The organism is Mucilaginibacter sp. PAMB04168, from assembly GCF_039634365.2.
Classification (GTDB): Bacteria; Bacteroidota; Bacteroidia; order Sphingobacteriales; family Sphingobacteriaceae; genus Mucilaginibacter.
This window is the reverse complement of record NZ_CP155079.2, coordinates 3748646-3863988: the sequence shown is the minus strand read 5'-3', so window position 1 is coordinate 3863988 and position 115343 is coordinate 3748646. Positions and strand designations below refer to the sequence as shown.

Genomic DNA, 115343 nt, shown 5'->3' with positions numbered 1-115343 from the left:
TTCTGTTGCCTGCTTTATTCCTTTAGCAGACAATGCCCTTTCAAAGTCTCCATGGGGTGAGTCTGGTTCTGCTTTGGCGTGCCTGATCAAAAGTAGGTGCTTCATGATGCAATAAAAACAAAAAAAGAGGACATTGATGCCCTCTTTTTTTGTTTTTTATTTAATGGTATTAGAAGCTATAACCTACAGACAGGCCTACCACACGATGTTTAATCTTAGCATCAGATTCAGGTGATACATTGCTTAGACCTAAATCGTAATTTACTTTAAAAAGTAGGCCATTGGTTAAGCCGATGCCAGCCATACCGGTAGCGCCAAAATCAGTTCTTTTGTAGAAATCTGTAGCTGGGTTATCGCCAAATTTAATGTCTTCGCTTTCTTTAGCATTACCATCTGTACCTTCCAGTTTGCCATTTAGGCCTATAGCGGCATATGGGCCCGCACCGAAAAATACCTTACCTCCACTGAACGGTACATTGTAAACCAGGCTTACAGGCACTTGCAGATAGAAGGGTTTAGATTTAATGGAAGTACCAGCTTCGCTAAGTTGGAAGCCTTTTCCGGTGTAATATAAGCCGGGTTGTACAGAAAAGTTTTTGCTGCCAACGGGTATATCGGCAAATGCACCTACCGAGAATGTTGTTAACGAGCTTGTTGAAATGCTCAAAGACGACCCGGTTGCTGAAATGCCGACTTTAGCGAAGTTTACACCACTGCTGATGCCGTAAGTAACTTTTGATTGTGCAGATGCTGTTGCAAATGAACCTGCTGCCAAGATGGCTAATAGTAGTTTTTTCATGAATTGTGATATAAATTTGTTGTTGAATGATGGGATAGACTACGCAAAGGGTCAAAAGTTACACGGCTGTTTGAAACTAATTCACAACAGCCTGACTTATAATACTATAAAATTAAAAATAAACTCAAATTAATCTTCGTAAGCCTGCTTTATAGCGAATAATGTTGCTAAATAACTGTTGAATTGGAATGAAACGGTATTACTACTTCTGTTACAGTAGTACTTTTATGCTGATGGTACTTTTAGTTTAATTTCCAATACTTACGTGCGGCTATTTAAAATAGTAGCCAACTGATACGCCCAATACACGTGTTTTTACATTATTGTAATAAGAAGTGTTTGCCACGCCTAAATCGTATGAAACCGTAAACAGCAAGCCATTATTGAGTGAATAACCTGCCAGGCCTGTGATGCCGTAGTCCATACGTTTAATGTTATCAGAACTCCCGTCGGCAAGGTTTGTGTTGCTGCCTATGGTTATTTTAGAACTATAATATCCTGGGGTTGTATCGTAATAGTATATGGGGCCATAACGTTTTCTGTTTGCACTAACAGCTACAGCAGCAAATGGGCCCGCACCAAAAAAGAATTTGCCAGGTCCTGCCGATTGTTGGTAAACGAAAGGAACCGGAATATGTATATAACCTAAATTTATTTTCTCATTGCGGTCTCCCATTTTATACCCTTTTCCCGAGTAAAATGTGCCCGGTTGTAAAGATATAGCCTGGCTTAGTTTGAAGTTTATAAAAATACCCGCCGAAAAACTGGTTATACTGCCATTGTAAGGTTTGGCTGAAGCGAAGTTTACACCACCTTTGATGCCAATAGATGATTTTGATTGTGCAGATGCCGTTAAAAATGAACCTGCCGCTAAAATGACCAGCAACGCTTTTTTCATAAACAGTGATATAGATTTTTAGGGTAAGATCAGGAAAGTTTAAAATAGTAGGCTGCCTTAAACACTTGTTACTATATCTAATACAGCCCCATAAAGTTATAACTTAACACTGATGCAAAAAATTAAGTTATTGTTAACTTTCCTTAAAAACTAAATCCTGCCGAAACGGTGAATGTGCGCGTCTTGGTTACAGACCCATCATTACCAAAGTAGATGTTAGCTAAACCATAATCATAACCTGCACTCAATAAAAACCCGCTGTTGAATCTAAACCCAGCCAAAGCCGTAGCACCGTAATCGAACCTTTTGATGCCATCTTCTTTGCCAATCTCAACTTTTTCATCAACATCTTGTGTATCAGTAATTGTGTTACCGCCCATAGTTGCAGATGAAAAGACTTTGCCTTTGTTTTTGGCCGAAATGGCAGCTGCTGCAAAGGGGCCGGCTCCTAAAAAGAATTTGCCGGCATTTATATTACCATTATAAAGAAAGTGCACAGGTAACTCTACATAGGTTATCTTATTATCTATTTTGGTTTGTAACGAACCGGTAAAGCCCGGCTCAAATTCAAAATCTAGCACTACTTCATCCAACTTAAGTCCTTTTATAGTATAATACAGGCCTGGTTGGATAGAGAGATTTTCAGTAACTACAACATCTGCAAATATGCCGGCGGAGAATGCCTTAAGTGTACCGAAGGTGTAGGAGCCGGACTCGCCGGTTTGAGTAAGTTCCATATTGGCTAAGTTAAGTCCGCCTTTGAAGCCAAAAGTTGTTTTGTTAGGTAAAGTGAACTGGCCGAAAGCTCACAGTGTAAAACAGGCCAATAAAGTTGTGAGTAAGGTTTTCTTCATATATGTGGGGAAATTTATTGCCTAAATATAGAGGGAAAAGGCGTTTTAACGGAAGCTTGCCTCTTTAATAGCAAGTTTTTGCATTGAATTAAATGTGCGGTTAAATTTGTGTTTCTCACTCGTTAAAGAGAGACAAGAGCAAGAAGCTTACTGGCAATATCCTGGGGGTGGATATTATATAAACAGGCATAGTCGCCACGGAAACATGGTTTATTGCCATATACTGAGCAGGGGCGGCATGCAATATCATCTGCCACTATATTATCTTCAGTCTGGCCATAACCCAAAAAGCCGGCGTAATGGTGTGTTGCTCCCCAAACCGACACAACCGGTGTGCCCACTAGTGATGCCATGTGCATACCGGCCGAATCCATGGCCAGCATTACGTCTAGTTGTGTAATCAGGTCAAGTTCCTGCTTCATGTCCATTCGGTTAATTACGGATGTAACCGATGCATACTTTTGTTCCCATTCATCTGCTATAGCTTTTTCATATGGCAAGCCGCCGAATACAAATATTTTCATCTTGCTGCGGTTAAGCGTTTCTATCACCTGTTCCATACGGCCTAACGGGTAAATTTTGCCTTTGTGCTGTGCGAAGGGAGAAATACCAATCCAAGGTTCGTTCTTAGTGTCTGCAAACGTGTTGACTGCTGGTAATGATTTGCTAAGTTTTCCGGAGAGCGTCAAACTAAAACCGAGCTGTCTAAATACATCTGCATAACGTTCGGGTGTAGAGCGAAGCTGTTTCAGTACTTTGTTAGGGAAGCGGGTAAGCTGCTTTTTCTCCTGGCGGCCCTTTGTGATTTGTTGGCCGGAGATGCCACTTAGTTTAAAGAGGGCCTGCAACAGGTTTGTGCGTAAGTTATTGTGGAGATTTGCTAAGGCATTATAAGGCCCAAGCGTTTTTAAATATTGAAACAACTTAAGCGTGCCTGTAAAACCTGAGTACTCCGCTTTAAAATCTGCTTTCACATACTGCAACCGGTCGATGCCCTCAAAGAAGGCTGCAAAAGCCGGGCGCGAAACATAGGTGATCTTCAAATCGGGATGCTGTTGCAATAGTTCTTTGATCACCGGCACCGTCATAGCTACATCGCCCATAGCCGAAAAGCGCATAACGAGTATGTGCTTTTTGCCTGTCATGATTGCTTGTTGCCGTATAATACTGGGTTAAGTAGGGGGTCGTTATACATCTTCATTTGCCGGTAAACGTGCATACGTCTTTCGCCACTTGCAATATCTTCTAAAAGCTCATCAATAGCGGTCGACAGATCCACGCGTTGCTGTAATAAGACCGTTAATTTACGGTTGCAGGCTGCCAGTTGATCTTGGTCAATGTCAATGCGCTGGGTTTCTTCCTGCATGTGGTATATTTTTAGTGCAAGTATGGAAAGCCGGTCAATTGCCCAGGCAGGACTTTCTGTGTTGTACCGCGCAGATGTACCGGGTACTACATTTTTAAATTGTTCGGCAAAGTAATCGTCTATACGCTCCACAATATCGGTCCGGTCCTGGTTCGATTTATCAATGAGACGTTTCCAGCGCAGTGCAGCTACAGGGTCAATGTCGGGGTGACGTACCTCATCCTCCATATGCCACTGCGCAGCATCTATCCAGCATTTTTGGTATAGCAGGTTCGAAAAATCTCCGGCGGCATAAGGATTTACGGGTAAGCGTTCTATCTCATTATAGATGTGATAGTCTTTAACAACCTCGTTAAACAGCTTATTACATTGTTCGCTAACCATAGTAACTGGTAAAAAGCTGCAAATATAACGATTTACCCTTTTATCTTGTTGATTATTGCGGTAGACGAGTATCCATCTACAAAGGTGATGGTTTTTACCTCGCCGCCATTGGCAATTACCTCTTTAGCCCCGGCAATGTTTTCTATCTGGTAATCGGCACCTTTTACCAATACATCCGGCAGCAAGGTGCTGATCAGATTGAGCGGTGTGTCTTCTTCAAACAAAACAATGGCATCAATAAAAAAGAATGCAGCCAAAAGCATGGCCCGGCTATTTTCATTGTTTACGGGCCGGCTCTCACCCTTTAATCGCTTAACCGATGCGTCGGCATTGAGGCCTATAATTAACTTATCACCCAACTCCGCCGCCTTTGCCATATAGCTTATGTGCCCAATATGCACCAGATCAAATACGCCATTGGTAAATACTACTTTTTGGCCTTGCTGCTTCCATTCATTTACTTTGGTTTTTAATGTTGGCAGGTCGGTTATTTTTGATAGTATTTGTTGTTCGACATTTTTTTCCATGTTTTAGCCTTGTACAGGATGACCTGACTTTTTAAATTTAAAAATTTCCGTTATCTCCGATAGCGAAAATGCGTTAAGGCAGTTTTGTTTGGTTACGCCGCCTTTGCGGGCCACTAGTACACCATACTCCATATCCTTAAAACCTTCAACGCGGTGAGCATCTGGATTTATAGATAGCTTAACGCCTTTATTTATGGCGTACTGGCACCAGCGCCAATCCAGATCCAAGCGAAAAGGATTAGCATTAATTTCAATAACTACATTATTAGCGGCACAGGCGTCAATCACTTTTTCGTAGTCTATCTCGTATCCTTTACGGCTTAATAGGAGCCGGCCTGTAGGGTGTCCAAGTATAGTGGTATAAGGATTTTCAATGGCCTTTATAATCCGGGCGGTAGCCTTTTCCTTGTCCATTTTAAGGTTAGAGTGTACCGATGCTACTATGAAATCAAACTTTTCCAATATCTCATCCGGATAATCAAGCGAACCGTCGTTCAAAATGTCCGACTCTATACCTTTAAATATATGAAAGTCGTTAAGTTTCTGGTTCAGGCGGTCAATTTCCTCATGCTGCTGCAAAACGCGCTCAATGCTCAAACCTTTGGCGTAAAACGCACTTTTGCTGTGGTCACAAATGCCCAGGTATTGCAATTTGATTTCATCGCGGCAATAGAGGGCCATTTCTTCAAGCGTGTTGATGCCATCGCTCCAGGTACTGTGATTGTGTAATGAACCTTTCAGGTCATACAGGTCAATTAAATCGGGCAATAACGGCTTGTTAACATAACTATCGCCTTCCCGTAACTCAGGCGGAATCCAAGGCAGGCTTGCCTTTGTATAAATAAATTCCTCACTCTCCGGCTGGTCAACCACGTCCACAATATTTTTCATTACGGCATCTACGTGCTCCTCGTTACCGGTGTAGGCAAACAAATCGCGATAAAAGAAGCGTTTCTCGGTCACAATAATATCTATTAGCAAACCGTTTGCGGTTTCGCCGTTCACATGACAGTCTTTAACCGTTACTTTGTTAAGCAGGGTGGAGGTCGATAAATTGCTCAGCGCCAGTTCTACATCACGTGTGCCTAACACAATGGAAAGTTCTGATATTACCTCGCAGCAACGGCGGTAATCGCCGGCAAACTCTGCCAGCGCACCCGGGAACATCTCTGTGAGCAGTAACATCAATTCTTCAGCCTCGTGGCGGGCTTGTGCATATAAAAATTTGCCGTTACTGGCCATGCGAAATTCTAATGCGCGTTTGATCTCGTCCTGGGTTTTTATACCAAAGCCTTTTGCTTCCACCAAACGGTTTTCGTTGCAGGCATAATAAAGCTCGCCGGTGTTTTCTATACCCAGCTGGTTCCATATAATGCTTACCTTTTTAGGGCCAATGCCTTTGATGTGCAACATCTCAACAACACCGTCGGGTGTAGCCTGCAGCAGGTCTTCCAGGTCTTTGATGGAACCTGTATCCAACAGTTCCTTTACGTAGGCAGCCAGAGTTTTGCCTATACCATCAATCTGGTTTATTTCTTCAATGCTCTTGCTGGCTAACTTGTAGGGGAGCTTGTCAATTTTAAAAGCGGCATTTGCCACCGAACGTATCTTGAATGCATTTTGATTATGCAGTTCCATTAATTGCGCTAAAAGCTTAAGGCGGCCAGCAATAGGTTTATTTTCCATATCGGATAGTAAGGCAGTAAAAATACGAAAGGCTTTGAATTGAACAGCTAGCATGCCGGTTTTGTTGAAAACAAATTAGCTGAAGTTGTGCCTGAAAGGCTTGCGTTACAATTGTAGCGATGGAATGTGCATTAAATTGAAAAAAGCCGCTGTGCTCATTTGTTGCATAGCGGCTTTTCCATTTCGCCTATAGAATGGTCTGAACTCACTAATCAATCCCTAGGTTGCGTTTTATAGTTCTGGTAGCCATTTTTAATCCAGTGGTCTAATGAGTAAGGTCCTGATCCGGTTACCCAGCATACAATGAGAAGCAACAGTACAACGATTGATAGCCAAAGTTCGGAGTTGATGAAGGATAAGCCACGGGTGCTGTTCACAAACAAAATAGCTCCTAACAAAATAGGGATTTGAATAACAACAGCAAACCGGGTTATTAAGCCGATCATAATTAGTAGCCCACCTACCAGATGAACCAGTGCCACGGTATGGATTACCACCATAGCCATAAGTCCCGATACACCAAACGTACTATTTTGTATAATCCAGTCTTGCTGTACCTGCGTTTGGCTAATAAAGGTAACTCCTTTGCTAAATATGATCAGTCCCAGCAGTATCCTAACCACTTCGAGCCATTTGGTGTGATGCAGGTCGCCCCAGTGCTCCACTTTCTGTACCATGTTCATAATGTCCTCCTTTTTAATTGGTTACTTAAAGTTACACATAATTAAACAGGAAGATACTCCTATAAAATGTAATGTAATTTTGTGTACTAATATGTAAAACAACCGGATAGTTAACTAGGAGCTAACTCAAATTTTGGGTAGCCAGACCGCTATAGACACACAAAAGTTCACATTACATCAGTGTATAAGCTGATATGAGTATGTTAAAAGCAAAAAAAATGATGGTGTTGATAATTTTCTTTCTACTTTTCGGTCGATATTTTCGTATACCGTAGTAAATACGTTAACAGTTATTGTGTTATGGCTTAATTATTGGTACTTAAGCCTAAATATTTGTTACATGCGTTTACATATATCCTAATTCTACTAGTTAATTTAAATGGAACCTATTATTCCCCCAACTGAACCCACTCCGGAATCTCCTGCTGTAAAATTAATTGAACAGGAAGAGGAAGTTTTTCAACACGTTAATAACCCCGTACTGGGTTTAAAACCCATTGTAAAAAAATATCTGGGCTCACCCAACCAGGTTGAGCAAAAAGGCAACAAGTTCTTTTTCAGCGATGGCGAGGCTAAGGTTGAGGTGGTTGTTGTAACTGATGAGATTATTCGGGTACGTATGGCCCCGCACGGCGTGTTTCTCGAAGAGTTTTCATACGCTGTGCCTAAGCTGCAATCTAAAGTGTCGGTATTTCACCTGCACGAAAATGATGAAGAATATCGCATTTCCACCAACACCGCTAACTGCCATATAAACAAGAAAGACTTTTTTATATCGTTTTCAGACAGCCAAAACCATGTAACCAGCGCCGATGCTGCCCCCATGCACTGGGAAGAAAATGTGCAGTTTGGTGGTTATTATGTTTTTGGCACCAAGGTTTGCCATCCCGAGGAAGCTTTTTTTGGCCTGGGCGATAAGCCTACTGACCTTAACCTGCGTGGCAAACGTTTTGTAAACTGGAATACAGACGCATATTCGTTTGCCTGGAATCAGGATCCTATTTACCGCAGCATACCTTTCTATATTAGCTTAAATGAAGGTATTGCTCATGGTATCTTCTTTGATAACACCTTTAAAGCACATTTCGATTTCGGTGCCGAAGATCATGGTAAGACCAGTTTTTGGGCCGATGGCGGAGAACTGCAGTATTACTATATACATGGGCCTAATATGATGGATGTGGTTAAACGTTACCACATACTAACTGGTACGCATCCAATGCCACCGCTTTGGGCGCTGGGATATCATCAATGCCGATGGAGCTATTACCCCGAATCTAAAGTGCACAAGGTGGCCAAAAACTTCCGTGAGCATAAAATTCCATGTGATGGTATTTATCTGGATATTGATTATATGGATGGCTACCGTTGCTTCACCTGGAACCGTAAATATTTTCCTGATCCAAAAAAGATGATTAAGGAACTGGCGGCTGATGGATTTAAAACCGTAGTAATTATAGACCCTGGCATAAGGGTGGACGACAATTACTCAGTGTTTAGGGAAGGGAAGGCCAACCGGTATTTTTGCCGACGCAGCGATGACTACTTCATGGAAGGCCACGTATGGCCAGGCCGCTGCCAGTTTCCCGACTTTACCAACCCCGAAGTACGCGAATGGTGGGGAACATTATTTGACGAACTGGTACAAATGGGCGTAGCCGGTGTATGGAATGATATGAATGAGCCGGCTGTGTTCGGTGCCGGAACTTTCCCGGATGATGTCCGTCATCAGTTTGATGGCTTCCGTGGTTCTCATCGTAAAGCGCATAACGTATATGGTATGCAAATGGTGCGTGCTACTTACGAGGGCATGCGCAAGCTGATGAAAAACAAGCGGCCGTTCACTATTACCCGTGCGGGCTATTCGGGTGTGCAGCGTTTTACCTCCGTTTGGACGGGTGATAACGTAGCCTCTTGGGAGCATTTGCGTTTAGGCAATGTGCAATGCCAACGTTTGTCTATGTCGGGCATACCATTTTGCGGCACTGATATAGGCGGCTTTAGCGGTGAGCCCGATGGCGAGCTGTTTACACGCTGGATACAGATGGGCACCTTCTCGCCGTTTATGCGTGCGCATTCAGCCGGCGATACCAAGGAGCGTGAGCCATGGAGTTTTGGTGAGCCGTATACCGCTATTAACCGTAAGTTTATTGAACTGCGTTATAAACTTATTCCTTATTTATACTCTACTTTTTGGGAGCACCATCGTTACGGTTTTCCTATACTGCGCCCGGTAATAATGCAGGAGCAGGACGAGATCAATAACCAGGCGCGCCAGGATGAATTTACCTATGGTGATAAAATTTTGGTATGCCCTGTAATGGAGCCCGGCCAAACCAGTAGGCGTGTTTACCTGCCCAAGGGCAACTGGTACTATTATTGGGATAATGCTATGGTTGCGGGTGGCGAAGAAGTTGAAGTGGCTACACCGTTAGAAAATATTCCAATCTTTGTTAAAGCCGGTTCTGTTATACCCGAATACCCGGTAATGCAATATGTAGGTGAAAAAGAAATAGAGGAGGTAAAGCTGAACGTTTACTACAGCGACGCACCCGCCAACTCTTTCTTTTTTGAAGATTATGGTGAAACCTTTGCTTACGAACAGGATATCTACTCAGAGAAAAAGTTTGTGGTAAGCGGCAAGCCATCATCCATGACTATACAGCAAACTATGGAAGGCCTTTACACACCGCGTTACGAAAATTATTATTTCAATGTAGCCGGGTTGCCGTTTAAGCCGACCAAAATAATTGCCGACGGTAAAGAGGTAAGTGATTTTGATTTTACGGCTGAAAAAGTGCTAAACTTTAAATTCACTAAAAACTTTAAGCAGATAGAGGTGATGTAATCATAACGACTTCCAAGCTTCATCAAAAATGCTTGCAGGATTAAATTGGTATTTAATAAGGCGTTTCCTAAAGGAGCGCCTTTTTTATTGGGCATGTAAATAACATGCACCCAGGAGTAAGCTAAAAATCAAAAAATATTTATTTGTCGTTATTTGGCGTCATGTTATATTTGTCGTTATATAACGACATAATGATTTTAAGACGAGACATATTTCAGGCCATTGCCGATCCAACCAGAAGGTCTATTTTAATTTTGCTGGCTTCACAGTCTATTACAGCAGGGGCAATTGCCGATCAATTTGATGCTGCCCGATCTACCGTTTCCAAGCATATCCAGATACTTACCGAATGTGATTTAATAGAATCGAGCCAACGAGGGCGGGAGATATACTACCAGATTAAAATGGACAAGGTGAAAGAAATTGACGTTTGGTTGGATCAACTTAAAAGGGTCTGGGATGAGCGCTTTAATAATTTGGATAAGTATTTAGAAAAAATTCAACAAAACAAACTATAACAATGGAACACACAGAAAGCAGAGAAATGCGCATTACCCGGGTATTTAAAGCGCCTATTGAATTGATGTGGGAAGTATGGACAACCCCCGAGCACATTGTAAATTGGTGGGGACCTAATGGCTTTAGCAATACTATTCATCAAATGGATGTGCAAAACGGAGGAGAGTGGCAGTTAACCATGCATGGGCCAGATGGAACGGATTACCTTAACAAAAGTATCTTTAAGGAAATCATTCCGTTCAAGAAAATAGTGTTCGAACACTTTAATCCGCATTTCATTACTACAGTTGTTTTTGAGGCTATAGGCCAGGAAACCCAAATAGATTGGAGTATGCTGTTCGATACAGCAGACATGCGTGAAATAGCGATTAAAGCACATAAAGCTGATGAGGGGCAGAAGCAAAATGTTGAAAAACTGGAAAGGTATGTAGCCAACCTGCAAAGTGAGCCAAAAGCCGGGTAAACAAGCACCAGTATAAATGGCTGCTTCTTGTAAACAAGGGCTAGCTTTTTTTATTTAGATGACACCTAAGGTCAAAGCGAAGTTAATTTAAAAGAACACTGCGTTAGTGACTTTTGCATTTTTGGTGTAACTTGAACCCCGAAACCGTCGTCATACTGAAAAATAAGACATGAAAAATCGCATATCTATTCTCCTTTTGTTAGTAGCCGTTACCAGCTTGTCTGTTATGTCATCCTGCCATTTAGGATGCATTAAAGGTTCAGGTAAGCAGGTGAGCGAAAATCGTAACATATCTAAGTTCAGTAAATTAGAAATTTCGGGCGGGTTTAAAATAAATCTGAAACAAGACAGCTCTTACACATTAAGCGTTACTGCCGATGAAAATCTGATGAAATACATTCGCACCGAGGTGAGTGGCAATAAGCTTAAACTATATACCCGCAAAAACTTTTGCAGTGAAAGCCCTATTATGTTAAACGTTGGCATTGGCCAGCTGGAAGAAATTAAAGGATCTGGCGCTGTAGAGCTAGTTTCGGAAGGCCGTATAAATGCACAGAACTTTAAAATGAGTTTTTCCGGCGCTAGCAAAATTGATATGGACTTAAGCGTGGCAGATCTGCAGACCGAAGCCAGTGGCGCAACGCAAATTAACTTAAAAGGACAGGCTGCATCGCACACCTTAAAGGTATCAGGCGTGGGTAAACTGCACGCATTCGATTTTGTGGTAGGTAATTACAACATCAAAACTTCGGGCTCCGGCAACTGTGAAATCAATGTGTTGAAAAGTCTTATTACGCATACCAGTGGTGTAGCCAACATTCAGTACAAGGGTAATCCATCCAATGTAGAAACGCATAAATCAGGCGCTTCGTCTATTAAGAAGGTGCAATAAAAGTGCCTCTGATGTGCCCGTAAGCAGGGCTTTGTAACATAGCCTTTAATGTCATTTCGGGTTCATGTGGAAACCCCCGGCGTTGGCAAGTAAATCAGCTTGGATATGGCCTTTCAATTGTTTGAAATGGCCCTACAACTAAGTTACATAGCAAGGCAAACCATACAAGTGCAAGGCTACCTGCCTCAGCATGCAGAACCTTACATGGGCGGACTTGGCGGCAGTGGATCAGGAATAGGATTGGGCCGAACGTTGGGCACTGGCGAAGGCGTTAGTTTAGCAGTAGGCGTTGTTCCGGTTGAATCGTTATTGAAGCTGCTGGCTGGTACAGGGCTATTTTTCGCAACCTTTCCTGTACGTTTTGCTTTGCATCCGCTGGCAACGCTTAGCCCTATAGCAGCGTACAACACTAAGCCTAAAACTGATCTTTGAATTTTCATGATATGATTAAGCTAACGTTTAAACCTTGCTTTAGTTTACACGTCTATCGAATTGTTGCTGGCAAAGCTGCTCCGGCCTGCCGGTAACAAGTAAATTAAACACAACCTTATCACTTTATGAATAAATTTCACTGGCTGCTGCTTAGTGCAGCGCTATACCTGCTCAGTAGCTGTACAGCACCCCGCATTGCTTTAACCGACGCTTCATGGCATAATACTTTAGGTTATGCGGTAGAGGGACGCACGCAAACAGTACTACAAAAAAAGCCGCTACGTTTTGGCGAGTTCTATACTACCAGCCTTAAAACCTCTTCTAAAAAGTCTTCAGTCTACACCACCGATCTGGACGGACGCCTTGCTCAGCGGCACCAAAATACGCTTGGCTTATTGCACGAGCGCAGTCAGTCGTCGCGCCGGTTCAGGCTGAGCAATGGCAGGGGGCCTGAGTGGCAGGTGTATACCTTTACTCATCTTAATGCGTCAAGCTATTTTGTGGGGCGCAATTTAGAGCTCAATTTTAGCTGGTTGCTCAAATCACTAGGTCTGGGCAATAAAACCGAAAACAGCTACTATGTACAGGTGTTTGAACCTGGTGCCGACCGTCCCTGGGAGCTGTTGCTCGACATGGACGCCATTGACTTGAATGCTAAAAATTACATGGGCTACTTTGCGCTCAACGATGAAGAGTATTACACTATTAAGCCGGTGCTGCACGTAATGGGCAAAAACGGCCCTTCGCGCATTCCTTTTGGCCTAGTAGGGTACGAGATAAGCAATGCCGAAGGTAAAGCCGTGGCTGCGGTTTCAGCCATTAATAAGGGCGTAGTTTACCTGCAGGATTCGCTGATGCCACATGAGCGTTTTTTGATGGCCAATTTGTGTGCTGCGTTACTGTTGTACGAGCCGGCAAGCATCGATATGGAGGGGTAAACAACTGATGATTAAGTAGCTGAAATAAAAAATTATTTGCTTACCTTTGCGCTCCAAAACCGCTAAGGTTAGCTTATAGTTACCGCGGTTATCAAATACTTAATATCAGGTATAAATTATGAATATATCACAGGAAAAAAAGGATAACCTAAACGCGGTTATCAAGATCAACATCAACGCTGAGGATTATCAGGCACGTGTGGATAAGGCGATTAAAGATCAGGCAAAAAAAGCCCAGATACCTGGCTTTCGTAAAGGTATGGTGCCTGCATCACATATTAAACGCATGTATGGCAAAAGCATATTGGTTGATGAGATCAACAACCTGTTATCAGATACACTAAACAATTACTTGAACGAGCAGCAACTGGAAGTATTAGGTCAGCCGTTGCCAAAGGTTGACGACGAAAAAGAGTACAACTGGGATTTTGCCGATAATTTTGAGTTCAACTACGAAGTAGGTTTGGCTCCAGAGTTTGCGGTTGATTTTTCATCAGCAGATAAACTACCCAGTTATAAAATCAAGGTAGACGAGGAAACTCTTGCTTCCCGTATCTCAAATCTTCGCCGCAGCTATGGCAAGATGACAAACCCTGACGTATCGGCAGATAATGACGTGTTATACGCAGAATTAAAACAGCTTTCGCCAGATGGTTCTGTTTTTGAAGGGGGTATTACCAATACAGCATCTGTACGTTTAGACCAGGTACAAGATGAAGCTATCAAAGCCTCATTAATTGGTTTGAAAAAAGATGATGTAGTTGAATTTGATATTCAAAAAGCGTTCAACAATGAGGCTGCACGTGTAGCTGCCATCCTTAAAATAGATGAAGCTACCGCAACTGATCTGCAATCGAAATTCCAATTAACTGTTAAGAACATTAACCGTTTAGAGGAAAGCGACCTGGATCAGGCGTTCTTTGACAAAATATTTGGCGAAGGTACGGTAACAACTGAAGAAGAGTTCCGCACTAAGATTACCGAAGAACTGGAAAACATGATGGTACAGGATGCAGACAGTAAACTGCAAGGCGAGATGTACAATTATGTTTTGAACAAAATCAACTTCGAACTGCCTGATGAGTTCCTTAAGCGCTGGTTAAAAGCCACCAATGAAAAATTGAGCGAAGAGGAATTAACTGGTGGTTATGCTGATTTTGCCAAAAACCTGAAATGGACTTTAATCGGCAACAAGATTATCCGCGATAATAACATCGAAGTAAAATACGAAGATGTACTGGATATGGCTAAAGCTCGCATTGATGCACAGTTTAGGATGTACAGCCCTCAGCCTATCAGCGAGGAGCAGCTTAACCAGTATGCTGTACAGTTTTTACAGGATAAAGAAAACGCCAACCGCATTTTTGAGGAAGCCAAATCACTTAAAGTGTTTGAGTACCTGAAAAGCGTAGTTACACTGGAAGAACAGGAAATTACTTTTGATGAGTTTAGCAAGTTAGGACAATCCTAATTGCCAATTTATATTGAAAACGAAAGCAACCTCACATCCGGGGTTGCTTTTTGCTTTTTATAAAACTTAGTTTTAAAGGAGTTGTTACAGCTACGGCTTTATTTAACCTGTTAAAATGAAACGTTTTGAATAATTAAGTTATATGATTTGTAGTTATATGGCGCAAGGTTTAAGCCGTTAGGGCCAAGGTTGATGCCTGCGTAGTATGACTGCAAACTTAGCTGAAAAGGAGAACACTTACTTAAACAGCTTATAAACGATTCTTCGGTTATTTAATCAAGTTAAATAAGCCATTTTAATAAGTGTCTTGCTTTAAGGTGATAATTTTATATTTTGCCCCACTTATGTGCAAGTGCACTAAAAATTTTTAACCGCCTGCGCCGGATGCGCAATTAAATTTAAAAAATATCTTCACACAATGAATAACATTGATAAAAACGAATTCCGCAAGTATGCGGTTAAGCACCACCGTATTAACAGCATTTTTGTTGACAAATTTATATCGAGCGTAGAGCATAAAATGATGCCTACTGCTATTGCCCACCCGGTTGACATGACTCCTTATATTATTGAGGAACGCCAACTGAACGTAGCACAAATGGATGTATTCTCTCGTTTAATGATGGACCGTATCATCTTTTTAGGTGATGCCATCTATGAGAATATCGCCAACATTATTCAGGCACAATTGCTGTTCTTACAATCAGCCGATGCCAAACGCGATATCCAAATCTACATTAACTCGCCAGGTGGTTCAGTATATGCTGGTTTGGGCATATATGATACCATGCAATTTGTAACCAACGATGTGGCTACAATTTGTACCGGTATGGCTGCATCAATGGCTGCCGTGTTGTTATGTGCAGGTGCCGATGGCAAACGTGCTGCATTGCCGCATTCACGTGTTATGATTCATCAACCGCTGGGTGGCGCGCAAGGTCAGGCTTCTGATATTGAAATTACTGCCCGTGAAATTCAAAAACTGAAAAAGGAACTTTACGAGATCATATCTAAACACAGCGGTACACCATATGAGAAGGTTTGGGAAGCATCTGACCGTGATCATTGGATGATTGCCGATGAAGCTAAAGAGTTTGGCATGGTTGATGAGGTGTTAGGTCGCAACAACGAGAAATAATTATTTAATAGTTTTTCCAACTAACTGAATTATTTTAGGTTATTGCTTAAAATAATTCAGTTATTAGTATTTTTGATATACAAATCTCAATCAGATGAACAAAAACAGCAAGGAAATCAGGTGTTCGTTTTGTGGTGCCGGAAAACAGGATTCTCTGATGCTGATAGCCGGACTAGATGCGCACATTTGTGATAAGTGTGTAAACCAGGCCAACGAAATATTAGCCGAAGAGTTAAAAGTACGGAAAGTAAAATCTGCACCTTCTGCACCTGCTATACTTAAACCATCTGAAATAAAATCTCACCTGGATCAGTATGTGATTGGGCAGGATGATGCCAAAAAAGTATTGGCTGTAGCTGTTTACAATCACTACAAACGCCTTAACCAGCGGGTAGAAAAGGATGAGGTAGAGATTGAAAAATCGAACATTATGATGGTGGGTGAAACCGGTACAGGTAAAACCTTACTGGCTAAAACCATTGCCAAAGTGCTGAACGTTCCTTTTTGCATATCTGACGCTACTGTATTAACCGAGGCCGGTTATGTAGGAGAGGACGTGGAAAGTATATTAACCCGCCTATTGCAGGCCGCCGATTATGATGTTGCTGCTGCCGAAAAAGGCATTGTTTATATTGATGAGGTAGACAAGATTGCCCGCAAGAGCGATAATGCGTCTATTACCCGCGATGTATCTGGTGAGGGCGTTCAACAAGCTTTATTAAAAATACTGGAAGGCACCATGGTAAACGTACCGCCTCAGGGTGGACGTAAACACCCCGATCAAAAAATGATCTCGGTAAATACCAGCAATATCCTATTTATTTGTGGTGGTGCATTTGATGGTATTGATAAGAAGATTGCCAGCCGCCTGCGTACACAAACTGTAGGCTATAAGCTGAAGCGTGATGAAAACGAGGTAGATACTAAAAACCTTTATAAATACATTACGCCGCAGGATTTAAAGTCATTTGGTTTAATACCGGAGTTAATTGGCCGTTTGCCGGTTTTAACGTACTTAAACCCGTTAGACCGCGAGGCTTTGCAGAATATTTTAATAGAGCCTAAAAATTCATTACTTAAACAGTATAAGAAGCTGTTTGATTACGAAGGTGTGAAACTGGAGTTTGATGATGATGTGCTTGACTTTATTGTGGATAAAGCAATGGAGTTTAAACTTGGTGCACGTGGTTTGCGTTCAATTTGCGAGGCTATCATGATCGATGCGATGTTTGAGTTCCCGTCTAAAAAAGATGTAAAGCGACTGACCGTTACCCTTGACTACGCCCGTGAGAAGTTTGAAAAATCTGATCTGAAGAAATTGAAGGTAGCTTAATACAAGTAAGCGTAAAAACGCTTATATTTGTAAAATCTCTTATAAAAAAACACAACCCTGGTGCAACGCCGGGGTTTGTTGTATCTATAGATTTTTGGAGAAGTAACTCCTGTTTAATTGCAAACGTGCAACCTGTTACAGGGCATATCAGCACAATTAAACATTTACAACAATAACAAGGTTATTAATAGTGTCCGGAAAAACCGGAGGCTTTCTTGTACACTAATATGTCATCCGGTAGTCCGGTTAACAATAAAAAAGGAGAAAGAATATGAATGAAGAAATGGATGTAAACAAAGACGCTGGAATTGTAGCGCAGGCAAAAAAAGTAAAAGAAGTACAGTCGCCCGTAAAAAGCGGCTTAAAAACTAAGGAAGCTATTGTAGCCAATTGGCTGCCCCGTTATACCGGCCGTACCCTTGCAGATTTTGGCGGATACATTATCCTTACCAACTTTTCAAAGTATCTGCAGCTGTTTTCGCAATGGCACAACGACGCGCCTATAATGGGTTTAGATAAACCTATGCAAAGCGTAACGGCTGATGGTATTACCATGATTAATTTTGGTATGGGCAGCTCTGTTGCAGCTACGGTAATGGATTTGTTGACTGCTATTCATCCCAAGGCCGTGATATTTTTAGGTAAATGCGGCGGCTTGAAAAAGAAAAACAACGTAGGCGACCTTATTCTGCCCATTGCCGCTATTAGGGGAGAAGGAACCTCAAACGATTACCTGCCTGCCGAAGTGCCTGCATTACCTTCGTTTGCACTGCAAAAGGCTATATCGACCACTATACGTGATATGGGCCGCGATTACTGGACCGGTACCTGCTACACCACTAACCGCCGCGTGTGGGAGCACGATAAGGAGTTTAAAAAGTATCTTAAAGAACTGCGTGCCATGGCAGTGGATATGGAAACGGCAACTATTTTTACCACCGGTTTTGCCAATAAAATACCTACGGGAGCCTTGTTGCTGGTATCAGACCAGCCAATGATACCAGAGGGTGTAAAGACAGCTGAAAGCGATTCTAAAGTAACCGAGCAATACGTTGAAACGCATTTAAAAGTAGGTATCGAATCGTTAAAGCAACTTATCAACAACGGCCTGACTGTAAAGCACCTGAAATTTTAAGTAAGAATGCGCAGGCTTTATTCCCGTGCAGGGGTGGGCCGCGTTGGTGAAATAACTAATTATAACTGCAACTGTCATCTCGAGCGATAGTGAGAGATTTTTTTAAATGGTGTAGTGACGCTTAGAGAAGGTTTCTCCGCATACCGCTTGAAATGGCACAGGCATTTGCTTTAGGAGTTGGCAGCCTTATTCACGCCGAGCACTTCCATGATTGCCTTTGCCTTTAATAAGCATTCTGCGTATTCCTGCTCTGCCACGGCATCAAAAGTGATGGCACTGCCTACCTGGAAAGACAAATACTTGTTATTGGCATTATAAAAGAGCGTTCGGATCACTACATTGAAATCAAAGTCATTATCGGGATTAAAGTACCCTATAGCGCCCGAGTAAATTCCGCGCCGGCTTCGCTCATAATGCTCTATGAGCTGCATGGCACGCAATTTAGGTGCACCTGTCATGCTACCCATAGGGAAAGTATTGCGCACAGCATCTATAACTGAAATTCCCGTCTGTGCCTGGCATGTTATGGTGGAGATCATTTGATGCACCTGCTCAAAGCTGTAGATACCGAAAAGTTCCTCAGTTTGCACGGTGCCGGGTAGGGCCGACTTGGTGAGATCGTTACGTACCAGATCAACAATCATTACATTCTCCTGCTGCTCTTTGAGGTTGGTGCGTAACGCTTGTTGAATGGCTTTATCTTCGGCTGGTGTACTACCGCGCCGGGCTGTTCCTTTAATAGGCTGCGAGATAAGCTTATTGCCGCGCTTGGCCATAAAACGTTCGGGCGAGGCGCAAATAATATACTGATTATTATATTTTAAAAAGCTGGCAAATGGGGTAGGCGACACCCTGTTGAGTTCATGAAAGATATTTAGGGGATCTATGACCGCATTTTCAGCATAAAACTCTTGGCAAAGGTTAGTAACGTAAATATCGCCTCGGTTAATGTGTTGCTTAATTTGGTTGAAGGTATCAATATACGCTTCCCTTGTAAAACGAGATTGCAGATTTACGTTACTTTCTCCATCCGACCGACTGATGGTTTGCTGGTTGATGTCATTCCATACTTGTACTGCATCATCGCTTATAATCTCTACCTTGTTACCTTCAATCATAATAAGGTGTAGTGGCGCAAAGAAATACAGGTCAGGAAATTGCAGCTTTTCTGCATTATTTGATTCGAGATCTTCGAGTTCGTTTTTGAGGTCATAACCCATAAAGCCGGTTATCCAACCGTTATGTTGCATCCTAAACGCCTTTAAGGCCTCAAATGCGTCGGCTGCAAAGGCAGTAACCTGATCTCGCACACCAACTGCCAGTAACACGTCAAACTTACTATATAGGCTGGTGTAATGATTTGAATCTAGATAGCAGCACACATTAAATGAAGCGGCCCATTGCAATGCCTGCTTTTTAACATATGCGCTATCGTGCGTTTCGAAAATCATTTACTTCAAAATAAGCTTCAAACAAAAAGGCCGGGAGAACCGGCCTAGATAAACATTTCATCATTGCGAGAAACAAAGCAACTCATGAGTTATGCTGTGCAATTTGCTCACCTTAATCAGATATCGCTTCGTTCTTGGTATTAACGGAATTAATGTAACACCAATGTCTGCTTCCTATCTGGACCTACTGAGAGATACTTAATAGGCACCTGGAGTTCGGCCTCCAAAAAGTCGATGTATGATTTCAGCCTTGCAGGTATTTCCGATAGTTCGGTAATGCCGGTTAAATCCTCATTCCAGCCATCAATTTCTTTTAATACAGGCTCCGGCTTAATCGTGCAAATATCATACGGCATGTAATCAATAGTCTCGCCCTGGTAGTTATAGTGTGTGCAAGCGTATATCTTTTCAAAGCCGCTCAGTACATCGGCCTTGGTCATTACAAGCTGTGTTACGCCGTTTAGCATAATCGCATACTTCATAGCCGGCAGATCGATCCAACCGGTACGGCGGGGGCGGCCGGTTGTAGCACCAAACTCATGGCCTAACTGGCGTAATTGTTCACCTAATTCATTATCTAGTTCCGTAGGGAACGGACCACCACCCACGCGGGTGCAATACGCTTTAAAAATGCCAATGACATCGCCTATCTTGCTTGGTGCAATACCCAAACCGGTACAAGCGCCTGCAGTTGTGGTGTTTGATGACGTAACAAAAGGGTATGAGCCGAAGTCAATATCCAACATAGCGCCTTGTGCACCTTCGGCCAAAACTTTTTTACCTTGTTTAAGGTAATCGTTTACCAGATGTTCAGAGTCTACCAGTTTAAACTGTTTAATTAGCTCAATCGCTTCAAAGAAAGCAGCTTCACGTTCGCTAAAATCAACCACATCACCATATAAAGCCTCGAGCATTGAGGTGTGTTTGTGAACCAGCTTTTGGTAGCGCTCTTTAAAATCGGGCAGGGTAATATCACCTACGCGTAAGCCATTACGGCCAGTTTTGTCCATATAAGTTGGACCAATGCCTTTCAGCGTTGACCCAATTTTACCTTCGCCCATCTTTTTCTCATTAGCTGCATCCAACAACTGGTGCGTAGGTAAAATGAGATGCGCTTTTTTTGCAATCATGAGGTTGCCTTTAGCCAACAAATCATGACCGGCATCCTTTAATTTGTCCAGTTCCTTTTTTAAAGTAATTGGATCGATTACAACACCGTTACCAATCAGGTTCATGGTGTTTTCGAAGAATATACCTGAAGGAATGGTGTTCAGTACGAACTTTTTACCATCAAACTCCAATGTGTGCCCGGCGTTAGGGCCACCCTGAAAGCGTGCTATTAAATCATAACCAGCGCTTAGCACGTCAACAATTTTTCCCTTGCCTTCGTCGCCCCATTGGAGGCCTAATAAAACATCAACAGCCATTTATCGAATATTTTTACATCGTTGCCCTTTGTTGCAACAACAGTATGCAGACCAAAATTTTAAGCTGCAAAAGTAAGATTATAAAAGAAACAATCCCTATCAAATCCAAAAACTTCTGCTTGGATTTGATAGGGACAAGTATGAAGAAAATTAATTCCTGCGGTCACAGTAGCCTTCTTTCAATTTGGTGCAGTTGCCATACAAATTTAAAGAATGGTGCTTAATGTCGAACTTTAATAAATCACCCATCATGCTTTGTATCTGCTGTATGCGCGGGTCACAAAATTCAACCACTTTACCGCAGTCAATACAAATGATATGATCGTGCTGCTTATAGCCGTATGATTTCTCGAACTGGGCCATGTTTTTTCCAAACTGATGCTTGGTTACCAAATCGCACGATACCAGTAATTCGAGTGTATTATATACCGTGGCGCGGCTTACCCGGTATTTCTTATTCTTCATGTGGATGTATAGGGATTCCACATCAAAGTGATCACTGCGCGAGTAGATCTCTTCGAGGATGGCAAAGCGCTCAGGCGTTTTGCGCAAACTTTTATTTTCGAGATACGCCTCGAAAATTTTTTTAACCATATCAATGGTTTCCTGTAGAGGCATAATATTACAACAGTTAAGAAGTCAAAGGTAGGAATTTATGTATAGAAACAAGAACTAAGAGCCAAGAAACGAAGGCAGGGTTGACAGGCTAATGTAATTCTTTTAACCAACAAAAAGCAGAAGCTGAGACGGTTTATAAAGTCCTGGCTTCTGCTGTTTGTTGGTCTCTGTGCTTAAGACGCTTTCTCCACCGGCGTAGGCGCCGAGTCGAAGCGTGTAACGGCAGTTATGCCTTTTACTTGCTTCAGGCGCTTAATCAGGTTATCTAAGTGCTCGGTATCGTTTACATACATCATAATGGTGCCTTCAAAAATACCATTATCACTATCTACTGATATGGAGCGCATGTTTACTTTAAAGTCAGACGATATAACGGTGGTTAATTTGTTAATCAAGCCTACATCGTCAATACCGGTAATACGTAATCCCGTCAGGAAGGCCAGCTCGTGCTGGGTAGTCCAGCGGGCTTTCACTATGCGGTAACCATAGTTTGCCATCAGTTTGGCTGCGTTAGGGCAATTGGTGCGGTGTATTTTAATGCCATCGCTTACCGTAATAAACCCAAACACATCATCTCCGGGTATGGGGTTACAACAGGTGGCCAGTTTATAGTCTATCTTTTGCATGTCTTCGCCAATAAGCAGTATGTCGCTGTCTTTGGCTTTAACGTTACGCATCAGGCTTTGCACCTGTTCCTGATCGATCTTATCCTGCGGCTTGTTCTCAATCACCCGTTCAGATGCCTGGTATTCTTTCAAATCCTGCAAATCAATCAGGCCCTTGGCTACATTGTAAAACAAATCTTGAGTTGATGAAAGTTTGAAGTAGTAAGAGAGCTTATGAATGTTTTCAGAATTGTAAGTAATCTTCAATGATTTTAACTTACGCTCCAGTATCTCTTTACCATCCTCGGCAATTTTACGCTTAGCCTCCTTAAGCGAGGATTTTATTTTAGCTTTAGCCTTTGCTGTAACCACAAAGTTAAGCCAGTCCTCTTTAGGGCTTTGCTTACTTGAGGTGATGATTTCCACCTGGTCGCCGTTTTGCAGGTTGTAATTTAACGGAACCAGTTTGTGGTTTACCTTGGCGCCAATACAGCTGGCACCGACGTCGGTATGTATCTCAAATGCAAAATCAAGCGCGGTAGCGTTTGATGGCAATTGAATAAGCGCACCTTTAGGCGTGAAAATGAAAATTTCATCGCTGAAGAGGTTCATCTTAAAGTCGTCCAAAAAGTCGAGCGCGTTACTGTCGGGATTACGCAGTAATTCGCGAACTTTATGTATCCACTGGTCTAAACCACTGTCACTCGATGACTCTTTATATTTCCAATGTGCTGCAAAACCCTTCTCCGCAATCTCGTTCATGCGTTTAGTGCGTATTTGCACCTCAACCCATTGCCCGCGTGGACCCATTACCGTAGTGTGTAATGATTCATAACCGTTGGCTTTAGGTGATGATACCCAATCGCGCAAACGATCGGGATTAGGGCGATAGGAGTCTGTTACTACTGAGTAAGCTTTCCAGCAGTCTGCTTTCTCATTTTCAGGGGTGCTGTCCAGAATAATGCGGATTGCAAAAAGGTCATATACCTCCTCAAACGGAATGGCCTTCTTTTTCATCTTATTCCAAATGGAATGGATGGATTTAGGCCTTCCAAAAATATCAGCATGTAAGCCCTGGCTGGCTAGGGTAGCTTTTACCGGTTCAATAAAATCATGAATAAATCGTTCGCGTTCGGCCTTTTTTTCATTCAGTTTCTTTTTAATGAACTGATAGGTCTCGCGCTCCATGTATTTCATGGAAAGGTCTTCCAACTCTGACTTAATGGCATATAAACCTAGCCTGTGCGCTAATGGCGCATACAGATAAACCGTTTCAGATGATAGCTTAAGCTGCTTGTCGCGCGGCATAAACTCCATCGTACGCATGTTGTGCAGGCGGTCGGCCAGCTTTATCAGTATTACCCTTACATCATCGGCCAGGGTAAGCAGCATTTTTCTAAAATTTTCGGCCTGCAGGGAGCTGTTGGTATCAAATACGCCCGATATCTTGGTTAAGCCGTCAATAATCTTAGCTACTTTCTTACCAAATTCTCTCTCAATATCTTCCAGTGATATGTCGGTATCTTCAACCACATCATGCAGCAAGGCGCACACAATAGAGGTAGTGCCCAGGCCAATCTCTTCGGCCGCAATTTGGGCCACGGCAATGGGGTGATATATATAAGGCTCGCCCGATTTCCGGCGCATATCTTTATGACTCTCTAAAGCCATATCAAATGCTTTGCGAATCATTCTCTTGTCGCCTTTTTGCAAGGTAGACTTGGATGCCCGCAACAAAGCACGGTATCTTTTTAATATTTCCGCTTTTTCGGCTTCCAGATCAATCACTAAATCTTTCATTTATAAGCGTTTGTTATCTAAATATCATAAATAGGGCAGCTAAATAATTAATTGCCCGAGATTTGTAAATCACTAAAAAATAGCATTATTTTTGTGTTACGTAAATATATGAAATATATTGGTTTAATGCTATTGTTATGCTGTGTGGTAGGGCAGGTGATGTCTCAAAACCAGTTGCCTCACCCTAAAGTAGGCAAAAATGATACCATTAAAACTTACCTGACAGAAAGCAACGGCGAACTGGTACCTTGGGTTGTTTTGGCTGAAGTGCCGGTAACCGGAGTCCGCATATTTCCGAGCGAGGCTGACCGCAAAGCGTACTATCGGTTAAAATACAACGTTTATAAGGTTATACCTTATGCACGTATAGCCGGCGACAAGTACCGCCAGCTGCAGCGTGATTTGGCTGTTACTACCGATAAAGATAAACAGAAGGAGTTGATTAAGGCCTGCGAAATGCAGGTAAAGGAATTATTTAATAAGCAAGTAAAGAACCTGACCATCACACAGGGCGAAATTTTAATTAAATTAATTGACCGCGAAACAGGCGCTACCAGCTATGATTTAGCAAAACAATTAAAAGGTGGATTTCATGCTTTTATGTTTCAATCTGTAGCACGTATATTTGGCCACAATTTAAAAGAAACTTACGACCCGGATCAAGAACGTGATATAGAAGCCATCCTCAGACAGGCGGGCTATTACTCCAACAGATATTAATAATGGACGAACAAAGTATTTACCGGTTTAGCGTACAAAAGCTAAACGGTGAAGAAGTGAACTTGAGCGATTATAAAAACAAAGTTTTATTAATTGTTAACACAGCCTCGCAATGCGGCTTTACCCCACAGCTTAAAGACCTTGAAGTATTAAGGAACGAGTTTGAGGGAAAGGATTTTGAAATTCTTGCTTTCCCATCAAACGATTTTGGAGGGCAGGAACCCTTGGAAGGAAATACGATAGGCAAATTTTGTAAGATCAATTTCGGCGCGCATTTTCCGGTCTTTAGCAAGGTAAAAGTGAAAGGGCAGGATGCGCATCCGCTGTTTAAATTTTTAGGCAGCAAAAACCTTAACGGCCGTATTCAAGCGGCGCCAAGATGGAACTTTCATAAATACCTGGTTGATCGCAGCGGCCACGTGATCGATTTTTTCTACCCTTTTACTAAACCTACCTCGGCTAAAATTAAAAAGAAGATAGGCGAACTGCTTTCGGCTGATGAGGCAATCTTAAGCTCATGAGCATAAAGTTGGATATACTGGTACTGGCTGTGCACCCCGATGATGCAGAGCTGGGCTGTGCCGGCGTTATTTTAAAGCATAACGCTATGGGTAAAAAAACAGGCATCGTCGATTTAACCCGAGGCGAGTTGGGTACACGTGGTTCTGCCGAAATACGTGCCGCCGAAGCCGAAGCCGCAGGTCGGATTTTAGGCTTAGCCCTACGCGAAAATTTGGGCATTCCGGATGGTTTCTTTCAAAATACTCCCGAGTATCAGCTTAAAATTGTTGAAGTAATTAGGCGCTACCAGCCCGAAATAGTAATTACTAACGCCTATCACGACCGTCATCCTGACCATGGGCGGGCCAGTGAGTTAGTAGAAACATCGTGCTTTTTAGCCGGCTTGCGCAAAATCGAAACTTTCCATGATGGGCAACCACAAGAAGCATGGCGGCCTAAGCAATTGCTGCACTTTATACAAGACCGGTATATCGAACCGGATATATTAGTTGATATAACAGACTACTGGGACACAAAAGTTGCCAGCATTATGGCCTATAGATCCCAATTCCACAATCCAAACTGGGAAAACGAACCACAAACGTACATTTCGTCACCAGAATTTATTAAAGGTGTAGAAGCACGAGCCAGAGAAATGGCGCGTTCTATTCAGACCAGGTACGCCGAGGGTTTTACTTCGCGAAAGATATTGGGTGTTGATAGCTTATTTGATTTAAAATAGGTGTAAAAAGTTAAGAGCCAGTAAACAAGAACAAGCTTTGTGTAATAAGCTTAGAGGTTCTTGTTTATTGGCTCTTGTTTTTGAGCTGTGGTTCTAATTACGTTCTTACATACTCAAAGCGGTTGCTTTCATCGCTGCGTTCCCGGCGCAGTTTATTTTCGTTTGCCAGTTTCAGCAGTATGCCCGAAAGTTCCGAAGTCTTAAAATCTGAATCGTACTGATTTTTACAAAAAGTAGCAATATCGGCAATAGAGTGTGGTGCGTTAAAATAATCAGTTTGCAATAGTTGATTTAAAACTTTGGTTGCCCCCGGCTTTCTTATACTTTCGCCTCGTGGCCCTGTTTCGCCGTTGTGGTTACGGCTCCGCCTGTTTAAAGTTTCATCAACTTCTTTTTCCCACTCCAAGGTGTCTAACAGTTTGTCAATAATTTTTACTTGTACAGCCTCAGATTGAAATGCGTTGATAACATCAGAAAATTCGAGAAGCTGTTTTTTCAATTTCTCAGTTTGTTTACTCATTTTAATAGTAGATCCCTTAATCCCTTTAATAATATAACAATGTTTCAGCTAGATAAATGTTTACTTCCTTGTTTCTTCATTATTATAACGTAACCGTACAATAATAGTATACAGCAAATAAAAACTTATTTCATTGCAAAGTAAGCTTCATTATCTGTATTATCACAGTAGTGTGAAGTATAATGATATACTTTAATATCATTATGTAACCATAACGTTGTCTTGCAAGTTAAAATTATGCGAACTTATTTAAAATATTTGTAGAAATACTAACGAAATGTTAACTGTGAGTAAATGTACGGATTGGCAATATGATCATTTTATGAACAAGTGTATTTATAGTATTTAAACTATTAAACAAACCATTACATAAACTTTTCTTTCATTCCCAATAGCCCCCAAATGCCACCACTATGTATGGCCAGAATATTGTTACCAGGGGTAAAGCGATTTTTAATAACTTGATCATAAAGGGCATAGAGCATTTTGCCGGTGTAAACCGGCTCAATCAGTATACCTGTAGTAGCAACAAAGCTTTGTATGAAGCTGATAAGCTCGGGAGAGGTTTTGGCATAGCCACCAAAATGGTATTTGGTATGCAAGGTATAGTCGGCTTTAAACGGCAGATACCGATCTATTTCGTTTCGCATAAAATTGCCGTTTTTAAAAACAGGCACAGCATGAAATTGGGTAGGTAATTTATGCTGGCTTAAGCCGGTAATGATGCCGGCCGCAGTTGTACCCGTGCCACATGCGCAAAAAAGGTGGTTGTATGAAATGGGTAACTCATCAACAAGTTCGGCGCAACCTTGTACCGCTTCAGCTGATGCGCCACCCTCACCTATAAAATAGGCACGTTGGTCATCACCAAAGTAACGTTCATAAAGCACTTGTTTTTCCCGGTAAGTGTCCCTGTCAACAAATATAAGCTTCATACCGTGCAGGCGGCATAAAAATAGCGTGTCGTTTTGCACCTCCTCGCCACGTACAAAGCCGGTAGATGCAAAGCCAAAACGTGCCGCCGCCGCAGCCGTGGCTAACAAATGGTTGGAATACGCACCGCCAAAAGTAACCAGGTGGTTTTTGTTTATCGAATGCGCTTTTTGCAGTATATATTTAAGCTTGCGCCATTTATTGCCCGATATCAGCGGATGAATGAGATCATCGCGCTTAATAAAAACATTCAGCCCCTTTTCAGCAAACAGCGGATGCTGCCACGGCTGAATGGGGCTGAATATTTCTAAATTAAACATTAGGCAAATTTACAAGCCTAAACCAATACCTGTAGTAACTGATTTGTAATTACCTAAACTTCCGGATGCATAGAATTTAAAGAACGCCAGATCCAGCTGAAAGCCGGCATCTACCTTGAAGCTATTAATGCCGTTGCTTTTATCATTAATACGAACCGGATCAGTGTATACCGTGTAGGTTGCAGCACCATTGGTCACCGGAAAATTTCCGTATAAACCAACATCGGTTTTAGAAGTATTGTAGCCCAAAGCCGCGAAAGGGGTAAAAGCCAATAGTTTTTTTGAAAAAATAGCTTGCACGTTAAAGCCGTTAAAGTGTCCGTCTAAGCGTTGGGTGCTGAAGTCGGTACGGCCAACACTGCCCGGCTCCGGCACTTTGCCCGAACTTGGGCGCACCTGTACCGGTAGTTCATAGTTGATGCGGGTATAACCAGCAGCGATTGCTAAATCAAAAGGAACTAGTTTACCGCCAACACCGCCAAAAATATCTTCCATGATGTTGTGTTTGAAGCCAAAGCCAATCATACCTATAGAACCTACATCATCACCTGCCTTTATTTTAGGAATGGCACGTATAGTTACATCGGTATGGTGTATCAAACCTACGGTGAGCTGTAATTGCGGGGCCGGTATAATAGGGGTAACACGTGCAGGTAAGGTGAAGCGGTCAACCTCGGCTTCTGTGCCGGCTATGTTGGAGTATATGCCCAATGTAGCTGGCTTGGTGTCATTACTGCCACCAATAGTAGGTGTAATGCTGGGGCTACCCTGAACAGGACGTACACTGCTTGATAAGCCAATTCTCGTAACATCAAAAGTTTTATCAGCAGTGGGCACAAACACACCCGATGCCGATACTCTTAGTTCAAAGCCTAACAGGCCTTTAGTTTTTGCAGTGTTGGTCCAGCCGTTATTTAAGCCGGTGCCCAGGCCCTTAAAAAGCGGGTTAGCATATGCACCAATCAACTTTCCTGCATCGCCTGGTGCTGTTTTAAGTAATTGCGCTATACCATCGTCTTGCGCTTTAACCTGCGTTGCAGCCAGCGTGATGATTGTGATAAGGGGCAAAAGTTTTTTCATATATATATAAAAGTTAATAAAAAATTACTTGACAACTGCCGGCTTAAAAAGCCGTATTTTTGCGCCGATGTTAACAGATACAGCATTTAATGAGCCTGACGAACAGGATCTGTATGAGCACCTTCGCGTTGTGGTTGATAAGGGGCAATCGCTGCTCCGAATAGATAAATTTTTGATGCACCGGATAGAGAATGCATCACGCAACCGCATACAAAACGCTATTGAGCTAGGTAATGTGCTGGTGAATGAAAAGCCAGCCAAATCCAGCTATAAGGTTAAACCGCAGGATGTTATTTCGGTTGTGTTGCCACATCCGCCACGTGATACCGAAGTTTACCCCGAGAACATTCCATTAAACATTGTTTACGAGGATGACGACGTTTTAGTTATAAATAAACCGGCCGGGCTGGTAGTTCATCCCGGTTATAATAATTATACAGGCACGTTAGTTAATGGCCTGGTGTATCACTTTCAGCAATTGCCCACATTGCCGGGTAACGATGGCAGGCCGGGGCTGGTGCACCGGATAGATAAGGACACATCGGGCTTGCTGCTCATTAGTAAAAACGAGCGGGCTATGGCCTGGCTCGCACGTCAGTTTTATGAGCATACTATTACGCGCAAATACATGGCCCTTGCCTGGGGAGATCTGGAGGAGGATGGTACGGTAAGTGGCTATATTGGCCGCAGCATTGCAGATAGGCGCGTAATGTCGGTTTATGAAGATGAAAGCAAAGGTAAATGGTCGGTAACGCATTATAAAGTTTTAGAACGCTTTGGGTATGTTACACTAATTGAGTGCCAATTGGAAACCGGGCGCACGCATCAGATCAGAGCACATATGAAACACATAGGACATCCTTTATTTAGTGATGCCAACTATGGTGGTGATAAGATTTTAAAGGGAACTACCTTTAATAAGTACAAGCAGTTTATAGAAAACTGTTTTGAGCTGATGCCTCGCCAGGCCCTTCACGCACAAAGTTTAGGGTTTGTGCACCCAACTACCCGCAAATACATTTACTTTGAGGCGCCTCTGCCTGCCGATTTTGATGCCGTTTTACAAAAATGGCGAAAATATATTAGCGGCTCAGTAGAGCAAAATGCCTGAAAAGTTGTTTACACCATTGCATGATGCCTTTTTTTGTAAATTTTAACGGTCAGCTGTTACCTGCTGACAATGCTTTGCTAACGGTTGCTAACCGGGCTTTTAAATATGGTGATGGTTTGTTTGAGAGCATGCGCCTGGTAAATGGACAGCTTAAGTTCGCCGATTTGCACGCCGATCGCCTGCAACAAGGAATGAAGGCGCTGAAGCTGGAAGGGTATAGTCTGTTGGATTCCTGGTTTTTAAAGGATAAGGCCGAAGAGCTGGCTGTTTGGAATAAGGCCAAAAATGGCCGGCTACGCTTAACAGTTTACCGTGATGCTGATGGTTTGTATACGCCCAATGACAATAAATCGGGCTGGTGTTTGGAGCTGCAGCCCGATGAAGTTTCTAATTATCGCCTCAACCAAAAGGGGCTTATAATGGACGTGTATACCGAATTGCTTAAGCCTGTAAATTTCCTTTCTAACTACAAAACCTGTAATTCCCTGCCTTATGTAATGGCAGGCCTTTATAAAACTGAACACCGGCTCGACGACGTATTTTTGCTAAACCAGGGTGGCTTTTTGTGTGAAAGTATCAGTTCGAACGTGTTTGTGTGGTACAAGGACCATTTATACACGCCTGCGTTAAGTGAGGGCTGCGTGGCCGGCATAATGCGGCAGGTGGTCATCAACCTATGCATAGCAAAGGAGATTCCAGTTACCGAAGCGCAGATTAACCCGGATATTTTGCACGAAGCAGATGAGGTGTTTGTTACTAATGCCACCCGTGGCATACAATGGGTGATAGGATATGGCATTAAACGATACTTTAACGGCTTAAGCAAAATGCTGATTGACGAGGTGAACAAAGTGCAAGGTTAATACAACAGAGGCTTTCGCACACCCTGCGTTAAAAATTGAAGTGGGTACCGGCCCGTGACTAAGGCCTGTGCAGTATGAACCTAAAGCATGACCCGATAGGGGGACGCCTTTATTATTATGCAGCTAACCAAGCTTTGTAGGTTTGCGTAATTCGCTGTTCGGCTATTTCTTGATCCTGTATAAATGTGAGGTTGCGATAATTTCTGCAACTAAAACTTTTATATTCATTTAATAATCCCAAATTTGTCTACTAACTATGTGGAGTAATAATATACTGGAAACCATTGGCAATACGCCCATGGTTAAGCTCAATAAAATAACAAAGGATATTAAGGCTACCGTGCTGGCTAAGATAGAAACCACCAACCCCGGTAACTCTATTAAAGACCGTATGGCCTTAAAGATGATAGAAGATGCCGAAAAGGACGGTCGCCTGAAACCGGGCGGAACCATCATTGAAGGTACATCGGGCAATACGGGCATGGGTCTGGCCATTGCCGCCGTTATTAAAGGCTACAAATGTATTTTCACCAGTACCGATAAGCAATCAAAAGAAAAGTTTGACGCCCTGCGCGCTTTTGGTGCTGAGGTAATTGTATGCCCCACTAACGTGGAGCCCGAAGATCCGCGCTCATATTATTCAGTATCCTCACGTTTAGAGAAAGAAGTACCTAATTCGTGGAAGCCCAACCAATATGATAACTTGTCGAACTCTCAGGCTCATTACGAGCAAACCGGTCCTGAGATATGGGAACAAACGGAAGGAAAGATCACTCATTTAGTGGTGGGAGTAGGTACTGGCGGTACTATATCAGGCACGGCCAGGTTTTTAAAAGAAAAGAACCCCAATATACAGGTGTTGGGTATTGATACTTACGGTTCTATATTTAAGAAGTACAAAGAGACTGGAATATTTGATAAGAATGAAATTTATCCATACATCACCGAGGGTATTGGTGAAGACTTTTTACCGCAAAACGTTGACTTCAGCTTAATTGACCACTTTGAAAAAGTGAGCGATAAGGATGCCGCCTTAATGACCCGCCAAATAGCCATGCAAGAAGGCATTTTTGCTGGCAATTCGACCGGATCGGCAGTGGCCGGTGTGCTGCAAATGAAAGACCGTTTCAAAGAAGGAGATGTGGTTGTGATCATTTTCCCCGATCATGGTACGCGTTACCTGGGTAAAATGTATAATGAGGATTGGCTGCGCGAGCGAGGTTTCCTGAAAGACGATAAGTTGACGGCCCGCGATATTATCCGCAAAAAGGAAAGTACGGAGATTGTTACTATTGATACGGAGAAAACGGTTTTAGAGGCTATTAATACCATTAAAACGCTTAATATCTCGCAAATTCCGGTTACACAACAGGGTATGGTAATAGGTAAGATTACCGAAAGCGATATTTTGGATGCTTTGTTGGAGAACCCCGCGCTTAAATCTCAGCCGGTACAAACTATCACTACTGCACCATTTCCGTTTGTTGACTTAAATGCTTCTATAGATAAAATATCGAGCATGATTAACAAAGACAATATTGCCGTACTGGTTGAAGATGAGGAAGGCAAGATTGAGATTATTACGCAATACGACATTATCAACGCGATATCAGCTTAATCACACACTTGCTGATTATAAAACAAGAAAGCCTCCAATTTGGAGGCTTTCTTGTTTTATAACTATTTAATAAATAACAATTCCCTGAATTTAGGTAATGGCCACAAGGCATCGTCTACCAATTGCTCCAGCTTGTCTACATGGTAACGGATTGGGTCGAAGTAAGCCTTTACCTTTTCGTCATAGGCAATGGCTCTGTCGCGGGCATCTTCAATTACGTTAGCTTTCCTGCGTTCGTCAACCATCTCGTCATTGTTGGTTTTGATGAAGTTGATGTGCTCGGCAAGCTTTTTAATAATGTCCATTTGCGCAGCGTAGACATCCTCTTTTAAGCCAATATCTTTTAAGCCTCTTACGTTCTCTACTAGCTTGGTTTGGTAGTTGATAGCTGCAGGGATAATAACATTATTTACCAGTTCGCCCATAACACGGGCCTCAATCTGGAGTTTTTTATAAAAATCGTCTAACAGCACTTCATGGCGCGCTTGTGCTTCGCGGCGAGTAAATACACCGGTACTTTCAAATACCGTTTCCGCTTTTTCGCTAATGAGTGCATCAAGGGCCTTTGGTGTAGTTTTAATGTTGGCCAGGTTACGTTCTTCAGCCAATTGCTGCCATTCATCACTGTAACCATTTCCCTCAAAACGTATTGATTTGGATTCCTTGATATACCTTTTTATGATGGTTAACAAGGCTACATCTTTCTTTTCGCCTTTTTTTAGCAACTTATCAACCTCAACCTTAAATTTCTTCAACTGATCGGCTACGATCAGGTTCAGGATGGTCATGGGGTTAGCTGAGTTGGCCGATGACCCTACAGCGCGTAACTCAAATTTATTACCGGTGAAGGCAAAAGGTGAGGTGCGGTTACGGTCAGTGTTATCCTGTAATATCTGAGGTATTTTAGGTATGCCTTGCCATAACAAAGCTTCTTCCTTAGCTTTTTTGCTGATGCGTGAGGTCTCTATCTCGTCGAGCACATCGCTCAGCTGGCTGCCCAAAAATATAGATATAATAGCAGGCGGCGCCTCGTTGGCTCCCAGCCGGTGGTCGTTATTTACTGATGCGATAGATGCTCGTAACAGATCAGCATGCTCATAAACTGCTTTAATGGTGTTTACAAAAAACGTAAGGAACATGAGGTTGCTCTTTGGCGTTTTACCTGGCGAAAGCAGATTTTTACCTGTATTGGTAATCATGCTCCAATTATTATGCTTGCCCGAGCCATTTACGCCGGCGTATGGTTTTTCGTGCAGCAAAACTTTAAAGTTATGACGCTTGCCCACACGATCCATGATATCCATTAACAGCTGGTTATGGTCAATAGCCAGATTAATTTCTTCGTAAACTGGTGCACACTCAAATTGAGAGGGCGCTACTTCGTTATGGCGTGTTTTTAACGGGATGCCTAATTGCAGCGCTTCGTTCTCAAAATCCTGCATAAAGACGTACACCCTGCTTGGTATAGAGCCAAAGTAGTGATCTTCCAGTTGCTGGTTTTTGGCCGACATGTGACCGAACAGCGTACGGCCGGTTAAATAAAGATCGGGGCGGGCGTTAAATAAAGCTAAATCAACTAAAAAGTACTCTTGCTCAATACCTAACGAAGCATTTACCTTTTCAATGCTTTTGTCAAAATACTGCGCTACGTCAACAGCTGCCTTATCCAGCGCGTTCAGCGCCTTTAATAAAGGTACTTTATAATCAAGTGCTTCGCCAGTGTAAGAAACAAATACCGTAGGGATACACAATGTACGGCCCATGATGAAAGCCGGCGAGGAGGGATCCCAGGCGGTATAACCGCGGGCTTCAAAAGTATTACGTATGCCACCATTTGGAAAGCTGGAAGCATCAGGTTCCTGCTGTGCCAATGCGTCGCCACTGAATTTTTCAATAGCTCCGTCGGATGTTGGCTCAAAAAAAGCGTCGTGTTTTTCAGCAGTAGTACCGGTTAAAGGCTGGAACCAGTGCGTGTAGTGTGTAGCTCCTTTACTTAATGCCCAAGCCTTCATGGCAGATGCCACTTGGTCGGCCATGTCGCGTTCAACAGGCTCGCCCATATCTATGGAATTGGCAATGCTTTCAAAAGCTTCTCTAGATAAATATTCCTTCATTTTCTTTTTATCGAAAACGTTAGAACCGAAATACTCTGAAATTTTTGCCGCCGGTGCTTTTACTTCAGGAATTGTACGTGTAAGCACTGCTTGAAGTGCCTGAAAACGAATATTAGACATATATAACTGCTGCTTTAAGGCTTTAAGTTGCCAAATATACTGCTATACCTTATATATATAGGTGGAATTGATGTAAAAATGTAGTGAAATACTTAGTTGAGATCGAAAAATCACTTGGATAATAAGGTTACCTAACAAAAGTTAAAGGGAATGTAACTAACGCCAACTAAAACGCCAGAAGATTTATTGTTAAACGAATTTAATTGTACTGTAAGGTAAGTAGAGATATTTTATTAGGCAAAATGTGTGTTTGGCAAAATTTTATTAAAAATATTTGTAGTTTTTTACATTTTTGTTGCTAAATTTAGAAAAACTAAATAAAATATTCACTTAATGATTAAAAACTAACCCAAAAAGACAAAAAAGCATGGAAAATTCGTTTAAAAGGTATCTCCCTTTCATTGTATTACTCGCAATAGCGGTCGTTTCTATTTTTATTCCCGCTCTCCCAGACTTTGCCGATGTTACCAAATATAACGGTGCCGACATTGCCTGGGTAATTGTGGCTTCAGCACTAGTTTTCCTGATGACACCAGGTCTTGCCTTTTTCTACGGCGGTATGGTGACACGGAAAAACGTATTGTCGACCATGATTAAAAGTGTGGTAGCGGCCGGAGTAGTAACTGTTTTATGGATCGTAGTAGGTTATAGCCTGTGCTTTGGCGATTCTATTGGCGGTTTCATTGGTGATCCGCGTACCCACCTTTTCTTCAAAGGTGTGAACTCAAGCGGTCCATGGAATTTGGCTCCTACCATTCCACGTTCTTTATTTGCCGTTTTCCAGTTAATGTTTGCCATTATCACTCCCGGCTTGGTAGTGGGTGCTATTGCCGAACGTATACGTTTTACTTCCTACATTTTATTTACTGTTCTATTTAGCTTACTGGTTTATGCGCCTTTAGCACACTGGAGCTGGCATCCAAAAGGCTTTTTAGCGGTAATGGGTGTGTGGGATTTTGCCGGTGGTACTGTAGTGCACATTTCAGCCGGTTGTGCTGCTTTGGCTGGTGCTATTGTTTTAAAACGCCGCAAAGCTCATATTGAAGGTTTATCAATTCCGCCCGCCAACATTCCATATGTATTAATTGGTACCGGTTTGTTGTGGTTCGGTTGGTTTGGGTTTAATGCAGGCTCTGCGCTGGCTGCAAACCCTTTAGCTGTTTCTGCTTTCCTTACTACTAATACTGCTGCTGGTGCTGCCGGTTTATCATGGATGTTTTTTGATGTACTGCGCGGTAAAAAACCATCGGTTTTAGGTTTTTGTATAGGTGCGGTAGTTGGTTTAGTTGCTATTACGCCGGGTGCAGGTTTTGTGGCAATTCCGCAAAGTATCTTTATCGGCTTTATTGCGGCAATTATATCAAACCTGGTTGCACACTGGAAAACTACTACCAGCCTTGATGATATGTTAGATGTATTCCCTTGCCACGGTGTGGGAGGTATAGTAGGTATGATCCTTACCGGTGTTTTTGCTACCAAAACTGTAAATGCAGGAGGCCCTAACGGTGCGTTGTATGGCGACGTGGGTTTCCTGATTACCCAACTGAAAGGCCTTGCGGTAGTAATACCATTTAGCTTTATCGTATCATTCCTGATTTTTAAACTGGTTAACCTAATTGAGCCGCTTCGCGTAACTACCGAAGAAGAAGAGCTTGGTTTGGATGCCAGCCAGCACGACGAGCGTTACACATCACAACGCCTTACCGTGTAAATATTAATAAAAGCGCTGCATTTTATACCAATGCAGCGCTTTTATTATCTGCTTCATTAACTGAAAATTTGCCGTGCTTAATTGCCCGTGTTATTTCAACAAAATAGCTGGTTAGCCATTGCTATGTCTATTGCAAAGGCATTCGGTAAACGTATAATTAATTCAACATCAAACCCTTAATTAAATTATCACACATGAAAAAGAAATTTTTACTTGCAGGTGCACTATTGTTTGCCGCCTACGCTTCGCAGGCGCAAGACACGACCAAGGCCACCCCGGCAACGGCCGATCCGGGCTTAACTATCTTTGGCTCGGTTGATACTTATTACAAGTATGATTTTGCCGGTAAAAAAAATGCAAACATTGCTACCAGCTTTGCCAATGAATCCAATTCTATTTCCATAGGAATGGTTGATTTAGGAGTAAAAAAGAAGTATAAAAAGGCCTTGTTTGTAGGCGAATTGTCGTTCGGTCCGCGTGGTCAGGGGCAATCAATACCCAATCAGGATTTAACAGGCGGTATTGTTGTTAATGATAATGGCGTACCTTACAATAATACCAATGTAATAGGTAGCCAAAGCTTCCACATTCAAAACTTGTATGTAGGTTATGATCTGACCGATAAATTGAACGTTACTGCGGGGTACATGGCTACTTTTGTAGGTTATGAGGTGATATCGCCGGTAGGTAATTTCAACTACTCAACTTCTTATTTATTTACTAACGGTCCATTCCAAAATGCTGGTGTAAAGCTTACTTATGCTTTTACTGATAAGGTAAGCCTGATGGCTGGCGTATTTAATGACAGCTGGAACAGTTACCAATCAAGCCGTGATGTATCAACTTTTGGTGCACAGCTAATGGTAAGCCCGGTTACCGGTTGGACAGCCTATGTGAATTTGTTGAGCGGCTATGCTTCGGGTACTGAAGTTGATTTAACAACCTCTTATCAAATAACCAACAAGTTCAAATTGGGCTTAAATGCAGCAACCCTATCATTGCCAGAAGATGGCGGAGGGTTTTCCGGTGCCGCACTGTATCCGCAATACTCGGTATCTGATGCCGTAACATTAGGTTTAAGAGGTGAGTTTTTTAAAAATAAGGCCAAAACAGGTGCCGCTTACTCCAATATTATCCCAGGTGATAACGTAAAGGCATTTACTTTAACGGCTAATGTGAAAGCCGGGCCGCTTACTTTTATCCCTGAAGTGCGTTTAGATAACGCCAAAAGTGATGCTTCTTTCTTTAAAAAGAGTGGTGCACCAAGTAAATCAGCCGGCCAATTTTTATTCGCAGCTGTGTACGCGTTTTAAGTAAAACAAAAAATTAAATTTGAGGGCTGCCGATGTTAATCCCGGTAGCCCTTTTTTATGATGAAACAGTTAATGTTATTATTTATAGCTTTATGTATAGGCCAGTTTAGCTATGCACAAAAAGGGCTGTTGTCGTTAAACGAGCAAAACCAGTATACTTATTTCCAAGTAAAGCCGGTAAGCAAACCAGTTAGCGCGGAGTTGCTGGCAGCATATCTCAAAAAGAATGAGCCGGGCGTGCAGTCTGCCACTGTGGTTGATAACGGCGGCATGGCCGCTAAGGGCGGTATGCTGGTGTACAAACAGGGTTTAGTAACCGGGCAGGAAGATGGGCAAATTGCCTATAAGTTGACTGTTGATTTTAAAGATAACAAGTACCGGCTCATGATAACCGATTTTATGTTTACGCCATATCAGCGCAACCGTTTTGGCGTGTTTGCACCTACGGGCATTACTACCCCCCTTGAAAAAGCGCAAGGAAAAATAAGCGATAAACAGCTTAATAATTATTTAGATAAGTTGGGTGCTTATTGTGCTAAAGTGGACAAGCTTATTCAAAATTATATTAATAACCCCGAGCCGGCAAAAAGTAACCCCGCAGGTTTAAAGAAAGTTAATACCCAGAATTGGTAGATAATTTCTTTGCCAACCATATTTGTGCTGATAATCAGCACGTATGGCTGTTTAAAAAAGCTAATGAATTAAACAATTCATTAGCTTTTTTCTTGTAAAAGCGTGTTTGAAATAGAAAGTTTGTTATAACATGTATCTGTAAATATTATTTTTACAATAATAAGATACGGTGAAATAAATAAGAGGTGTTTGATGTTATATTTAAAATATAATTTCAATCACTATGCTTAACCCAAAATTTGATTTGTACAAGACCGAGTGGCTCGACCTTGTATTCGCTGGCCGGAACAAAAATTATGGCGCTTATGATTTAAGAGCCCATTACGGCGAAAATATGCTTAAGGCATTAGCCGTAACTGTGTTAGGGTTTACAGTCGCCGCGGTGTCTCTAACAATCGTTTTTGGGCATAAAAAACCGGCTGAAGTAATAATAGATAGGGATTTTAAACCTACGAAGTATGTAGAACCACCTAAGGTAGAAAAGCCAATTGAGGCCAAGCTAAAACCTCAAGCTCAGGGGCTTAAAACAGAAGTAACATCACCGAAAACAGACGTAGCCAGCCGTCGATATGTTGAACCGGTAGTAACAAATAATCCGGTAACTACAGAACCAACTCCAATTGATGAGAGGGTTATTTCGAACGTAAATAATGAGGGCAAGAATAACCAGCCGGTTTTAAATACCACAACCCAGGTTGGCCCGGGCAACGGCCCCATCACCGATCCAAGAGGTAGTGGAGAGGGCACCACAAACGATCCAGTAACCCTTGATGGATTGGACGTTATGCCTGAGCCGTATGGTGGTGCAGCTGCGTGGAGCAGGTTTTTGCAAAAGAATATACGCTACCCTGATACCGAGGTGCAAGGCCGTGTGGTGATCAGCTTCATTATTGAGAAGGATGGTCGTTTAACCGATCTGCAAGTTATAAAAGGTGTAGTATCTGAGCTTGACCGCGAGGCCATGCGGGTGCTTAAATTAGCACCAGCTTGGAAACCCGGCATGCAAAACGGTAAACCTGTGCGTGTAAAATATACTATTCCAATCGTATTCCAAATGCAGGAGTAAGGCCAGCCAGCTACCTCCCTGCTAAATGTGAGTAGAGCGCCATTATTAAACATGGCGCTTTTTTTATGCCCAAAAATGAGTTTTATACCTTACCAATAGTGGGCAGTTACTTACTTAAAGTAAATACCGCAGGCGTGTAAGCTTACACCGGGGCTTGTGAGTAAACACCCTAGTTTTAAAAGGAATAGCTGCGAAATTAACATTCATATTTATATGTAATCGTTTGCTGTACTTAGCTAAGTTATTTGCTGCAAAACATTATTTTTGCAGGCTATGAGTATTTCAAAGACCTATCAGTTTAATGAAGTTGAAGATAAATGGTACAGCTATTGGCTCGAACATAAGTTTTTTAAATCGGTGCCCGATGAGCGTGAACCATACACTATAGTTATTCCCCCACCTAACGTTACCGGTGTGCTGCATATGGGGCACATGCTTAACAATACCATTCAGGACGTATTGATACGCCGGGCCCGCATGAAAGGCAAAAATGCTTGTTGGGTACCCGGTACCGACCATGCAAGTATAGCAACCGAAGCTAAGGTTGTTGCTATGCTCAAAGAACGCGGCATTGCTAAAACTGACCTCAGCCGCGAAGAGTTCTTAAACTACGCATGGGAGTGGAAAGAGAAATACGGCGGTATAATTTTGGATCAGTTAAAAAAGCTGGGCGCATCATGCGACTGGGACCGCACCCGCTTTACTATGGAGGATGATTTATCTGAAGCAGTTATTGATACCTTTATTCATCTTTATAAAAAAGGCTGGATTTACAGAGGGGTACGTATGATTAACTGGGACCCGAGAGGACTTACCGCAGTATCTGACGAGGAGGTGATCCGTAAGGAAGTAAATCAGAAACTTTACTACATACGTTATGAAATTGTGGGCGAGCAACTATCAGTTATCAATGAACTTGATCCGGCACAAACAACCGAGGGGCCTGCTAACTATATCACTATTGCCACCACCCGGCCCGAAACGATAATGGCCGATTCGGCGGTATGTATAAATCCCGAAGATGGGCGGTATACACATTTGCATGGTCAGAAAGTTAAAGTGCCGCTAATTAACCGCGAGATACCAGTAATACTGGACGAGTATGTAACCATGGATTTTGGTACAGGCTGTCTTAAAGTGACACCTGCACACGATTTAAATGACTATGAGCTGGGCCAAAAACACAATTTGCCGGTGATAGACATCTTAAACGATGACGGAACGTTGAATGACAGTGCCGAGATACTTATAGGCGAAGATCGTTTTGCAGCTCGCAAAAAGATAGCCGTGCTGTTGGAAGAGGCCGGCGCGTTGGAGAAAGTTGAAGAATACAAATCGCAAGTAGGTTTCTCGGAGCGTACTGATGCTGTAATTGAGCCTAAACTATCTATGCAGTGGTTTTGCAAGATGGGCGAGATGGCCAAACCAGCGCTGGATTATGTATTAAATGGTGACGTAAAACTCATACCCGATAAGTTCATTAATACCTACCGGCACTGGATGGAGAACGTGCGCGACTGGAACATTAGCCGGCAGCTCTGGTGGGGACAACAAATACCCGCCTGGTACCTTCCTAATGGGCAGTTTGTAGTTGCTAAAACGGCTGCTGAGGCTTTAGAAGAAGCTAAGAAGCTGGATACACAAAACACACACTTAACTATAGCAGATTTGCGCCAGGATGAAGATGTGGTGGATACCTGGTTTTCATCATGGTTGTGGCCCATTTCTGTTTTTGATGGATTTAAGGCCCCTGACAACGCAGATATTAATTATTACTATCCAACCAACGATCTGGTAACTGCACCTGAGATCCTGTTCTTTTGGGTGGCGCGTATGATTATGGCGGGGCATGAGTTTAAAGGTAAAGCGCCGTTTAAGAATGTGTACTTAACCGGTATAGTGCGCGATAAACTGGGCCGTAAAATGTCAAAATCGCTTGGTAATTCCCCCGATCCTATAGATTTGATCGGAAAATACGGTGCAGATGGTGTACGCGTGGGTATGCTGCTTTGCTCGCCCGCAGGTAACGACCTCATGTTTGATGAAAGCTATTGTGAGCAAGGCCGTAATTTTGCCAATAAGATATGGAATGCCTTCAGGTTGGTAAAAGGCTGGGAGGTAAGTCAGGAGTTAGAAAATCCTAACACGACGGCGATAAGCTGGTTTAAAAACCGTTTCAACGAGGCCTTGGGTGAAATTGAAGGCCTGTTTGATCAGTACCGTTTATCTGAAGCCATAATGGCCGTTTATAAACTCGTATGGGACGATTTTTGTGCCTGGTACCTTGAAATGGTTAAGCCGGTTTACCAGCAGCCCATTGATGCCGAGACTTTTAGAGTGACAATAGCTTACTTTGAAGATATATTGAAGTTATTGCATCCGTTTATGCCCTTTATTACCGAGGAGTTATGGCATGACGACCTATTTGGAAACCGTGCGGCTGGAGATTGCTGTATTGTTGCACAATTGCCTGTAGTTGAGCAAACAGATACACAACTGTTGACGCGATGCGAAAATATAAAACAGATAATTACTGAAATACGCAATACCCGCAACGCAAAAAAGCTGTCTCCTAAAGAAAGCCTCGAACTATTCATCAAGCAAAATTCAATGGTAAATTATGAGGTTTTTGTGCCCATTATCACTAAGCTGGGTAATATTTCGAGCATCGGCTTCACAGATGATAAATTAGCTGGTGCTGTAAACTTTATGGTATCAACAGACGAATTTTTTATACCGTTGAGCAATAATATAGATGCAGAGGAAGAGCGGGTACGCTTGCAAAAGGAAAAAGAGTATTTAATCGGCTTCCTGAAATCTGTTGATGCTAAACTATCTAACGAAAAATTCGTTAACAACGCAAAGCCCGAAATTATAGAGAATGAGCGCAAGAAAAAGGCCGATGCACAAGCCAAGCTGCAGATAATTGAAGATAATTTGAATTTTTTGGCAAACTAATTGCACCACAGGGGTAATACCAAATAAACAACTTTAATTATTGCCCAACCTAATACTTATTATTAACCCTAATTGATAAGTACAAACTGTAATAAAAATGAGTAACGAAGCAGGTTTTTTTAACCTCTCTATAAAGAATATTGTGTTTGCGGGGCAGTCAATGCTTACGCAAGCGCGTATTCGCTTGTTGTATTATGGTATGTTTCTGGTTTTTGTATCTGTAAGTGCTGTATTAATAAATGTGCTTTTTTTGCGTCAAAGCGCATTAGTAGTAATTGCCGCAAGCGTATTGGTTATAGCTGCCGTGCTATTTAAATACCTAACGTGGAAAGCTGACTGGAAAGCCGTTGCCCATATCCTGCTGGTGATAGGTACAATTATTAACCTTTCGGACGCATTTTTGATTTTTCAAAAAGTTGATATTTTAACAGTGCAATTAGTACTGCTCATTATAATATTTGCTTTTTATATGCTTGGGCAAAATTGGGGCTTGTTATACTCATTAGCCAATTTGTTGCCTGTTCTGTTATTTATGGTTTATAGCTATAATAACATATACATCATCGACATGAAGCCTGAGGTGTTAGAGCAATCCACCATTATCATTTGCGTTATAGCGAATTTTACTTTGATGGTGTTCATACACAATCACTTCTACAATGCATTTTTGAAGAATATCTGGCAACTTAAACGTACCAGTGAAGACCAGGCTCGCCTTAATCTGAATTTGGAAACAGCTATCGAAAAGGCCGAGAAATCGTCGCATGCCAAGTCAGAGTTTTTGTCTACCATGTCTCATGAAATACGCACACCATTAAACGCGGTAATTGGGATGAGCAATCTGTTGTTAATGGGTAATCCACGGCCCGATCAGTTGGAAAATTTGGAAATACTCAAATTTTCGGCCAACAACCTGCTGGCTATTGTAAACGATGTGCTCGACTTTAATAAGATCGAATCAGGGAAGGTTGTGTTTGAAAACATTCGGTTCAACCTTATGGAGTTGATGCACAATATTTGCGGCGGCCAGATCATCAAGGCAAACGAAAAAGGGCTGATATTTAAGCTAAAGATAGATGATGCACTGCGTAACCGCATTGTAATTGGTGATCCTACCCGTATTACACAGATTATTTTTAACCTGGTAAGCAACGCCATTAAGTTTACCCGCCAGGGCTTTGTTGAAGTAAAGGTAAATTGTGTAGAAGACAGGCATAATCAGGTCCTGATCCGGTTCTCGGTTAGGGATTCGGGGATTGGCATTGAGCGCGATAACTTAAAGGCGATATTCGAACCTTTTACACAAGAATCCATTACCACTACGCGAAAATATGGTGGTACCGGTTTAGGTTTAGCCATAGTTAAACGTTTACTGGAGTTAAAGGGTGTGCAAATGGAAGTCAACAGTAAGCCCGGGCAGGGATCGGAGTTTGCTTTTAATCTTGATTTGCCTGTAGCAACAGAAAGACTAGAAGAACCTGCTACAAAAGTTAGTAACAGTGATGACAGTGATAGTCAAATAAACCACCTTAATATACTGGTAGCAGAGGATAACATGGTTAATACCATGCTTATGAAGAAGTTTTTCTCGAAGTGGCAAGTAAAGGCGTCGTTTGCCGAAAATGGTGAGCGTGCAATAGAAATGATGCAGTATGGCAACTTTGATATTGTGCTGATGGATTTGCAGATGCCGGTATTAAACGGGTTTGATGCTGCTATGGAGATACGTAAACTGCCCGATTCGCAAAAGGCAAGTATACCTATCATTGCGTTAACGGCATCGGCGTTAACTGATATACGCGAAAAAGTGTTTAGTTCAGGTATGAACGATTATGTTTCGAAACCTTTTAAACCTGAAGAGTTAAAGCAGAAGATTATTACGTTAGTGAACCGTAAGGCCATGTTTAATCAACCGTCGGCCTAAAATAACCCGTAGGCGGGCAGTTCTTCTAAAAAACGGTAGTTTTTCTTGTCAAAGTTAATGGCACAATAATAGTGCTGCAAGCCATTGGTAACTGCCAGCAGCTTTATGCGGTGAGTTATGTTATAACGGGCAACCTGGTCAAATACTTTTTGATCTATGACCACGCCCGGCGCTTTGCATTCAACCATTAATACTTTTTCTCCCGCCGGATTAAATACAACGATGTCGGATCGTTTGGCCATACCATGTACTTTGAGCCCTCCCTCAAGCTTAATAAGTGTTTTGGGATAGCTTTTTTGCTGAATAAGGTACTGCACAAAGTGTTGCCGTACCCATTCCTCGGGGGTTAAAACCAGTTGCTTTTTACGTATATCGTCAAATATATAGAGTTGGCCGCTTTGCTCTGTTAACTTAAAAGGGTAGGGTGGCAAAGCCAAAGGCTGCAACAAATCCATGCGGCTAAATTCCGTATTAAATCTGCCAAATCCTAATCGGTATTCGTAAATTTGCCCTTATACAATGACCGCTAACGACATTATAAAAGATATAAAAAACCGCCGTTTTAAGCCGCTTTACCTGCTGCACGGAGAGGAGCCGTACTTTATTGATTTGATTGGCAATTATATAGAAGACAATGTGCTGTCTGATGCGGAAAAAGGCTTTAATCAAACCGTTTTGTACGGAAAGGATACCGATATAATGACGGTGCTTAACGCAGCTAAGCGTTACCCAATGATGGCTGAATACCAGGTTATCCTTATAAAAGAAGCACAAGATATGAAGTGGGGCAAGGAAGATGCCGATAAGAAAGGCATAAACCCAGTGCTGAGCTACTTCGAAAATCCACTTAACAGTACTGTACTGGTATTTTGTTACAAGTACGGAAAGTTTGACAAGCGCAAAAAGGCTTACAAAGCCATTGAGAAGAACGGTTTGGTATTTGAGTCGGCATCTTTGTATGATAATAAGATACCGGCCTGGATTGAGAGCTATGCCACCGAAAAAAAGTATCGAATTAGCGCCCAGGCGGCTGCCATGCTTTGTGAGTATTTGGGTAATGATCTTTCTAAGATAGCTAACGAGCTGGATAAGCTAATGCTCAACATTGCGGCAGGGCAGGAGATTGGATTAAAGGATGTTCAGGATAATATTGGTATAAGCAAGGAATACAATGTATTTGAGCTGCAATCGGCGCTTATTAAAAGAGATGTGCTAAAAGCCAATCAGATTATAAATTATTTTGAAGCTAACCCCAAGGCAAACCCTATTGTGCTTATACTAGGTAATCTTAATAATTTTTTCAGTAAGGTACTACTGTACCATTACGTGAAAGATAAAACACCACAAAACGTTGCACGCGAGTTGGGCGTAAACCCATATTTTATCAAGGATTATGAAATGGCAGCCCGCAGCTTCGACTATTATCGTTCTACCCAAATTATAGGCTGGCTACGCGAGTATGATCTTAAAAGCAAAGGCCTAAACTCTTCTGCATCGCACGGCGAGCTCTTAAAAGAATTAGTATTTAAGGTACTGCATTAAAGAGAACCAAGAGCTAAGGAATAATAACATGGTTTTAGTTTCTTAACTCTTGGTTTTATACGTTATTCGCCTGTATTGTCTGGTTGGTAATCTTCATCAAAGTCCAGTTCATCTTCGTTAAACTGCTTTACCTCTCCCGATGCCAATGCTACCTCAACAGGGTCACCATCTTTTAACTGGTTTATATTTACAGTGCCTTTTTCATCGGTAGCCGTAATTACCACCTCGTCTCCGTATTCAAATAATCCGTTTTTCATATTATAGTTATTGAGCTTTTTGTTTAAACTGTCTAAAGAAATGAATGTTTTGCGGCATATTTTAATTTTGAGTAAAGTTCCTTTTAACTTAAATAACAGTTATAATAATATCACCTCTTTAATTTACGCTTTAGAGTTTTTAGTTGTACTTTCGGATGGCATCATCCCAACGTTACATACATGAATTTTCATTTGCTGCTGGATGCAGAAGGGCGAATAGCCTTTTTTAATAATTCATTTCAGGCCTGGTCAGGTTATCATCTTTCTGAATTACAGCAAAAGCCCATACAAAATTACTTACTACCTACCTACGCGCAGTTAGTTAACAACTTTTTGAGTGAGCCTTATTTTCAGGATAGCCTTAACCTGCCGCGTATAGCTTTTTTTTGCAAAGATGCAGTTAAATGGGCCGGCATGGTACTTACTTGCCTGCCGCAACAAGGCAACAACAGCCACACCATAATGATTAGCCTGAGTGATGTGACCAAGCAGGCGCAGCAGGAAATGGATGAAGTTAAACAAACACATGCTTCCTTTTTCGAAGGGCATCCATTTGGTGTGTTAAGGTTAAATAACGATGGCGAGGTTACAAATATTAACCCGCAGCTTTACGCCGATGCAGGTTACAACCTGGCTGTATTGCAACAAACCGCGTTTGTGAATTTTGTGCTTACCAAATACCGTCAGCGGGTGTTACGAGAATACGTTAATACAACCAAGTTCGGTAAAGGGTCAACGTTTGATATTCAGATTTTGACAGCCCAACAACAACCACTGGATGTAAACTTAACCATGATACCTGTTATTTATCATGGCAAAACTATCGAAACTTATTTAGTAGTAAAAAATATTGCCGAACGAATAGCGCTGCAGCAAAATCTTAAAAAACTATCACTTGTGGCCGATAAAGCTACCAATGGGGTGGCGGTGTTGGACAAGAATTTTGAGATAGAGCTTATTAATGATGGGTTTACGCAAATGAGCGGTTACACCCGCATGGATGCCATAGGCAAGGGTTTGGGAGAATTGCTTAAAATGGACGAAACCGACACAGAGGTAGCTAAAGTAGCCCGGCAAAAAATGGCGAACGGCCTGCCATTGGAAGGCGAAGTGCTCTGTTATAAAAAAGATGGAACCAGTTATTGGAACTTGCTTAGACTTGCGCCCGTTTTGAATGAGGAAGGTGAGATGGAAATGTGTATTACTATACATTCTGACATCACTGAAAAACGCAAAACAGAAATGGAGCTCCGTTTACTGGCCGATGATTTGTATCGGCAAAATAAGGAACTGCACCAGTTCGCATACATTGTATCGCATAACCTTCGTTCGCCTGTAGCCAATATCGTTGGACTAATTAATTTGATGGAGTTATTTAAAGACGACAGCGAAACGTTAAATCAGACGCTCAAGGAATTATCTAAATCGGCCAGCAATCTTGACACCGTAATTAAAGACCTAAGTTATATACTTACCGTAAATAATGCAAGCAAAGAGCTGTTGAAAGAACCCGTAAACTTACAGGATACCCTGCAACAGGTATTGATAGATTTACAGCCCCAAATTTTAATGACTGATGCAGATGTGAAAATACCGGTTAAACCAGTGGTAATGCGCACCAACCGCGCTTACCTTCACAGCATTTTTTATAACCTAATCAGTAACGCTATTAAGTATAAATCACACCAAACGCCTTACATTAAAATAGATTATTACCTTACGGATGAGCATACCGTAATTTATGTTGCCGATAACGGTAAAGGTATTGACTTGAATAAGCACGGCCATGAATTATTTAAGCCCTACAAACGATTTGATTTTAAGGTTGAAGGGAAAGGCCTGGGCTTGTTTTTAGTAAAAAGCCACATAGAGGCGCTGGGCGGGCACTTAACCGTTAAAAGCGAGGTAAAAAAAGGCTCAACTTTTTATATGAAGATACCTTTTGCTTAATCAAATACTTGCCGGCCACATTTAATGAAAAAAATTAATGTACTGGTGGTTTCCTTCAAAACAACATCTTAGTTCACGCTTGAAGCGCCTGTAATCTTAAAGCAATAGCCTGAAGTAAACCAATTTCCAGCTTGTTATTTTTGTCAGATAATTGTTCTGGGTTGATTAATGCTCTGTAACTTCCTTCTTCATCGGGCTCAAAAAATACTATTAAGCCATCCAAATCTACCGCTACCTTTTGGACATAGCCGTAATTGCGAAATTCAGCATCATACTTTAATACTTCTCCGTTATAAATCACTTCTAACAAAAAGCGTTCGTCCATAACCATTAAGTGAGCAATCAATAAATGTTTAATTTACAAGCATAGCCAACCAAAAGCAAGCTGACGTAAGTGTTAATGATGCAATATGCATTAAAACACCTGCTTGTCATAAAGCAGAAGGTAGAGCCAGATCAGCAAAAAAAACAGGGCTTGTGCTACCGGGGAGAGCCGCTGAAACAGGCGGTCGAAATAAGTTCCATCCAGCATGGGTATGCCGCTAAGTTCGGCATTCTTATGTAGTTCGTAATCTTTTCTAATATTGCTCATCCGCCTTATAGCCTTTACGATATCTAACAAGGTAAAGAGGCTTACCAATACGCCAACATACGGGAGCACAATACTTAACATTTGTGCCTTGGCATGCCAGTAGGTAGTTGGTGATGAAAATAGGGTAACTGCAGCATATACACCAAACATAAATGCCAGGCAGTTATTAAGCCAGATCAGCCTCATGCCTATGGAAATGTCATCATGCTCTATTTGAGACCTGCTGATAGCATAAAGTTGAGAGGGAGAATCTTTGTCAGATACCATATTCTTAAATACAAATGTTTAATGCTCTGGTTTGCAGATAATCATTAAAATCGGACAAATTAGTATGCGATGTTTTTTCGGTAATGCTTTTGCAAACCTTAAAGGCGGAAATCACATGCTTGTTATGATTATTTAATACTTAAAAAAGGCTATCCCTTAAGAGGGGTGAAGAACAGAGCTAACCTACAACCATTGTATATACGTTAGGATCATGCAACAAGATAGGTCCTTATTATTTCAAACAGTTTTACACCTTGCAAGCCTGTAAATGTCGTCCTGATTCTGTTCGCCACTTAATATGTAGTGGAAGTAAATAAACAGCTTGTCTATGCCTTCACAATAGTTAGGCCGGCTAGAAAAAACTCATAGTCTTCCTATGCCATGAATTAGTAGCGACCTTTTTAATTGTTGCATTTTTTTGCCTTATTTTGTAGCTACTGTCGTCGTCAGGCCTTCTAACGACAAAGCAAAACTGCTTAAACATTATCAGAATCAGGGATTTATGCGATATTTTTTAGTCAAATCAGAACCTTTCAAATACAGTTGGGAAAAGTTTAACCAGGATGGGCGGACCTTTTGGGATGGGGTACGCAATTACCAGGCGCGTAATAACCTGAAAGCAATGCAGGAAGGCGATTTAGTACTGTTTTACCATAGTAATGAGGGTAAGGCGGTGGTAGGGATTGCCAAGGTGGTTAAAGAAGCTTATCAGGATCCAACTACGGATGATACTAACTGGGTAGTGGTAGATTTGTCGCCGGTTGAATCTTTGAAGAACCCTGTTACGCTCGAGCAGATCAAGGCTGATGATCAGTTAAAAGATATTTCGCTGGTTAGGCAAGGTCGTTTGTCGGTAATGGAACTTAAGGCGACAGAGTTTGACCGCATTATTGAAATGGGCAGTTAAATAATCATTGCAGTATTCAATCTTTAAGTAAAGTTGTTTGTTCGTCTTAAACAGCATTATTAAAAAGACATCATTTTCGAGATAAAAGTTTTCGATATCTAGCATGAAATACAGATCATTTAAAGAAGAACAGGTGGCCGAAGTGGGCTTGGGCACATGGCAATTGGGCAGTGCAGATTGGGGCAACGTTGACGAAGAGGCAGCCTTGCAAATATTAGAAGCTTACACAAATGCAGGCGGTAACTTTATTGATACGGCCGATGTATACGGCATGGGCGTGAGCGAAACGGTTATTGGTAAATTTTTAAAAACGGTTGGCAAAAAAATTTACATTGCTACAAAGTTAGGTCGGCGCGGCGATGATGGTAATGGATGGCCGCAAAATTTTACTTACGACGCTATGAAGCGCCAGGCTGAAGATTCGCTACAGCACCTGGGGGTATCGCAATTGTTTTTAGAACAATTACACTGTATTCCTACTGAAGAAATGCGCTCGGGGAAGGTATTTGACCACTTGCGCAAATTGCAGCAGGAAGGCTTAATTAAGTATTTTGGCGCCAGTGTGGAGACTTCGGAAGAAGCGCTTTTATGCTTGGAGCAAGAGGGATTGGCATCGCTGCAAATCATCTTCAATTTGTTTCGCCAGCACGTGGCCGACGAGGTATTTGCCAAAGCCAAAGAAAAAGGAGTGGCGCTGATTGTGCGTGTGCCCCTGGCCAGCGGGCTCTTAAGCGGAAAGTTTACCCAAGAAACTAAGTTTGAAAGTAATGATCACCGTAATTTTAACGCAAATGGTGAGTCATTTAACGCAGGTGAGACGTTCTCTGGAATAGATTTTAAAGAAGGGGTTAACCTTTCGGACAAAATTAAAACACTGTTACCTGACGAACGGATGGCGCAGTGGGCTATTCGTTGGATTTTAGACCATCCTGAAGTAACTACAGTTATTCCAGGTGCTTCGAAAATTAGTCAGGTTGACAGTAATGTAGAGGCATCAGATCTGGCTCCGCTATCTGCAGATGTGCATCAGCAATTAAGAAAATTGTACGATGAACAGATCTATAACAAAATAAGGGGACATTTTTAAGCAAAGCTTCGTCTCAATAGCAGGGCTGTCGTTTCGAACGTAAGTAAGAAGCGACAGCTTTTTTTTATAGATGAATTGCTTCTGAGATGATTAGTCAGGTTACTCGTGCTTAGCTGCCAAAAACAACGCTTTCAATTCGGTAGCATCATTGGGTTCCATACGGCCGCTTAATATAAGACGTAATTGACGACGGCGTAATGCGCCGTCATACATCAGTTGTTCCTGCTCGGTCTCTGGTTCAATTTCAGAAACAGCCACTGGTTTGCCCGCATCATCTAAGGCTACAAAGGTATAATAAGCCTCATTGCTCTTAACTTTAGTACCCGACGGTATGTTTTGTGCCCACACATCCAGCCGCACTTCCATAGATTTGTTGAATGCACGCGTAACCTTGGCCTCAATAGTTACGGCATCGCCCAGTTTAATAGATTGCTGAAAGGAAACATTGTCAACAGATGCGGTAACCACCAGGCGGTTACTATGTTTTTGGGCCGACATGGCCGCTGCAATATCCATCCAGTACAGCAAGCGCCCCCCCATCAGGTTGTGCATCATATTGGTATCATTAGGTAATACCAGTTCATTCATTATAACTAAAGATTCCTGAGGCTTTTTGGCTTGCATAAGGCAAAGATAAAATTTTTTGTTAGAGCGCGAGCGAGAGGTAAGGGGTGGGGAGCGGGTACGAGAAGCGGAAGAAAGTGATGCAAGTTGGTGTGTGTTTACCTTGAGAATTTTTGACCTTTCCGTCATATTGAGCACCTCGCCCTGCTCAGTCAGCGCTTAGTGTTCACCACTTTGTAGCCAATGAGTTCCTCCCAGCGCGAGCCGGGGGGGCGGTAATAAACCAGGAGCTGATAGTCATTCTCAGTTTCAAAATAGCTACCTTCTAATGGCTGGCTGTCGGGTTTTTTTGTATCGGAGTTTATCCATACGTACTGATAATCATATACCCCTTGCTTAAGCAGGGCATGGGCGGTATACTGGTTACGGGAGGCGTCAAACACCAGTTTACCTGCTTCTGTCAACTCATAATTGTTAAACTTGCCAGTAAGATAGATATCGCCTTTTGACGGTACGCTGCTAGCCGAGAGGTTAAAGAATACATATGCATAGTCTGCGTCGGTGCGGGCATCGCGGCCGTCCTGGTTAATTACGTAAAAGCTGCCGTTAATATCATACTGAAACAAATAAGCGTTTTGATTCCGGCTTTCATCTCCGAGCAATAAAACGGTGTTAGCCGTATCCTTAAATATGCGTGCAATGCGCTCAGAGTTTAATTTTAACGTGCGTGTATCAAAATGTCTAAACTCATTGCCACCAGCAAAATCGTTGATGTTATAGTCATTGTAAATTAGCTGATTGCCTCGGATAAACGTTGGTTTTGTATTGAGCTGCATAGTTTCGGGCCGGCCGTTTTGCATCACCACTACCTTAATATCATTATAAGGGTTTTGCACGTTAAGGCCGCCGTAGCTTACCTGAAAGTTGAGCTTCTGATTCCGCAGCCTTAAGGTCACGTTATTTGATGGTACCACCTCGGCACTAATACCTGTAGCCGAGCCGGTTACATAAATGCGGCGAGTAATAATGAGCTTACTTTGGTCATTATCCTCATAAACTTTCAGAAGGTAATTGCCGGGTAGTTTAGGACTGAGGTTCTGATTAGGCAATTTAACTTCATAATGAATATACTTTTGCACCGTACCGCTAGAGTAATTGTAATCCATAATGCGGTCTTCCATAAAGCCCTGCAGGTACTCAGCCGGCGACAGGCGGGAAGTGTTCCACTGCGCGTCACAATGTTCAATCGTATAATAGTAATTGCGGCTACGGCCTTCTAAATCATCAAAAGCCAGCGTTATTTGTTCGTTAGAGCGTAGTTGTATGATAGGGAAGGAACCCGGCTTAGTAGTATTATAACATTCCACACTTTTGATGCTTGCGCGATACGTGTGATCGGTATACTGCATGCCTGTTTGTGCCTGAGATGGTAGTATACCGAAGCTCAGAAAAAAAGCGCATGTTAAAAGAGCGGCAAAAAAAATGTCATTCCGAACGTTAGAGAACCACCTTTTTGAATTGCAGACTTTGCGTCCTGCAGCTTTAAAAAGGTTTCTCGTTATCACTCGAAATGACATTTTACAGGTATAAGTAAGCCTTAAGCTTCCAGCTCCATAATCTGTTCGGCCAAAGATTCCCATTGCCCCTGTACCTGTTTAAGCTGGCTTTGCTTTTGCTGATAGGTGGCATTGGTTTCTTTTAACTTAGCAGCGTTGTTAAAAACGCCATCTTCGGCTAATTTACTTTCCAGCTGTTTTACCTCTTTTTCCAAGTCGGCTATTTGCTGCTCCATGCGTGTTAAATCGCCGTTCAGCTTTTTTAACTGTTTATTTTTATCTTCTGTAGGCTGTTGTTTAACAGGCTCTTTCTTTTCTTCTTTTTTAGGCTGAGGAGCAGGTGTAGCTTTAGGCTCAAACTTTCGCTTGCTCATCCATTCCTCGTATTCCTGGTAAGTGCCCGGGTATTCTTTAATCTTATGATCTTCGATAAACCAAATCTTGTTGGCAATATTATCCAGAAAGTACCTATCGTGCGATACCGCTATAAACGTGCCCTCGTACTGTTGCAGGGCCTGTATAAGGATGTTTACCGATTGCATATCCAGGTGGTTGGTAGGCTCATCCAGTATCAGGAAGTTAGCATCGGCTGTAAGGGCCTTAGCCAGCGCAACCCGCGATTTTTCACCACCCGATAGTACTTTGATTTTCTTAAACACATCGTCGCCCGTAAATAGAAACGAACCTAAAATAGAGCGCAGCTCAGTGTCGGTATGCTTAGGGGCAAAGTTTTGAAGTTCCTGCAAAATTTCACTTTCCAAATGCAGCGACTCCAGCTGGTGCTGGGCAAAAAAGGTTTGTGTTACGTTGTAACCAGTTTCACATTTGCCCGTAAATTCCTTGTCGGCACCTGCAATAATGCGTAACAAGGTAGATTTACCACGGCCGTTAGCACCAATCAATGCAATTTTATCGCCTTTTTCAATTATAGCATCGGCATTATCCAGTATAGTTAAATTAGGATAGCTCTTGTTTATGCCTTCTACAGTGATAACGTTACGGCCCGATTGCTTGCCAAATTTAAAGGTGAAGTTAACGGATGGATTATCATCATCCACATCATCAACCCGTTCCATTTTATCAAGCATTTTTATGCGCGACTGGGCCATTTTGGCTTTAGATGCCTTGGCTCGGAAACGCTCAATCAGGCGCTCTTCCTGTTTAATTTTAGCTTGCTGGTTTTTAAACTCACCACGCTGAATTTCTTCACGCATGCCTTTCTCTTCCAGGTAAAAAGTATAATTGCCTGAGTAAACCGTGAGCTTACCTTTGCGCGATTCAACCGTACGGTTAATTACCTTGTCCAAAAACCATCTATCATGCGATACGATTACAATAGCACCTTCAAAGTTTCTTAAGTAATCTTCCAACCATACAATAGAGGGTAAGTCTAAGTGGTTGGTAGGCTCATCCAGCAACAAAATATCGGGTGCTTGTAAAAGTATTTTGGCCAGCATAACCCGCATGCGCCACCCACCCGAAAACGTGCTCAGTTTGCGTTCCTGATCTTCATCAGCAAAACCTAAACCGGCTAAAATTTCGTGTGCCTTATATTCAATGCTGTAACCGTCCAAAGCTTCAAACTCGCTTTGTTTGTCGCTCAGTTTGTGCAATAAATCTTCGCTATAGTCGGTTTCCAGTTTTTTTAATAGCGCTTCAATTTCTGTATGTAGTTGATTTTGGCGTTCAAAAGCTTCCATCGCCACGTGCAAAATCGATTTGTCTGACGAATAAGAAAGCAAATCCTGGTTCAGATAGCCAATAGTTAAATCCTTGGCTTTTGATATAGTGCCCGATGTAGGTTTGTAGTCGCCTACAATAATTTTAAGTAAAGTAGTTTTACCGGTTCCGTTGGCCCCAATTAGGCCTATTTTTTCTCCGGGTTTAATATGCCAGTTAGCTTCATCATACAGGGCACGGGCACCAATCTCGAACGTCAGGTTATTTATAGCAATCATTTACCTACAAATATACCATTTTGGGCCGAAAGGCTAAAGAGGAAAGGTAAAGGGGATTGTCAAAAATGCTTTAATTGATTCAAATATTGCGTTTGGCATTACCTTAAAAATGAATACGTTAGAATCATACTAATTCACCCTAAATAAAGTTACTATAACATCGCCCTCCTTATTTATGCAATTTACATTAGATCGACAAACGCTGGCCGATTTGGCAGTAGCTGGTTCAGGAACACAGCAATCCTTAACGAGCTTATTTAAGCCTGATACGTTGGGAGGACAGACAATGCTTATCCAGTTGTTTAATCACCCATTGGCTGATATGGAATTGCTGCGGAATCGATCGGCTGTAATAGCTTACTTACATGTAAATGAATTCGGGATTAAGTTTGACAAGGAAGAGCTGGACTTTATTGAACATTACCTTAGGCAGGGGCAAAGTCCGGATAGCGTATCAAAAGTTAGGGCTGTTAAAAATGATTTATTGAATAAGATTAGTCCTTCAAACCATTATTATGTGGTTAAAAGAGGGGTTGGGTTATTGGTGAAGTTGCTTAATTATATGGATAACTTTTTTCAAAGTATCCATTCACAACACAGGCCGTCATTATTTGTTGATTTTGCCCTTTGTACGAGTGTACTCCTTGATGCAGGGGATGGCATTATTATCAGCAGTTTAAAAAACAAGCGCTACCTAAGTGCAATGGATCTCGAGCGGTGTGATTATTTGTTCAGACGAAAAGCGCATCAACAGGTGAAAGCATTTTTAGATATGGTTTATGAGATAGATGTTTATAACGCAGTAGCCTGCACTGCTGCATCAAGAGGGTTTTCATACCCGGTAATTGTTGATAAAGATGGTCCTGTGTTAGAGTTAGAAAACTTGTTCCATCCGTTTGTTCAACGACCGGTAACCAACAACATCAGTTTCGCCAAACACAACCTGTGTTTTGTAACGGGGGCAAATATGGCTGGTAAATCTACCCTGCTTAAATCAATCGGCGTTGCTGTTTTGCTGGCACATATTGGTTTTCCTGTACCTGCGTCGGCAATGAAGACTTCCTTGTTTAAAGGCTTGTTTACCACCATCAATCTCTCAGACAATATAAATTTAGGGCACAGCCATTTCTATGCTGAGGTTTTAAGAGTTAAAGAAATGGCTCAACATATTAACCACCTTCAAAGCATTGTAGTGATCTTTGATGAGCTTTTTAGAGGTACAAATGTAAAGGATGCTTATGATGCATCACTGGCAATCATTAAGGCGCTTGCCCAAGTTAAAAAATGTATATTAATTGTATCGACTCATATTATAGAAGTTGCCGAGCAATTGCAGGAAACCAATGGCGTTTTTTTTAAATGCTTTAGCACCAGCTTAAAAGGAAACGACGCTTTTTACAACTATAAGCTGGAAAATGGTGTAAATACCGAAAGGCTGGGTATGAAAATTATCGAGGATGAAAATATACTGGCCATGCTACAGGCCAGCGCTTATAACATTGAGCATAGCTAACTATACTCAATGTTTGTACATTACTATCTGTATTACTTCACTGCTTTTAACCATGCCTGGGCCATTAAGTTGGCGCCTGCAAGAGTAGGGTGTACGCCGTCAGCAGTCCAGTAGCTGCCTGGGGTTGTTTTTTGTGCTTCATCAAATACATCCTGGTAAGGGATGAAAGGCGCATCGTATTCGGCAGCAATTTCGCGCGCCACCCGGCGGTATTCATTGAATTTGGGATACCAGTTATCGTTTACAGATTTAACACCTTTAACCGCAAACGGTTCACCTATAATAAATTTCACATCGGGTAGCGCTTGTTTAGTACGGTCTAACAGCTTCCTGTAATCAGTACGGTAAGTATCAATCGTGCCTTGGTAACCGTTGGTTAGCGTATGCCAAAAATCGTTCACGCCTATCATTATGCTCAGTACATTGGGTTTAATCTGCAGGCAGTCGGCATCCCAGCGGTCGGCCAATTGAAAAACTTTGTTTCCGCTGATCCCCCTATTATATATCTTGAAATCCTTTCCGGGGTTTTTGAGCAGTAGATCGGCGCTGGCCAGGTATGGATAACCACTGCCCAGCATCCCGTTACTATTAGGCGATGTATTAGTGCGGTTGCGACCGGAATCGGTAATACTATCACCTTGAAACAGGATGATATCATTAGCATTTAAGGTTAGCTTTTTAGCATTCTCATTTTTTACAGCAGCCGATACCATATCGGGTATAGCGATGGCAGCAAGAGTGGCTGTGGCGGCACTGCTTATAAAATTACGTCGGTTAAATTGGTTACTCATTATAATAAGTTGGTTTGCTAAAGTATATTCTTTGCATCAAATCTGCAAACTGAGTGTATAAAGCTATAACTTCGCGCTATGTATTCCATACTTAAACCCATTTTATTTAAGTTCGATCCTGAAAAGGTACATTATTTTGTAACCCGCAACCTGAAACGCTTTAACCGGTTACCCGGTGGGGCGGCACTTAGTCGTTCAATTTGGGCAGTGAACGATAAGCGACTGGAGCGCGAGGTATTCGGTCTGAAATTTAAAAATCCGGTTGGTTTGGCAGCCGGGTTTGATAAAAACGGCGATACCATAGCCGAAATGGCTAACCTGGGTTTTGGTTTTATTGAAGTGGGCACGGTAACACCATTGCCACAACCCGGGAACGACAAACCCCGTATGTTCAGACTGCCTGCCGATGGCGCTTTAATTAACCGAATGGGATTCAATAACCTTGGGGTAGATGTACTGGCATCGCGTATAGCTGCTTACCGCAAAAGTGCTGAGGCTGCCAAAAATCCGGTCATTATTGGCGGCAATATCGGCAAAAATAAAAACACGCCTAACGAAGACGCCGTAAGCGACTACATAAAATGTTTTGACCGCCTGTTTGATGTGGTTGATTATTTTGTGGTAAATGTAAGCTCGCCTAACACACCCGGCTTACGGGCGCTGCAGGAAAAAGAACCATTGATGAACATCCTGAACACGCTGCAGCAACGCAATCGCAAAAATGATATTAGCAGGCCGATACTGCTTAAAATAGCACCCGATTTAACGGATGAGCAACTGAACGATATTGTTGAGATTGTACAAAAAACCGGTATCGCCGGCGTAATTGCCACAAATACAACCATAAGTCGGGATGGATTAGCAGCGCCGCAAAGCGTGGTTAATGAAATGGGTGGTTTGAGTGGTAAGCCTTTAACGCAACGCTCAACAGCAGTAATCAAGTATTTGGCGCAAAAGTCTAATCAATCGTTTCCAATAATAGGAGTGGGTGGCATACACTCACCGGAGGATGCGTTGGAGAAATTAGCTGCCGGCGCGGTATTAGTGCAATTATATACCGGCTTTATTTACGAAGGGCCGGCGCTGATTGGCCGCATTAATCAAAAGTTGTTAGCGCAAACCAGCTAACAATTGTCATTTGGAATCCCTGCTTTGCGATCACGGAGAAAATGAGCAACAAAAAAAGACCTGCAGGATATATCTGCAGGTCTTTTTTTGTTGCTTGATTACGACAGTTTTCTTATTTAGAAGAAAGCTGAGCTAAAACTGCATTGTTTTTAGCAATCTGGCTCTTTTTAGGCTCTGCTGAGCGGCTTCCCAGCTCTAAGTTAGTAGCCAATTTCAAGAACTGTACTTCTAAACGAGATACAGTTTTATTTTTTCTGTCTTTTCTTTTTAAACGTGTTACGCCCATGGTAATTTATCTTTAACGGTTAACCCTTTGGAGGTCGAGAGCGGATTCGAACCGCTGTACGAGGTTTTGCAGACCTCTGCCTAGCCACTCGGCCACCCGACCATTTTAATGGAGCGCAAAAATAACAATTATTTATTCACCAGCAATATTATTTAAACCTTTTTCTACCTATTTCTGAACAAAACAGCGCTGTTGCTATCGCCACATTCAATGATTCAGCCTCGCCAATGCGCGGTATAGTGATTGCCCGTGTAACGAGGCGTTGAATATCAGCGCGTAAGCCATTGCCTTCGTTACCCATCACAATTAATCCTTCGTGGCCAAATTCGGTAGTGTAAATGTTATCACCATTTAGCATAGCGCCTAAAACAGGTAAATTGAGATGTGGTAACAGCTCGGCCAGGTTGCTATAATGCACCTTTACACGTGCCAACGAGCCCATAGTAGCCTGTACAACCTTTGGGTTATAAGCATCAACAGTATCTTCCGAGCAAATAATATTTTGGATGCCGAACCAGTCGGCCGTACGAATGATGGTGCCCAAGTTGCCGGGATCCTGTACGCCATCCAGCACCAGCGTAAAAGTATTAACCAACTGCGTTTGCGTTAAAGCGGGCCATTCGGGCATTTTTATAACGGCTAATACTTCCTGTGGAGTGGTAAGGCTGCTTATTTTTTGCAGATCTGCTGCCGATATCTCTTGAAAATTGATTTTCTTTGATAGTTTATGCAATTTTGCACTTACATCGGGCGTATGATATACCGTTTGTATATGGTAACTTGCTGCTATAAATTCTGATACAGATTTATAGCCTTCGGCCACAAAAAGCCGGTGCTCTTTGCGGAATTTTTTTTGTTGTAAGGACTTTATTAAACTGATCTGAGATTTTGAAACCATTCTACCCGGAAACTAAGCTTTACTGCCTTGCAATAATAAGTATTCTTTTAATTTTTACGGTGAGTGGCTGCAGCTTAACCCGGGGGGTACCCGATAACCAGTACCTGGTGCGTGGTATAAAAGTTGACAGCGTAGACAAAGAATTTTCGGATGCAGCTTTATTGCACGTTGACCGCCTGCAACAGCCTAATAGCTGGTTTAACCTGCAACTTTACTACCTTTTTAACAGAAAAGGCAAAAAAGATTTAGGTGAACCACCCGCTTTGTTAGATAGTAGCCTGGTCGAATATTCGCGCCTGCAAATTGAGCGCTTTCTGCGTAACAAAGGTTATGTAAAGGCAATCGTGGCCAGCGATATCGAAACCAAGCAAAAAAAGGCTTACCTTAAGTTTACCGCCAAACAAGGTCCGCTTTTCAGGATAAGGAACATTCAGGATAGTGTGGGCGACCCTAAAGTTCAGGCCTTGTACCGGGTGAATCGCAGGCGTTTTTCGCATGTACAGCCCGGTGGGCGTTTTGACCTGGATAGTTTAGCCTACGACCGCGACGAGTTTTACCAGGTGATGAAACGTAATGGCTATTATGATTTTTACAGACAATACGTAAACTACAACTACGATACCACTTTTAACAATAGCGTAGTGGATATCAAAATGATCATCGACAATCCGCCCGGCAAAAAAGAACATCCCATATACAAAATCAATAACACACTTATTACAATATCAACCTCAACCGGCCGCACTACCGGTTTGGCTGATACTTTAAAAGTAGACTCGCAATTTACGTTTGTAGATTATTCGCGCCGTTTTAAGCCTAATGCGCTTACCAGGTACATATTTCAGCGAAAGGGAGATATTTATAACATTGACCAGCAAACACTCACCACATCGCGCTTATCAGAGCTTAATGTGTTCAGGAATGTGCCTAACCCAGTGTATAAGAAGCTGCCCGACAGTACTAACCGACGTTTAGACAGCCGTATAGATATTATTCCACTCAAGCGCATGTCTGACCGGATTGAGGCTGAATACCTGCACTCAGGACCGGCGTTTTTTGATTTCTTTTCGGGGACCGGGTTCGGCTTCAACATCGGTAACACTTTTACCAACCGCAATTTGTTTAAGCAGGCTGAAATATTGCAATTTAAGCTCAATTATAGTGTTTTATATGGTGGCGAAAATTCAGGCATAATTGGTGGCATACAAAATCAAGACTTTAAAATTGGGGTAAATCTGGTTTATCCGCGCATTATAGCGCCCTTTAATGTGCCGGTATTAGGTAAGTACGGCGTGCCGCATACCACCTTCTCGTCAAACTTTCAGTTATTCTATCAAAATGGACTGGTTAAACGCCGCAGCTTTATCAATTCCATTACTTATGACTGGATAGAGACTACCCGCAAGCAGCACTCCTTTACACCAATCAGTATTGAGTTTTCAAATGGAACCATTGATCCCAGCGCTAAAGATTCATTATTAAAGCAGGACAGGTACTCATACGTTTATCTTATTGGCCGTACCGTATTTACTACCAGCACACAATATACATTTCAACTTAATGCCAATAAGTTGAACACACTGGCAAACTTTATATACTTCAGAGGTTCGGCAGATATTGGTGGCAATACGTTAAGCGCACTCAGTAACTTGTTTAACACGCCGCGTGATACCGCAGGGCAGCGTACTATGTTTGGTTATACATTTGCCCAATATGCCAAGGCCGATGTAGACTTGCGTTTTTACAAGAGCTTTGGTACTAATGAGCAGCAATTTGTTTTTCGCATAAACCCGGGCATTGGCATTCCATTTGGTAACAGCGATCAGCTTATTTTTGAAAAGAACTTTTATGCAGGCGGTGCTAATGACATGCGTGCCTGGTTACCACGCACACTTGGCCCGGGTAAGTTTAATAGAGCTATATACACTACCAATACGCTACGTAACAGATTAAAATACCTCGATCAATTTGGGGAGATAAAAATTATAGGCAATGCCGAATACCGGTATAAGATAGCTAATGACTTTTATGGCTCCAAGGTTAAAGGCGCTTTCTTTATGGATTTTGGAAATATATGGCGCTTAAAAGAATCTGTAGAGAACCCAGGCGGCGAATTTAAATTGAACAACCTATTCCAGTCTACCGCTATTGGTATCGGTACCGGTTTGCGGTTTGATTTAACTTTCTTTGTTTTTCGTTTGGATGCAGCGTTTAAGTTTAAGGATCCACAGTTCACAGGTCGCGATCAGTATGTGCTGTTAAGGCATTTCGACGAACTGTTTAAAGCAGGATCATTTAAAGATGCTTACTATAACAGCAATAACGAGCCTTACCGTTTTATGCAGATTAATTTTGGTATAGGGTTGCCGTTCTAATTTTTTAATCTAAACGGTTTCAAAACTGCACGGTAATTATACCTAATACAATATTATCCTCGCAACTTATCCAGTAAATTGCTTAGGGTAGAGGCTTCTTCTTCAGTAAAATGGTTTTTGAAAAGGTTGGCCGTTTTAAATTCGGCATCCATTTTTGCAAGCACCTCTAAACCTTTTTCGGTAATATGAATATCAACCGCCCGGCGGTCAGCGTTGTTGGTGCAACGCGATACCAGTTCTTTTTGCACCAGGCGGTCCACAATACGCGAGGCATCCGACATTTTGTCGATCATGCGCTCCTTAATCATGTTTATGGTAGCCGGTTTGGGGCTTTGGCCGCGTAAAATACGCAGCACATTAAATTGCTGGCTGGTAAGGTTATACTTTTCGAAATGGATGCGCAGCAGGTTGCTCATCCAACTATAAGTATATGAAATATTGATGACTGCTTTATGGTAGTTGTCTTCGAATTTACTGCTCTGTATTTCGTCTTCTATTTTCATCCGTTACAATTATAGTAAATAAGCTGTTACATTTATTTTTTTTTACAACCTTTTGGTGTTTTTGGTTGCCCAAACAGCCAGGGGCAATGAAGGCATTTGTTTTTACAGCAATGCCCTCGTTTGAGGTGATACTCGCGCGTGAAAACATAATTTCCTTCAACGTTAATGTAATAGTCGGTACCCTTAATTAGCATACGGCTTAGTTAAGGGCTTTAGTAAATATTCGGCTACCAAGATAATTTTTTAAATGTATACCCTCGCCGTGCAATGTCCAAACTTGTGTAGGTGATACATGGTCAATAGCCTGTAATACGTCGCTCCAGTCGGCATGGTCAGATATAAATAGGGTATCCTGCTCATTCACCTGCAGGTTTTTCCACCCTGAGGCAAACAGCCGCTTTACACCTGTGGCACGTGCGTAACTATCAAAAGTAAACGGCGGCACTACATAAACAAACTGCTCCTGGTTCTTCATTAGCTTGCGGTTGTAAAGCTGGTATTTGCCCAGGTTAAAGCCATTTTTTTCGTAAATGGCATTTAGCGGTGCAATGCGGAAATGAACCAGCACCTGTTTTTGTGGTGCGTAATCGTTTATCATTTTAATAAGGCGCTGCGCTTTGCCCAGTCCGTAAGCGCCAAGCAATATATTGCTTTGAATGGAATTAAGTTTTTGAATTTCAGCCTCCGGATCAGGGTGGAGCGTAGCGGGGTTAGCAAATGTACTTTCTGTAATTAGCACATCAGCCTTTATCCATTCAATTGGTTCGCAGGTTGCATCGGCCTGCAGCTTATAATCGCCGGTATACAGGTAAGTAACGCCGCGGTGCTGCATAATTACCTGTGCCGAACCCAATATATGCCCGGCTGAAAGGAAGCTTACGCTAACCTCACCTAACAAAAACGTTTGGTGCCAACCGAACAAGCTAAAATTTTTACCTGCATTTTTACCATATCTCAGCCGCATAAAATCGGCTGTGGGAGTGGTGCAGTAAACGTTAAGATTGCCGGGTACAGCATGATCACCATGAGCATGACTTATTACGGCATGTTCAACAGGTTGCTTGGGGTCCAAATAAAACTTACCGTATTTGCAGTACAGGCCATTTTCATCAAAGGCCAAAAAGTCATCTAAAATAGTCATGAAAGGGTAGAAGACAGTTCGAGGAACTGTTGGTGTAAAGCCAAAATTTGCGGAATGATCAGCTCTGAGTTATCATTCTTGATAGTAAAGTTGGCCAGCTGTTCTTTTTTTTCCTGCGGCATTTGTTTGGCGTTGCGGCTTTCCGCCTCAAGCTGGCTAATACCATCGCGCTGCATAACACGCTGTATACGCATAGTTATTGGTGCAGTTACTATAATGGTGTAATTGCAATCTTTATAGGAGCCGCTTTCAAACAGTACGGCAGCTTCCTTAAGCACATAAGGCGAATGGATATGTTGTAAAGCCCAGGCATCAAACGCCCTGAACACTGCCGGATGCACTAATGCATTTAGTTTTTGCAATTCGTCCTCATTATTGAATACAATGCCGGATATGTACTTGCGGTTCAATTGGCCATCAGCAAAATAAGCTTCAGTACCAAAAGCTTGCATGATGCCGCTTATCAATTCTGCATCGGTTACCATCACATTTTTAGCATGATAGTCAGCATAAAAAACGGGTATGCCTAAAAGTTCAAACACCTGGCTTACGGTTGTTTTTCCGCTGCCTATATTGCCTGTTATCCCAATTTTAAGCATCTTATTTTGTTACTAAAAAATCAACATTACGCGGTACAACGCTCATTACCTTACAATAGGCCGGCATGCGGCTAACGTCTACAGGCAATACGCTGTACCCTTTTTCCCATAAAGCCAGATCGGCTGTAGCTTCAAAAAAGTTTTCATCAATCTCCATGTAACGACTAAGCGGCACCATAAATTTTATAGCTACAAACTGCGGAACAATTTTTACATGATAATAATGCGGGTTGTTAATCAGCTTTATGGGAATACGCAAAGTCTTCTCGGTAAACTCCTCAACTGGAATATGTATTTGCACCGCTTTAGGGTAAATACTAATGTTGCCTACTTTAACAGGCTGTAGTTTGAGCGTAGCCGTTACATCATTATTTACACGTGTTGCTGCTAAGGTGTCGGTTTTCCATGAATGGATACTGGTAATAACATTTTCGGGCCCGTTTAATGTAATATATGCCGGGTGAATGCTTGTTTTACCTGATGGAGCAAACTGCCGCTCATAAACAATGTCGAGAACAGGTTCCACAGGTACTTTTTTTACTACACGATTAGTGAAGTCAAAGTATAATGTGTCGGGGTTAAAAGCGATTATCCGGTGAGCTGAATCTTTCTTTTTGTTGATTTGCTCTATTTGTGTGTTAAGCGCTATAAAGTTGCTATGTTCTAAAGTATGGAGGTCTACGGCCACAGGCTGGTCGCTAATTTTCATACGGGAAAAAAGCATTTGCCACCCACTGCCTTGTATGGTGGTTTCTACGGTATCGGCTTGCAGAGCCCTGAACGCACGGCGCTGCGGCGCATTTTTAAAGGTGAGTACCTGCTTAACCGTAAAATTGTAGCTGCCCGACAGAGTAGCGAATACCCAGGCCACTAATGCCAGCACCAGGCAAAAGAAAAACACCGTAAGGCGTCTGCGCTCAGATACTGACAATTTTATAATGGGCATGCAAAAAGTATAATTAGCGTAAATGTAAAATGCCGTTTCCTTACTTGCAAGGGAACGGCATTTTAAGTTCTATTTCAGTGCGGTTATGCTTTAGTAACTGCAGGAGTATTTAAGGCTTTAGAAGCATCCAGCGATATTGCCGATTTATCAAAACGGATCTTGCCGTTTTCAACCTCTACCAAAAACGTTGTATCGTTCAGGTCTATGATGCGGCCGTGTATACCGGCAGTGGTAACTATCCTATCGCCTTTTTTCAACTCATCAACATATTTTTTTTGGTCTTTTTGCTTTTTAACCTGAGGGCGTATCATGAAAAAATAAAACACCACAATGATTAACACCATAGTGACGATCTGGCCGGTAGCCATGCCACCTCCAAGTTGTAATAAAATTGCTTTTGTCATTTACTGTTTAAATTTACTTTTTATCGGTTGTTACCTCGCCGGTTAAGTGTACACGGTTTTCTGCAGGTACGGTATTGGCCACTATCGTTACCAGTTTATCCTGTAGGCCACTTTTGCCTGCGCTGTTAAAAGTTACCTTAACGGTGCTTGCAGCGCCGGGTTGTATAGGCTCTTTTGCAATCTCAGGCGTGGTACAACCACAAGTTGCATAGGCATCTGTAATAATTAAAGGCGATTTACCAGTGTTGGTATACTTAAACTCGTAAGTTACTTTATCGCCTTGTTTTATCTTGCCAAAATCATGCGATTCAGTTTCAAACTTCATTACCGGCGCATTAGCTGCATTTACGGTTGTGCCTGTTTTTGCACTATCGCCGCTAACTTTTGTTTGTGTGTTGGCTTGGTTGCAGGCGGCCAAAGCGATGGCCATACTTAATACTGCGGTTATTTTTTTAATCATTATTCAATTAAGCCACGTCCGGATTTACGGATCTTGTTTTGTTCCTTAAGCTCAAATAAAATTTTGTCCAATATACCGTTTATAAACGAATTACTTTTTGGCGTGCTCAGTTCCTTCGCAATCTCCAGGTACTCATTTATGGTGACCTTTACAGGTACCGATGCAAAGTTGACAAATTCGGTAATGGCCATTTTCATGAGCAGGGTGTCCATCATGGCAATACGCTCAGGCTCCCAGTTCTGGGTTTTCTGTCCAATTAGCTCTTGATATTCGGCATCATGTCTTACTGCCTGTCTAAACAAGTCTACAATAAAATCACGATCCTCATTCCAGTTACCGGTTACATCAGCCAATTTATTTTGCTGAGGATTGTCAAAAGAAAAGTTTTTGAATGTTTTGGCAATCAACGCCTGTAATACGTCCCTGTCAATAGGCCATGATATGAACTTATCTTCAAAAACCTGCTCGGCAAGGCTCGATTTTAATATTACTTTTTTAAAGATGAACTTAATGATATCCTTATCGGATTGCAGTGTATCATCCGTTTTTTGAAGATAGGCCTTATACTCATCAGAGCTTTTAAGAATGATAAATAATGATTTAGCCAATTCAGGTTCAAAATCCCATGATACTTTGTACTTCTTGATAGCGGCAATGTAATCTTTGTTCACATGCAGCGAGGCAATAAAACGGTTTTCAAGAATTTTAAGATTGGGTTTCAGATCTTCGGCAGTAGGCAGGTGTTTGTTAGCCCTTTCGGCAGCATCGTTGCTGGAGTATTGTATCACCTCATCAATAAGGGACAGCATCCAGATGTACATTTCAAAAACCTTGTCAATATTTTGCAACAGCAGTTTTTCGTGCTGGCTCGCATCTTTTGGTTCAGATTGATGATAAGCGTACAGTGCCTGTAATACTTTTACCCTCAGGTGCCTTCTATTTAACATGGATAAGAACGATTTTTGTAAGATGTATTATTCAAATTTTAGCTAACGGTTATTAAGTAAAGTAGTTAAGTAGCAAAGCGGTTTTTTTGTTGCAGCAAATTAAAAAATTAATTAGCGCTAGAACAAATTCCGCAAACCATTTGAACCCATCAAATCAATGAACCGATTATGGGGCAAAAGTAGGCAATTTTTATTTGCAGGTAAATAGCCGAGCACAGAAAAGTTGTAGCGTATTGAGCATGTGGGCGCAAAGTGCATATCCTTGCAAGCACTATAATAACTCTATTTTCCCGGGATGCGGGGGCGCTACTTAAGATACCTTACTTTGGATGGGCCTGGTATTTGTAGTACATTTGCCCTGCAACATGAAAAGCCTTGCTTACCTTAATAAATACTTTTACAAGTACCGCTGGCGCTTGGTGCCGGGTGTATTGTTTGTAGTAATATCCAATATTTTTGGTGTGTTGCCCGCACAGGTAATCAGGGTTGCATTTAACCTGGTGGCCGAAAATATTCAGATATATCACCTTTATTCAGGATTTGAGCGGCAGCGTATTATTTATGACATCTTTGGGGCGAGCCTGCTTTTGTTTGGGAGCCTAGTGCTGGTGCTATCTCTATTGAGGGGCTTGTTCCTGTTCTTTATGCGGCAAACTATCATCCTTATGTCGCGGCATATAGAGTATGATTTAAAGAATGAGTTGTACGAGCACTATCAAAAATTGTCGCTTGCGTTCTACCGCCGCCACAATACGGGCGATTTAATGAACCGTGTTACCGAAGATGTAAGTCGGGTACGCATGTACCTGGGGCCGGGTATTATGTACGCCATTAACACCATTGTGCTCTTTATACTCACCGTTTACGCTATGATGAGTGTAAACGTACGGCTGGCTTTCTTTTCTCTGTTACCCATGCCTTTGCTGGTGCTGAGTATATATTATGTAAACAATATAATAGAACACCGCAGCGAGAGGATACAGGAAAAGCTGTCGTCGCTGTCAAGCTTTGTGCAGGAGAACATATCGGGTATACGGGTTATTAAATCATACGTGCGCGAAGGCTTTGTAAACGAACGTTTTGAGCACGAAAGCGAGAACTACAAAAGTCATTCGATGGAACTTACCCGGGTACAGGCATTGTTTTTTCCGATGATGCTGCTGCTGGTAGGTGTCAGTAACGTGCTCATTATTTACATAGGCGGGGTAGAGGTTATGAAGGGAAACATAACCTCAGGTAACATTGCCGAGTTTGTGGTGTACCTGGGGCAGCTAACCTTTCCGGTAATGTCCTTGGGGTGGGTAAGCTCTTTAATACAACGCGCAGCAGCCTCGCAAAAGCGCATTAACGAGTTTTTACATGAACAGCCGCAGATAACCTCGGCAACTACAGCTATACACACCGTTGCAGGCAAGGTAGAGTTTGATAATGTAAGTTTTACTTATCCCGATACCGGTATAGAAGCGCTTAAATCTGTCTCCTTTACCATTGAGCCCGGGCAATTGGTGGCTATTATCGGTCGCACAGGTTCAGGTAAATCAACTATGGCCAACTTGCTGATGCGTATGTACGATGTTACCGGCGGCGAGATCAGAATTGATAACCAATTGATCAGGCAGCTTAATCTAGAAGATTACCGTTCACAGGTGGGTTTTGTGCCGCAGGAGGTCTTTCTGTTTTCGGACACCATAGCTAATAACATAGCCTTTAGCGCCAACAAGTTGGATATGGCTGCTGTTGAACAGGCCGCTAAGGATGCCGCCGTGTATGATAACATTGCGGAGCTCGAAAATAAGTTTCTTACGCTTATTGGCGAGCGGGGTGTTACCCTTTCGGGTGGGCAAAAACAACGTGTAAGTATAGCCCGGGCTATTATTAAACAGCCGCAGATTCTTATATTCGACGATTGCCTTTCGGCAGTAGATACCCGTACGGAAGAAGCCATATTAGGCAATATGGGCCGTATCATGAAGGGGAAAACCAGCGTCATTATAGCCCACCGCATCTCCACCATTCGTAACGCCGATAAAATATTGGTAATGGAAAATGGCCGCATTGCCGAGCAGGGAAACCATCAGCAGCTTATGGACCTGAAAGGCGTTTATGCCGATTTGTATGATAAACAGTTGCTGGAGGAGCAAGAGGAGATCCATTAGCACCTTAAAACCAATATCGCTGCCAAGGGAATGGATGTACAGCACCTGATGAGATATCTGGCCGTTACCTAAAGTAACAAAATAAGGCACAACACCGTATTAGAATTTATTAAGTAGAATATATTTAATAGTGTTAATAGTTTAATTTTTATCAACATTGTTAAGAAAAATACTTGCGATTTCAAAAAATGATTATATTTATGCAATCAAACTAATACAACACTTTTAAAAAAATGGGAGATTTTGACAACAGAGAGCGGGATGAAGTTTTCTCGAAGAAGGTAAGAGCCGGAAAGAGAACTTATTTTTTTGATGTAAAAGCAACACGTTCAAACGACTATTACATCACAATTACGGAGAGTAAGAAGCGTTTAGAGGATGGTGTTTTTGTGAAACACAAAATTTTCCTTTACAAAGAAGACTTCGAGAAATTCGCAGAAGGACTGAAAGATACTGTTGATTACATCAAAGCCAACCAGGAAGTAGTTGAAAAACGTTATGAATACAGCGAGCTGAATGAAATAACTAAAGCAGCCGGTGTTGCCGGAGCTACGGAAGAAGATTTCACTTTCTAAAAATATACTTATTATAAACTTGGATTTCAGAGCTTGCCTTTTTTAAAGGCAGGCTTTTTTATTTACATAGGTTTCGCGTCTTAAGCGGATGTTTTATAAGCTGAGGCTGGCGCTTCTTGTCAATATTGATGACTTTAGGATAGGCAGTTCCATCAAAAAATCACATATTTGCCATGTATACTCTTATTTTGTAATCTATAATTTTGAGCAATGGCTGGCAATTCATTTGGGCAAATATTTCGTATCACTACCTTTGGCGAATCACATGGTGTGGCCATTGGGGTAATTATTGATGGTTGCCCGGCTGGTTTACCTGTTGATATGGAATATATACAGGCCGAACTGGATAAGCGTAAACCGGGCCAATCTAAAATTACTACCCAGCGCAAAGAGAGCGATACGGTGCAGATACTATCAGGCATGTTTGACGGAAAAACTACCGGTACGCCTATAGCCATGCTGATACCCAATGAGGATCAGCGTTCTAAAGATTACAGTCATAATACCGATGTTTTTCGCCCTTCGCATGCCGATTACACCTATTTTACCAAGTACGGCATACGCGACCATAGAGGAGGAGGGCGCTCATCTGCGCGTGAAACTGCTGCGCGTGTGGCGGCAGGCGCCGTAGCCAAATTACTGCTTAAAACGGCAGGTATGGATGTGCTGGCTCATGTAAGCAGCGTAGGCACTATTGATGCGCCTAATATCAGCATTACATCGGCCAATGAGTTTTTGGAAATACGGGAGGCCAATATTGTGCGTTGTGCCGATCCGGCCACTGCCGAAGAGATGATTGCCCGTATTGACGAGATACGCAAGCAAGGTGATACTATAGGCGGTAAAATTAGCTGTACTATTACCAATTGCCCTGTTGGTTTGGGCGAGCCGGTTTTTGATAAGCTGCACGCCGATTTAGGCAAAGCCATGTTGAGCATTAATGCAGTGCATGGTTTTGAGTATGGGTCGGGTTTTACCGGTAGCGAAATGCTAGGTTCGGAGCATAACGATATTTTTATTAAAGAAGCGTCGGGCGAGGTTAAAACGTTAACCAATTTTTCGGGCGGTATACAAGGCGGGATCAGTAATGGTATGCCTATAGAATTTAAAGTGGCCTTTAAGCCGGTAGCCACCATCATGACCAATCAAAACACTATTGATGCCGAAGGCAACGCTGCCCAAATACAAGGTAAAGGCCGTCATGATCCTTGCGTAGTGCCCCGCGCCGTACCTATTGTGGAAGCAATGGCGGCATTAGTATTAGCCGATCATTGGTTAAGGGATAAAACCGTAAAGTTGTAATGCTAATACATACCTTTTAAACGTAGCATATAGCGGTCCGGAATAATACACATTTGAAATTGCTTCCGCACCCTCATAGCAGGTATACGCTTCTTTGTAAGGGTTTTTACTTATGCTTTTAACCCCTCCCGGCGAGGGAGAGGTCGGCACGATAGCGGAAATCGGCCAGTAACTTTCTTTATACCATCATCCATAGCATCACTGCGCTCATGGCAATCATCAGGCCATCTTCTATAATGGTAACAGTGCTCATGGGCAGGTTAAATACAGCACCCAGGCAGGCACAGCGTATTGCTTTTTTGTTGAGTACACTTTGAAGTACACCAATAATACTTACCGACATGACAACCAGCGTAACCAGGTTTGTTATAACGGGGCTAATGTTAGCGGCATAAGCGATGCCTAGTGCCAGTTCTAAAAGCGCATACACATAACCCCAGCTCTTAAAGCGGCGTGCAATTACATCATACATGGCATAACTTTCGGCAAAGCCATCAAGGTTGAGCAATTTAAAAAATGAAAATACCAGAAAGAAGCCAGCCATAAATACCCGCATGGCCAGCATTTCATCAAAACCCAATAGGGTAGAGCCGGCTATAATGGATACTAGCGTGATATAAAAAAAGATAAGCACAATAGGCTTATAAGTTTCCAACCACGATTTTTGCTCACCATCCCCCATTGTATCACCACTAATGGGACTTGCTACTGCCGCAGGTATGTCGGTTAATTGATATTTTGGGTAATCTTTTAAAGCATTTTGCAGGGTAGCGGTATTCAGATGTTTATCCATTTCTACGGTTACTTCGCCCTTGGCTAAATCAACAGTAGCCTCCTTTACATCATCAACTTGCGATAAAAGATGCTGTACTTTATATTGACAACCGGCGCAGGTCATGCCGGTTACGTTATAGGTGTGTTTCATGTCTTCGTTATTTACAATACAAAGGTACGGCGGTATGATGTGGAGAGTTTATACTTTTTATAGATAGTATTTCGAAATTTACAGTTCCTCGATATTACGACGCTTGGTATCCTTAATACGCTTAAAATAAGTGGGCGTTAAACCGGTCTCTTTCTTAAACTGGCTCGACAGGTAGGCCACACTGCTGTAACCCATTTGGTACGCAATTTCGCTTAAAGTAAGCTCATCGTAAATTAGTAACTCTTTTACTTTCTCTATTTTCTGGCTAATGTAGTATCTCTCAATGGTAGTGCCCTCCGCTTCGGAAAAGAGATTGCTTAGGTAATTATATTCATAATGCAGCTGACCAGCGAGGTACTCGGAAAGATTTATTGTTAATGGTTCATGGGTATGATGTACCAGTTCTACAATCAGGTTTTTAACTTTTTCAACCAGTCGGCTTTTGCGGTCGTCAATTAGTTCAAAGCCCAAGTGTTTTAGCCGTAGGTCGAGGTTATGTAATTGCTGGCTGTTCAATTCCTCCTGAATGGTGGCCTCACCCAGTTGCAGGTGCTGCAGATGATACCCGCTTTGCTTCAACTCTTGTTCCACCGCCAGTTTACACCTGTGGCAAACCATATTTTTGATGTGAATTTTCATAAACGTTAGATAGCAGCAGGCAAATTATTAAATCGCTAAATATTTTTAGCAAAGCCACCGCCATGGCAATATCACAAAATTCTAATGCCAAAACTTGTGGGCCGCTTACATTCTTTTTCGTTGTTTCAATATACCGATAATTACGGCGAAGCAGGAGCTTTAAAGGTTTGTGGCAAACGCTATGGCTTGCCTAAAGTAATATGCCTGAACAGCAACTTTGCGCTTTGGGCTTTCCACAAGCCGAACGCCGATCACATGAGTTGCATTAGCGATGATAATGATGTAAATGATATGCAACTCTTTGCATGGGTTATACAAGAATAGGAAGGGTGATAATACTCTGGCCTGCGAGTAAAGAGTGGGGATCTCCCTTATTATGCATATTAAACCATCTTTAGAAGCGGTTATCATAAACACTAGCTAAAAATCAGAGCTTTTGAAATAACAGATGGGGAGGTTTATAAAAGCAAACCGTAATTGCTTGCGTGAGGCAATTACGGTTTGCACAAGCATCTTTGATTCTTGTTGCTTAGCACTTGGTTTTCTTTTCCCTTATTTTACGTCGAACCCGGCCTTTTCAAAATCCTTCCAAAAAGCAGGGTATGATTTTTCGACCACTTGTGCGTCTTCTATCTCTACTTGAGGAATGATTAGGGCAAGCGGTGCAAATGCCATAGCCATACGATGATCTTCGTAAGTTTGGATAGTGATGTGCTCTGGAATAAAGCGTTCACTGCAATCCAGTTTATACACCAGGCCTTTTTCAATCAGTTTAACGCCCATTTTGGCCAGCTCATTTTGTAAGGCGGCTATACGGTCGGTTTCCTTAATTTTAAGTGTTTCCAGCCCGGTAAAAGTGGCATCATGACCTAAAGCTGCACAAACCACAATCAGCGTTTGTGCCAGGTCGGGGCACGATTTAAGGTCAAATATTTTACGGATAACCGGCTTAGGGTCTTTACGGAGGTATACCCCGCCATCTTTAAACTGTGAGGTAATACCAAAGTTTGCCATCAGCTCAGTAATCACACTATCTCCTTGTAAGCTGTACGAGGTCAATCCTGGTAAAAAAAGTTCGGCCTCATCGGCTAAAGCGGCTACGGCGTACCAATAAGAAGCGGCGCTCCAATCGGGCTCCACCCATATGCTGGTTTCTCTAAAGTCTTGATGTGCTATGCTGATCACCTTGTCATCCCACTGGTGCTGAATACCAGCTTGCTGTAACATGCTTAGTGTCATTTCAACATAGGGGCGGGAGGTAAGCTCGCCATCAATATGTAGTTGCAATCCTTGCGGCAAACTACTGGCAATCAATAGCAACGCAGTGATGTACTGGCTGCTGATATCTCCCTTAATGGTGATGTTATCTGTAAGTTGGGTAAAGCCGCCATTAATATGCAGGGGCGGATAGCCTTCATTCTCGGCATAGCTAATGTTGGCACCTAACGATCTTAAAGCATCTACCAAGATGCCTATAGGGCGCTGTTTCATGCGCTCGGTGCCAGTTAATAGCACTTCGCCGTTCTGCAACGCAAAATATGCTGTCAGAAAACGCATAGCTGTACCAGCGGGGCCAATGTTTACTTCGGGAGCAAGGAGCGTGGAGGCCGGTAGAGAGGATAACGACCTAAAGTTTTCTTTGTTCTCTGGAAGTTTTGCTTCGCTTGCTGTGCCTCTTAATATCCCCGCCAGGGTAACGGCATCAGCAGCATCTGATAGGTTAGTTACCTTAACTTTGCCTTTGCTCAGTGCTTCAATAACCAGCGCACGGTTGCACTCGCTTTTGGAGCCGGTAAGTTGTATGTTAGCCTTAACCGTTTTGTGGTTGCGGCTAAGGGTGATGTTGTTTGACATATGAAGCTGTGTAATTGTATACAAATCTCATGATGTCATCCCGAACGATGGCGAAAGATTTTTTTAGGTTAACAAGTTAGTTGCCTTCAAAAGATTTCTCTTATACGTTCGGAATGACAAGTTTTTTGATGAACAGCTAATTAGTGCGTCAATTGTTCCTGAACCGGTGCGTTGCCCTGGCCTTTGTTCATGATCTCGGTTTGTTTACGGATAGACTCACCGTGAATAAGTTCGAGCAATTTCTCGGTAAACTCTGGGCTCAGATTTAAGGCTTTAGCATAATTAGTGCGTTTTTGCAGTATCTCGTCCCAGCGGTTAACTTGTAAAATGGTGATGCCGTTTTCTTTTTTGTAGTTGCCTATTTGTTCCACAATTTTCATACGCTCGGCAAGTTTGGCAATTACCAGGTCATCCAGTTTATCGATGCCATTACGCAGGTCGGCCAGTTTGTCTTTCAGATCATTATTTACTACCTCTGGCTTACGAAGCGCCAGGCGGTCAATCAGCTCCACTAAAGCGGCAGGGGTTACTTGCTGTTTAGCATCTGTCCAGGCTACCGATGGGTCGATATGTGATTCGATCATAAGACCCTGCATATCCATATCTAAAGCTTTTTGCGACACGTAAGGAATCAGCTCGCGGTTGCCAGAAATGTGGCTCGGATCGCAGATGATAGGCAACTCCGGTGCATGAGTTTTAAGATTAATGGCCAAATCCCACATTGGCTCGTTACGGAAAGCTGTTTTTTCGTAAGATGAAAAGCCGCGATGAATAGCCGCCAGTTTAGTAATACCAGCGTTATTAATACGCTCCAAAGCCCCAATCCATAAAGATAAGTCGGGATTTACAGGGTTTTTAATCATTACCGGAATATCAACTCCTTTCAAGGCGTCGGCAATTTCCTGTACGGTAAAGGGGTTGGCGGTTGAGCGGGCACCCACCCATAAAATATCAACGCCGGCTTTAAGCGCTTCTTCTACGTGTTTTGCGGTGGCTACTTCAACAGCTGTAGGCAGGCCGGTTTCGGCTTTGGCGCGTTTTAACCATTCCAAACCAATGCTGCCAATCCCTTCAAACTCGCCGGGGCGGGTACGTGGTTTCCAAATACCGGCACGCAAGGCGGTTACCTTGCCGGTGTTTGCCAGCAGGTGTGCGGTTGCTACCAATTGTTCTTCAGTTTCGGCACTGCATGGGCCGGCAATTAACAAAGGCTCTTTTTTAGCGGTAATCCAAGAGCTAAGCGGCTGTATTTTTAAATCGAGTTTCATATGCGTTTTTTTAGTCCGGAAGTTAGCAAGACGTTAAGTCCGGGAGTTTGTATTTTATAAATTATGTGTTGTTGTTTAGTGTTAATTTGTATGTAAGCACACGGTGTTAGGGGCTCAAAACCTCCTCCACGTACCGCTCATACTCGCCCAAAATGTTAAAGTTTTGCGTGTACTTCAGTATTTGGCGTATGGCTTGGTCATATTGAGTGTTTTCATTCCACTCTATGTCTACGTAAAAGTTGTATTCGTTACGCTTGCCCAGCACCGGCATGCTCTGGATTTTGCTCATGTTAATTTCCTGCTCAGCCAGTACATTCAGCACCTTAGCCAATGCGCCTACCTCGTTGCTCACCTGGAAACATAGCGAGGCTTTGTTAGCTGGTACTTTTCTTGCGTTTTCGTGGCTGGTAAAAATCAGGAAGCGGGTAAAGTTCTTTTTATTGCTTTCTATGCGGCGTTCCTTAACCTCTAAATCATAGATCTTGGCTGCTAAGCTATTGGCAATAGCGGCGGTATCGGTTAATTTTTCATCGTGTACCCGTTTAGCGCAGGCCGCGGTGTCACTGCTCTCCACCACTTTAATATGCGGGTACTCATCCATAAAATCAACACATTGGCGCAGGGCAATGGGGTGTGAAATAACCGTTTTAATATCCTCAAACTTAACGCCAGGTAGCGTTAAAAAATGCAGCTGTATAGGTAAATATACCTCGCCCACAATAGGGAAGTTATAACTCATGAGCAACGAGTAGTTGGGCAGTATACTGCCGGCTATATTGTTTTCAATAGCCATCACCACATAATCGGCCTGTTTATTTTTGAGTGCCTCAAATGTTTGTTTAAATGAGTTGCACTCCACCGTTTGTATGTTGGTGCCAAAATACTTAAAGGCCGCTTCTTCATGAAACGATGCGCGGATACCTTGTATGGCCACTCGTGGCGTTTTACTTTCCATAACCCTGTTAAATGCAGAAAGTCCCGGCTGTTGGGCCGGGACTTTCTGTTGTTTATATGTCTTTGTTAAAGCATATCAGTCCCGGCTCTTACTGCTAAAGTAAAAGTAATAGAAACCAAAACCGAATGCGTTGTTTAACTTCATTGTTGTGTTGTTGACGGTAAATGTACAAGATAAAAACGAACTGTCAAGAGAAAATTTTAAAAAAGTTATTTAAACCAAATTTTGTTGGGTTTGTGGTAGCACTTGTTGAGGGGATAGGGAGTGCCAAGCTGGTGATAAAAAGAGAAAAATAAGCGTTCTATCATTATGGGACTATTGTAAAGAACAACCTTATAAGTGCGTTAAATGTAATGGAGACACATTCTCGCCGATTAAGCAAACACTTCATGAGGCTGGTAAACAAGCGTTTTAACGTTTTTACCGGCTGTTCTTTAGTATAATAATAATTTGTAAAACACCTGTTTCTGAAAAAGGGCATAGGTACAGTAATTAAACTAAAAACCTAGCCGCTAACCGGAACACACTACCCCTAACTGATAAGCGTGTGAAGTACTCAAGCCAGGTTAAACAGTGATATCCGAGGATGTCACTTATCATATAGGCTGCTATGATACTTTGTGCAGTCAGATTCATGATTTGCGAGTTATTTATTGCTGCAATGCTTTACACTCAAATGATAGTTTGTTTAAAACAATGATGCGGTGCAACCTTTTATAGAAAGAACAAAATATTAACTTATGATAAATAACAATAACCCGGTTTGGTTTATTACAGGTTGCTCTACCGGCTTTGGCAGAGAACTGGCCAAACTGATATTAGATCGCGGATGGAATGCGGTAATAACAGCCCGCAATATTGACCAGGTCAAAGATCTGGCCAATGGTTTCGAAAATTCGGCACTGGTACTGCCGTTGGATGTAAACGATAAAAGTCAGATCGCGCTGGCTGTGGCCAAAGCCGAAGAAGCCTTTGGTAAGATAGATGTGTTGGTGAACAACGCCGGCTACGGTTATTTCAGTAGTATTGAAGAGGGCGAAGAAGAAAAGATAAGGGCACAGTTTGAAACCAATTTTTTTGGATTAGTGAGTATGATACAGGCTGTGTTGCCCGGTATGCGTAGCCGTAAAGTGGGGCATATTATTAACTTTTCGTCTATTGGCGGCTTAAGGGCATTTACCGCAACGGGTTATTATCATGCTACCAAGTTTGCAGTAGAAGGCTTGTCTGAATCTTTATCGCAGGAAGTTGCCTCATTGGGAATTAAAGTACTACTTGTTGAGCCCGGACCATTCCGCACTGATTGGGCCGGGCGTTCAACCTCGCGTACGCCGGTTCGGATAGCAGATTATGCCGATGCGGTAGGCAAACGCATGGAAGCCAGCCAAAACGGAAGCGGCAAGCAGCAGGGCGACCCGGTTAGAGGCTGCGAGGCCATTATTAAAGCGGTAGAAGCGGAGCAGCACCAGTTGCGTTTACTGTTAGGTGAGCCCGCTTACAATTTAGCAATGGAAAAGATCGATCAATTGAAAACGAACTTCGAATCGTTGAAAGACCTTACGCTGAGTGCAGATTTTCCGGAATCTGAAAGATAAGTATTCCGTGTAGTTTGAATTGAAGGGAGGCTATTGCTTTTAAGCAAAAGCCTCCCTTTATGTTTTTTACAGTTTATTGTAATAGCTTAAGCTATCGCACAGTTCTTCTTCAGTACATATATGGTCTATACTGCACTCTCCAATTTTATTGATCAGGGTACAGTTAATTAAGCCATTTTGGTTTTTCTTGTCGGTTTTCATTAATGCGTACAGAACCGTATGGCACGAATCCTCTAACACGTATTTAGGGTACAACGCTTTTAAAACGCTGCTTATTTCATTAAGTTCTTCCAAACTTAAGCCCGCTTTTTTGTGTGATAGCCAGGCTTCACATATCATACCCAATGCTACGGCCTCGCCATGCGTTAAGTGGTTATCATCGTTTTGCAGCGAGTACGTTTCAACCGCATGCCCAACGGTATGGCCAAAGTTGAGGCATTTGCGAAAACCTTTTTCAAACGGATCGGAAACTACGACTTTGTTTTTTATGGCTACCGATTGATAAACCAACTGGGCCGATGGCAAGCTTAAGGGACTGCCCAGGCCTTTCAACTCATTCCAGTAAGCGGCATCCTGTATCAGGCCATGTTTCAGCATTTCGGCATAGCCAGACAAAACCTGGCGTTCGGGAAGCGTCTCTAAAAAGGCATGCTCTATAAAAACCGCTTTAGGCGATGTGAAAGTGCCTATAATATTTTTGAGGTTATCAAAGTCGATACCTGTTTTGCCACCAACAGACGCGTCAACCTGCGAAAGCAGGGTAGTGGGCATTTGCACAAAATCTATCCCGCGTTTGTAGGTTGAAGCGGCAAAACCACCCATATCGCCAATTACACCGCCTCCCAGGTTTATCATAAGGCTATGGCGGTCGGCGCCAAAATCGATCAGCATTTTCCAAATGCCTGCGCAAAAATCAATATTCTTGCTTTCTTCGCCGGCATTTACCTCAATTACATCATAATTGTTATTTAAATGCTCTAAGCGGCTTTGCAGCAATGGTAAACAATGCTGGCCTGTATGTTCATCAGTTAAAATAAAAAAACGGGAGTAATTGCCTTGTTCAATAAAATTAACCAGTTGGGTTAGCGTATCCTCAAAATATACAGGGTAGTCAATGCTATCAATCGTATCCATAAAATTAAATCACCACAATCTTTTTCGACCGGAATTCTACTACATCGCCTTTTTTTACTTTAAGACGCTTGCGGTAATCAACCTGGCCGTTATATTTCACTTCACCTTCAGTTACCACAATTTGTGCTTCGCCGCCGGTATATACTAAACCGGTGGCCTTTAATAATTGTATTAGAGGGATAAAGTCGCCGTTTAGTTTAAATTCAATCATGATATTGGCAAAAATAAACTATTACCGCATAAAATGAGTTATATAGATTGATTTTCTAATTTTGCGCGATGTTTGCTGAACCTACCGATGTGCCACAGCCCGAAAAGGGTAACCTATCTTTTGAGAATACAGAAATTGCTTTTAAGCATGCCTCCAACGCCGATTTAAAACGTGCTTATTGGCTGTTTACCGCTATAAACAACAACTTTTTAGTGAAGATTGGCCCAGGCATGACCAATTTTGCCATGAACATTGGCCTGCCTATTAAAGGCATTATTAAGGCTACTATATTTAAACAATTTTGCGGCGGCGAAACCATTGCAGAATGCAATGACACCATAAAAAACCTATACTCAGGGGGGGTAGGCACTATTCTCGATTACTCTGTTGAGGGTGAGGAAGATGAAAAAGTGTTTGATCATACGCGCGACGAAATTATTCGTACTATTGAACGTGCCACCGGCGACCCGGCCATTCCCATAACTGTTTTTAAAGTAACCGGCGTAGGGCGTTTTGGCCTGCTCGAGAAATTGGATGCTGGTACCGCTTTAACGCAGGCAGAGGAAGAGGAATGGCAAAAAGTGCAGAACAGGGTACAGGCCATTTGCCAAAAAGCGCATCAGGCCGGCATACCGGTTATGATTGATGCAGAGGAAACCTGGATACAAAAGACGATTGATAAACTGACGCTGAATATGATGCGCCGGTATAACCGCGATAAAGCCATTATATTTAATACCTACCAAATTTACCGGCACGATAAGCTAGCCTCATTAAAAACTGATTTTGATATAGCCCGTACTGAAGAGTTTATGCTGGGCGTTAAAATTGTGCGTGGCGCCTATATGGAAAAGGAACGCCGCCGCGCCGCAGAAATGGGTTATCCATCGCCCATACAGCCCGATAAGCTTTCGGCCGACCGCGATTATAACGACGCTTTACGTTTTTGCATTGAGCATATAGATCGTATTGCGCTGGTAGCCGGTACGCATAATGAAGATAGCTGCCGTCTGCTAGCCGATTTACTGAACCAGCTGCATATACCGCATAACCATCCGCATGTATACTTTTCGCAATTGCTCGGCATGAGCGATAACCTGAGCTTTAACCTGGCCAATGCGGGCTACAATGTGGTAAAATATGTACCCTACGGACCAGTGAAAGCAGTAATGCCGTACTTGTTTCGCCGAGCGCAGGAAAACACGGCTATTGCCGGCCAAATGAGCCGCGAGTTGGGATTGATTATCAAAGAAAAAAAGCGCAGGGGTATGTAATTAAGCCTAAAGCAAAAATGTGTCAGGCAAAACGCTTAACTTCACCAGTTCATCTTCTACCAAAAATTGCATAGCATGCATCGGAGCTTTCAATGGGCAGTTTTGCTCGTTTTTGTTGTGGTTTGTTCGTTCATTATTAAAGATGAGCAAAACCTGAGTGTTGTGTTTATTGGAGACAGTATTACGGTTGGTTCTGTGCCACGCGTGCAGTCGCCACCCCGATTTGCGGGCGAGTACTTGCAACAACAACGCGGCATAGGTAAAGTAAAAGTGGCAAACGCGGGTATAAGTGGCTACACCACCTTTAACTTTTTACCAGGTAGCAGCACTTATGAAAAGGTTAAGCTTGCTGCAGATACCATTCAGGCAAATACAAATGCAACGCTGATTTTTTCCATTATGTTGGGTACTAATGATAGCGCCATAAAAGGGCCTTTGGGTGCACCCCTTACACCCGCAAACTATCGTGCTAATCTTAAAACTATCACCGATAGCCTTATGGCCCGTTATCCGTATTGCAGGGTTATTATCAACTATCCGATATGGTATAGCGATAGTACAGCTAATGGTCATTCCTCTTATCTAAAGGCGGGGCAGGAGCGGGTGTTACTTTACCAAAAGCAAATTGATACGCTTACCAACCTGTACAAAAAGGCCAGACCGCAACGTGTATTTCTGGGTGATAAAAAGGCTTATCAATATTTCAAGGAAAACTACCTTACCGATTTTAAAGAGCAGAAAGGCCCCTCGGGTGTTTACTACCTGCATCCCAATCAAAAAGGAGATAAAGCTTTAGGCGAATTTTGGGCCAAATCTATTTTAAGATCTTTAAAATAGATTAGCTTTCATCACGTTGAAAACGTTTAGGTGGTCAATGCCGTACTTAGCTGCGCTTTAACTCGTATTGGAAAGCTACAATCCCGCACTCAAATGCTGTAGAACCTACCAGGTTCAAGCTTTGTTGGCTATCCAGATCTTTGAAAATAGCCATGCCACTTCCAATCGCGGTCGGGTTAATTAATAAGTTAAACTCATCAATCAACCCCTCTTTAATAAGCGATGATACAAACATTGCACCACCATAAGCGATAATATCATTACCGTCTTGCTCTTTTAGTTGGTTGATTTCCTGGGTAAGGTTGCCTTTTGCCAAAACGGTATTGTTCCAGGTTGATTGCTGGAGTGTTTTTGTAAAAACAACTTTGAGTGTATTAGTGAACTTTTGACCAGCAATAAAGTCGGCCGCGTCTGAGTTTTCGGCAACAGAAGCCCAGTAGGGGATAAAGCCTTCGGCAAGTTTTCTGCCCAAAACAATAGTATCAACAGTTGCCGTAATCTCGCCTACATATTTGTTAAGATCTTCTGTCCAGGGTAGAGTCATCCAGTTCATTTCGCCATTTGGTCCGGCTATAAAGCCATCTATCGTCATTTGCACCTGTAGCTTTAATTTTCTCATGGTATAAGTTTAACTGTGTTACACAAACATACACAAGTACGGTAAACCTTTTAAGGGATAGAACGACAAATTGAGGGCTAAATGCGGCAAGGTAGTAACAGGTGGTCGTATAATTATAAATTGTTAAAAACCGTTTCAATTTACTGTACGTGTATTATAAGGTGATTTCCGCATTCGCTGAACCGCAAAGTGCACAATTAGATTACCTTTGCGGGGGAACGAGCTTTATATCTAAAATGCCGGTGCTTAGGATAAATTTCTGTAGGCATCCGGTGTTAAATGAAATAGTTAGCTTATACTATCTGCATCAAAATAATCAATGGCAAACCCTATTAGCTATATTCAGCGTTGTAAATCGTTTTACGAAATTACTAATACAGAACTGTACGCAGCCATGCGGCTGCGTAATGAAGTGTTTGTGGTTGAACAAAACTGTGTTTTTCAGGATGCAGACAATAAAGACCAGCAATGCTATCACCTGATGCTTTGGCAGGACAGTTTATTAGTGGCCTACGCCCGTTTGGTGCCAGCCGGATTGTCTTACCGCGAGGTATCTATAGGCCGAATTATTACCAGTGGCTCGGTTAGGGGAACCGGCATGGGCGCTATACTGATGCGCCATGCTATTGAAGAGTGCCAGCGTTTATTTGGTACAGGGCCTATCCGTATTGGCGCGCAGGTTTATGCCGTGCCTTTTTATGAGAAGTTTGGCTTCCAAGCCCAGGGCGAACACTACGATGAAGACGGCATTCCCCATGTAGAAATGTTACGGTTGTTGTAGCCGGCCAACTTGACCATTGTAACACTTAAAAGTAAAGAAGCCGTAGTCAAATCACCGCTAAATGCAATAGGTTACAAGTTTGAGAACGATCTTGAAACCTTGTATGCATCAAGCAAATAAGCGGGCTTTAACTTTTTCCGATCACTTCCTGACGATGTCTTATTCCCCAATCAGTCAGGTTGTTTATAATTGTTTGTAATGTTTTACCATGTTTGGTCAGTTCATACTGAACTGTTACCGGGTGCGTGTCCAAAACGGTTCGTTCTACTAACTTATTAATTTCAAGCTCCTTTAGTTCTTTACTGAGCATTTTGTTCGAAATGCCTACAACGTCGTTTAAAATATCTGTAAATCGCCTCTTATTGTAATGGCAGATGGAAGATATAATATAGATTTTCCATTTCCCGTTTAACACGTCCATAGCATCGTGGACCGCCATCATCTCTTTTTTGCGGTCTGTTTGAAATTCTTTTTTGCACTCCATAGGTTACTTCGTTACCTCAAGGTTACTGTTACTTTTGTATACAAAGTTACTAAAATATATTTCGCGGATGTAGCTTTGCAACCTAAATAGTAACAACAATATGGATAAGTTAACAAACAAAGTAGCTATAGTTACAGGTGCATCAAAAGGCATAGGTGCCGCTATTGCAACATATTTTGCAGCAGAAGGTGCTAAGGTTGTAGTAAATTATGCCTCGAGCAAAGAGGGGGCAGATAAAGTAGTTGAAGCCATCACTGCTAACGGGGGTACGGCCATCGCGGTACAGGCCGATGTATCTAAAGAAGCCGACGTGATCAGGCTGTTTGAAGAAACAAAAAATGCGTACGGCACGCTGAATATTTTAGTAAACAATGCAGGTGTTTACCAGTTTTGTCCAATCGAGCAGTTCACCACAGATTCTTTTCATCAGCATTTTAATATCAACGTGTTGGGATCTTTGCTGGCTATACGCGAAGCGGTAAAGTTATTTGGTGATAATGGTGGCAATATTATCAATATCAGCTCAGAAGTAAGCAAAATGCCTATGAGTACCGGATCGGTTTATGCAGCAACTAAAGCTGCGTTAGATGCTATTACTATCGCCTTGTCTAAAGAGCTGGGCGCCAAAAATATCCGTGTTAACTCCATTTTACCCGGTTCAGTAGAAACCGAAGGCACGCATAGCACAGGGATTACGGGTAGCGATCTTGAAAAGATGCTGATTGCCAATACACCGCTCGGTCGTATCGGCCAGCCCGACGACATTGCCAAAGTTGCTTTATTCCTCGCTTCTGATGAAGCTGCCTGGATAACCGGAGAAAAAATTTCTGTATCAGGCGGTATTTACGGGTTCTGATTTTAGTTTAAACCTGCCTTACACATTATAAATAATCAAAATGGCAAAAGAAAATTATAACGGAGCGTTACAGCATCCCATAGGTACAGGCTTTAACGGCACATCAACAACTACCGACGTAATTAAGGGAATAGATATCAACGGAAAAATTGCCATTGTTACCGGCGGTAATACAGGCATAGGTTTGGAGACGGTAAAAACACTTTCCAAAGCAGGGGCAACAGTAATTGTACCAGCACGTGATGTACAAAAGGCCAGGAAAAACCTCGAAGGGATTACTAACGTTGAAATAGAGGAATTGCACCTGATGAACCCCGATTCTATTGACACTTTTGCCGAAAAGTTTTTGGCATCGGGTCGGCCGTTACATCTGCTCATCAACAACGCGGGTATTATGTTCGTGCCTTTACGTCGCAACTCACGCGGTATCGAATCGCAACTTGCAGTCAATTATCTGGCCGTTTTTCAACTCACTGCCCTGTTGTGGAGAGCACTAAAACAAGCTGATGGCGCAAGAGTAATTAACGTTTCTTCGCTGGGGCATCATTTTGCACCGTTTAACTTTGATGATCCAAATTTTGAGCAGCGCGAGTATAATACCCTGCAGGCTTATGGTCACTCAAAAACAGCTGTCAATTTGTTCTCGCTCGAACTGGACAATCGTGCCAAACCTTTTGGAGTAAGAGCTTATTCCTTACATCCGGGTAATATATGGGGAACAGAACTAACCAGGGAGGCACCATTGGAGATATTACAGCAGTTTGGCTTTTATGACGACAAGGGCAAGGCTGTACCCGAAGTAATTGAATCGCTGAAAACAGTTCCGCAAGGTGCCGCCACCACAGTTTGGGCTGCTACGAGCCCGTTGCTTAGCTCAACAGGCGGTGTGTACCTCGAAGATGTTGACGTAGCTGCCTTAGCTACTAATTCACCCATTTCCAACGGTGTAAAATCTTATTCATTAGAGGAGGCCAGTGCCAAGCGATTATGGCAAATGACTGAAGTGCTAACAGGCGCTAAATTTAACTTTAGTTAATTGTAAAATGTAACACTAGCAATTAACAGCCGGCTAAGCGCCGGCTTTTTTTGTTTTTGCGCCGTTTATATCCAACTCAATTATTTTTAACGCGGTTTGCAACTTTTAAATAATTAAGCCGTACAAGCAGCAAGTGGTGGACTAAAAGCAGAATTCGCTTTATGGTATGTGCACTAAAGGTATCGTAAGTAAGCTCGTTCTTATGGGCGGGCATATTTACTTTAACAACCAGATCTTATGAATACACAAGTTGAGATGACACTGGATACGCTAGAAGGCTTTATACAAAAGTCTTTTGACGGATTCTTCGACGAAATGCACTTTCAGGCAATTCAGATGCCCGCCAAAATGTTAAAGGTCAGTGCTACTTACCATAATATCCCTTTTTCTTATACCTTCAATTTATTCGAGTGGAACTTTTATTCGAGGTCTAAAATGGCATTGCATATACTCGAGAACATGAAAGGAAAGATCGCGCGCAACGAACAAACCATTTTTACCAAGAAAGCTCTCGCTACTCAATCTCTACACGGATAACATCTTCAATCTTGGTTATAAAGCATGGGCTGAGGAGTTAATTATGCAGTTGCAGCTCTTTGTATCTTTCATAAGCGTCTATAAACCATCTGGCCCGGCCGTACCGGTCATTAATCTGATCTAACATTTTGTTGTAAAATGGCATAGTGTATTTAGTAGATGGATTGGAATGTATTAACATGTGCTTTTAGCTCTTTTTAAGTTTTTGAGAAGTGATAACTTGAGAAAAGCTGAGGTTAACCGTTTTTTTTCAGATTAGGGAAGAGGGCAGGCAATACCCCCTGGTACGCAGCGTGGTGATGAATCTCTACCGTTAGCTTGCTTGCTTTAAGGGCAAGAAGGAAAGGATTCATATTTACAGCCGGATAGTATTCCGGTAATATACTATCCTTTACTACATCAAAACATTAAAAGTAGTGCTAATTAAATGAGCTTCTAAACGCTAAAGGCGATACACTGGTTTTGATCTTGAACAATTTGGAAAAGCTCTGACTGTGCTCAAACCCCAGTTGAAAAGCAATCTCCGAAACAGATAATTCAGTAGTTGATAGCTTTTCTTTTGCTTTTTCTATTAGTTTTTCGTGAATATGCTGTTGCGTGGTTAACCCCGTAAGTGATTTAAGTAAGCTGCTTAAGTACATGGGCGATATATTCAAAGAATCAGCAATATGCTGTACAGTTGGCAAACCAGTGGTGTTTTCATTGTTGAAATGATCGTCAATAACTTTTTCTAATTTCTCTAAAATTTTATGATCGTTAGCTTTGCGGGTTAGAAATTGCCTTTGATAAAAGCGGTCGGAATAGTTAAGCAGGGTTTCGATTTGAGAAACGATGATATTTTGACTGAACTTATCTAAATTGGCATTATACTCCTGTTCAATATTTTTAACAATAGCATTAAGCGTTGCCTCTTCCTTTTCAGAAAGAAACAACGCCTCATTTACGGCGTAATCAAAGAACTCATAATGGTTAATGCTTTTTGCCAGGGGCGTGTTCCATAAAAAATCAGGATGGATCATTAAAATCCAGCCGCTTTTAGTAGATGCCAGTTCTTCGATGGTTTCAATACCAAAAACCTGGTTAGGGGCAATAAAAAACATCACTCCATCATCAAAATCGTAATGGTTTTGCCCATACTTGAATGTTGCACCAATGCTGCGCTTGATGGAGATATGATAAAAATCAAATACAAAGTTCTTATGATGGATTTCTTCAGAGCAGTTGAAGGTTCCATAATCAAACAAGCTGATTAAGGGGTGCTGAGGTGAAGGCAAGCCTTTCATTTTGTGAAATTCAGCAATCGATCTTACCCTGTGTACCTGATGTTGACTCATATTCAAATTTACAAATAATGTTATATCATCATTCCACCGGAGAGTTCAATCCTTTGGCCGTTCATCCAGCCGGCTTCAGGGGTACAAAGAAAAGCAACTACACCACCAATGTCTTCGGGTACGCCCACACGTCCCAACGCGGTAACCGAAGATATCATGTTTCTTTTGTTTTCATCAGATTTATTTGATCCTCCGCCAAAATCAGTAGCGATTGCGCCGGGTGCAACCACGTTGGCTTTAATTTGCCTTGCTCCAAGCTCTTTGGCCAAACATTTGGTGTAAGTTTCAATTGCGCCTTTCATGCTTGCATAGGCCGAAACATTCGGGAAGGCTATTCTTGTTAGCCCTGAGGAAATATTAATAATCCCTCCGCCGTTGTTTAAGATGGGCAAAAGTTTTTGAGTCAGAAAATAAACTCCTTTAAAATGAACATTCATCATGGCGTCAAATGCTTCTTCGGTAGTCTCCGTCACCGAACCATATACGCCGGCTCCGGCATTGTTAATTAAAAAATCGAAGTTAGGTGATCCCTCGTGTTCTTGTAAATGCTGACTAACCTGCGCTACAAAAGCGTCGAAAGTTTTGGTGTCACTCACATCCAGTTGGTAAGCAATAGCTTTCTGGCCCATGGATAATACTTCTTGTACCACTTTATCCGCTTCTGCCTTGTTGTTGCGATAGGTGAAGATGATGTTGTTTCCATTTTTCGCTAACTGGATCACCATATCTCTGCCCAAACCACGGCTACCACCGGTTACAATTGCAATTTTGTTTTTTGTTGACATACTTTATACTTTTAATAACACAAAGTTCAGCACATCCTAGTATACTTTTGTAGCCGAACTATAGGTTGTTGTAGTCGTTTTTAATACTGATTCCTGTGCATTCTTCAATGCCCCAAATAAAGGTGTCTATTGCGAAAAATTGCTTATTCAACTGGTTTTACTCACTTTGCAGCCCTGCAACACATGGGCTACAGCGCGTTTACTACATTAAACGTAAAACAACTTATATCTGGCGTTTCTCTTCTTAAAAAGGATATTCCAATCTGTTGATGGCGTAGTTATAAAACCTTGATCGCGAAACTTCGTTTCATTCTTATGCCATACAGCCAATCCACAGTTATTGCCGGTGACAGTGAGCCCAGTGTGAATTTAAAGTGTGGCAACGTGCGCGCCGCGTTTCTGATATTCTGCATGATTTTTTGGTTGTTTAGCTTAGTTTTTCTTTGTCAGATGGCAGAGTATAGCGGTTTCCCAAAGCTGGCAGAGCAGGCTCATGCCATAAATGATTACTTTGGTCACAGTTCGACCGCCTTTATGGCCGGACCAGTAATCATCCTGGCTACATTTTTATATTTTTATTGGGCGCGTAAAAAGCTTACTTGGTTCAACGGTGTTATGATTGATGATGAGTATATAAATGTGGTGCATTATGAATTTAAGAAAATCACCAATAACATCTCTTTGATCTATCTACAAACACCCGGATGGCTTTACGTTATTTACCCGGTTACCTCACAGGACGGGCGAAAGTTCCCGAACGTGAAGATGATGAAGACAGAAGCAGCATTGAACGAGGTGCAGGTTGAACTTTTAAAAAGTAAGCTGCAAACATCCACCGCCACAGAGAAAGCGTTTTGGTTTGTCAGCAAAGATGTAGTCATCTCTTTTGTGATTTTTGTTCTGATTGCTGCGTCTGCTTTTTTATTTACCTGATTGCTTGTGAAACAATGCATTATAATCGCTTAAAAGGGCGCTGAGCGTGGCCGCATTTATCTTTCAGTTTCGGTATTTTACCAATGGTGATTTTGGAATTTCACAGTTTTAACGATGCATCTCTGAGGCCTTGCGGAAATCTTTGATCAATGCCAATATTTGCTCAGGCCGTTTGTCCAATCCGTCTAAATGGAGTTTACGGTTTCTGCCGGGCGTTTCAAACCACAGAAACCATGTTGGTTTAACCGAACCGAGCGGCATCAACTTTTCATTGGAGATGTACTGCCACTCATAAAATTCTCCGTCGTGAGCGGTAATGCCCTTGTTGCTGATAACAAGCTGAGGCTTATTCAAGTTCAATAAGTTCCAGTATTCCTGATAGGCCAGTGTAGCACCAACTATTATGCTTACTATGGACATAATATATTTGATGATACTGCCACCCTGCAGCAATGAAACTATGCCGCCAATGAATACTAATACCATGGCCATAAACCATAGTATCTTTGCCTTAGAAAATTTGATAGTTACCTCATCTGATGCGTGCATAGTGTAGATATTGTTTAATATATGATTATGGATTAAACGGAATACCCAAATCTGTTAAGATATAAGGTGCCATAAACCCGGCGACGAAACCACCCATAATACAGAAAGCGCAAAGTATCAATAACGGTATGGCAGCAACCATGTAATAAGCCGACCTGCTTTCTCTCACCTGTAAAAAATACTGGCTATAGTCAACGGGCTTACCAGGAAATAATTCAAAAAGCAAGCGCTCGAACAAAGATACGCTCGATCCTTCCACAATTTGCAGACGATAGTGACCAGGTTCAGCAAAGAACCGGTTCATCTCCATGCGCGCCGTATCCAAACTACTAGAATGAGGACGAAAAACAGATGCGTCTATTGGAACAGGCTCACCGGATGGCACACTAAATAGCTTTAAAGCAAACCTATCAACCGGAGTACGCCGAAATAACCGTCCTTTCTGCCAAACAGCATACACCCCCTTTTTTTTGACTTCAAAGTGGATCTCTTTTTCGGTAAACGGCTTTTCTGCAATGACTTCTCCATTGAATATATCTTTAAGCATGCGGATAGCTTTAATAAGTATGAACACACCTAATGGTACGAGGCAAAAAAATAGTGTTCTGAATATAGTTAAGCTCATGGTTAAAACTTTTAAATCGTATCAATGATATGAATGCTCATTTTTTTGCCGTTCGCATTTGATCGGTATTGTTATCAATAGCCGTTAGATGGCTGTCATAACGACGACGGTAGACATATAGCAAGCGTTCTAGCTCTATACGGCCTATGGCGTATAAGGTGAGTTTAAGGTCCTCACTTCCGCTGCTATGATCATAACATAAGAAATCTGACCGGGCACCTTTGCCAAGCGAACGTTCAACGATCCTTTCATTTTTGATATCTTTCCAGGAATGAAAACCCGACTGAACAGTTTGTATACCTTCATCGTCAAGAATCAATTCAGGCCGTTTAATCAGCATATCCCGAATAAGCGTAATCATAGTATAAGCCAGCGCAAGTAACAATCCGCCAGCCAGAATACGAGCTAATAAGCTTACATCTTTTGGTGCATATATCAGCACAATCGTTGCTAAGCCCATACCCAACAATTGAAAAGCAAAGTTGAATAGCCAGTGCCGCCAAGAGATCCCGATTGTGGTTTTAGCCGGTACGCCAGGGTCGTCAACAAATTGAACCGGCTGGGCAAAGCGCTCATTTAGTTCCTTCCATATCGCACGGTCTGCCGGTGTGATTGGAAGCATCCGGCCAATAAGTGTGTCATTATCCAGGTAGAGGCCGGCAAGTTTAGCGTCCTTACGTAATTGATGCACATCACTGCAGTGCGCAAACGCCCATAAGTTCCATGAAATCATTTTTCTGCTCCAATAGCGAAAGGGCAAATAAATAAAGAGGAAAAAAGTAAATAGGATAACGCCTGCCATAATTAGTAATGGCTGCCCGGAACCATTGGTATAATTAGCAACGATCAGGGCAAGCAAAGTAAGTGGCGCTATAAAGATTAAAGCTCCAAATAGCAATAATATACGTGGCAGGAGAAGTTGTTTTCGTCCCTGCTCAAGCACTTCCTGCACGGTAAGCGTGTGTTCCATCGGCAATAAAATGCAAACATCAAACCCCGGCAAACGTTTTGAAATATGTAAAGTGACAAATAAATAATATTGGCTTATGAAGTTAAATGCTCTTTATGGGATAGAGTTAATTGTCTTAATCTTGGTAGCGGTGTTATAAACCACCAGCGTTCATGTGCAAACTTGTAACATGTTTTTTTATAAAGAGGCTATTTATGGAAACTTACCAAAACCGGACCTTGCAGTCTTTTGGCCAGTAAAGTAGCTATACACTCCCGGTATGGCGATAAGACATTTGCTGCAAATGCAAACAAGGCCACTGCAAGGGCGACCATAAACCCAGTTCAGAAAAGGTACAAGACGATACAAAATAATGGGGTTCTTGGTTTAACGTTATTCCATTGGCTATTTAGGCAAACCCGATAAATTATAAAATGAAAAAACTACTGTGGGTTATACGTTTATTGATACTGCTGGCGTTTGCCAGCGGTTGTACACCAGGGCCAAAAAGATTAACTGGGCAATTTTTGAATGAGCTGCGAAACGGACAGTATACAAGTGCCGAAACTATGGCTGCCCCTGAGGTTATAAAGCAAATAGCCATTATTGAACAGGATAAATATGCACTTTACAACGGTCAGAAATGGAATTTCGGGGAACTTACGGTGCAATTCAAAAATGATATTGCTACAGTTTTATATACCGTAATGCTTAAAGACGGTACAGATATTAGACAACGGGCCAGACTAGCAAAATCAAACAACCGCTGGTTAATACAGGCTATTGAAAATATAAAGATTAACTATTCGGCAAAGGCATTGAAAGAACGGACTTATCAGGATTACGGAAACCAAATGCTTATAGCACCCTTAGATATAGAATATATTACAAAATCAAAATTAACAAAGCACATAGGGCAATTCGTAATGATCTCAGGCAACCTGTGTGATTTTGAGGAGCGGAATAATACATTAACAATGTCAATGGGTGAAGACAGTTCTATCCCTTTGTTATATGTTACAATAATTGGAAGCGCAAAAACACGCGCAATAAAGGACCATAAGAAATACTTGCAGATTGATTATAGGGTCGAGTCGCCGTTGGGTGACACATTTACTGCCATCGGTTTGCTTCGCCAAGCTAAGGGACGCTTTTCGATGGAAGTCAGTAACCCGCAGAATATCGTTACAGGCCCGGTTCTGCGTGTTGAAAAACGCTGATCAATTAAACAATGATAGCTTTGCCTGGTTACTTTGAATTGTATATTCGAGCTAAAGCTTGTGTATATACTTGAAATTTAAACGGGGCTTGATAGGTGCGTTCAGTAGTTAATTATATTAACCCATAATATTGATGAAATACCTTTTTGTAAACATAATACTTAGCTTAACGGTACTGTCTTGCACATCGGGGCGTAAAGATAACGCCAAAGCCGATTCTACAAACGCTGCGGCGTCGGTATCAAATACCGGACCTTTCGATCTGGCCACACTTACACTGAAAGAAAAGAATGCGCCGGGTCTGATAGCTGCCCGTAAAGTTAAACCTGAGCCCGTCTCAGATGTTGAGCAGACGTTATTAGGTTACGAGGTTTTAAAAAGCAGCAACGCTAATGTACTGCGGTTTGGCGGCATAGATTTGTCTGGAGCGAACGGCACGAACAAAAACCACGTCTTATTCCATTATGATGATCAGACAAAGGCGCTGGCTTTTTACGTGGTTGCGCTTTACACACAGCAACAAGCTGACGCTTTACTGAAGGAGCTAGAGAAAATGGGGAAACCACAGTTTGAAAAAATTGGTCTGGATAAAGGAGAAGTAGCACTGGACCTGAATGGAGACCCAATAGAACGTGGCAAAGAGCAAAAACAAGCTTACCGGGTTTGGGAAAACAAAAAGAATAGGCTAACTTATTTTTTTGGCGAGCTGGGTTCAGGGAAGGATTTCGAAGCCGAGTTAACCGTTTTAGACAGATCTGCCAAATATGCTAAAGATTGGATCTCATTTGATTCATTAGACTGGTATAAAAAGTAAATTCGGCTATACTCTCAGATGCATGATATTGATTTATATTGCTTTGATTTACAGCTACCTTCAGGTTTATCTTAATATTTTAAAGCGATATTTGAAATGCGTAATGATTTTTGTTACTCATTTGAGTTTACTTGTAATTAAGCATACTCGGCTATACGTTGTTTACTATTTAATCCTTCCAGTCTCTGCATCAAGTGCCGAGTTTCGGGCGCGCGGACCTTTTGCGTTGCCCCCCGTAAACCGGTAGATGAAGTTTAACCGCACTTGTCGCGATTCGTAATATCCGTAGTTGGTTGCATAATACCCTGGAAAGCTTTGGGTGAAGCGTGATTGATTGCCCTTATAGATATCATTTACGGCTAATCTGATCGTTGCTTTTTTATTGAATAGTAGGCGCTGCAAACCCAAATCCAACTGGCTGGTTGCCTGTACAAAGTTATTAGCCCCCGTTAAGCGGTGCGAATTAAATGTGGAGATAATTTCGCCGGTCAAATCAAACGGAAGTTTTATAGTTTGCTGCAAACTCATCCGGTAGGCCAGTTGTTTTAGGTTTAAGGCGCGGTACTGATCAAAAGCAATATCGTTTTTAATATAGTATAATAAGCCGTTAAAGGTGACGTCCCATTTGTTAGTAAGCGCAAACAGCTGCGTCAATGATGCAGACCAATTGGTTTGCGTGCCCAGATTACGGCTCACCATTACAATTTTATTTTGCTGTAACGTATCGGTCACGTTGGCGCTGAACTGATTAGTGTGTAAAAAGTTTAGGCCAACGATGGTGGAACTTTTGTAGGCATACAACAGCCCTAAGCGGTGAACCAGTTGAGGTTTTAAAAACGGGTTACCCTGCCAAAAAGAAAGCTCGTCCAGTAAATACACAAATGGATTTAAATCCTGGTAAGCCGGCCGTTCAATACGTTTGGCGTATGACAGGGCAACGCTGTGTAGCTTAGTTGGTTTTAAGGTAATACTAACCGCCGGGAATAAACTGGTATAGTTGCGATGAATGATGGTCAGCGAATCGGCGGTGAGGGTTTGGTAACGTAGGTTGCCGGTCGAGGCTGTGTTTTCCAGTCTCAATCCGGCTTGTACCTGCCATTTCGCCATGGTTTTTTTATAGCTCACATAACCGGCGCTAATCTGCTCGGTATATTTAAAATCGTTCGACCGGCGGTAATCCAAACTATCAAAGGCCAGCACATGGTAAAATCTGGCATCGTTCCCCGAAGCTACCGATGAGTATTTTAGACCCGATTCCAGTTGCCCGCTAAACAGGTTAGTGGTATAGTCCACTTTGATTCCCCGCAGGTTAATATCAATATCATTCAGCGTGCGATACAAGTTTTGGCTTTGCAGCAATGCTTGGGCATCACGGTAGACATTGGATTGCAGATTGCCGTTCCACTTATTAAACAAGCCGTAATCGGCGTCTACATTAAAAGTATGACCAGCAGTGTCCTCGTATTTATAATTAAGGTTAAAATTATAGCGTTCGGTGTGCTGCCCATAATAATCATTATAGGCATCGAGTGTTTGATCGATACCGGATGCCGGCGGTGTGCTGATGAGCGTTTTGGTATCGGTTAAACCGCCGCCAAAAATAAAGTTTCCGCTTACCAGCAACCCTATAGTATTCTTTCGGTTAATCACATAATCGGCACCCACGCGGCCCGACATTTTTTGTCGCTTGTCTACATCATAAGTATCGCTGTTATAATTTTTGCCACTTTGCAGGCGGTCGGTACCGTATACGTAGGTATAATTGCCTAAAAAATGGCTGTAGCTGCCATAAACATTAAGCTTACCAGTGCGATAATTAAGGCTGATGTCTTCATTTTGTTTAGCCGTAATACCATAAGCAACACCTGTAGTGACCGAGCCATTAAAACCTTTAGCCAAAATGCGGTTAGTTTTGATATTGATGATACCAGCCGTGCCAGAGGCCTCATATTTGGCTGATGGGTTATTCATAATTTCAATTGATTTGATACTGCTGGAAGGCATGGCTTTCAGCAGGTCGGTTAGCTCTTTTCCAGATAAATACGTTTGCTTACCGTCGATCATGATCAGCACACCTGCTTTGCCGTTAAGTGTTATATTGCTTTCGTTCTCTACAAATACCCCGGGCGCTTTCTTTAAGGCCTCTAAAGCTGTAACGCCCTGCCCAGCAATGGTGCCGCTTACGTTGTAAACCAAAGTGCTACCGTCCAGTTCGATTGGGTTCTTTTTTCCTTGTATTACCACATCTTTCAACGTTTTGGCCGATGCTTGTAAACTAATGCTGCTGAATAAGGTATCTCTAAGCCTAAAAGGTGTGCTTTGCCAGGTTATAAAGCCAACGTAGCTTACTTTGAGCACATAACTGCCGTTAATGTTATACGGCGGCAGTTTAAACCGTCCGGTGCTGTCAGTCAGTGTTTGGATCCTGGTTAGCCCGCCAACTGTTAATAAGGCTACCGTAGCGAAAGGAACCGGCGTAGTATTACTCACCACCACGCCCTCCACCTGGTGGCTTTTTTGCTGTGCCAATAATTGGCCGGGCAGCAACAGGCTGGTAAGCAATAGCATGAATATCAGGTACCGCTGTAGCGGCATAAGCATTGTTTAAGTTTGTTCTACTGCAAAGTAATAAAAATGCTGGAGCAGAACAGGGTTTTATTAGCCGCCTTTAAATGATACCTATGATTACGGCTAAGCCGTGCAGGCAAACTGTCTTTTGTGCCTACCCGGAGTGGGTCAATTTGCAATCAATTCATAGGAGCCTTATATTAATAAGCGAATTTGTTATAGATAGGCAACAGGTTGGAAAGTGGCTGCCCATACCCGTAACACCTATCCTGGGATATAATAACCTCTTAAAAGTCTATAAGACAAACGGTCATTTATGGGCTGTATTGAAGAACCGATCATTATGCTTTTTCTAACGAATTCAAATAATCGTAGTACAGTTCTTATCTTTATAAGCTGTTATACAATTCATCCGATTACAGGTGGGTGAGGTGGCGAGGTTTATTAAAACTACAAACATGAGTACTGAAAGAGAAAAAATGTTGGTTGGACAACCCTATCATATTAATGATCCTGAGTTGGTTGAAATAAGATATCAAACAAGAGAGCTTGTAGATGAATTTAATAATACTGGTCCACGTGATAAGGATTTAAAAGAAGCTTTACAACGAAAAATTTTTGGTAGTGTAGGAGACAATGTTCATATCGAAAAGGCTATCAGGATTGATTATGGAATCAATACAACAATAGGCAGTAATGTCTTCATTAACTTTAATTTCGTGTTGCTGGATTGCGCTCCGGTTAGCATCGGCAATAACGTTTTTATTGCCCCGAATGTGCAGATATATACAGCACGCCACCCAATAGATCCCATAGAACGCAATAAGCATATTGGTTCTGCCAGTCCGGTTAATATAGGAAATGACGTTTGGATAGGAGGCAATTGTGTAATACTTCCAGGAGTTAGCATTGGGGATGGATGTACGATAGGAGCAGGTAGCGTTGTTACCAAAAGCATACCTGCAAATAGTGTGGCATTTGGATCCCCCTGCGCAGTAATTAAGGCCACCAAGAGCTAGATTCGGTAATACAAACAACCCTGTTTAATACGTATTATAAAAGTAGCTGATTTAACAAAGTGACGCAGGCTAGCGATCCAGCAACGGGATTGTTTACCTCATTGCTACAAAAACTATTACTCATTTGAGCTGTCACTAGCTGACAAATTAAGAAGGGCTGCTACTTTTCGAGAAAGATCTTCGTTATCAAATGGTTTGTGAATTATCTGATCTGCGCCATAATGTCCCAAAGATTCGAGTACTCTGCCATAGCCAGATAGAATAATTACGGGTATGTGTAATGTACGCGGGTCGCGCTTCAGCTGACTGCAGTACTCGCCTCCGTTAATGCCGTTTAAGATATAATCGGTAATGACCAGGTCTGGTTTGATTTCTTGCACGCTATTGATGATGTCTTCTGTTTCTGCTATTGCCGTAACCCGGTAGCCATCATCTGTTAAAATAATTGTAATGACCTCCGCAATATCCGGATCATCTTCTATAATTAATATTGACCTTCCTGTCATAGCACTTTCTCGTTTTAGCTTTTATAATAGTTTACGGGAGTGACAAAAATCATGCTACTATGATCAACCTCAATTATCCGTGCTTTCCAATACTTCAAATCGTGCCATTTTGTTTTTGCTGATCAAAAGTAGATCGCCTGCTATTCGTTAAATAGCTTTTAGCAAACAGTCATCAAAACACAAACGGAGTATTTAGGGTTCCATTTAAATGCGTAATATCATGAGTAAAAATCTGTACTTGATAGCCGGTCTGGCAGGCGTTGTGGCGCTTGGAATGAAATTAGCGTCCTGCGTTTCCATACCACGTGGTGCTACACCGGTTAGGCCCTTCGACCAGAAGAGATACCTGGGCACCTGGTATGAAATAGCCCGCATGGATTTTAAGTTTGAGAAAGGATTATCTCGTGTTACTGTAACCTATACAGCCAATGGTGACGGAACGATCAGCGTAAATAATAAAGGCTTCAAGGAAAAAGACCAGCAATGGAAACAAAGTATAGGCAAAGCCAAGGCGGTCGGTTCACCTACCGAGGGCAGACTGAAGGTGTCATTTTTTGGCCCCTTTTATGCCGGTTATAATGTAATAGAGATTGACAGCAACTACAAATATGCGTTGGTTGTAGGTAATAATCTGAAATATCTTTGGCTTCTTTCCAGAGAGAAGTCTATGCCTGATAATATCCGGAAACAATACCTTGATCATGCCAAAGCACTCGGCTATGACGTCGAAAAGCTAATCTGGACGGATCAGCATTAACGTTTGATCACAATAGATCCATTAAGTAGGATAATGGATTAGTTGCTAGTATTTGAATCTCGGGCCAACAAAAGAGGAAGTAGATAGCATTTAAGGTATGGTTGCCGTTTTTGTCAGTACAAGGTGAGAAAGGCGACCAGAAGCCACATGCGTTTGCGCTGGCTATGTTTTATTTTCATGGTCATTGATCAATTATAGTCCCTAATGGCTGGAGATTGCCAATCCTTGTTGACTACAAAGCTTTAACTGGAAGTCAGCGCGGTACTACCTCAACAGTAAGTAATGAATTGTCTAATGCCATTATCTGATTGTTTTTCAGTGTATTAGCTGATAAAAAAAAGAAGGGCAAGAACTGATAAATCAGTCTTGCCCACTTGGGTGCGCCCACCTGGGCTCGAACCAGGGACCAAAAGATTATGAGTCTTCTACTCTAACCGACTGAGCTATAGGCGCGGTTTGGATTTGCTTTCCGGGTGCAAATTTAGATATTTGCAGCAAATACCCAAATACATTATGCAAAATATTAAAAACATCATTTTTGACTACGGCAATGTTATCTTTAGTATTGACTTTGCGAAGGTGCAACAGTCGCTGAAGGGGCTGGGTATCAGCAACGTGGATGAATTTTATGGCCATTTGCAACAGGATGCCATATTTGATGCTTTTGACCGCGGGCAGATCACTGCCGCACAATTTAGAGATCGCATACGCGAAAAAGCTAATAATGCGGCGCTTTCTGACGAAGAAATTGATACAGCCTGGAACAGCATATTGGTAGGTATCGCCGAAGGTACACATGACCTGCTGCTGCAGCTGAAAGATAAGTACCGTACCTTTTTGCTCAGTAATATAAACGATATACACTACAACTTCATTATGAAGTACCTGAAAGATGAATTCGGGTTTGATAATAACGACCACCTTTTCGAGAAAATATACTATTCGCACTTCACCGGCAAGCGCAAGCCCGAGATTGCCATATTTGAACAGGTGTTACAAGAGAATAACCTTGACCCGGCCGAAACTTTATTTATTGACGATAGCCCGCAACACCTGGCTGCCGCTAAAACCTTAGGTATCCAAACCTTTTTAATGACTGCACCAGATACCATCAAGGCTTTTATTGAGCGTGAGCAATTGTTGTAACAGCAAAGGGCAGAAGCTGAAAGGCCTGCTAATACAATATATAATTATTGTTGTATTAGCAGGCCATTTACAAATTCGAGATGTGTTTGATCGTCAACAATTATGGTAAGGTTGGCTTTTTCATCCAGTATGAGCGCTCCGCTTAATACAGCGCCGTTTGCGTCATGCCGGTGGTAGGCATTCCAAACAGAAAGGTCGCCTATGTCGGTTACGGCGTAAGTCTTAATTAAGGTTTTACTTTCAACGTCAAGCTTTTCTGTGTAATTCAAACCAACATCAACAGTTATGGTACCGCCATAAGTTGCTACCCTGCAGTTTTTGATAATGATGTGAAATAGCTCTTTACTGTTGGTTGGTATATTATAGTAAGGTGTGGCGCTTTGGTTGCGGTATTGTCCGGTTGCTATATGATTTAAGGCATGCAGCACTACATCGAAATTGAGTTTACGCACCAGTTGCCGTTCAGGATCGTTGTGATGACCGCCGGCTTCTACCAGTATGGTAGCCGTTCCCAACCGCTGAAAATTATCGCCAAAAGCACGTGGCTCAAAATCTTCGCTCCAGCGGCCAACCTGACCGGGAATGAGTTCATTAAGCATCTCGGATATTGAAGATATAACCTGAATGGCTTTAAGCCGTTTAGGCGTTACTGTTGCAGCAGCATCGCAGGGTGGGGCTAATAAGGATATGCTGGCCGGCTGTTTAGTACCTGCCACTGACCATAAACTCTCCTGATCATGCATATTGAAACCAAACTTGGGTTGTACCTCTTGCTGCAAACGAGCCAGCAATTGAGCCTCAGGCGATTGCTGCTGTAAAAAATCACGGTTAATGTCAATCCCCTGTGCGTTGCGCCGCTGGTAAAGTTCGGCACCATCAGGGTTAACCATGGGGATGAAATGCAGCGTGCAGGTGTTTAATAGGTGTTCGCGCAATGCGTTGTGCTTGTCGTTTGCGGCAAAAAAATTAAACAGGTCAAAAAAGGCGAGGGTGCCTGTGGGTTCATCGCCATGCATTTGGCTCCACAGCAACACGGAGGTGCTGCCGTGACCAAGTGTTACACTATAAATCTCTCGTTGCTGTGCAGAGTATCCAGCAACATCTACCTTAAATAGTCCGTGGATTCGCAGCTTATTAAGCTTGTCTTTTAATGTACTATGTTTGATGATCCGGTTGGTGAATAAGGATTCTTTGTACAGCGTATGGTCGATAGAGTTGATGTTGTTCATGAAATTACAGCCTGAAACAGCGATGCAAAAATACGTTTGATAGCCATACCTGCATAACCGCATTAAAATAAAAAGGCATCCTGTTTAACAGAATGCCTTTTTGTTGATTAAACCGAAAAACTGTTTACGGCTGGTCCCAGAATATACGGTCAGTAAGTGCACCTACATTTGGCACATTAGCCGTATTCTTCCTGGTCTCGCTGGTTGGGTAAGCCAAGCGGCGGATGAATGTTGTAAGCACTGCGTTGGCAGGCAGCGTAAAGTCCTTGTATTTATAATCATAACGGCGTGCATCGTTCCAAGCCTCCGGGTTGAGGTAGGTGGCTACATACTTTTCTTTAAAAATCAAGTCCAAAGTAAGGTTGGCGGCACCAACAGCTACTATAGGGCTGGCCATGTAGGCTATCCGTTCAGCATCAGTAGCGGGCACTTGCAGTTTATCCATGTTGGCATTGATACCGGCGAGGTAAGCTGCGTATGCACTGGTGCGGTCGTTTGAACGCAGGGCTGCTTCTGCCTCAATAAACTTCATTTCGGCATAAGTTACAATAAGCAGGGGAGCAGTATCAGCCGTCCAGGGTGATTTTTGAGAAATATAGTTCTCATCCTTAGTGGTATTTGCACCTGGGGCCCTGTTGCCCGCACCATTAACCGTACCAATAAATGTATTAGTGACCGTAGGATCGGTAATCTTACGAATCCGCGGATCAAATATGCCGTAAGTAGTACCATTCAGGTGATCAACCAATTGTTCGGACAGCCAGCCGCCTAAGGTGGCGTTGGCGTTGGATAGTGCTACACCTGCCCACGGGTTACGTGTAATAAAGGTAGCCATGCCTGCATCATCGGCATTGGTGGTGTAGGAACTTCTTACGGCAGCTAAAACGGCTGTAGCGTCATAATTGGGTCTTTTGCTTAATTTGTTTAATAAACGTGCCTTTATTGCATAAGCCGTTTTAAGCCATTTTACACGGTCGCCGCCGTGTACCAGATCAGCAGTAGGTGTAGTGTTAAGCTTTATGGTCGCATCGGTTTTTGATAATTGGGTTATCGCCTCATTAATTAAGGTAACACAAGTGTTGTAAACGTCTTGCTGCGAGTCATATTTCGGCGTAAAGTTATTTGTTTTAAAAGCTTCGCTGTAAGGGCCGCTTCCCCAAAGGTCATTAATCAGGCTTAAGTTATAAGCTAGAGCTACATCAGCTACGCCAATAAATTCACTCGAATTTTGAGCAACTGCCTTATTTTTCATGTCAGTAGCATCGGCCAAAGCATAGTAGATGGCGTCCCACGTGCCCGAATAATCAACCTGTTGGTAAGTATCGGTGGCCGAACTGGCCGTTGGATTTGCCAGGTATTGTACATAGGGCGCTACTGTACTGCCAGCGTTGTAACTGTTATTTCCCATTTTAAAGGTAGTGTTAGTTAGCAACGATTGCAGTGTGGGGTCGTTTACCAAATTTGGGTCTTGATCCAGCGCAAAATACTTTTTGCAGCTCGGCATAGTTGCCGTAGCCAGGGCTAAAAGTGCTATTGATGTATATTTATATATTCTTTGCATTTCTGTAAAATTAGAATCCTACGTTAATAGTAAAAAAGAACTGACGGGCTGCGGGGTAAGTAAAGCCCGACCATCCGTCAACGTTGCTGCCGCTATCTGCCGAAACAGATTCCGGATCCAGACCATAATAATTGGTATGCAACCATAAGTTGGTGCCGGTAACCGATGCCGAAGCACGTTTTATAAATTTGGGCAAATAATTATTTGGAATGTTGTAGCTAAGACTCGCTGAGCGTAAACGGATCCATGAGGCATCGCTCACAAAAGGTTCAGATATGGCGCGGTAATATGTACGGTAGTAACCCTCGCCGTAATTTACACCATCCGGACCTGTTGCCTGCCCTAACCATACCGATTTAGTGTTTGGCTGACCATTAGCTAATAAGCCATCGAACACTTTAAATTGGCGGCGATCGGCAGTGTAATCGGCAATACCGAATGCAGCAAAGAAGTTCTCCAGACGATTAAATTTCTGCAAACCCCAGCGACCGTCTAAAAGCGCAGTAAGGCTTAGTCGCTTGTAGGTAAAGGTGTTTGATAAGCCACCAATCCACCGGGGTTGTGAGTTTCCTAAAATTTTAAGGTTGTTAACCGACCCCAACACCGGGAAACCATTAGCGCCTATTAACAATGGAAGGTCTTTTTCTGCCTTGGTTGCATTAGGGTCGGCGCCATAGCGTTGCCAAACCGTTCCATACAGGTTGCCATAAGCTTCGCCCTCAACCAAACGTAAGGTAACCGGCGAGTTTAAGTAACCACCGCTGTTGCCGCCGTAGTTAACAGGAGCATGGTTAAGTGTTTCAACCACCTTATTACGATTAGCAGAAAAGTTTAAAGTTGCATCCCAGCTAAAGTTTTTTGAACGTACGGGGGAGCCCTTTAATATCAGCTCTACACCCTTATTTTGTATGCTGCCTGCATTTACAAAAGCGGTGAGATAGCCTGTTGCGGATGAAACGTCGGCCTGGGTAATCATATCTTTACTTAAAGAACGATAATAGGTGAAGTCAAATCCAAAACGACTTTTCAGGAAGCTCATTTCCAAACCTGCTTCATAAGTGCTGGTAAATTCCGGGCGTAGTTCGGGGTTACGTAAGCTGTTGGTTCTGGTAAAGCCGGTTGAGCCGGTAGCAATACTGCTGTTTCTGGTATAACCGTTTACGTATGAGTATTCGGGCGCATCCTTACCCAGCTTAGCATATGATAACCTTAGCTTACCAAATGATATAAATTCGGGCAGTTTGAACTGATCGGAAAATGCATAAGATAAACTGGCAGAAGGGTAGTAGAATGCCCTGTTCGATTCTGGCAGGGTAGATGTGATATCTCTTCTTAAGCTAAGCGTTAAGAATAAATAGTTCTTATAATCGAGTGTGCCTTCGGCAAACAAACCCATTAACCGGTATTTATATTGGCTGTCAACTATATCCTGAAATGCAGTTGCATTCCAAAGCGTAAACAAATCGTACTTCGCCAGTTTGGTTCCGGTAATGCCTTTGCTCGAATTTTGCCTGTCGAATAAATCTTGTCCTAAACGCAAAGTTCCTTTCAGGTCTGTGGTTATCTGGCCATTTAAAGTAGCAATTAAGGTAGAGCTCAGTGAGCGGTATTTATTATTATAATCACCTACATAGCCATCGGAGTTATCGTACAGTCGCTCGCCGGGTATACCCATCGGGCCCGGAGCGGTGCGGAAGCGGTTTTCATTATAGATATCAACACCAAAGCGGTAAGTTAAATCGAACCACTTAACCGGCGTATAGCTATAGGTAACACCACCTATAAAGCGGTTGTTGTCATCCTTTAAACGGTTAGTAGCTGCGCCGTAAATTGGGTTATTGGTGCCCTTCCAAAGCTGGGTACCATCTGGATTAAGGTATTCGCTTACATCCCAGCGTGGCGAAAAATAAGCCAGGCTTTCTCCAAAACGGTCGGCATCATAACGGTAACCGCCCGAGTTAACAAAGTTCATGTTAACTGAACTTTTGAATTTACTGCTGATTTTAAAGTCGGCGTTTAATCTGGCTGATATGTTGCGATAATCTGTAAATGGCAGCATACCGCTTTGTTTGAAGTAAGATAACGACGAGAAGATACGGGCATTCTCCGTTCCGCCTGATACAGAAAGCGAGTTACGATTCTGGTGACCTGTGCGGTACGCTTGCTTATAATTATCAAAAAGCTCATCCGGATGGGTTGGATCGAGCAGTTTTGCCTCTGCAATGTTAGGGCCCCAGGCTGGACCTAAGCCAATGGGGGTGTAAACTCCCAAAATACCTGCGGTATATTCTTTTTGTACCTTAGGGAGCTTATCTGGATTCTCAAAACCGTAAGTGCTGGTAAGGTCAACCCTAAGCTCATTACCCTTGCCTTTTTTAGTAGTAATTACAATTACACCATTTGAGCCTAATAATCCGTACAGCGCAGTTGCAGCGCCGCCTTTTAATACGTTAATAGTTTCTATATCCTCGGGGTTAATATCTGAACCGCGGTTACCTACACTGCGTACGTTGAAGCCTGAGCCGGCACCTACTGTAGAAGTACTGTTATCTATAATAACACCGTCTACCACAAATAAAGGCTGGTTGCTTTTATTAGGATCGATAGAATTTACACCCCTGATGATAATACGTGCACCCTGGCCCGGACCGCCACCCGTACTGGATATGGTAGCGCCAGCTACCTTGCCCTGTAAGGCATTTACCAAATTTGGCTGATGGTTTTGATTCAGCTCTTCTGAGGTAACGCTTTGTGCGGCATAAGCCAGCTCCTTTTTGTTACGGGCAATACCTAAACCGGTATTTACCACTACCTCGTTCAGCATTTTACTATCGGGAGCAAGTTTTACGTCGATGGTGCGACGGCCGCTAATAGCTATTTCCTGGCTTGTGTAGCCAATAAACCTAAATAGCAGTGCAGTGCTGCCCTGCGGCGTTTTAATTCGATAGTTGCCGTTTACGTCGGTGCCTACGGCTGTAGTAGTTCCTTTAACCGATACGGTAACGCCGGTCACGGGGGTGTTGTCATTGGCGTCGGTAACCTTACCGCTAATTTCAACGGTTTGCGCCACAGCAGTTACGGCGCAAAACATCATCAGAAGCAGAAATTTTAACGTAAAAATTTTCTTCATAAAATGGATTTTAGTCAATGAAATGATAAAGTAGTAAATTTAGCGCAAAAAGATTATTGATGTTAAGTGTTTTTAACGAAAATGGTTAATAATTTTCAATAAAGTCAATAAATTTAATATAATTATTGAATTTATCTGAAAAGGAATAGCCTATCCAATACAAAACGGATGTATTTTGGCCACAACTTAAATATTTATTCAGAAAATTAGATAAAAATGGCTTAAGATTGGTGTAAATGTTAATTGTAAATTTTATATAGCTGTTGCTGGGTTTACCAATTAATTTTTAAAACTTTACAAAGGTGAAGTTATAGCAAAAAATTAACTATAAGAAAATAATAATTATAAATTAGCCCGTCTGCCATAGCCATGAAAAAACTGATACTTCGTGTTTTATTCGCTCTTACATTCTGCAGCGGTCCAACATTTGCTCAAAAGTTCTCCTTAAACCAGGTACTCAGCTACCCTTTTCCAACCGAGCTTACAAGTAGTGAACGGGGGTCTAAAATTGCAGTTGCTATTAACGAGGAGGGCAAACGCAATGTTTACGTAGCTGAAGGGCCAAGTTTTAAATTACGAAAGTTAACTAACTATAATACAGACGACGGGCAGGAAATAAGTAGCTTATCCATATCACCTGATGGCAATTTCGTGGTGTTTGTGCGGGGCGGCGATCACAGCTCAAACGAGGGTAGTGTGCCTGTAAATCCGGCTTTTGATCCGGCGGGTACTAAAGTGCAGGTATGGAGCATTGCCTTTGCTGGCGGAGAAGCCAAGGCATTAAGTGAAGGCGATTATCCAGCCATTTCGCCAAAAAGTAATCAGGTAGCATTTATAAAAAACAGCCAGGTTTGGATTGCGCCTATTGATGGCTCGGTACAGGCTAAAAGCTTATTTACCGCCCGCGGCAGTTCAAGTTCGGTTAAGTGGTCGCCTGATGGTGAGAAGCTGGCTTTCGTTTCTGCCCGTGCCGATCACAGTTTTATAGGTATATACTCAGGCCCCGGCAAACCAATACAATGGATAGCTCCATCATTTGCGCGAGACGGGCAGCCGCGTTGGTCGCCCGATGGTACGCACATGGCTTTTATCCGCACTCCTGGTACCGGCAGTGTGCCTGATTCTATTTTGCCTCGCAAGCACCAGCCGTGGGCTATATGGACCGCCGACTTAAATACAGGCAAAGCAACTCAAGTATGGAAAGCCCCTGCAACACTGGCCGGCTCTATGCCTACGACTGATGGGGGTGCTAATCTCAACTGGGCTGCAGGTAACCGCATTGTTTTTGTATCCTACCATGATGGCTGGCCGCATTTGTACAGCGTGCCCTCAACCGGCGGACAGCCTTTGTTACTGACACCAGGTAACTTTATGGTAGAGCAGGTTATGCTAAGTGCCGATGGCAAGAGTGTTTTGTTTAGTGCCAATAAAGGCACCGAAAAACAGGATATTGACAGAAGGCATATAGGCCGTGTTGCGGTTGATAAAGCTGCCATGGAGATGCTTACCGCGGGCAATGGTATTGAAGCTTACCCTGTGCTTACCGGCGATGGTAATACCATAGTTTACTTAAGCTCAACCGCCCAACGGCCGCTGGTGCCTACTGTAATGGATGCCCGGAAAAAAAACGTAGCCTTAATTGGTGAAGAGCTAATCCCAGGTAACTTTCCTAAACAGATGGTTGCGCCCAGGCAGGTAGTGTTTAAAGCGCCTGATGGGATAGAGGTTCATGGGCAGCTTTTTGAGCCTGTTGGCGTTAAAGGTAAAAGCCCGGCCATTGTTTATGTACATGGTGGCCCGCAAAGGCAAATGGTTTTAGGCTGGCACTTTATGGACTATTATTCGATAGATTATGCCCTGAATCAATATTTGGCAAGCATGGGTTTTACTATCTTGTCTGTAAACTATCGCTTGGGCGTGGGTTACGGTTACGAATTTCACAAACCTGCTCAGGGTGGCGCCACAGGCGCTATCGAGTATCAGGATATAAAGGCAGCTGGCGATTGGCTGGCTGCGCAACCTAATATTGATGCCAAACGCATAGGTATTTATGGCGGCTCTTACGGTGGTTTTTTAACCGCTATGGCCTTAGCCAAAAATTCAGACAGGTTTGCCGCCGGTGTAGACATACATGGCGTACACAACTGGGTGAGAACTCCGGCAACCCAAAGCCCGGAAAAAGCGCCGGATGCCGAAGAAGCCTTGAAAATAGCCCGTCAATCATCTCCGGTGAATTGGATAGACGGCTGGAAGTCGCCGGTATTATTTATTCATGCCGATGACGACCGCAATGTGGCCTATAGTCAAACGGTTGATCTGATACGCCGTTTTGAAAATAAAGGCATGCCTTACGAGTTTCTGGCCATTCCGGATGATACGCACCACTGGATGAAGTATAGTAACGCCGTAACCGTGAGTGAAGCCACCGCCGAATTTTTAAAGAGAAAACTTATAAAATAACTAAAGCTTACCGTGAAGTTTACCGCATTTGAGATTTACAAATACTCTATACCAATTGAGCCTTTTACCATAGCAACGGGTACTATGCACTTTGCCCAAAACGTTTTGGTGAAGGCTTATACCGATAATGGTTTAACCGGCTTAGGCGAGTGCTCAGCTTTCCCCATGATAGTGGGTGAAACGCAGGCAACCGGCTTTGAAATGGCCAAAGACTTCGCAGCCATTTGGAAAGATAAAGATGCTGCCGATATGGAAGCACGCCTGGCCGAACTGCATCTATATACAGCAGGCAACTATACCATTAAAAGCGCTTTTGATATGGTGCTCTACGATTTGGCAGCAAAAAAAGCCAGCATGCCTTTGTATCAATACCTGGGCGGCCAAAAAAGAAAAATCATTACTGATGTTACGGTAGGTATAGATACGCCCGAGGGTATGGCTGCGTCGGCTGTAAAGTTCGAAAGCCAAGGCTTTAACATTATTAAAGTTAAGCTTGGTAAAAAGCCTGATGCTGATATTGAACGTATGCAGCATATACGGCGGGCCTTAAAACCTGAAACGCAAATTCGGATAGATGCTAACCAGGGATGGACGTTTGAGGAGGCCGTTTATGCGCTGCAGGAACTGGCCAAATATGATATTGCCTTTTGCGAGCAGCCGATGCGTACTTATAACGATGAATTGCTGCCCGCACTGTGCGAACAATCACCGATAGCCATTATGGCCGACGAAAGCGTTTACACCCATCGCGATGCAGAGCGCATCATTCGCAACAAGGCTGCTAAATATATTAATATAAAATTTGCCAAAAGCGGGGGCATTAACGAGGCCATCCTAATAAACCAGGTAGCTGAAAAGAACGGTGTGCAATGTATGCTGGGCAGTATGCTCGAAAGCCGACTGGCCCTTACCGCTAACGTGCATTTTGCTATGGCTCATACCAACCTGCATTATTTTGACCTGGACACCTGCTTACTGGGCCAACTGGCCGACCCAGTTATTGGTGGCTTTTGGTACAATGGGATGGAGCTGGAGATTACCGATGCCCCGGGTATTGGGGCTGATGTAGATCGGGCTTATTTAGAAAAGCTTGAATCAGTAAAAATTTAATAAAGTTGCTGCAAAATAATAAGAGATGGAAAGTATAGAAGCCAATTTATACTTAGACGGTAAGCCGGGCCGCACAGCCGTGGTAAATGGTAAGGAGTATCTCTTTTTTACCGGATACCATTACCTGGGCATTAATTCGGACCCCGAGTTCATGAACCTGGTAGCGGAAGGTATGGATAAGTATGGTTGGCTGTACCCATCTTCGCGCATCTCAAATACCCGGCTGGATTTATATGAAGCTTGTGAGGCCTTGCTTGCTAAGCTTACAGGTACTGAAGATACCGTGCTATTTTCGTCTGGCTTTGCTGCCGGGCGGGTAGCTATTGCAGGGCACCTAACGGTGTACAACTCGCCTAATTCGCACCCAGCTATATTACAGCAAAAGGCCATCATTCGGGATATGGAAGAATGGCAGCAATGGGTATTGCGTGAGGGCAGGCGTCAGGCCGGTGTGGGTATCCCTATGGTATTAGCAAGTGATTCTGTTAACCCGCTTACCTCTACTGTTATTAACTTTTCGTTCCTGGCTCATTTGTCGCAGCCAGCTTTGGCCATTGTTGATGATTCGCATGGAATAGGATTGTTGGGTGAAAACGGTTTTGGCACCAGCGCCACCTTGCCAAGGTACAATCAGCTCAACTACATCCTAACTTATTCTTTATCTAAAGCTTTAGGTATAGGCGGCGGTGCTATAAGCTGCACAAAGGAACAAGCTGCTGCTTTACGTAATTTGCCCGAATACACAGGCGCTACACCTATATCGCCGGCGCAGGTTTACGCATTTTTAAAAGGACAGCACATCTACACCCGTCAGCACGAAAAACTTAAGACCAATATCGCTTACTTTGAGATGCTGGTGCAGGATTTACCTGGCATTCAGCATCACCCTGATTTGCCTGTATTCATCTTACCTTCGGCTATTAAAGAGGAAGTGTTTTACAACTCAGGCATCTTGATTTCCTCTTTCCCGTATCCTAACCCTGCTGGTGTGCGGCTTAAACGCATTGTGCTGAACGCTCTGCATACTTTTAATGACCTGGATGTACTAGCCCGCGTTTTACGTAAAGCCTACCAGCAGCAACCTATCAACTAATCTGTAAAATTATACAATGAATAAATGCCTTACATTATCCGCTAACCCATCTTCGGTATGCCTTAAGGGTAAATTGCTGCTGGGTTTGCTTCTGGTCTGCGTAGTGCTAAGCCGGTGCACCGTACAAAGCATACCCAAAAATAAGATCCGCAAAATGGTGGAATCTTCGGCCATTAACCGCGACCACTATACCGGCTTCGCTTTATACGATCCGGAACAGAAAAAGATGATATACGAAATGAATGCCGACAGATACTTTATACCGGCATCCAACACCAAACTTTACACCCTGTATACTGCACTGCAGATGCTGGGTGACTCTATCCCCGGCTTGCGTTATGTAAACAAAGGCGATTCACTGATTTTTTGGGGTACGGGAGATCCGTCTTTCCTGCATTCAACCTTAAAATCGACCAAGGCTTTTGAGCTGCTTAAGCATTCATCCAAGCGGTTGTTTTATTCGCCAACCAACTACAAAGGCGACTTTTATGGTGCGAACTGGCCTTACGATAATTACAAGTATTATTTTCAGGCCGAAATTAACGATATGCCTGTGATGGATAATGTAGCTGTAATTTCTGCCGATGGCAAAGGTGGCTTGCAAATATGGCCTGCTTACTTTAAAGTTTATTTACAGCAGGATACATCCTTTCATCCGCGTTCATTTGAAGTGGAACGTTCGCTTACCGAAAATAAGTTCCGTTACCCGGCCATGCCTGTGCCGGCAAATTTCCGTCAGGAAATACCCTGGAAAACCAGTCCGGAGTTAACACTCGCTTTATTGCAGGATACGCTAAAGAAACCCATCAGCTTAATTAGGCTGAATATGCCAGACAGCGCCCGTACACTTTATTCTGCATCATCAGACTCGGTGTATAAGCGCATGATGTTGCCAAGTGATAACTTTATAGCCGAGCAATTATTGCTGGTATGTTCATCTACCTTACGTGGCGGCGCCTTAAGTACGTCGGCCGTTATTGCACACAGCATAAAGAACTATATGAGCGATTTGCCCGATGTGCCACAGTGGGTGGATGGCTCGGGGCTTTCGCGGCAGGATTTGTTTACGCCGCGTACTACCATTGCTTTGCTAACTAAAATATCTGCCAAGCTGGGTAGCGAGGAGCGCATGCACAACTTATTTCCAACGGGCGGTGTATCGGGTACGCTCAAAAGCGCCTATAAGACCGATAATGGTGTGCCGTTTGTTTGGGGTAAAACCGGCAGTTTATCTAATAACCACAACCAGAGCGGCTATATTGTGACCCGCAAAGGCAAAAAGCTGCTTTTCTCTTACATGAACAACAATTACACCCGCCCAACAGCCGACATACGCGGCGAGATGGTGCGTATCATGACCCAAATACACGAGCAGTTTTGATTCTGCACAGTCTTGCAACAAAAAAGGAGTAGCTAAATCAGCTACTCCTTTTTTGTTACTCGTTAAAAAGCTTGTGCCTTAATTCGGCCGATATGTCATCGGTTATTTTGATTATATCGTCGGCTATCTGCGTGTTATTCACCACAATTTTATCACATGTTTCGCGATAGGGTAACAAGTACTCCTTATAAGCAGGTACTACATGGTTGTGCCATTTGTACATTACGTCGTCATTCGAGTAACCCCGCTCTTCCAAATCGCGTTTAAGGCGACGTTTAAGCGCTACATCTTCATCGGTCTCTAAAAATATTTTGAGGTCAAGCTTTTCGGCAATGTCCTTAAAATGCAGAATAAATAAACCTTCCACAATCAGTATGGGTGCGGGTTTAATTTCCAGCGTTTTAGGTACTGCAGTAGGGTTATTGAAAGTATACTCTTGTTTCAATACCGTTTCATAATTCATCAGGCTTATGATGTCATCATGAAAATGTTTGCTGTCGATAGTACGGGGCAGGTCGAAGTTATACAACTTGTTTTCTTCGGCCGTCATATTGTGGGCAACCGGGATGTAATAATCATCCTGTGACACGAGGCATACTTCATCAGCCGTAAAGTGCTGCAAAAAACATTTTAAAAAGAAGGTTTTGCCCGAGCCGCTACCGCCGGCAATACCAATGATGTAAGGCTTATTGTTGCTCACTTGGCGTTCCATAGCTAATATTTACTTGAAAACGCTTATCAAGCGCACCTAAGGCATCGGCTGCACTTTTAGTGAGCACAATGATTACATCTTTAGTCATTTGGTTATCGGTAAAACGGCCTACCACTTTGGCGTAAGTGGTACGGTTAGTCATAGGATTGGTAATCTTAAATACGGTACCTATTGGCGCAGTTTGGTGTAAAACCAGTTTCTTGTTTGGGTCAAGGCCTAAACCTGCATCATCAAAATAGGTAGCTACGCCTTTCTCGTTCCGTTCGGTTAAGCCATAACGGTTAGCCGGTAAACGGCGCTCAACAGCACTAGTGTCGGTTTTGGCAACAAGAATAGAATCACGCTTGGTAACTGCAGGTGCGGTTACAGGTGGTGTTGTAACTGCGGCCGGTTGTGTTGTAGTGGTTTGGGCAACTGGCGGCGGCGTTGCAGCTGTGGTTACTGCGCGTATTTGCAATATCTGACCCGGGTACAGACTGCTTGATTTTAAATTATTTTGGCTAATAATATCCTCAACCCGAACGCTGAAACGCCTGGATATAGCGTATAATGTTTCACCGGCCGATACTTTGTATTCGGTAATAGCTCCGTTGGCAGTACCCTGATTGATTGTACCTGTGCTGGCTTGCTGCGAACCGGCTATAACAAAGGGCTGTTCGGTTGGTACTTTAATAATACCACCAACCCTAAGCGAAGCATTGTTGTTGTATTGAATAATAACACCGGGTTTAATGTTATACCGGCGACCAATTGAGAAATAGTTATCCTTGGGTTCCAGTTTATGCAGAATGATCTTTTTGCCATCCTGGTTTTCGACGCCAACAGAGTCGAGCAGGGGGCGGGCTATTAGCGGTGCAGTTAGCAATGATAATACACCTGCCAGTACAGAAATTTTCAATGTCATGTTTAAACTTTTCAGCTATAAATTCAATACCTTAATCTCTACTTTGTCTTTCAGGTAGATAAGTTGATTATGGTATAAAACAAACGCCTCGGGCTGCAATTTTTGTATATTGGTATTTAATATATCTTCAAAAACTAACTCATCATCCTGGTAAAGGTATAAGTACTGCCTTAGCTGGCCTGCCCAAAACGCGTGCAAAGATACAATTCTTAAGCTATTGTGCTCTACGTAATGCACACTGTTACGGTGGGGCTCCACCGGAAGTTTTGGAAAATTGTCAGGCAAAGGTATAACTTGCGGAAGGATGATCTTGTTGTCGGCCACTATATCAATAGCCGCATTGTAATTACGTTGTACAGCGCCTGTTTTAATGTTTGCAAGCTTATAGCTGGGTGGCTGCAGCCGGTTATCGAACACGACAGGGCCGTTAGCACTTAGGTGGTCAAAAGTGTAGTTAAAGTTATGCCAAAGTACTTGTCCGTTTTCGGCTTCAATAGCTGCCAGGCCTTTGTGTGCCGGGCTGCCGGCTGTTTGGTAGTAATGGAGCAGCAAAACACCGTCATAAGCAGTTTCAATACCGGTTAACCAACTTTCATCAATGGTGTGATTTTTAAAATAAGTTTTACCGCTGGTAAGGCCAAGTGCGGCAAAGCTTACTTTTCGGTCTTCACTTTTACGTATTTCAGCAAACAGAGTATGAGTTACAGGGTCTATTTCCATGCGCCATACTTCTCCATCAAAATGCTCGGCTATCAACAGCTTTAACTGAGTCATGTTTAAAAGTAGTCTTTTTATTTAAATGTTAGCTTTTTTGAAACACTTACTTTAGGTTTGTGTTGAAAATCTAACTTTATAAATACAAATCGTACCATGGATGCAAAAGAAATAAGCCTCGACGAGAAAGAGGTAAAACCAGTTGTTGATCATTTGAATGAGCTATTAGCAAACTATCATATTCACTATCAAAAAATAAGAGGTTGCCACTGGAATATTAAAGGGCCAAGCTTTTTCACACTGCATGTTAAATTTGAGGAAATGTACACCACCGCGGTACAAACCATTGATGATTTGGCTGAGCGTATTTTAACCTTAGGAAAACCGCCTTATAGTACTTTTGACGACTACATCAGGGTATCTACCATAAAAGAAGTAAACACCATTGGTCAAACCGATACTTTTTTAGTTAAGGCCTTAATTGAAGATATGGCGATACTAATTGAAAAAGAACGCGAAATTTTAGAGATAAGTGCTGCTGCCGGCGACGACGGGACTAATGATATGGTGAACGGTTTTATGCAGTACAAAGAGAAAAACACCTGGATGCTGCGTTCATTTGTAAATGAAGATTAATCTGAGTAACATGTTATCAATAAAAAAAGGGTCGGCTAAAATAGCCGACCCTTTTTTTATTATTGCTTTTTGGTCTTTTAAAATCTTAAGCCCATGGTTAAGAATACGTTGCTGTTTTTACTTTTGATATCAACAACAGGGCTAAAATCACCTATATCATAGGGCAGCTGCGAGTTTGTGCGCCTTACATGGGTATAAGTGGCATCAATATAATAATTAGCAAAACGGTAACCTAAACCGCCACTTGCCGTTTTGATGTCACTTGCATTAGTTTTGGACGGGCTGCCTTGTATACCGAAACCACCTCTTAAAAAGAAGCTTCCAGGTAAACGGGCTTCGGCACCTATACGTGCATTAACGGCCGATTGGTAATTACGTTTAATATCATTGTTATCTTGGGTAACATCATAGTCATCGCTGGTAATTTTGGTGCTGGTATAATCCAGATATTCCACATCACCGGTGATAAAGCCAGCCTTACCCAAAAACACAGCTAAACCACCGGCAACCTTAAACGGTGTACGCATGTTATAACGCGCAGGGTAGGTGTCGCTGTTACGGTAGTTAGCACCACCCACATAGTTGGTGGCCAAGCCCTCATAACTGTTGTCATCAACCGTATACCATGTTGGTGTCGTTACTGTTGCGCCTACACGCACAGCTTCTACCGGTTTGTATATAAAACCAAAACGGGCGTTAAAACCATTTCCCTTAGTAACCTGATCACGTGTATAAGTAGAGATAAAATCGCGATTATTAGCAAGGTTAAAGTTATCTTCTACAAAATCGGAAGTACTGTTGTAACGTATATTGGTAATGCCAAAACCAGCACCTATATACAGCTTGTTGCTGTAGTTAGCACCAAAAGAGAAATTGTATTCGGTTTGGCCGCCGGTTGATGTAATTGTGTTTGACTGGGTACCACCCAAAGTTGTTGCAGGCACATAAGTATTGGGATCTGCATTGTTGTTAATTAACTGATGAT

At 42.5% G+C, this 115343-nt stretch carries 110 protein-coding genes and 2 tRNA genes (2 of these 112 running past the window's edge); 51 read left to right on the top strand and 61 right to left on the bottom strand.

Annotated features, from left to right (window positions below):
- The 9 genes from ABDD94_RS16405 to ABDD94_RS16365 form a co-directional block, all read right to left on the bottom strand.
- Nucleotides 1-105, bottom strand: the start of a protein-coding gene (locus ABDD94_RS16405) for a histidine phosphatase family protein (RefSeq protein WP_345953157.1). The gene continues 378 nt to the left of window position 1, outside the view; 105 of the gene's 483 nt are visible here — the first part of the coding sequence; its start codon is at nt 103-105; its stop codon lies off the left edge, out of view.
- 64 nt (nt 106-169) lie between these two features.
- Entirely contained in the window at nt 170-799 is a 630-nt protein-coding gene (locus ABDD94_RS16400; protein ID WP_345953156.1) for a porin family protein, read from the bottom strand.
- Nucleotides 800-1070: 271 nt separating this feature from the next.
- A complete protein-coding gene (locus ABDD94_RS16395; RefSeq protein WP_345953155.1) occupies nt 1071-1697 on the bottom strand; it encodes a porin family protein in 627 nt (208 codons plus the stop codon).
- 143 nt (nt 1698-1840) lie between these two features.
- A complete protein-coding gene (locus ABDD94_RS16390) occupies nt 1841-2434 on the bottom strand; it encodes a porin family protein (protein ID WP_345953154.1) in 594 nt (197 codons plus the stop codon).
- Between the two features lie 239 nt (nt 2435-2673).
- On the bottom strand, nt 2674-3696 hold the full coding sequence (locus tag ABDD94_RS16385) for a glycosyltransferase family 9 protein (protein ID WP_345953153.1): 1023 nt from the start codon (nt 3694-3696) through the stop codon (nt 2674-2676).
- The gene (locus ABDD94_RS16380; RefSeq protein WP_345953152.1) at nt 3693-4301 is read right to left on the bottom strand and encodes a DUF4254 domain-containing protein; all 609 of its coding nucleotides are present in this window, start codon (nt 4299-4301) and stop codon (nt 3693-3695) included. The genes ABDD94_RS16385 and ABDD94_RS16380 overlap by 4 nt, the downstream gene beginning before the upstream one ends.
- A gap of 32 nt (nt 4302-4333) precedes the next feature.
- Nucleotides 4334-4828, bottom strand: a complete 495-nt coding sequence (rfaE2, locus tag ABDD94_RS16375; RefSeq protein WP_345953151.1) for a D-glycero-beta-D-manno-heptose 1-phosphate adenylyltransferase — start codon at nt 4826-4828, stop codon at nt 4334-4336.
- Nucleotides 4829-4831: 3 nt separating this feature from the next.
- Nucleotides 4832-6514, bottom strand: coding sequence for a helix-hairpin-helix domain-containing protein (locus ABDD94_RS16370; RefSeq protein ID WP_345953150.1), 1683 nt, complete (start codon nt 6512-6514; stop codon nt 4832-4834).
- Between the two features lie 212 nt (nt 6515-6726).
- Nucleotides 6727-7197 carry a DoxX family protein gene (locus ABDD94_RS16365; protein WP_345953149.1) on the bottom strand — a complete coding sequence of 157 codons (471 nt, stop codon included), beginning with the start codon at nt 7195-7197 and terminating at the stop codon, nt 6727-6729.
- Nucleotides 7198-7576: 379 nt separating this feature from the next.
- On the opposite strand from ABDD94_RS16365, the gene ABDD94_RS16360 reads away from it, so the two are divergent.
- The 10 genes from ABDD94_RS16360 to ABDD94_RS16315 all read left to right on the top strand — a co-directional run bounded on the left by ABDD94_RS16360 (nt 7577) and on the right by ABDD94_RS16315 (nt 18366).
- Complete coding sequence (locus ABDD94_RS16360; RefSeq protein WP_345951023.1) at nt 7577-10045, top strand: glycoside hydrolase family 31 protein; 2469 nt, start codon at nt 7577-7579, stop codon at nt 10043-10045.
- 191 nt (nt 10046-10236) lie between these two features.
- Nucleotides 10237-10563: a metalloregulator ArsR/SmtB family transcription factor gene (locus ABDD94_RS16355; RefSeq protein WP_345953148.1), complete on the top strand. Its 327-nt coding sequence runs from the start codon at nt 10237-10239 to the stop codon at nt 10561-10563.
- Nucleotides 10564-10565: 2 nt separating this feature from the next.
- A complete protein-coding gene (locus ABDD94_RS16350) occupies nt 10566-11027 on the top strand; it encodes an SRPBCC family protein (protein ID WP_345953147.1) in 462 nt (153 codons plus the stop codon).
- Nucleotides 11028-11196: 169 nt separating this feature from the next.
- On the top strand, nt 11197-11919 hold the full coding sequence (locus tag ABDD94_RS16345) for a head GIN domain-containing protein (protein ID WP_345953146.1): 723 nt from the start codon (nt 11197-11199) through the stop codon (nt 11917-11919).
- A 126-nt stretch (nt 11920-12045) separates the two neighbouring features.
- Entirely contained in the window at nt 12046-12351 is a 306-nt protein-coding gene (locus ABDD94_RS16340) for a hypothetical protein (protein WP_345953145.1), read from the top strand.
- 125 nt (nt 12352-12476) lie between these two features.
- A complete protein-coding gene (locus tag ABDD94_RS16335) occupies nt 12477-13289 on the top strand; it encodes a hypothetical protein (protein WP_345953144.1) in 813 nt (270 codons plus the stop codon).
- A gap of 118 nt (nt 13290-13407) precedes the next feature.
- Nucleotides 13408-14760, top strand: a complete 1353-nt coding sequence (gene tig / locus ABDD94_RS16330) for a trigger factor (protein WP_345953143.1) — start codon at nt 13408-13410, stop codon at nt 14758-14760.
- 418 nt (nt 14761-15178) lie between these two features.
- Entirely contained in the window at nt 15179-15898 is a 720-nt protein-coding gene (clpP, locus tag ABDD94_RS16325) for an ATP-dependent Clp endopeptidase proteolytic subunit ClpP (RefSeq protein WP_345951030.1), read from the top strand.
- 94 nt (nt 15899-15992) lie between these two features.
- Nucleotides 15993-17231, top strand: a complete 1239-nt coding sequence (gene clpX / locus ABDD94_RS16320) for an ATP-dependent Clp protease ATP-binding subunit ClpX (RefSeq protein ID WP_345951031.1) — start codon at nt 15993-15995, stop codon at nt 17229-17231.
- A gap of 271 nt (nt 17232-17502) precedes the next feature.
- Nucleotides 17503-18366 (top strand): AMP nucleosidase, encoded by an 864-nt coding sequence (locus tag ABDD94_RS16315; RefSeq protein ID WP_345953142.1) that lies wholly within the window; start codon nt 17503-17505, stop codon nt 18364-18366.
- A 170-nt stretch (nt 18367-18536) separates the two neighbouring features.
- On the opposite strand, the gene ABDD94_RS16310 is transcribed toward ABDD94_RS16315, so the two are convergent.
- The 4 genes from ABDD94_RS16310 to ABDD94_RS16295 all read right to left on the bottom strand — a co-directional run bounded on the left by ABDD94_RS16310 (nt 18537) and on the right by ABDD94_RS16295 (nt 24267).
- On the bottom strand, nt 18537-19817 hold the full coding sequence (locus tag ABDD94_RS16310) for an anthranilate synthase component I family protein (protein ID WP_345953141.1): 1281 nt from the start codon (nt 19815-19817) through the stop codon (nt 18537-18539).
- A 149-nt stretch (nt 19818-19966) separates the two neighbouring features.
- Nucleotides 19967-21244, bottom strand: a complete 1278-nt coding sequence (locus tag ABDD94_RS16305) for an adenylosuccinate synthase (protein WP_345951034.1) — start codon at nt 21242-21244, stop codon at nt 19967-19969.
- A gap of 150 nt (nt 21245-21394) precedes the next feature.
- Nucleotides 21395-21862 carry a transcriptional repressor gene (locus tag ABDD94_RS16300; protein ID WP_345951035.1) on the bottom strand — a complete coding sequence of 156 codons (468 nt, stop codon included), beginning with the start codon at nt 21860-21862 and terminating at the stop codon, nt 21395-21397.
- A gap of 173 nt (nt 21863-22035) precedes the next feature.
- Nucleotides 22036-24267: a bifunctional (p)ppGpp synthetase/guanosine-3',5'-bis(diphosphate) 3'-pyrophosphohydrolase gene (locus ABDD94_RS16295; RefSeq protein ID WP_345951036.1), complete on the bottom strand. Its 2232-nt coding sequence runs from the start codon at nt 24265-24267 to the stop codon at nt 22036-22038.
- A gap of 108 nt (nt 24268-24375) precedes the next feature.
- Here ABDD94_RS16295 and ABDD94_RS16290 point away from each other — a divergent pair, with 108 nt between their 5' ends.
- Genes ABDD94_RS16290 through bshB1 form a run of 3 tightly spaced genes read left to right on the top strand, consistent with a single transcriptional unit; the run spans nt 24376 to nt 26230 of the window.
- On the top strand, nt 24376-24987 hold the full coding sequence (locus tag ABDD94_RS16290; RefSeq protein WP_345951037.1) for a DUF4294 domain-containing protein: 612 nt from the start codon (nt 24376-24378) through the stop codon (nt 24985-24987).
- Between the two features lie 2 nt (nt 24988-24989).
- On the top strand, nt 24990-25508 hold the full coding sequence (locus ABDD94_RS16285; RefSeq protein ID WP_345951038.1) for a glutathione peroxidase: 519 nt from the start codon (nt 24990-24992) through the stop codon (nt 25506-25508).
- Nucleotides 25509-25510: 2 nt separating this feature from the next.
- Nucleotides 25511-26230 (top strand): bacillithiol biosynthesis deacetylase BshB1, encoded by a 720-nt coding sequence (bshB1, locus tag ABDD94_RS16280; RefSeq protein WP_345955990.1) that lies wholly within the window; start codon nt 25511-25513, stop codon nt 26228-26230.
- A gap of 97 nt (nt 26231-26327) precedes the next feature.
- On the opposite strand, the gene ABDD94_RS16275 is transcribed toward bshB1, so the two are convergent.
- The 3 genes from ABDD94_RS16275 to ABDD94_RS16265 form a co-directional block, all read right to left on the bottom strand.
- On the bottom strand, nt 26328-26750 hold the full coding sequence (locus tag ABDD94_RS16275; RefSeq protein ID WP_345951039.1) for a hypothetical protein: 423 nt from the start codon (nt 26748-26750) through the stop codon (nt 26328-26330).
- A gap of 365 nt (nt 26751-27115) precedes the next feature.
- Nucleotides 27116-28003: a pyridoxal-phosphate dependent enzyme gene (locus ABDD94_RS16270; protein WP_345953140.1), complete on the bottom strand. Its 888-nt coding sequence runs from the start codon at nt 28001-28003 to the stop codon at nt 27116-27118.
- Between the two features lie 9 nt (nt 28004-28012).
- Entirely contained in the window at nt 28013-29083 is a 1071-nt protein-coding gene (locus ABDD94_RS16265) for a DUF6588 family protein (RefSeq protein WP_345953139.1), read from the bottom strand.
- 67 nt (nt 29084-29150) lie between these two features.
- Between ABDD94_RS16265 and ABDD94_RS16260 the strand changes: the two genes are divergently transcribed.
- From ABDD94_RS16260 to ABDD94_RS16250, 3 genes are all read left to right on the top strand, one after another.
- Nucleotides 29151-30194, top strand: a complete 1044-nt coding sequence (locus tag ABDD94_RS16260; RefSeq protein ID WP_345953138.1) for an RluA family pseudouridine synthase — start codon at nt 29151-29153, stop codon at nt 30192-30194.
- A gap of 20 nt (nt 30195-30214) precedes the next feature.
- Complete coding sequence (locus ABDD94_RS16255) at nt 30215-31057, top strand: aminotransferase class IV (RefSeq protein WP_345951043.1); 843 nt, start codon at nt 30215-30217, stop codon at nt 31055-31057.
- A gap of 256 nt (nt 31058-31313) precedes the next feature.
- Nucleotides 31314-32675, top strand: a complete 1362-nt coding sequence (locus ABDD94_RS16250; RefSeq protein WP_345951044.1) for a pyridoxal-phosphate dependent enzyme — start codon at nt 31314-31316, stop codon at nt 32673-32675.
- A gap of 62 nt (nt 32676-32737) precedes the next feature.
- Here ABDD94_RS16250 and ABDD94_RS16245 read toward each other — a convergent pair whose 3' ends face one another.
- A complete protein-coding gene (locus ABDD94_RS16245; RefSeq protein WP_345953137.1) occupies nt 32738-34909 on the bottom strand; it encodes a glutamine synthetase III in 2172 nt (723 codons plus the stop codon).
- A 367-nt stretch (nt 34910-35276) separates the two neighbouring features.
- On the opposite strand from ABDD94_RS16245, the gene ABDD94_RS16240 reads away from it, so the two are divergent.
- From ABDD94_RS16240 to ABDD94_RS16215, 6 genes are all read left to right on the top strand, one after another.
- Nucleotides 35277-36620, top strand: coding sequence for an ammonium transporter (locus ABDD94_RS16240; RefSeq protein ID WP_345953136.1), 1344 nt, complete (start codon nt 35277-35279; stop codon nt 36618-36620).
- A gap of 194 nt (nt 36621-36814) precedes the next feature.
- On the top strand, nt 36815-37933 hold the full coding sequence (locus ABDD94_RS16235; RefSeq protein WP_345953135.1) for a porin: 1119 nt from the start codon (nt 36815-36817) through the stop codon (nt 37931-37933).
- A gap of 57 nt (nt 37934-37990) precedes the next feature.
- A complete protein-coding gene (locus ABDD94_RS16230; protein WP_345953134.1) occupies nt 37991-38566 on the top strand; it encodes a DUF4468 domain-containing protein in 576 nt (191 codons plus the stop codon).
- 223 nt (nt 38567-38789) lie between these two features.
- Nucleotides 38790-39632, top strand: a complete 843-nt coding sequence (locus ABDD94_RS16225) for a TonB family protein (RefSeq protein ID WP_345953133.1) — start codon at nt 38790-38792, stop codon at nt 39630-39632.
- A gap of 273 nt (nt 39633-39905) precedes the next feature.
- Entirely contained in the window at nt 39906-42590 is a 2685-nt protein-coding gene (locus tag ABDD94_RS16220; RefSeq protein ID WP_345953132.1) for a valine--tRNA ligase, read from the top strand.
- Between the two features lie 97 nt (nt 42591-42687).
- Nucleotides 42688-44514, top strand: a complete 1827-nt coding sequence (locus tag ABDD94_RS16215; protein ID WP_345953131.1) for an ATP-binding protein — start codon at nt 42688-42690, stop codon at nt 44512-44514.
- On the opposite strand, the gene ABDD94_RS16210 is transcribed toward ABDD94_RS16215, so the two are convergent.
- Nucleotides 44511-44969 (bottom strand): type I restriction enzyme HsdR N-terminal domain-containing protein, encoded by a 459-nt coding sequence (locus tag ABDD94_RS16210; protein ID WP_345951052.1) that lies wholly within the window; start codon nt 44967-44969, stop codon nt 44511-44513. The genes ABDD94_RS16215 and ABDD94_RS16210 overlap by 4 nt on opposite strands.
- A gap of 64 nt (nt 44970-45033) precedes the next feature.
- On the opposite strand from ABDD94_RS16210, the gene holA reads away from it, so the two are divergent.
- Nucleotides 45034-46056, top strand: a complete 1023-nt coding sequence (gene holA / locus ABDD94_RS16205) for a DNA polymerase III subunit delta (protein ID WP_345953130.1) — start codon at nt 45034-45036, stop codon at nt 46054-46056.
- Nucleotides 46057-46118: 62 nt separating this feature from the next.
- Here holA and ABDD94_RS16200 read toward each other — a convergent pair whose 3' ends face one another.
- A complete protein-coding gene (locus ABDD94_RS16200; RefSeq protein WP_345951054.1) occupies nt 46119-46313 on the bottom strand; it encodes a hypothetical protein in 195 nt (64 codons plus the stop codon).
- A 180-nt stretch (nt 46314-46493) separates the two neighbouring features.
- Here ABDD94_RS16200 and ABDD94_RS16195 point away from each other — a divergent pair, with 180 nt between their 5' ends.
- The gene (locus ABDD94_RS16195) at nt 46494-48263 is read left to right on the top strand and encodes a PAS domain-containing protein (protein ID WP_345951055.1); all 1770 of its coding nucleotides are present in this window, start codon (nt 46494-46496) and stop codon (nt 48261-48263) included.
- Between the two features lie 73 nt (nt 48264-48336).
- On the opposite strand, the gene ABDD94_RS16190 is transcribed toward ABDD94_RS16195, so the two are convergent.
- Both ABDD94_RS16190 and ABDD94_RS16185 read right to left on the bottom strand, forming a co-directional pair.
- Complete coding sequence (locus ABDD94_RS16190) at nt 48337-48588, bottom strand: hypothetical protein (RefSeq protein ID WP_345951056.1); 252 nt, start codon at nt 48586-48588, stop codon at nt 48337-48339.
- 90 nt (nt 48589-48678) lie between these two features.
- The gene (locus ABDD94_RS16185; RefSeq protein WP_345951057.1) at nt 48679-49122 is read right to left on the bottom strand and encodes a hypothetical protein; all 444 of its coding nucleotides are present in this window, start codon (nt 49120-49122) and stop codon (nt 48679-48681) included.
- 502 nt (nt 49123-49624) lie between these two features.
- Here ABDD94_RS16185 and ABDD94_RS16180 point away from each other — a divergent pair.
- Nucleotides 49625-50029: an EVE domain-containing protein gene (locus tag ABDD94_RS16180; RefSeq protein WP_345953129.1), complete on the top strand. Its 405-nt coding sequence runs from the start codon at nt 49625-49627 to the stop codon at nt 50027-50029.
- A gap of 103 nt (nt 50030-50132) precedes the next feature.
- On the top strand, nt 50133-51116 hold the full coding sequence (locus tag ABDD94_RS16175) for an aldo/keto reductase (protein ID WP_345953128.1): 984 nt from the start codon (nt 50133-50135) through the stop codon (nt 51114-51116).
- A 99-nt stretch (nt 51117-51215) separates the two neighbouring features.
- On the opposite strand, the gene ABDD94_RS16170 is transcribed toward ABDD94_RS16175, so the two are convergent.
- From ABDD94_RS16170 to ABDD94_RS16160, 3 genes are all read right to left on the bottom strand, one after another.
- Complete coding sequence (locus ABDD94_RS16170; protein ID WP_345951060.1) at nt 51216-51740, bottom strand: acyl-CoA thioesterase; 525 nt, start codon at nt 51738-51740, stop codon at nt 51216-51218.
- Between the two features lie 152 nt (nt 51741-51892).
- Nucleotides 51893-53089 (bottom strand): DUF5103 domain-containing protein, encoded by a 1197-nt coding sequence (locus ABDD94_RS16165; RefSeq protein WP_345953127.1) that lies wholly within the window; start codon nt 53087-53089, stop codon nt 51893-51895.
- 188 nt (nt 53090-53277) lie between these two features.
- Nucleotides 53278-55194, bottom strand: coding sequence for an ABC-F family ATP-binding cassette domain-containing protein (locus ABDD94_RS16160; RefSeq protein ID WP_345951062.1), 1917 nt, complete (start codon nt 55192-55194; stop codon nt 53278-53280).
- Between the two features lie 175 nt (nt 55195-55369).
- Between ABDD94_RS16160 and ABDD94_RS16155 the strand changes: the two genes are divergently transcribed.
- Nucleotides 55370-56707, top strand: coding sequence for a hypothetical protein (locus ABDD94_RS16155; RefSeq protein ID WP_345953126.1), 1338 nt, complete (start codon nt 55370-55372; stop codon nt 56705-56707).
- Between the two features lie 32 nt (nt 56708-56739).
- Here the strand turns inward: ABDD94_RS16155 and ABDD94_RS16150 are convergent, their stop codons facing one another.
- Nucleotides 56740-57498: an SGNH/GDSL hydrolase family protein gene (locus ABDD94_RS16150; protein WP_345953125.1), complete on the bottom strand. Its 759-nt coding sequence runs from the start codon at nt 57496-57498 to the stop codon at nt 56740-56742.
- Nucleotides 57499-57576: 78 nt separating this feature from the next.
- Here ABDD94_RS16150 and ABDD94_RS16145 point away from each other — a divergent pair, with 78 nt between their 5' ends.
- Nucleotides 57577-58626, top strand: a complete 1050-nt coding sequence (locus tag ABDD94_RS16145) for a quinone-dependent dihydroorotate dehydrogenase (protein ID WP_345951065.1) — start codon at nt 57577-57579, stop codon at nt 58624-58626.
- 112 nt (nt 58627-58738) lie between these two features.
- Here the strand turns inward: ABDD94_RS16145 and ABDD94_RS16140 are convergent, their stop codons facing one another.
- From ABDD94_RS16140 to ABDD94_RS16130, 3 genes are all read right to left on the bottom strand, one after another.
- Nucleotides 58739-58912, bottom strand: a complete 174-nt coding sequence (locus ABDD94_RS16140) for a spore protein (protein WP_345951066.1) — start codon at nt 58910-58912, stop codon at nt 58739-58741.
- Between the two features lie 28 nt (nt 58913-58940).
- Nucleotides 58941-59014 (bottom strand) — tRNA-Cys (locus ABDD94_RS16135).
- A 46-nt stretch (nt 59015-59060) separates the two neighbouring features.
- On the bottom strand, nt 59061-59810 hold the full coding sequence (locus ABDD94_RS16130; RefSeq protein ID WP_345953124.1) for an RNA methyltransferase: 750 nt from the start codon (nt 59808-59810) through the stop codon (nt 59061-59063).
- Nucleotides 59811-59869: 59 nt separating this feature from the next.
- Between ABDD94_RS16130 and ABDD94_RS16125 the strand changes: the two genes are divergently transcribed.
- A complete protein-coding gene (locus tag ABDD94_RS16125) occupies nt 59870-62185 on the top strand; it encodes a BamA/TamA family outer membrane protein (protein WP_345953123.1) in 2316 nt (771 codons plus the stop codon).
- 53 nt (nt 62186-62238) lie between these two features.
- Here ABDD94_RS16125 and ABDD94_RS16120 read toward each other — a convergent pair whose 3' ends face one another.
- The 8 genes from ABDD94_RS16120 to nusB form a co-directional block, all read right to left on the bottom strand.
- A complete protein-coding gene (locus tag ABDD94_RS16120; protein ID WP_345951069.1) occupies nt 62239-62688 on the bottom strand; it encodes a MarR family transcriptional regulator in 450 nt (149 codons plus the stop codon).
- Nucleotides 62689-62720: 32 nt separating this feature from the next.
- Entirely contained in the window at nt 62721-62882 is a 162-nt protein-coding gene (locus ABDD94_RS16115; protein ID WP_345951070.1) for a DUF5522 domain-containing protein, read from the bottom strand.
- Between the two features lie 5 nt (nt 62883-62887).
- A complete protein-coding gene (locus ABDD94_RS16110) occupies nt 62888-63829 on the bottom strand; it encodes an exonuclease (protein ID WP_345951071.1) in 942 nt (313 codons plus the stop codon).
- Nucleotides 63826-64428: a dephospho-CoA kinase gene (gene coaE, locus ABDD94_RS16105; RefSeq protein WP_345951072.1), complete on the bottom strand. Its 603-nt coding sequence runs from the start codon at nt 64426-64428 to the stop codon at nt 63826-63828. Before coaE ends, ABDD94_RS16110 begins: the two co-directional genes overlap by 4 nt.
- A 1-nt stretch (nt 64429) precedes the next feature.
- Nucleotides 64430-65374, bottom strand: coding sequence for a YbbR-like domain-containing protein (locus ABDD94_RS16100; RefSeq protein WP_345951073.1), 945 nt, complete (start codon nt 65372-65374; stop codon nt 64430-64432).
- An 83-nt stretch (nt 65375-65457) separates the two neighbouring features.
- Nucleotides 65458-65778: a preprotein translocase subunit YajC gene (gene yajC / locus ABDD94_RS16095; RefSeq protein WP_345951074.1), complete on the bottom strand. Its 321-nt coding sequence runs from the start codon at nt 65776-65778 to the stop codon at nt 65458-65460.
- Nucleotides 65779-65791: 13 nt separating this feature from the next.
- Nucleotides 65792-66238 carry a DUF1573 domain-containing protein gene (locus ABDD94_RS16090; protein ID WP_345951075.1) on the bottom strand — a complete coding sequence of 149 codons (447 nt, stop codon included), beginning with the start codon at nt 66236-66238 and terminating at the stop codon, nt 65792-65794.
- A complete protein-coding gene (gene nusB / locus ABDD94_RS16085; protein ID WP_345951076.1) occupies nt 66238-67185 on the bottom strand; it encodes a transcription antitermination factor NusB in 948 nt (315 codons plus the stop codon). The genes ABDD94_RS16090 and nusB overlap by 1 nt, the downstream gene beginning before the upstream one ends.
- A gap of 365 nt (nt 67186-67550) precedes the next feature.
- Here nusB and ABDD94_RS16080 point away from each other — a divergent pair, with 365 nt between their 5' ends.
- The 3 genes from ABDD94_RS16080 to aroC all read left to right on the top strand — a co-directional run bounded on the left by ABDD94_RS16080 (nt 67551) and on the right by aroC (nt 71218).
- Complete coding sequence (locus ABDD94_RS16080) at nt 67551-69341, top strand: ABC transporter ATP-binding protein (RefSeq protein WP_345953122.1); 1791 nt, start codon at nt 67551-67553, stop codon at nt 69339-69341.
- Between the two features lie 233 nt (nt 69342-69574).
- A complete protein-coding gene (locus ABDD94_RS16075; protein WP_345951078.1) occupies nt 69575-69916 on the top strand; it encodes a DUF3276 family protein in 342 nt (113 codons plus the stop codon).
- Between the two features lie 210 nt (nt 69917-70126).
- Nucleotides 70127-71218, top strand: coding sequence for a chorismate synthase (aroC, locus tag ABDD94_RS16070; RefSeq protein WP_345953121.1), 1092 nt, complete (start codon nt 70127-70129; stop codon nt 71216-71218).
- Between the two features lie 178 nt (nt 71219-71396).
- Here the strand turns inward: aroC and ABDD94_RS16065 are convergent, their stop codons facing one another.
- Both ABDD94_RS16065 and ABDD94_RS16060 read right to left on the bottom strand, forming a co-directional pair.
- Entirely contained in the window at nt 71397-72143 is a 747-nt protein-coding gene (locus ABDD94_RS16065; RefSeq protein WP_345953120.1) for a cation transporter, read from the bottom strand.
- A gap of 78 nt (nt 72144-72221) precedes the next feature.
- Nucleotides 72222-72782 carry an AraC family transcriptional regulator gene (locus ABDD94_RS16060; protein ID WP_345953119.1) on the bottom strand — a complete coding sequence of 187 codons (561 nt, stop codon included), beginning with the start codon at nt 72780-72782 and terminating at the stop codon, nt 72222-72224.
- 84 nt (nt 72783-72866) lie between these two features.
- On the opposite strand from ABDD94_RS16060, the gene ABDD94_RS16055 reads away from it, so the two are divergent.
- On the top strand, nt 72867-73106 hold the full coding sequence (locus ABDD94_RS16055; protein WP_345953118.1) for a hypothetical protein: 240 nt from the start codon (nt 72867-72869) through the stop codon (nt 73104-73106).
- Between the two features lie 228 nt (nt 73107-73334).
- Here the strand turns inward: ABDD94_RS16055 and aroA are convergent, their stop codons facing one another.
- The 3 genes from aroA to ABDD94_RS16040 form a co-directional block, all read right to left on the bottom strand.
- On the bottom strand, nt 73335-74636 hold the full coding sequence (gene aroA, locus ABDD94_RS16050) for a 3-phosphoshikimate 1-carboxyvinyltransferase (protein WP_345953117.1): 1302 nt from the start codon (nt 74634-74636) through the stop codon (nt 73335-73337).
- A gap of 140 nt (nt 74637-74776) precedes the next feature.
- Entirely contained in the window at nt 74777-75904 is a 1128-nt protein-coding gene (locus ABDD94_RS16045; RefSeq protein ID WP_345953116.1) for a chorismate mutase, read from the bottom strand.
- Nucleotides 75905-76010: 106 nt separating this feature from the next.
- On the bottom strand, nt 76011-76859 hold the full coding sequence (locus ABDD94_RS16040; RefSeq protein WP_345951084.1) for a prephenate dehydratase: 849 nt from the start codon (nt 76857-76859) through the stop codon (nt 76011-76013).
- A gap of 740 nt (nt 76860-77599) precedes the next feature.
- On the opposite strand from ABDD94_RS16040, the gene ABDD94_RS16035 reads away from it, so the two are divergent.
- Nucleotides 77600-78454 (top strand): oxidoreductase, encoded by an 855-nt coding sequence (locus ABDD94_RS16035; RefSeq protein WP_345953115.1) that lies wholly within the window; start codon nt 77600-77602, stop codon nt 78452-78454.
- Between the two features lie 66 nt (nt 78455-78520).
- Here the strand turns inward: ABDD94_RS16035 and aroB are convergent, their stop codons facing one another.
- Nucleotides 78521-79588, bottom strand: a complete 1068-nt coding sequence (gene aroB / locus ABDD94_RS16030) for a 3-dehydroquinate synthase (protein ID WP_345953114.1) — start codon at nt 79586-79588, stop codon at nt 78521-78523.
- A gap of 4 nt (nt 79589-79592) precedes the next feature.
- The gene (locus ABDD94_RS16025; protein ID WP_345951087.1) at nt 79593-79799 is read right to left on the bottom strand and encodes an RNA-binding S4 domain-containing protein; all 207 of its coding nucleotides are present in this window, start codon (nt 79797-79799) and stop codon (nt 79593-79595) included.
- Nucleotides 79800-79867: 68 nt separating this feature from the next.
- Here ABDD94_RS16025 and ABDD94_RS16020 point away from each other — a divergent pair, with 68 nt between their 5' ends.
- On the top strand, nt 79868-81073 hold the full coding sequence (locus ABDD94_RS16020) for a proline dehydrogenase family protein (RefSeq protein WP_345953113.1): 1206 nt from the start codon (nt 79868-79870) through the stop codon (nt 81071-81073).
- A 75-nt stretch (nt 81074-81148) separates the two neighbouring features.
- Nucleotides 81149-81910: a GDSL-type esterase/lipase family protein gene (locus ABDD94_RS16015; RefSeq protein ID WP_345953112.1), complete on the top strand. Its 762-nt coding sequence runs from the start codon at nt 81149-81151 to the stop codon at nt 81908-81910.
- Nucleotides 81911-81956: 46 nt separating this feature from the next.
- Here ABDD94_RS16015 and ABDD94_RS16010 read toward each other — a convergent pair whose 3' ends face one another.
- Nucleotides 81957-82529: a dihydrofolate reductase family protein gene (locus tag ABDD94_RS16010; RefSeq protein ID WP_345953111.1), complete on the bottom strand. Its 573-nt coding sequence runs from the start codon at nt 82527-82529 to the stop codon at nt 81957-81959.
- Nucleotides 82530-82848: 319 nt separating this feature from the next.
- Between ABDD94_RS16010 and ABDD94_RS16005 the strand changes: the two genes are divergently transcribed.
- Nucleotides 82849-83310, top strand: a complete 462-nt coding sequence (locus ABDD94_RS16005; protein ID WP_345953110.1) for a GNAT family N-acetyltransferase — start codon at nt 82849-82851, stop codon at nt 83308-83310.
- A 127-nt stretch (nt 83311-83437) separates the two neighbouring features.
- Here ABDD94_RS16005 and ABDD94_RS16000 read toward each other — a convergent pair whose 3' ends face one another.
- Nucleotides 83438-83794, bottom strand: a complete 357-nt coding sequence (locus ABDD94_RS16000) for a helix-turn-helix domain-containing protein (RefSeq protein ID WP_345953109.1) — start codon at nt 83792-83794, stop codon at nt 83438-83440.
- Between the two features lie 100 nt (nt 83795-83894).
- Between ABDD94_RS16000 and ABDD94_RS15995 the strand changes: the two genes are divergently transcribed.
- The 3 genes from ABDD94_RS15995 to ABDD94_RS15985 all read left to right on the top strand — a co-directional run bounded on the left by ABDD94_RS15995 (nt 83895) and on the right by ABDD94_RS15985 (nt 86223).
- Nucleotides 83895-84650 (top strand): glucose 1-dehydrogenase, encoded by a 756-nt coding sequence (locus ABDD94_RS15995; protein ID WP_345953108.1) that lies wholly within the window; start codon nt 83895-83897, stop codon nt 84648-84650.
- Nucleotides 84651-84690: 40 nt separating this feature from the next.
- Nucleotides 84691-85686, top strand: a complete 996-nt coding sequence (locus ABDD94_RS15990; protein ID WP_345953107.1) for an SDR family NAD(P)-dependent oxidoreductase — start codon at nt 84691-84693, stop codon at nt 85684-85686.
- Between the two features lie 237 nt (nt 85687-85923).
- Nucleotides 85924-86223 (top strand): hypothetical protein, encoded by a 300-nt coding sequence (locus tag ABDD94_RS15985; RefSeq protein ID WP_345951096.1) that lies wholly within the window; start codon nt 85924-85926, stop codon nt 86221-86223.
- A 37-nt stretch (nt 86224-86260) separates the two neighbouring features.
- Here the strand turns inward: ABDD94_RS15985 and ABDD94_RS15980 are convergent, their stop codons facing one another.
- From ABDD94_RS15980 to ABDD94_RS15970, 3 genes are all read right to left on the bottom strand, one after another.
- A complete protein-coding gene (locus ABDD94_RS15980; protein ID WP_345953106.1) occupies nt 86261-86404 on the bottom strand; it encodes a hypothetical protein in 144 nt (47 codons plus the stop codon).
- A gap of 238 nt (nt 86405-86642) precedes the next feature.
- A complete protein-coding gene (locus ABDD94_RS15975) occupies nt 86643-87506 on the bottom strand; it encodes a helix-turn-helix transcriptional regulator (protein WP_345953105.1) in 864 nt (287 codons plus the stop codon).
- A 71-nt stretch (nt 87507-87577) separates the two neighbouring features.
- Nucleotides 87578-88342 carry an SDR family oxidoreductase gene (locus ABDD94_RS15970; RefSeq protein WP_345953104.1) on the bottom strand — a complete coding sequence of 255 codons (765 nt, stop codon included), beginning with the start codon at nt 88340-88342 and terminating at the stop codon, nt 87578-87580.
- A 450-nt stretch (nt 88343-88792) separates the two neighbouring features.
- Between ABDD94_RS15970 and ABDD94_RS15965 the strand changes: the two genes are divergently transcribed.
- Complete coding sequence (locus ABDD94_RS15965; RefSeq protein ID WP_345953103.1) at nt 88793-89275, top strand: hypothetical protein; 483 nt, start codon at nt 88793-88795, stop codon at nt 89273-89275.
- A gap of 108 nt (nt 89276-89383) precedes the next feature.
- Here ABDD94_RS15965 and ABDD94_RS15960 read toward each other — a convergent pair whose 3' ends face one another.
- The 3 genes from ABDD94_RS15960 to ABDD94_RS15950 are packed head-to-tail and all read right to left on the bottom strand — an operon-like array spanning nt 89384 to nt 91419.
- Complete coding sequence (locus ABDD94_RS15960) at nt 89384-89824, bottom strand: hypothetical protein (RefSeq protein WP_345953102.1); 441 nt, start codon at nt 89822-89824, stop codon at nt 89384-89386.
- A gap of 25 nt (nt 89825-89849) precedes the next feature.
- The gene (locus ABDD94_RS15955) at nt 89850-90449 is read right to left on the bottom strand and encodes a hypothetical protein (protein WP_345953101.1); all 600 of its coding nucleotides are present in this window, start codon (nt 90447-90449) and stop codon (nt 89850-89852) included.
- A 37-nt stretch (nt 90450-90486) separates the two neighbouring features.
- Complete coding sequence (locus ABDD94_RS15950; RefSeq protein WP_345951102.1) at nt 90487-91419, bottom strand: hypothetical protein; 933 nt, start codon at nt 91417-91419, stop codon at nt 90487-90489.
- 413 nt (nt 91420-91832) lie between these two features.
- On the opposite strand from ABDD94_RS15950, the gene ABDD94_RS15945 reads away from it, so the two are divergent.
- Both ABDD94_RS15945 and ABDD94_RS15940 read left to right on the top strand, forming a co-directional pair.
- Nucleotides 91833-92618, top strand: coding sequence for a hypothetical protein (locus ABDD94_RS15945; protein WP_345953100.1), 786 nt, complete (start codon nt 91833-91835; stop codon nt 92616-92618).
- Between the two features lie 133 nt (nt 92619-92751).
- Complete coding sequence (locus tag ABDD94_RS15940) at nt 92752-93432, top strand: hypothetical protein (protein ID WP_345953099.1); 681 nt, start codon at nt 92752-92754, stop codon at nt 93430-93432.
- 165 nt (nt 93433-93597) lie between these two features.
- Here ABDD94_RS15940 and ABDD94_RS15935 read toward each other — a convergent pair whose 3' ends face one another.
- Entirely contained in the window at nt 93598-96027 is a 2430-nt protein-coding gene (locus ABDD94_RS15935) for a TonB-dependent receptor (RefSeq protein WP_345953098.1), read from the bottom strand.
- A 431-nt stretch (nt 96028-96458) separates the two neighbouring features.
- Between ABDD94_RS15935 and ABDD94_RS15930 the strand changes: the two genes are divergently transcribed.
- A complete protein-coding gene (locus ABDD94_RS15930) occupies nt 96459-97019 on the top strand; it encodes a sugar O-acetyltransferase (RefSeq protein WP_345953097.1) in 561 nt (186 codons plus the stop codon).
- Between the two features lie 116 nt (nt 97020-97135).
- On the opposite strand, the gene ABDD94_RS15925 is transcribed toward ABDD94_RS15930, so the two are convergent.
- Nucleotides 97136-97525, bottom strand: a complete 390-nt coding sequence (locus ABDD94_RS15925; RefSeq protein ID WP_345953096.1) for a response regulator — start codon at nt 97523-97525, stop codon at nt 97136-97138.
- 220 nt (nt 97526-97745) lie between these two features.
- On the opposite strand from ABDD94_RS15925, the gene ABDD94_RS15920 reads away from it, so the two are divergent.
- Entirely contained in the window at nt 97746-98282 is a 537-nt protein-coding gene (locus tag ABDD94_RS15920) for a lipocalin family protein (protein ID WP_345953095.1), read from the top strand.
- A gap of 379 nt (nt 98283-98661) precedes the next feature.
- Here ABDD94_RS15920 and ABDD94_RS15915 read toward each other — a convergent pair.
- Nucleotides 98662-98735, bottom strand: a tRNA-Ile gene (locus ABDD94_RS15915).
- Between the two features lie 60 nt (nt 98736-98795).
- Here ABDD94_RS15915 and ABDD94_RS15910 point away from each other — a divergent pair.
- Nucleotides 98796-99428, top strand: coding sequence for an HAD family phosphatase (locus tag ABDD94_RS15910; RefSeq protein WP_345951109.1), 633 nt, complete (start codon nt 98796-98798; stop codon nt 99426-99428).
- A gap of 44 nt (nt 99429-99472) precedes the next feature.
- On the opposite strand, the gene ABDD94_RS15905 is transcribed toward ABDD94_RS15910, so the two are convergent.
- The 3 genes from ABDD94_RS15905 to ABDD94_RS15895 all read right to left on the bottom strand — a co-directional run bounded on the left by ABDD94_RS15905 (nt 99473) and on the right by ABDD94_RS15895 (nt 105348).
- The gene (locus ABDD94_RS15905) at nt 99473-100657 is read right to left on the bottom strand and encodes a M14 family zinc carboxypeptidase (RefSeq protein WP_345953094.1); all 1185 of its coding nucleotides are present in this window, start codon (nt 100655-100657) and stop codon (nt 99473-99475) included.
- A 124-nt stretch (nt 100658-100781) separates the two neighbouring features.
- Nucleotides 100782-102218 (bottom strand): SusD/RagB family nutrient-binding outer membrane lipoprotein, encoded by a 1437-nt coding sequence (locus ABDD94_RS15900; RefSeq protein ID WP_345953093.1) that lies wholly within the window; start codon nt 102216-102218, stop codon nt 100782-100784.
- Nucleotides 102219-102228: 10 nt separating this feature from the next.
- Nucleotides 102229-105348, bottom strand: a complete 3120-nt coding sequence (locus ABDD94_RS15895) for a SusC/RagA family TonB-linked outer membrane protein (protein WP_345953092.1) — start codon at nt 105346-105348, stop codon at nt 102229-102231.
- 369 nt (nt 105349-105717) lie between these two features.
- Here ABDD94_RS15895 and ABDD94_RS15890 point away from each other — a divergent pair, with 369 nt between their 5' ends.
- From ABDD94_RS15890 to ABDD94_RS15875, 4 genes are read left to right on the top strand one after another with little or no spacing between them, the layout of a single operon-like run.
- Entirely contained in the window at nt 105718-107808 is a 2091-nt protein-coding gene (locus tag ABDD94_RS15890; protein WP_345953091.1) for a prolyl oligopeptidase family serine peptidase, read from the top strand.
- A 12-nt stretch (nt 107809-107820) separates the two neighbouring features.
- Nucleotides 107821-108918: a dipeptide epimerase gene (locus tag ABDD94_RS15885; RefSeq protein ID WP_345953090.1), complete on the top strand. Its 1098-nt coding sequence runs from the start codon at nt 107821-107823 to the stop codon at nt 108916-108918.
- 25 nt (nt 108919-108943) lie between these two features.
- On the top strand, nt 108944-110011 hold the full coding sequence (locus tag ABDD94_RS15880) for an aminotransferase class I/II-fold pyridoxal phosphate-dependent enzyme (protein ID WP_345953089.1): 1068 nt from the start codon (nt 108944-108946) through the stop codon (nt 110009-110011).
- A gap of 16 nt (nt 110012-110027) precedes the next feature.
- The gene (locus ABDD94_RS15875; protein WP_345953088.1) at nt 110028-111392 is read left to right on the top strand and encodes a D-alanyl-D-alanine carboxypeptidase; all 1365 of its coding nucleotides are present in this window, start codon (nt 110028-110030) and stop codon (nt 111390-111392) included.
- 55 nt (nt 111393-111447) lie between these two features.
- On the opposite strand, the gene ABDD94_RS15870 is transcribed toward ABDD94_RS15875, so the two are convergent.
- Genes ABDD94_RS15870 through ABDD94_RS15860 form a run of 3 tightly spaced genes read right to left on the bottom strand, consistent with a single transcriptional unit; the run spans nt 111448 to nt 113782 of the window.
- Complete coding sequence (locus tag ABDD94_RS15870) at nt 111448-112104, bottom strand: uridine kinase (protein ID WP_345953087.1); 657 nt, start codon at nt 112102-112104, stop codon at nt 111448-111450.
- Nucleotides 112079-113008, bottom strand: coding sequence for a LysM peptidoglycan-binding domain-containing protein (locus tag ABDD94_RS15865; protein WP_345953086.1), 930 nt, complete (start codon nt 113006-113008; stop codon nt 112079-112081). The genes ABDD94_RS15870 and ABDD94_RS15865 overlap by 26 nt, the downstream gene beginning before the upstream one ends.
- Nucleotides 113009-113023: 15 nt before the next feature.
- Nucleotides 113024-113782 (bottom strand): DUF4905 domain-containing protein, encoded by a 759-nt coding sequence (locus ABDD94_RS15860; protein ID WP_345953085.1) that lies wholly within the window; start codon nt 113780-113782, stop codon nt 113024-113026.
- A gap of 96 nt (nt 113783-113878) precedes the next feature.
- Between ABDD94_RS15860 and ABDD94_RS15855 the strand changes: the two genes are divergently transcribed.
- Nucleotides 113879-114358: a DNA starvation/stationary phase protection protein gene (locus ABDD94_RS15855; protein ID WP_345951120.1), complete on the top strand. Its 480-nt coding sequence runs from the start codon at nt 113879-113881 to the stop codon at nt 114356-114358.
- A 77-nt stretch (nt 114359-114435) separates the two neighbouring features.
- Here ABDD94_RS15855 and ABDD94_RS15850 read toward each other — a convergent pair whose 3' ends face one another.
- Nucleotides 114436-115343, bottom strand: the 3' portion of a protein-coding gene (locus ABDD94_RS15850) for a hypothetical protein (RefSeq protein ID WP_345953084.1). The gene runs 547 nt beyond the window's last position; the window shows 908 of its 1455 coding nt (coding positions 548-1455); its start codon lies beyond the right edge, outside the window; its stop codon occupies nt 114436-114438.

Bases quoted from the DNA above. Each gene is read 5' to 3' on its own strand.
- ABDD94_RS15930 (WP_345953097.1), top strand. From the start codon at position 96,459: ATGAGTACTGAAAGAGAAAAAATGTTGGTTGGACAACCCTATCATATT.
- coaE (WP_345951072.1), bottom strand. From the start codon at position 64,428: ATGCTTAAAATTGGGATAACAGGCAATATAGGCAGCGGAAAAACAACC.
- ABDD94_RS16340 (WP_345953145.1), top strand. From the start codon at position 12,046: ATGGCCCTACAACTAAGTTACATAGCAAGGCAAACCATACAAGTGCAA.
- ABDD94_RS16200 (WP_345951054.1), bottom strand. From the start codon at position 46,313: ATGAAAAACGGATTATTTGAATACGGAGACGAGGTGGTAATTACGGCT.
- ABDD94_RS16130 (WP_345953124.1), bottom strand. From the start codon at position 59,810: ATGGTTTCAAAATCTCAGATCAGTTTAATAAAGTCCTTACAACAAAAA.
- ABDD94_RS16040 (WP_345951084.1), bottom strand. From the start codon at position 76,859: ATGGAAAGTAAAACGCCACGAGTGGCCATACAAGGTATCCGCGCATCG.
- ABDD94_RS15985 (WP_345951096.1), top strand. From the start codon at position 85,924: ATGAATACACAAGTTGAGATGACACTGGATACGCTAGAAGGCTTTATA.
- ABDD94_RS16015 (WP_345953112.1), top strand. From the start codon at position 81,149: ATGCATCGGAGCTTTCAATGGGCAGTTTTGCTCGTTTTTGTTGTGGTT.
- ABDD94_RS15960 (WP_345953102.1), bottom strand. From the start codon at position 89,824: ATGCACGCATCAGATGAGGTAACTATCAAATTTTCTAAGGCAAAGATA.
- ABDD94_RS16010 (WP_345953111.1), bottom strand. From the start codon at position 82,529: ATGAGAAAATTAAAGCTACAGGTGCAAATGACGATAGATGGCTTTATA.
- ABDD94_RS16195 (WP_345951055.1), top strand. From the start codon at position 46,494: ATGAATTTTCATTTGCTGCTGGATGCAGAAGGGCGAATAGCCTTTTTT.
- holA (WP_345953130.1), top strand. From the start codon at position 45,034: ATGACCGCTAACGACATTATAAAAGATATAAAAAACCGCCGTTTTAAG.
- ABDD94_RS16350 (WP_345953147.1), top strand. From the start codon at position 10,566: ATGGAACACACAGAAAGCAGAGAAATGCGCATTACCCGGGTATTTAAA.
- ABDD94_RS16140 (WP_345951066.1), bottom strand. From the start codon at position 58,912: ATGGGCGTAACACGTTTAAAAAGAAAAGACAGAAAAAATAAAACTGTA.
- ABDD94_RS16220 (WP_345953132.1), top strand. From the start codon at position 39,906: ATGAGTATTTCAAAGACCTATCAGTTTAATGAAGTTGAAGATAAATGG.
- ABDD94_RS16240 (WP_345953136.1), top strand. From the start codon at position 35,277: ATGGAAAATTCGTTTAAAAGGTATCTCCCTTTCATTGTATTACTCGCA.
- ABDD94_RS16115 (WP_345951070.1), bottom strand. From the start codon at position 62,882: ATGCTAATTAAGGGTACCGACTATTACATTAACGTTGAAGGAAATTAT.
- ABDD94_RS16315 (WP_345953142.1), top strand. From the start codon at position 17,503: ATGAATGAAGAAATGGATGTAAACAAAGACGCTGGAATTGTAGCGCAG.
- ABDD94_RS16225 (WP_345953133.1), top strand. From the start codon at position 38,790: ATGCTTAACCCAAAATTTGATTTGTACAAGACCGAGTGGCTCGACCTT.
- ABDD94_RS16025 (WP_345951087.1), bottom strand. From the start codon at position 79,799: ATGATTGAATTTAAACTAAACGGCGACTTTATCCCTCTAATACAATTA.
- tig (WP_345953143.1), top strand. From the start codon at position 13,408: ATGAATATATCACAGGAAAAAAAGGATAACCTAAACGCGGTTATCAAG.
- ABDD94_RS15895 (WP_345953092.1), bottom strand. From the start codon at position 105,348: ATGAAGAAAATTTTTACGTTAAAATTTCTGCTTCTGATGATGTTTTGC.
- ABDD94_RS16255 (WP_345951043.1), top strand. From the start codon at position 30,215: ATGATGCCTTTTTTTGTAAATTTTAACGGTCAGCTGTTACCTGCTGAC.
- ABDD94_RS16385 (WP_345953153.1), bottom strand. From the start codon at position 3,696: ATGACAGGCAAAAAGCACATACTCGTTATGCGCTTTTCGGCTATGGGC.
- ABDD94_RS15975 (WP_345953105.1), bottom strand. From the start codon at position 87,506: ATGAAAGGCTTGCCTTCACCTCAGCACCCCTTAATCAGCTTGTTTGAT.
- ABDD94_RS16270 (WP_345953140.1), bottom strand. From the start codon at position 28,003: ATGTTTAATTTAGAAATATTCAGCCCCATTCAGCCGTGGCAGCATCCG.
- ABDD94_RS16075 (WP_345951078.1), top strand. From the start codon at position 69,575: ATGGGAGATTTTGACAACAGAGAGCGGGATGAAGTTTTCTCGAAGAAG.
- ABDD94_RS15870 (WP_345953087.1), bottom strand. From the start codon at position 112,104: ATGGAACGCCAAGTGAGCAACAATAAGCCTTACATCATTGGTATTGCC.
- ABDD94_RS16295 (WP_345951036.1), bottom strand. From the start codon at position 24,267: ATGAAAGATTTAGTGATTGATCTGGAAGCCGAAAAAGCGGAAATATTA.
- ABDD94_RS16035 (WP_345953115.1), top strand. From the start codon at position 77,600: ATGATAAATAACAATAACCCGGTTTGGTTTATTACAGGTTGCTCTACC.
- ABDD94_RS15855 (WP_345951120.1), top strand. From the start codon at position 113,879: ATGGATGCAAAAGAAATAAGCCTCGACGAGAAAGAGGTAAAACCAGTT.
- ABDD94_RS16080 (WP_345953122.1), top strand. From the start codon at position 67,551: ATGAAAAGCCTTGCTTACCTTAATAAATACTTTTACAAGTACCGCTGG.
- ABDD94_RS15925 (WP_345953096.1), bottom strand. From the start codon at position 97,525: ATGACAGGAAGGTCAATATTAATTATAGAAGATGATCCGGATATTGCG.
- ABDD94_RS16180 (WP_345953129.1), top strand. From the start codon at position 49,625: ATGCGATATTTTTTAGTCAAATCAGAACCTTTCAAATACAGTTGGGAA.
- ABDD94_RS16390 (WP_345953154.1), bottom strand. From the start codon at position 2,434: ATGGAACTTACTCAAACCGGCGAGTCCGGCTCCTACACCTTCGGTACA.
- ABDD94_RS16250 (WP_345951044.1), top strand. From the start codon at position 31,314: ATGTGGAGTAATAATATACTGGAAACCATTGGCAATACGCCCATGGTT.
- ABDD94_RS16005 (WP_345953110.1), top strand. From the start codon at position 82,849: ATGGCAAACCCTATTAGCTATATTCAGCGTTGTAAATCGTTTTACGAA.
- ABDD94_RS15995 (WP_345953108.1), top strand. From the start codon at position 83,895: ATGGATAAGTTAACAAACAAAGTAGCTATAGTTACAGGTGCATCAAAA.
- ABDD94_RS15890 (WP_345953091.1), top strand. From the start codon at position 105,718: ATGAAAAAACTGATACTTCGTGTTTTATTCGCTCTTACATTCTGCAGC.
- ABDD94_RS16355 (WP_345953148.1), top strand. From the start codon at position 10,237: ATGATTTTAAGACGAGACATATTTCAGGCCATTGCCGATCCAACCAGA.
- ABDD94_RS15955 (WP_345953101.1), bottom strand. From the start codon at position 90,449: ATGAGCTTAACTATATTCAGAACACTATTTTTTTGCCTCGTACCATTA.
- ABDD94_RS16090 (WP_345951075.1), bottom strand. From the start codon at position 66,238: ATGATTAAAAAAATAACCGCAGTATTAAGTATGGCCATCGCTTTGGCC.
- ABDD94_RS16120 (WP_345951069.1), bottom strand. From the start codon at position 62,688: ATGAAAATAGAAGACGAAATACAGAGCAGTAAATTCGAAGACAACTAC.
- ABDD94_RS16160 (WP_345951062.1), bottom strand. From the start codon at position 55,194: ATGATTGCTATAAATAACCTGACGTTCGAGATTGGTGCCCGTGCCCTG.
- ABDD94_RS16170 (WP_345951060.1), bottom strand. From the start codon at position 51,740: ATGCAAGCCAAAAAGCCTCAGGAATCTTTAGTTATAATGAATGAACTG.
- ABDD94_RS16110 (WP_345951071.1), bottom strand. From the start codon at position 63,829: ATGACTATTTTAGATGACTTTTTGGCCTTTGATGAAAATGGCCTGTAC.
- ABDD94_RS16100 (WP_345951073.1), bottom strand. From the start codon at position 65,374: ATGCCCATTATAAAATTGTCAGTATCTGAGCGCAGACGCCTTACGGTG.
- ABDD94_RS16335 (WP_345953144.1), top strand. From the start codon at position 12,477: ATGAATAAATTTCACTGGCTGCTGCTTAGTGCAGCGCTATACCTGCTC.
- ABDD94_RS15865 (WP_345953086.1), bottom strand. From the start codon at position 113,008: ATGACATTGAAAATTTCTGTACTGGCAGGTGTATTATCATTGCTAACT.
- ABDD94_RS15940 (WP_345953099.1), top strand. From the start codon at position 92,752: ATGAAATACCTTTTTGTAAACATAATACTTAGCTTAACGGTACTGTCT.
- ABDD94_RS16000 (WP_345953109.1), bottom strand. From the start codon at position 83,794: ATGGAGTGCAAAAAAGAATTTCAAACAGACCGCAAAAAAGAGATGATG.
- ABDD94_RS15965 (WP_345953103.1), top strand. From the start codon at position 88,793: ATGGCAGAGTATAGCGGTTTCCCAAAGCTGGCAGAGCAGGCTCATGCC.
- ABDD94_RS16190 (WP_345951056.1), bottom strand. From the start codon at position 48,588: ATGGACGAACGCTTTTTGTTAGAAGTGATTTATAACGGAGAAGTATTA.
- ABDD94_RS15920 (WP_345953095.1), top strand. From the start codon at position 97,746: ATGAGTAAAAATCTGTACTTGATAGCCGGTCTGGCAGGCGTTGTGGCG.
- ABDD94_RS16235 (WP_345953135.1), top strand. From the start codon at position 36,815: ATGAAAAAGAAATTTTTACTTGCAGGTGCACTATTGTTTGCCGCCTAC.
- ABDD94_RS16310 (WP_345953141.1), bottom strand. From the start codon at position 19,817: ATGATTTTCGAAACGCACGATAGCGCATATGTTAAAAAGCAGGCATTG.
- ABDD94_RS16065 (WP_345953120.1), bottom strand. From the start codon at position 72,143: ATGAAACACACCTATAACGTAACCGGCATGACCTGCGCCGGTTGTCAA.
- ABDD94_RS16215 (WP_345953131.1), top strand. From the start codon at position 42,688: ATGAGTAACGAAGCAGGTTTTTTTAACCTCTCTATAAAGAATATTGTG.
- aroC (WP_345953121.1), top strand. From the start codon at position 70,127: ATGGCTGGCAATTCATTTGGGCAAATATTTCGTATCACTACCTTTGGC.
- ABDD94_RS15950 (WP_345951102.1), bottom strand. From the start codon at position 91,419: ATGGAACACACGCTTACCGTGCAGGAAGTGCTTGAGCAGGGACGAAAA.
- ABDD94_RS16175 (WP_345953128.1), top strand. From the start codon at position 50,133: ATGAAATACAGATCATTTAAAGAAGAACAGGTGGCCGAAGTGGGCTTG.
- ABDD94_RS16365 (WP_345953149.1), bottom strand. From the start codon at position 7,197: ATGAACATGGTACAGAAAGTGGAGCACTGGGGCGACCTGCATCACACC.
- aroB (WP_345953114.1), bottom strand. From the start codon at position 79,588: ATGGATACGATTGATAGCATTGACTACCCTGTATATTTTGAGGATACG.
- ABDD94_RS16150 (WP_345953125.1), bottom strand. From the start codon at position 57,498: ATGAGTAACCAATTTAACCGACGTAATTTTATAAGCAGTGCCGCCACA.
- clpX (WP_345951031.1), top strand. From the start codon at position 15,993: ATGAACAAAAACAGCAAGGAAATCAGGTGTTCGTTTTGTGGTGCCGGA.
- aroA (WP_345953117.1), bottom strand. From the start codon at position 74,636: ATGTCAAACAACATCACCCTTAGCCGCAACCACAAAACGGTTAAGGCT.
- ABDD94_RS16245 (WP_345953137.1), bottom strand. From the start codon at position 34,909: ATGTCTAATATTCGTTTTCAGGCACTTCAAGCAGTGCTTACACGTACA.
- ABDD94_RS16155 (WP_345953126.1), top strand. From the start codon at position 55,370: ATGCAATTTACATTAGATCGACAAACGCTGGCCGATTTGGCAGTAGCT.
- ABDD94_RS16345 (WP_345953146.1), top strand. From the start codon at position 11,197: ATGAAAAATCGCATATCTATTCTCCTTTTGTTAGTAGCCGTTACCAGC.
- ABDD94_RS15875 (WP_345953088.1), top strand. From the start codon at position 110,028: ATGAATAAATGCCTTACATTATCCGCTAACCCATCTTCGGTATGCCTT.
- ABDD94_RS16290 (WP_345951037.1), top strand. From the start codon at position 24,376: ATGAAATATATTGGTTTAATGCTATTGTTATGCTGTGTGGTAGGGCAG.
- ABDD94_RS15905 (WP_345953094.1), bottom strand. From the start codon at position 100,657: ATGAACAACATCAACTCTATCGACCATACGCTGTACAAAGAATCCTTA.
- ABDD94_RS16395 (WP_345953155.1), bottom strand. From the start codon at position 1,697: ATGAAAAAAGCGTTGCTGGTCATTTTAGCGGCAGGTTCATTTTTAACG.
- ABDD94_RS16370 (WP_345953150.1), bottom strand. From the start codon at position 6,514: ATGGAAAATAAACCTATTGCTGGCCGCCTTAAGCTTTTAGCGCAATTA.
- ABDD94_RS16210 (WP_345951052.1), bottom strand. From the start codon at position 44,969: ATGGATTTGTTGCAGCCTTTGGCTTTGCCACCCTACCCTTTTAAGTTA.
- yajC (WP_345951074.1), bottom strand. From the start codon at position 65,778: ATGACAAAAGCAATTTTATTACAACTTGGAGGTGGCATGGCTACCGGC.
- clpP (WP_345951030.1), top strand. From the start codon at position 15,179: ATGAATAACATTGATAAAAACGAATTCCGCAAGTATGCGGTTAAGCAC.
- ABDD94_RS15980 (WP_345953106.1), bottom strand. From the start codon at position 86,404: ATGTTAATACATTCCAATCCATCTACTAAATACACTATGCCATTTTAC.
- ABDD94_RS16400 (WP_345953156.1), bottom strand. From the start codon at position 799: ATGAAAAAACTACTATTAGCCATCTTGGCAGCAGGTTCATTTGCAACA.
- ABDD94_RS16060 (WP_345953119.1), bottom strand. From the start codon at position 72,782: ATGAAAATTCACATCAAAAATATGGTTTGCCACAGGTGTAAACTGGCG.
- ABDD94_RS16165 (WP_345953127.1), bottom strand. From the start codon at position 53,089: ATGCAGTATACCGATCACACGTATCGCGCAAGCATCAAAAGTGTGGAA.
- ABDD94_RS16020 (WP_345953113.1), top strand. From the start codon at position 79,868: ATGTTTGCTGAACCTACCGATGTGCCACAGCCCGAAAAGGGTAACCTA.
- ABDD94_RS16265 (WP_345953139.1), bottom strand. From the start codon at position 29,083: ATGAAAAAACTTTTGCCCCTTATCACAATCATCACGCTGGCTGCAACG.
- ABDD94_RS15860 (WP_345953085.1), bottom strand. From the start codon at position 113,782: ATGACTCAGTTAAAGCTGTTGATAGCCGAGCATTTTGATGGAGAAGTA.
- ABDD94_RS15910 (WP_345951109.1), top strand. From the start codon at position 98,796: ATGCAAAATATTAAAAACATCATTTTTGACTACGGCAATGTTATCTTT.
- ABDD94_RS15935 (WP_345953098.1), bottom strand. From the start codon at position 96,027: ATGCCGCTACAGCGGTACCTGATATTCATGCTATTGCTTACCAGCCTG.
- ABDD94_RS15970 (WP_345953104.1), bottom strand. From the start codon at position 88,342: ATGTCAACAAAAAACAAAATTGCAATTGTAACCGGTGGTAGCCGTGGT.
- ABDD94_RS16230 (WP_345953134.1), top strand. From the start codon at position 37,991: ATGATGAAACAGTTAATGTTATTATTTATAGCTTTATGTATAGGCCAG.
- ABDD94_RS15990 (WP_345953107.1), top strand. From the start codon at position 84,691: ATGGCAAAAGAAAATTATAACGGAGCGTTACAGCATCCCATAGGTACA.
- ABDD94_RS16275 (WP_345951039.1), bottom strand. From the start codon at position 26,750: ATGAGTAAACAAACTGAGAAATTGAAAAAACAGCTTCTCGAATTTTCT.
- ABDD94_RS16185 (WP_345951057.1), bottom strand. From the start codon at position 49,122: ATGGTATCTGACAAAGATTCTCCCTCTCAACTTTATGCTATCAGCAGG.
- ABDD94_RS16380 (WP_345953152.1), bottom strand. From the start codon at position 4,301: ATGGTTAGCGAACAATGTAATAAGCTGTTTAACGAGGTTGTTAAAGAC.
- nusB (WP_345951076.1), bottom strand. From the start codon at position 67,185: ATGTTAAATAGAAGGCACCTGAGGGTAAAAGTATTACAGGCACTGTAC.
- ABDD94_RS16300 (WP_345951035.1), bottom strand. From the start codon at position 21,862: ATGCCTCTACAGGAAACCATTGATATGGTTAAAAAAATTTTCGAGGCG.
- ABDD94_RS16055 (WP_345953118.1), top strand. From the start codon at position 72,867: ATGCCAAAACTTGTGGGCCGCTTACATTCTTTTTCGTTGTTTCAATAT.
- ABDD94_RS16285 (WP_345951038.1), top strand. From the start codon at position 24,990: ATGGACGAACAAAGTATTTACCGGTTTAGCGTACAAAAGCTAAACGGT.
- ABDD94_RS16045 (WP_345953116.1), bottom strand. From the start codon at position 75,904: ATGAAACTCGATTTAAAAATACAGCCGCTTAGCTCTTGGATTACCGCT.
- ABDD94_RS15945 (WP_345953100.1), top strand. From the start codon at position 91,833: ATGAAAAAACTACTGTGGGTTATACGTTTATTGATACTGCTGGCGTTT.
- ABDD94_RS16360 (WP_345951023.1), top strand. From the start codon at position 7,577: ATGGAACCTATTATTCCCCCAACTGAACCCACTCCGGAATCTCCTGCT.
- ABDD94_RS16305 (WP_345951034.1), bottom strand. From the start codon at position 21,244: ATGGCTGTTGATGTTTTATTAGGCCTCCAATGGGGCGACGAAGGCAAG.
- ABDD94_RS16260 (WP_345953138.1), top strand. From the start codon at position 29,151: ATGTTAACAGATACAGCATTTAATGAGCCTGACGAACAGGATCTGTAT.
- ABDD94_RS15900 (WP_345953093.1), bottom strand. From the start codon at position 102,218: ATGCAAAGAATATATAAATATACATCAATAGCACTTTTAGCCCTGGCT.
- ABDD94_RS15880 (WP_345953089.1), top strand. From the start codon at position 108,944: ATGGAAAGTATAGAAGCCAATTTATACTTAGACGGTAAGCCGGGCCGC.
- rfaE2 (WP_345953151.1), bottom strand. From the start codon at position 4,828: ATGGAAAAAAATGTCGAACAACAAATACTATCAAAAATAACCGACCTG.
- ABDD94_RS16145 (WP_345951065.1), top strand. From the start codon at position 57,577: ATGTATTCCATACTTAAACCCATTTTATTTAAGTTCGATCCTGAAAAG.